General features: G+C 69.5%; 97 protein-coding genes (1 of these 97 running past the window's edge). 66 read left to right on the top strand and 31 right to left on the bottom strand.

From position 1 onward, the window contains the following. Window positions 1-221: 221 nt before the first annotated feature. Window positions 222-1,667, bottom strand: coding sequence for a flagellin (locus ACOYR3_RS04400; protein WP_291485587.1), 1,446 nt, complete (start codon window positions 1,665-1,667; stop codon window positions 222-224). Between the two features lie 324 nt (window positions 1,668-1,991). Here ACOYR3_RS04400 and ACOYR3_RS04395 point away from each other — a divergent pair, with 324 nt between their 5' ends. The 10 genes from ACOYR3_RS04395 to ACOYR3_RS04350 all read left to right on the top strand — a co-directional run bounded on the left by ACOYR3_RS04395 (window position 1,992) and on the right by ACOYR3_RS04350 (window position 13,310). Then, entirely contained in the window at window positions 1,992-3,467 is a 1,476-nt protein-coding gene (locus ACOYR3_RS04395) for a flagellin (protein ID WP_422845274.1), read from the top strand. Between the two features lie 268 nt (window positions 3,468-3,735). After that, on the top strand, window positions 3,736-4,596 hold the full coding sequence (gene motA / locus ACOYR3_RS04390) for a flagellar motor stator protein MotA (protein ID WP_422845273.1): 861 nt from the start codon (window positions 3,736-3,738) through the stop codon (window positions 4,594-4,596). Between the two features lie 47 nt (window positions 4,597-4,643). Beyond that, the gene (motB, locus tag ACOYR3_RS04385) at window positions 4,644-5,576 is read left to right on the top strand and encodes a flagellar motor protein MotB (protein ID WP_422845272.1); all 933 of its coding nucleotides are present in this window, start codon (window positions 4,644-4,646) and stop codon (window positions 5,574-5,576) included. A gap of 72 nt (window positions 5,577-5,648) precedes the next feature. After that, window positions 5,649-6,035 carry a chemotaxis response regulator CheY gene (cheY, locus tag ACOYR3_RS04380; protein ID WP_040328086.1) on the top strand — a complete coding sequence of 129 codons (387 nt, stop codon included), beginning with the start codon at window positions 5,649-5,651 and terminating at the stop codon, window positions 6,033-6,035. 4 nt (window positions 6,036-6,039) lie between these two features. After that, window positions 6,040-6,666 carry a protein phosphatase CheZ gene (locus tag ACOYR3_RS04375; protein WP_291485597.1) on the top strand — a complete coding sequence of 209 codons (627 nt, stop codon included), beginning with the start codon at window positions 6,040-6,042 and terminating at the stop codon, window positions 6,664-6,666. Window positions 6,667-6,893: 227 nt separating this feature from the next. After that, the gene (locus ACOYR3_RS04370; RefSeq protein WP_422845271.1) at window positions 6,894-8,048 is read left to right on the top strand and encodes an EscU/YscU/HrcU family type III secretion system export apparatus switch protein; all 1,155 of its coding nucleotides are present in this window, start codon (window positions 6,894-6,896) and stop codon (window positions 8,046-8,048) included. Continuing rightward, window positions 8,045-10,126 carry a flagellar biosynthesis protein FlhA gene (gene flhA, locus ACOYR3_RS04365; RefSeq protein WP_422845270.1) on the top strand — a complete coding sequence of 694 codons (2,082 nt, stop codon included), beginning with the start codon at window positions 8,045-8,047 and terminating at the stop codon, window positions 10,124-10,126. The genes ACOYR3_RS04370 and flhA overlap by 4 nt, the downstream gene beginning before the upstream one ends. Then, on the top strand, window positions 10,123-11,640 hold the full coding sequence (gene flhF, locus ACOYR3_RS04360) for a flagellar biosynthesis protein FlhF (protein ID WP_422845269.1): 1,518 nt from the start codon (window positions 10,123-10,125) through the stop codon (window positions 11,638-11,640). Before flhA ends, flhF begins: the two co-directional genes overlap by 4 nt. Then, entirely contained in the window at window positions 11,633-12,427 is a 795-nt protein-coding gene (locus ACOYR3_RS04355; RefSeq protein ID WP_422845268.1) for a hypothetical protein, read from the top strand. Before flhF ends, ACOYR3_RS04355 begins: the two co-directional genes overlap by 8 nt. Window positions 12,428-12,593: 166 nt before the next feature. Beyond that, complete coding sequence (locus ACOYR3_RS04350) at window positions 12,594-13,310, top strand: RNA polymerase sigma factor FliA (protein WP_422845267.1); 717 nt, start codon at window positions 12,594-12,596, stop codon at window positions 13,308-13,310. A gap of 182 nt (window positions 13,311-13,492) precedes the next feature. Here ACOYR3_RS04350 and ACOYR3_RS04345 read toward each other — a convergent pair whose 3' ends face one another. The 3 genes from ACOYR3_RS04345 to flgA all read right to left on the bottom strand — a co-directional run bounded on the left by ACOYR3_RS04345 (window position 13,493) and on the right by flgA (window position 15,137). Then, on the bottom strand, window positions 13,493-13,867 hold the full coding sequence (locus ACOYR3_RS04345) for a hypothetical protein (protein WP_422845266.1): 375 nt from the start codon (window positions 13,865-13,867) through the stop codon (window positions 13,493-13,495). Window positions 13,868-13,991: 124 nt separating this feature from the next. Further along, the gene (gene flgM, locus ACOYR3_RS04340; protein ID WP_422845265.1) at window positions 13,992-14,318 is read right to left on the bottom strand and encodes a flagellar biosynthesis anti-sigma factor FlgM; all 327 of its coding nucleotides are present in this window, start codon (window positions 14,316-14,318) and stop codon (window positions 13,992-13,994) included. A 93-nt stretch (window positions 14,319-14,411) separates the two neighbouring features. Then, window positions 14,412-15,137: a flagellar basal body P-ring formation chaperone FlgA gene (gene flgA / locus ACOYR3_RS04335; protein WP_422846522.1), complete on the bottom strand. Its 726-nt coding sequence runs from the start codon at window positions 15,135-15,137 to the stop codon at window positions 14,412-14,414. 285 nt (window positions 15,138-15,422) lie between these two features. Between flgA and flgB the strand changes: the two genes are divergently transcribed. The 12 genes from flgB to ACOYR3_RS04275 all read left to right on the top strand — a co-directional run bounded on the left by flgB (window position 15,423) and on the right by ACOYR3_RS04275 (window position 28,052). Beyond that, on the top strand, window positions 15,423-15,857 hold the full coding sequence (flgB, locus tag ACOYR3_RS04330; protein WP_422845264.1) for a flagellar basal body rod protein FlgB: 435 nt from the start codon (window positions 15,423-15,425) through the stop codon (window positions 15,855-15,857). Between the two features lie 33 nt (window positions 15,858-15,890). After that, window positions 15,891-16,295: a flagellar basal body rod protein FlgC gene (gene flgC, locus ACOYR3_RS04325; RefSeq protein WP_422845263.1), complete on the top strand. Its 405-nt coding sequence runs from the start codon at window positions 15,891-15,893 to the stop codon at window positions 16,293-16,295. Window positions 16,296-16,326: 31 nt separating this feature from the next. Then, window positions 16,327-16,980 carry a flagellar hook assembly protein FlgD gene (locus ACOYR3_RS04320; RefSeq protein ID WP_422845262.1) on the top strand — a complete coding sequence of 218 codons (654 nt, stop codon included), beginning with the start codon at window positions 16,327-16,329 and terminating at the stop codon, window positions 16,978-16,980. Between the two features lie 49 nt (window positions 16,981-17,029). Further along, window positions 17,030-18,310 carry a flagellar hook protein FlgE gene (gene flgE, locus ACOYR3_RS04315; protein ID WP_422845261.1) on the top strand — a complete coding sequence of 427 codons (1,281 nt, stop codon included), beginning with the start codon at window positions 17,030-17,032 and terminating at the stop codon, window positions 18,308-18,310. A gap of 91 nt (window positions 18,311-18,401) precedes the next feature. Next, window positions 18,402-19,142, top strand: coding sequence for a flagellar basal-body rod protein FlgF (flgF, locus tag ACOYR3_RS04310; RefSeq protein WP_422845260.1), 741 nt, complete (start codon window positions 18,402-18,404; stop codon window positions 19,140-19,142). A 40-nt stretch (window positions 19,143-19,182) separates the two neighbouring features. Then, window positions 19,183-19,965, top strand: coding sequence for a flagellar basal-body rod protein FlgG (flgG, locus tag ACOYR3_RS04305; RefSeq protein WP_291485624.1), 783 nt, complete (start codon window positions 19,183-19,185; stop codon window positions 19,963-19,965). A gap of 32 nt (window positions 19,966-19,997) precedes the next feature. Next, a complete protein-coding gene (locus ACOYR3_RS04300; protein ID WP_422846521.1) occupies window positions 19,998-20,687 on the top strand; it encodes a flagellar basal body L-ring protein FlgH in 690 nt (229 codons plus the stop codon). Between the two features lie 434 nt (window positions 20,688-21,121). Next, a complete protein-coding gene (locus ACOYR3_RS04295) occupies window positions 21,122-22,264 on the top strand; it encodes a flagellar basal body P-ring protein FlgI (RefSeq protein ID WP_422845259.1) in 1,143 nt (380 codons plus the stop codon). 140 nt (window positions 22,265-22,404) lie between these two features. Then, window positions 22,405-23,319, top strand: coding sequence for a flagellar assembly peptidoglycan hydrolase FlgJ (gene flgJ, locus ACOYR3_RS04290; RefSeq protein WP_422845258.1), 915 nt, complete (start codon window positions 22,405-22,407; stop codon window positions 23,317-23,319). Window positions 23,320-23,484: 165 nt separating this feature from the next. Beyond that, window positions 23,485-25,461 (top strand): flagellar hook-associated protein FlgK, encoded by a 1,977-nt coding sequence (gene flgK / locus ACOYR3_RS04285; protein WP_422845257.1) that lies wholly within the window; start codon window positions 23,485-23,487, stop codon window positions 25,459-25,461. A gap of 25 nt (window positions 25,462-25,486) precedes the next feature. Next, complete coding sequence (gene flgL / locus ACOYR3_RS04280; protein ID WP_422845256.1) at window positions 25,487-26,740, top strand: flagellar hook-associated protein FlgL; 1,254 nt, start codon at window positions 25,487-25,489, stop codon at window positions 26,738-26,740. Between the two features lie 79 nt (window positions 26,741-26,819). After that, window positions 26,820-28,052 carry an HDOD domain-containing protein gene (locus tag ACOYR3_RS04275; RefSeq protein ID WP_422845255.1) on the top strand — a complete coding sequence of 411 codons (1,233 nt, stop codon included), beginning with the start codon at window positions 26,820-26,822 and terminating at the stop codon, window positions 28,050-28,052. A gap of 178 nt (window positions 28,053-28,230) precedes the next feature. On the opposite strand, the gene ACOYR3_RS04270 is transcribed toward ACOYR3_RS04275, so the two are convergent. Beyond that, window positions 28,231-29,718, bottom strand: a complete 1,488-nt coding sequence (locus ACOYR3_RS04270) for a PLP-dependent aminotransferase family protein (protein WP_422845254.1) — start codon at window positions 29,716-29,718, stop codon at window positions 28,231-28,233. A 147-nt stretch (window positions 29,719-29,865) separates the two neighbouring features. Between ACOYR3_RS04270 and ACOYR3_RS04265 the strand changes: the two genes are divergently transcribed. The 10 genes from ACOYR3_RS04265 (at window position 29,866) to ACOYR3_RS04220 (ending at window position 39,709) form a co-directional block, all read left to right on the top strand. Next, on the top strand, window positions 29,866-30,480 hold the full coding sequence (locus tag ACOYR3_RS04265; protein ID WP_422845253.1) for a LysE family translocator: 615 nt from the start codon (window positions 29,866-29,868) through the stop codon (window positions 30,478-30,480). Then, the gene (locus ACOYR3_RS04260) at window positions 30,477-31,394 is read left to right on the top strand and encodes a DMT family transporter (protein ID WP_422845252.1); all 918 of its coding nucleotides are present in this window, start codon (window positions 30,477-30,479) and stop codon (window positions 31,392-31,394) included. Before ACOYR3_RS04265 ends, ACOYR3_RS04260 begins: the two co-directional genes overlap by 4 nt. A gap of 171 nt (window positions 31,395-31,565) precedes the next feature. After that, window positions 31,566-32,777: a PLP-dependent aminotransferase family protein gene (locus ACOYR3_RS04255; RefSeq protein ID WP_422845251.1), complete on the top strand. Its 1,212-nt coding sequence runs from the start codon at window positions 31,566-31,568 to the stop codon at window positions 32,775-32,777. 3 nt (window positions 32,778-32,780) lie between these two features. Continuing rightward, the gene (locus ACOYR3_RS04250; protein ID WP_422845250.1) at window positions 32,781-33,410 is read left to right on the top strand and encodes a glutathione S-transferase; all 630 of its coding nucleotides are present in this window, start codon (window positions 32,781-32,783) and stop codon (window positions 33,408-33,410) included. 12 nt (window positions 33,411-33,422) lie between these two features. Then, the gene (locus ACOYR3_RS04245; RefSeq protein ID WP_422845249.1) at window positions 33,423-34,286 is read left to right on the top strand and encodes a PhzF family phenazine biosynthesis protein; all 864 of its coding nucleotides are present in this window, start codon (window positions 33,423-33,425) and stop codon (window positions 34,284-34,286) included. Window positions 34,287-34,462: 176 nt separating this feature from the next. Beyond that, complete coding sequence (locus tag ACOYR3_RS04240; protein WP_422845248.1) at window positions 34,463-35,338, top strand: PhzF family phenazine biosynthesis protein; 876 nt, start codon at window positions 34,463-34,465, stop codon at window positions 35,336-35,338. 23 nt (window positions 35,339-35,361) lie between these two features. Further along, window positions 35,362-36,060, top strand: coding sequence for a VOC family protein (locus ACOYR3_RS04235; protein ID WP_422845247.1), 699 nt, complete (start codon window positions 35,362-35,364; stop codon window positions 36,058-36,060). Then, window positions 36,057-37,043: a threonine dehydratase gene (locus ACOYR3_RS04230; protein ID WP_422845246.1), complete on the top strand. Its 987-nt coding sequence runs from the start codon at window positions 36,057-36,059 to the stop codon at window positions 37,041-37,043. Before ACOYR3_RS04235 ends, ACOYR3_RS04230 begins: the two co-directional genes overlap by 4 nt. Window positions 37,044-37,142: 99 nt before the next feature. Beyond that, the gene (locus ACOYR3_RS04225) at window positions 37,143-38,933 is read left to right on the top strand and encodes a hypothetical protein (RefSeq protein WP_422845245.1); all 1,791 of its coding nucleotides are present in this window, start codon (window positions 37,143-37,145) and stop codon (window positions 38,931-38,933) included. A gap of 104 nt (window positions 38,934-39,037) precedes the next feature. Continuing rightward, window positions 39,038-39,709 carry a histidine phosphatase family protein gene (locus ACOYR3_RS04220; protein WP_422845244.1) on the top strand — a complete coding sequence of 224 codons (672 nt, stop codon included), beginning with the start codon at window positions 39,038-39,040 and terminating at the stop codon, window positions 39,707-39,709. Between the two features lie 7 nt (window positions 39,710-39,716). On the opposite strand, the gene ACOYR3_RS04215 is transcribed toward ACOYR3_RS04220, so the two are convergent. After that, window positions 39,717-40,247: a MarR family winged helix-turn-helix transcriptional regulator gene (locus ACOYR3_RS04215; RefSeq protein ID WP_422845243.1), complete on the bottom strand. Its 531-nt coding sequence runs from the start codon at window positions 40,245-40,247 to the stop codon at window positions 39,717-39,719. A gap of 208 nt (window positions 40,248-40,455) precedes the next feature. Between ACOYR3_RS04215 and ACOYR3_RS04210 the strand changes: the two genes are divergently transcribed. Genes ACOYR3_RS04210 through ACOYR3_RS04200 form a run of 3 tightly spaced genes read left to right on the top strand, consistent with a single transcriptional unit; the run spans window position 40,456 to window position 43,302 of the window. Further along, the gene (locus ACOYR3_RS04210; RefSeq protein ID WP_422846520.1) at window positions 40,456-41,391 is read left to right on the top strand and encodes a Bug family tripartite tricarboxylate transporter substrate binding protein; all 936 of its coding nucleotides are present in this window, start codon (window positions 40,456-40,458) and stop codon (window positions 41,389-41,391) included. A gap of 13 nt (window positions 41,392-41,404) precedes the next feature. Continuing rightward, complete coding sequence (locus ACOYR3_RS04205; protein ID WP_422845242.1) at window positions 41,405-42,739, top strand: sulfatase family protein; 1,335 nt, start codon at window positions 41,405-41,407, stop codon at window positions 42,737-42,739. A 50-nt stretch (window positions 42,740-42,789) separates the two neighbouring features. Next, the gene (locus ACOYR3_RS04200) at window positions 42,790-43,302 is read left to right on the top strand and encodes a hypothetical protein (RefSeq protein ID WP_422845241.1); all 513 of its coding nucleotides are present in this window, start codon (window positions 42,790-42,792) and stop codon (window positions 43,300-43,302) included. 127 nt (window positions 43,303-43,429) lie between these two features. On the opposite strand, the gene ACOYR3_RS04195 is transcribed toward ACOYR3_RS04200, so the two are convergent. The 3 genes from ACOYR3_RS04195 to ACOYR3_RS04185 all read right to left on the bottom strand — a co-directional run bounded on the left by ACOYR3_RS04195 (window position 43,430) and on the right by ACOYR3_RS04185 (window position 47,577). Further along, complete coding sequence (locus tag ACOYR3_RS04195) at window positions 43,430-44,902, bottom strand: PepSY-associated TM helix domain-containing protein (RefSeq protein ID WP_422845240.1); 1,473 nt, start codon at window positions 44,900-44,902, stop codon at window positions 43,430-43,432. A gap of 2 nt (window positions 44,903-44,904) precedes the next feature. Further along, the gene (locus tag ACOYR3_RS04190) at window positions 44,905-46,998 is read right to left on the bottom strand and encodes a TonB-dependent receptor (protein WP_422845239.1); all 2,094 of its coding nucleotides are present in this window, start codon (window positions 46,996-46,998) and stop codon (window positions 44,905-44,907) included. Between the two features lie 186 nt (window positions 46,999-47,184). Next, entirely contained in the window at window positions 47,185-47,577 is a 393-nt protein-coding gene (locus ACOYR3_RS04185) for a DUF2946 family protein (protein ID WP_422845238.1), read from the bottom strand. Between the two features lie 280 nt (window positions 47,578-47,857). Between ACOYR3_RS04185 and ACOYR3_RS04180 the strand changes: the two genes are divergently transcribed. Both ACOYR3_RS04180 and ACOYR3_RS04175 read left to right on the top strand, forming a co-directional pair. Then, on the top strand, window positions 47,858-48,211 hold the full coding sequence (locus ACOYR3_RS04180; protein WP_422845237.1) for a YciI family protein: 354 nt from the start codon (window positions 47,858-47,860) through the stop codon (window positions 48,209-48,211). Beyond that, window positions 48,211-49,479, top strand: a complete 1,269-nt coding sequence (locus ACOYR3_RS04175) for an RNA polymerase sigma factor (protein WP_422845236.1) — start codon at window positions 48,211-48,213, stop codon at window positions 49,477-49,479. Before ACOYR3_RS04180 ends, ACOYR3_RS04175 begins: the two co-directional genes overlap by 1 nt. Window positions 49,480-49,589: 110 nt before the next feature. Here the strand turns inward: ACOYR3_RS04175 and ACOYR3_RS04170 are convergent, their stop codons facing one another. Further along, complete coding sequence (locus ACOYR3_RS04170) at window positions 49,590-53,111, bottom strand: AAA family ATPase (protein ID WP_422845235.1); 3,522 nt, start codon at window positions 53,109-53,111, stop codon at window positions 49,590-49,592. A gap of 118 nt (window positions 53,112-53,229) precedes the next feature. On the opposite strand from ACOYR3_RS04170, the gene ACOYR3_RS04165 reads away from it, so the two are divergent. From ACOYR3_RS04165 to ACOYR3_RS04140, 6 genes are all read left to right on the top strand, one after another. Then, a complete protein-coding gene (locus ACOYR3_RS04165) occupies window positions 53,230-54,540 on the top strand; it encodes a DUF1566 domain-containing protein (protein ID WP_422845234.1) in 1,311 nt (436 codons plus the stop codon). 131 nt (window positions 54,541-54,671) lie between these two features. Next, window positions 54,672-56,261, top strand: coding sequence for a DUF1566 domain-containing protein (locus ACOYR3_RS04160; RefSeq protein ID WP_422845233.1), 1,590 nt, complete (start codon window positions 54,672-54,674; stop codon window positions 56,259-56,261). A gap of 43 nt (window positions 56,262-56,304) precedes the next feature. Continuing rightward, window positions 56,305-57,558 (top strand): WD40/YVTN/BNR-like repeat-containing protein, encoded by a 1,254-nt coding sequence (locus tag ACOYR3_RS04155; RefSeq protein WP_422845232.1) that lies wholly within the window; start codon window positions 56,305-56,307, stop codon window positions 57,556-57,558. Between the two features lie 14 nt (window positions 57,559-57,572). After that, window positions 57,573-58,619 (top strand): IPTL-CTERM sorting domain-containing protein, encoded by a 1,047-nt coding sequence (locus tag ACOYR3_RS04150; RefSeq protein ID WP_422845231.1) that lies wholly within the window; start codon window positions 57,573-57,575, stop codon window positions 58,617-58,619. Window positions 58,620-58,637: 18 nt separating this feature from the next. Continuing rightward, window positions 58,638-59,375, top strand: a complete 738-nt coding sequence (locus tag ACOYR3_RS04145; RefSeq protein ID WP_422845230.1) for a DUF1566 domain-containing protein — start codon at window positions 58,638-58,640, stop codon at window positions 59,373-59,375. Beyond that, on the top strand, window positions 59,372-62,341 hold the full coding sequence (locus ACOYR3_RS04140; RefSeq protein ID WP_422845229.1) for a DUF1566 domain-containing protein: 2,970 nt from the start codon (window positions 59,372-59,374) through the stop codon (window positions 62,339-62,341). Before ACOYR3_RS04145 ends, ACOYR3_RS04140 begins: the two co-directional genes overlap by 4 nt. 169 nt (window positions 62,342-62,510) lie before the next feature. On the opposite strand, the gene ACOYR3_RS04135 is transcribed toward ACOYR3_RS04140, so the two are convergent. Next, a complete protein-coding gene (locus tag ACOYR3_RS04135; protein ID WP_422845228.1) occupies window positions 62,511-63,380 on the bottom strand; it encodes a creatininase family protein in 870 nt (289 codons plus the stop codon). 44 nt (window positions 63,381-63,424) lie between these two features. On the opposite strand from ACOYR3_RS04135, the gene ACOYR3_RS04130 reads away from it, so the two are divergent. The 3 genes from ACOYR3_RS04130 to ACOYR3_RS04120 all read left to right on the top strand — a co-directional run bounded on the left by ACOYR3_RS04130 (window position 63,425) and on the right by ACOYR3_RS04120 (window position 70,700). After that, entirely contained in the window at window positions 63,425-64,177 is a 753-nt protein-coding gene (locus tag ACOYR3_RS04130) for an alanyl-tRNA editing protein (RefSeq protein ID WP_422845227.1), read from the top strand. A 284-nt stretch (window positions 64,178-64,461) separates the two neighbouring features. Continuing rightward, window positions 64,462-68,301, top strand: coding sequence for a DUF748 domain-containing protein (locus tag ACOYR3_RS04125; RefSeq protein ID WP_422845226.1), 3,840 nt, complete (start codon window positions 64,462-64,464; stop codon window positions 68,299-68,301). 131 nt (window positions 68,302-68,432) lie between these two features. Continuing rightward, window positions 68,433-70,700 carry a protein-disulfide reductase DsbD family protein gene (locus ACOYR3_RS04120; protein ID WP_422845225.1) on the top strand — a complete coding sequence of 756 codons (2,268 nt, stop codon included), beginning with the start codon at window positions 68,433-68,435 and terminating at the stop codon, window positions 70,698-70,700. Between the two features lie 36 nt (window positions 70,701-70,736). Here ACOYR3_RS04120 and ACOYR3_RS04115 read toward each other — a convergent pair whose 3' ends face one another. Both ACOYR3_RS04115 and ACOYR3_RS04110 read right to left on the bottom strand, forming a co-directional pair. Then, window positions 70,737-71,087: an MliC family protein gene (locus ACOYR3_RS04115; protein ID WP_422845224.1), complete on the bottom strand. Its 351-nt coding sequence runs from the start codon at window positions 71,085-71,087 to the stop codon at window positions 70,737-70,739. A 264-nt stretch (window positions 71,088-71,351) separates the two neighbouring features. After that, a complete protein-coding gene (locus tag ACOYR3_RS04110; RefSeq protein WP_422845223.1) occupies window positions 71,352-72,164 on the bottom strand; it encodes an IclR family transcriptional regulator in 813 nt (270 codons plus the stop codon). Window positions 72,165-72,306: 142 nt separating this feature from the next. On the opposite strand from ACOYR3_RS04110, the gene ACOYR3_RS04105 reads away from it, so the two are divergent. From ACOYR3_RS04105 to ACOYR3_RS04090, 4 genes are all read left to right on the top strand, one after another. Continuing rightward, on the top strand, window positions 72,307-73,266 hold the full coding sequence (locus tag ACOYR3_RS04105) for an MBL fold metallo-hydrolase (RefSeq protein ID WP_422845222.1): 960 nt from the start codon (window positions 72,307-72,309) through the stop codon (window positions 73,264-73,266). 187 nt (window positions 73,267-73,453) lie between these two features. Continuing rightward, on the top strand, window positions 73,454-75,106 hold the full coding sequence (locus tag ACOYR3_RS04100; RefSeq protein ID WP_422845221.1) for an FAD-dependent oxidoreductase: 1,653 nt from the start codon (window positions 73,454-73,456) through the stop codon (window positions 75,104-75,106). Window positions 75,107-75,120: 14 nt separating this feature from the next. Beyond that, a complete protein-coding gene (locus ACOYR3_RS04095) occupies window positions 75,121-75,378 on the top strand; it encodes a DUF2783 domain-containing protein (RefSeq protein ID WP_422845220.1) in 258 nt (85 codons plus the stop codon). A 95-nt stretch (window positions 75,379-75,473) separates the two neighbouring features. Further along, window positions 75,474-76,442, top strand: a complete 969-nt coding sequence (locus ACOYR3_RS04090; RefSeq protein WP_422845219.1) for a Bug family tripartite tricarboxylate transporter substrate binding protein — start codon at window positions 75,474-75,476, stop codon at window positions 76,440-76,442. 185 nt (window positions 76,443-76,627) lie between these two features. On the opposite strand, the gene ACOYR3_RS04085 is transcribed toward ACOYR3_RS04090, so the two are convergent. Then, window positions 76,628-77,116 carry a DUF2062 domain-containing protein gene (locus ACOYR3_RS04085; RefSeq protein WP_422845218.1) on the bottom strand — a complete coding sequence of 163 codons (489 nt, stop codon included), beginning with the start codon at window positions 77,114-77,116 and terminating at the stop codon, window positions 76,628-76,630. 70 nt (window positions 77,117-77,186) lie between these two features. Further along, window positions 77,187-78,170: a TerC family protein gene (locus ACOYR3_RS04080; RefSeq protein WP_422845217.1), complete on the bottom strand. Its 984-nt coding sequence runs from the start codon at window positions 78,168-78,170 to the stop codon at window positions 77,187-77,189. A 125-nt stretch (window positions 78,171-78,295) separates the two neighbouring features. Here ACOYR3_RS04080 and ACOYR3_RS04075 point away from each other — a divergent pair, with 125 nt between their 5' ends. Then, entirely contained in the window at window positions 78,296-79,201 is a 906-nt protein-coding gene (locus ACOYR3_RS04075; RefSeq protein WP_422845216.1) for a LysR substrate-binding domain-containing protein, read from the top strand. Between the two features lie 67 nt (window positions 79,202-79,268). Here the strand turns inward: ACOYR3_RS04075 and ACOYR3_RS04070 are convergent, their stop codons facing one another. Further along, entirely contained in the window at window positions 79,269-79,853 is a 585-nt protein-coding gene (locus ACOYR3_RS04070) for a hypothetical protein (protein WP_422845215.1), read from the bottom strand. A 214-nt stretch (window positions 79,854-80,067) separates the two neighbouring features. Here ACOYR3_RS04070 and ACOYR3_RS04065 point away from each other — a divergent pair, with 214 nt between their 5' ends. The 3 genes from ACOYR3_RS04065 to ACOYR3_RS04055 all read left to right on the top strand — a co-directional run bounded on the left by ACOYR3_RS04065 (window position 80,068) and on the right by ACOYR3_RS04055 (window position 83,818). After that, window positions 80,068-81,654, top strand: coding sequence for an MFS transporter (locus ACOYR3_RS04065; RefSeq protein WP_422845214.1), 1,587 nt, complete (start codon window positions 80,068-80,070; stop codon window positions 81,652-81,654). 150 nt (window positions 81,655-81,804) lie between these two features. Beyond that, window positions 81,805-82,923 carry a uroporphyrinogen decarboxylase gene (hemE, locus tag ACOYR3_RS04060; RefSeq protein WP_422845213.1) on the top strand — a complete coding sequence of 373 codons (1,119 nt, stop codon included), beginning with the start codon at window positions 81,805-81,807 and terminating at the stop codon, window positions 82,921-82,923. Between the two features lie 34 nt (window positions 82,924-82,957). Continuing rightward, a complete protein-coding gene (locus ACOYR3_RS04055; RefSeq protein ID WP_422845212.1) occupies window positions 82,958-83,818 on the top strand; it encodes a helix-turn-helix domain-containing protein in 861 nt (286 codons plus the stop codon). Between the two features lie 288 nt (window positions 83,819-84,106). On the opposite strand, the gene ACOYR3_RS04050 is transcribed toward ACOYR3_RS04055, so the two are convergent. Next, the gene (locus tag ACOYR3_RS04050) at window positions 84,107-84,616 is read right to left on the bottom strand and encodes a NuoB/complex I 20 kDa subunit family protein (protein WP_422845211.1); all 510 of its coding nucleotides are present in this window, start codon (window positions 84,614-84,616) and stop codon (window positions 84,107-84,109) included. A 797-nt stretch (window positions 84,617-85,413) separates the two neighbouring features. Here ACOYR3_RS04050 and priA point away from each other — a divergent pair. Further along, entirely contained in the window at window positions 85,414-87,546 is a 2,133-nt protein-coding gene (priA, locus tag ACOYR3_RS04045) for a replication restart helicase PriA (RefSeq protein ID WP_422845210.1), read from the top strand. Between the two features lie 15 nt (window positions 87,547-87,561). Here priA and ACOYR3_RS04040 read toward each other — a convergent pair whose 3' ends face one another. Then, window positions 87,562-88,128, bottom strand: a complete 567-nt coding sequence (locus ACOYR3_RS04040) for a midcut-by-XrtH protein (protein WP_422845209.1) — start codon at window positions 88,126-88,128, stop codon at window positions 87,562-87,564. Between the two features lie 123 nt (window positions 88,129-88,251). Here ACOYR3_RS04040 and ACOYR3_RS04035 point away from each other — a divergent pair, with 123 nt between their 5' ends. Beyond that, window positions 88,252-88,542, top strand: a complete 291-nt coding sequence (locus tag ACOYR3_RS04035) for a cupin (RefSeq protein ID WP_422845208.1) — start codon at window positions 88,252-88,254, stop codon at window positions 88,540-88,542. 4 nt (window positions 88,543-88,546) lie between these two features. On the opposite strand, the gene dmeF is transcribed toward ACOYR3_RS04035, so the two are convergent. The 3 genes from dmeF to ACOYR3_RS04020 form a co-directional block, all read right to left on the bottom strand. Further along, window positions 88,547-89,560: a CDF family Co(II)/Ni(II) efflux transporter DmeF gene (gene dmeF, locus ACOYR3_RS04030; RefSeq protein WP_422845207.1), complete on the bottom strand. Its 1,014-nt coding sequence runs from the start codon at window positions 89,558-89,560 to the stop codon at window positions 88,547-88,549. 58 nt (window positions 89,561-89,618) lie between these two features. Beyond that, the gene (locus tag ACOYR3_RS04025) at window positions 89,619-90,572 is read right to left on the bottom strand and encodes an AEC family transporter (RefSeq protein WP_422845206.1); all 954 of its coding nucleotides are present in this window, start codon (window positions 90,570-90,572) and stop codon (window positions 89,619-89,621) included. 120 nt (window positions 90,573-90,692) lie between these two features. Then, on the bottom strand, window positions 90,693-91,940 hold the full coding sequence (locus tag ACOYR3_RS04020) for an ABC transporter substrate-binding protein (RefSeq protein ID WP_422845205.1): 1,248 nt from the start codon (window positions 91,938-91,940) through the stop codon (window positions 90,693-90,695). A gap of 231 nt (window positions 91,941-92,171) precedes the next feature. Between ACOYR3_RS04020 and ACOYR3_RS04015 the strand changes: the two genes are divergently transcribed. The 4 genes from ACOYR3_RS04015 to ACOYR3_RS04000 all read left to right on the top strand — a co-directional run bounded on the left by ACOYR3_RS04015 (window position 92,172) and on the right by ACOYR3_RS04000 (window position 96,654). Next, on the top strand, window positions 92,172-94,247 hold the full coding sequence (locus ACOYR3_RS04015) for an ATP-dependent helicase (protein ID WP_422845204.1): 2,076 nt from the start codon (window positions 92,172-92,174) through the stop codon (window positions 94,245-94,247). A 179-nt stretch (window positions 94,248-94,426) separates the two neighbouring features. After that, window positions 94,427-94,777, top strand: coding sequence for a hypothetical protein (locus ACOYR3_RS04010; protein WP_422845203.1), 351 nt, complete (start codon window positions 94,427-94,429; stop codon window positions 94,775-94,777). Further along, window positions 94,702-96,000, top strand: a complete 1,299-nt coding sequence (locus ACOYR3_RS04005; protein ID WP_422845202.1) for a phospholipase A — start codon at window positions 94,702-94,704, stop codon at window positions 95,998-96,000. The genes ACOYR3_RS04010 and ACOYR3_RS04005 overlap by 76 nt, the downstream gene beginning before the upstream one ends. Before the next feature lie 264 nt (window positions 96,001-96,264). Next, window positions 96,265-96,654: a hypothetical protein gene (locus ACOYR3_RS04000; protein ID WP_422845201.1), complete on the top strand. Its 390-nt coding sequence runs from the start codon at window positions 96,265-96,267 to the stop codon at window positions 96,652-96,654. A gap of 25 nt (window positions 96,655-96,679) precedes the next feature. Here ACOYR3_RS04000 and ACOYR3_RS03995 read toward each other — a convergent pair whose 3' ends face one another. The 3 genes from ACOYR3_RS03995 to ACOYR3_RS03985 form a co-directional block, all read right to left on the bottom strand. Further along, the gene (locus tag ACOYR3_RS03995) at window positions 96,680-97,072 is read right to left on the bottom strand and encodes a hypothetical protein (protein WP_422845200.1); all 393 of its coding nucleotides are present in this window, start codon (window positions 97,070-97,072) and stop codon (window positions 96,680-96,682) included. Between the two features lie 355 nt (window positions 97,073-97,427). After that, complete coding sequence (locus ACOYR3_RS03990) at window positions 97,428-99,791, bottom strand: cytochrome P450/oxidoreductase (RefSeq protein WP_422845199.1); 2,364 nt, start codon at window positions 99,789-99,791, stop codon at window positions 97,428-97,430. An 85-nt stretch (window positions 99,792-99,876) separates the two neighbouring features. Continuing rightward, complete coding sequence (locus ACOYR3_RS03985) at window positions 99,877-100,692, bottom strand: IclR family transcriptional regulator (RefSeq protein WP_422845198.1); 816 nt, start codon at window positions 100,690-100,692, stop codon at window positions 99,877-99,879. Window positions 100,693-100,798: 106 nt separating this feature from the next. Between ACOYR3_RS03985 and ACOYR3_RS03980 the strand changes: the two genes are divergently transcribed. Further along, complete coding sequence (locus tag ACOYR3_RS03980; protein ID WP_422845197.1) at window positions 100,799-101,773, top strand: Bug family tripartite tricarboxylate transporter substrate binding protein; 975 nt, start codon at window positions 100,799-100,801, stop codon at window positions 101,771-101,773. Between the two features lie 70 nt (window positions 101,774-101,843). On the opposite strand, the gene ACOYR3_RS03975 is transcribed toward ACOYR3_RS03980, so the two are convergent. After that, window positions 101,844-102,329 carry a universal stress protein gene (locus tag ACOYR3_RS03975; RefSeq protein WP_422845196.1) on the bottom strand — a complete coding sequence of 162 codons (486 nt, stop codon included), beginning with the start codon at window positions 102,327-102,329 and terminating at the stop codon, window positions 101,844-101,846. Between the two features lie 108 nt (window positions 102,330-102,437). On the opposite strand from ACOYR3_RS03975, the gene tgt reads away from it, so the two are divergent. The 4 genes from tgt (at window position 102,438) to ACOYR3_RS03955 (ending at window position 107,019) form a co-directional block, all read left to right on the top strand. Continuing rightward, window positions 102,438-103,610: a tRNA guanosine(34) transglycosylase Tgt gene (tgt, locus tag ACOYR3_RS03970; RefSeq protein WP_422845195.1), complete on the top strand. Its 1,173-nt coding sequence runs from the start codon at window positions 102,438-102,440 to the stop codon at window positions 103,608-103,610. A 91-nt stretch (window positions 103,611-103,701) separates the two neighbouring features. Next, a complete protein-coding gene (locus tag ACOYR3_RS03965; protein ID WP_422845194.1) occupies window positions 103,702-104,199 on the top strand; it encodes a hypothetical protein in 498 nt (165 codons plus the stop codon). Window positions 104,200-104,251: 52 nt separating this feature from the next. Beyond that, entirely contained in the window at window positions 104,252-105,385 is a 1,134-nt protein-coding gene (locus ACOYR3_RS03960; RefSeq protein WP_422845193.1) for a GGDEF domain-containing protein, read from the top strand. Between the two features lie 200 nt (window positions 105,386-105,585). Beyond that, entirely contained in the window at window positions 105,586-107,019 is a 1,434-nt protein-coding gene (locus tag ACOYR3_RS03955; RefSeq protein ID WP_422845192.1) for a GGDEF domain-containing protein, read from the top strand. A 34-nt stretch (window positions 107,020-107,053) separates the two neighbouring features. Here ACOYR3_RS03955 and ACOYR3_RS03950 read toward each other — a convergent pair whose 3' ends face one another. From ACOYR3_RS03950 to ACOYR3_RS03935, 4 genes are all read right to left on the bottom strand, one after another. Continuing rightward, a complete protein-coding gene (locus tag ACOYR3_RS03950; protein ID WP_422845191.1) occupies window positions 107,054-108,106 on the bottom strand; it encodes a serine endopeptidase in 1,053 nt (350 codons plus the stop codon). Window positions 108,107-108,183: 77 nt separating this feature from the next. Continuing rightward, window positions 108,184-108,984 carry a DUF2145 domain-containing protein gene (locus ACOYR3_RS03945; RefSeq protein WP_422846519.1) on the bottom strand — a complete coding sequence of 267 codons (801 nt, stop codon included), beginning with the start codon at window positions 108,982-108,984 and terminating at the stop codon, window positions 108,184-108,186. A 137-nt stretch (window positions 108,985-109,121) separates the two neighbouring features. Then, window positions 109,122-109,586 (bottom strand): hypothetical protein, encoded by a 465-nt coding sequence (locus ACOYR3_RS03940; protein ID WP_422845190.1) that lies wholly within the window; start codon window positions 109,584-109,586, stop codon window positions 109,122-109,124. 102 nt (window positions 109,587-109,688) lie between these two features. Continuing rightward, on the bottom strand, window positions 109,689-110,186 hold the full coding sequence (locus ACOYR3_RS03935; protein WP_422845189.1) for a YiaA/YiaB family inner membrane protein: 498 nt from the start codon (window positions 110,184-110,186) through the stop codon (window positions 109,689-109,691). Window positions 110,187-110,410: 224 nt separating this feature from the next. Between ACOYR3_RS03935 and ACOYR3_RS03930 the strand changes: the two genes are divergently transcribed. Next, window positions 110,411-111,598 (top strand): saccharopine dehydrogenase family protein, encoded by a 1,188-nt coding sequence (locus ACOYR3_RS03930; protein ID WP_422845188.1) that lies wholly within the window; start codon window positions 110,411-110,413, stop codon window positions 111,596-111,598. Between the two features lie 140 nt (window positions 111,599-111,738). On the opposite strand, the gene ACOYR3_RS03925 is transcribed toward ACOYR3_RS03930, so the two are convergent. Beyond that, window positions 111,739-112,719, bottom strand: coding sequence for an NAD-dependent epimerase/dehydratase family protein (locus ACOYR3_RS03925; RefSeq protein ID WP_422845187.1), 981 nt, complete (start codon window positions 112,717-112,719; stop codon window positions 111,739-111,741). Continuing rightward, window positions 112,719-113,390, bottom strand: partial view of a fumarylacetoacetate hydrolase family protein gene (locus ACOYR3_RS03920; RefSeq protein WP_422845186.1) — the 3' portion only. 330 nt of this gene lie beyond the right edge of the window; 672 of the gene's 1,002 nt are visible here — the last part of the coding sequence; its start codon lies beyond the right edge, outside the window — the gene reads right to left on this strand; it ends in the stop codon at window positions 112,719-112,721. The genes ACOYR3_RS03925 and ACOYR3_RS03920 overlap by 1 nt, the downstream gene beginning before the upstream one ends.

The raw sequence follows: 113,390 nt of genomic DNA, 5'->3' as shown, positions 1-113,390 counted from the left end.
ACCTCCTGGATCCATATCGGGTTGATTCCGCCCGAAATTATCAAGGCCTTCGGCTGCTTGCGTCCAGCCGATAAGCACCCGAGAAGGCCGCCAATCCGCCGCGCTGCAACGCGGCCGGAAAGGAAGAAAGCGGCGGCGATTCAATCGCCTCCGCTTTTTTGGCGGGCGCGGGCCTGTGCACCAGGCCCGCCTCCCGCTATGTCAACCCCGCGCTACGGCGATCAGCGCAGCAGGGCCAGCACGCCCTGGGGCAGCTGGTTGGCCTGGGCCACCATCGCGGTGCCGGCCTGCTGCAGGATCTGGGCGCGCGACAGGTTGGCCGTTTCTGCCGCAAAGTCCGCGTCCTGGATGCGGCTGCGCGATGCCGACATGTTTTCCGCCGTGCCTTGCAGGTTGTTCACCGTGGTCTCAAAGCGCGACTGCAGGGCACCGAAGCTGGCACGCTGGCCGTTGACGGCGGCCAGGGCCGAGTCAATGATCTTCAGCGCCTTGGTGGAGCCGTCCACCGTGGACACGTCGATGGTGTTCACGGCCTTCAGCGAAGAAGCTGCCGTGGTGGATGCCAGTGCAGACGTGCCGGTGATCGAGTAGCCCTTGTCGGATGCGAACTCCAGCGTGCCACGCGACACCACGGTACCGCCGGCGGCAGCAGCAGCCGTGGCCGCGCCAAAGGTCGGCGTCGTTGCGGCTTCGGCGTTTTGCGCTGCCAGCGTGATGCCGACGGTGGCGCTGTTGTTGGTCAGGTCGATATTGGCGCCAGCCTCGTTGGTGAGGATGATGCCGTCCGCTGCGGAGTTCAGCTTGGCGGTGACGCCCGTTTGCGACGCCACATCGTTGAAGGCCTTGACAGCTTCGGCCAGGCCAGCAGCCGTGTTGCCCGACACGTTGAAGGTGACGTTGGCGGCGGTGGAGTTGTCGCCCTTGACTGCCAGAGACACGGCGCCGGTGGCCGCAAACTTGAGTTCGGACACGTTGCGGGCCGATGCGGTCACGCCGGTGGCGTCGGACAGCGCGTTGATGGCGGCAGCCGCGGTGGCGGCGGTGTCGGTGGCGCCCAGCGTCGCGGTCTTGGTTTGCAGGCCGGCGATCACGATCGTACCCGTCAGGGCCGTGGCGGTCGCAGCGGCGTCCACCAGCTTGCTGTTGTTGATCTGCGCACCGTAGGTGGTGGTGCGGAAATTGCCGGTGGTGGCCGTGATGGTCTGGTTGGCGTTGGCGCCCACCTGGAAGGTGGCCGAACCGAAGGAGCCGTCCAGCAGCTTCTGGCCATTGAATTCGGTGGTGGTGGAGATGCGGTCCAGCTCGGACAGCAGCTGGCCCACTTCGGCCTGGATGGCCTTGCGGTCCGAAGCGCTGTTGGTGGCGTTGGCCGACTGCACGGACAGTTCACGCACCCGCTGCAGGATGTCGCCCGAAGCCTTGAGCGCGCCTTCAGCGGTTTGCGCCAGCGAGATGCCGTCATTGGCATTGCGCACCGCCTGGTTCAGGCCGCGGATCTGGCTGGTGAAGCGCTCCGAGATCGCCAGGCCGGCGGCGTCGTCCTTGGCGCTGTTGATGCGCAGGCCCGACGACAGGCGCTGGATGGAGGTGCCCAGCGAAGCCTGGCTCATGCCCAAATTGCGCTGAGCGGTCAAAGAACTGATGTTGGTATTGATGGTGGAAGCCATTACAAATCTCCTGAAAAGTACCGACTGAATCTGGCGTTGCCGCCAATCTGCGCCAGGCAAGGGACCTGGCCCAACAGTTCACAGCGCCGGGATGGCCTTCTGTAGAACGGCGGGGCAATAACGTCCCGTTGCAATTGTTTTCGGTACCCGCTGGGGAAACTTTAGGGCGGAACCCACAAGTTGCGGGGTTTTTTTGCGCCTTATCGCACCACTGCGCCGGGCGCTCCACTTTCACAATCCACCCATCGTTCCCGTCTCGTCTGCCGGACGGTGGAGCTTCTACCGGCGCAGATTTGGTTTTTCAAGCCTTCAAGGAGCATATCCATGGCAGCTACTATCAACACCAACATCAGCTCTCTGACCGCCCAGCGCAACCTGGGCATGAGCCAGGCCTCGCTCAGCACCTCCATCCAGCGCCTGTCGTCGGGCCTGCGCATCAACAGCGCCAAGGACGACGCCGCCGGCCTGGCGATCTCGGAGCGCTTCACCACTCAGATCCGCGGCCTGAACCAGGCCGTGCGCAACGCCAACGACGGGATTTCCCTGGCCCAGGTGGCGGAAGGCGCCCTGGCGGGCGCCAGCAGCATTCTCCAGCGGGTGCGCGAACTGTCCGTGCAGTCGGCCAACGCCTCCAACTCCGCCGGCGACCGCAAGGCCATCCAGGCCGAAGTGGGCCAGCTGCTGTCCGAACTGGACCGCATCTCCGTAACCACCGAATTCAACGGCCAGAAGCTGCTGGACGGCTCCTTCGGCTCGGCCACCTTCCAGGTGGGCGCCAACGCCAACCAGACCATCACGGCCACCACCGGCAATTTCCGCACCACCACTTATGGCGCGCAGCTGTACGGCTCCAAACTGGTGGAGGCTGCCGCGACGGCCACGCCGCTGACCGGCACGCTGGTGATCAACGGGATCCAGTCCAAAACCGTCACGCTGACCGCGGCGGACACCGCTGCGTCGGCCGCCGCAGCCGTCAACGCGGCCTCGGACGCCACCGGCGTCACCGCGATTGCCCGCAACGTGTCCGAGTTCAAGGTCACAGGGGCCAACGCGTCCTATTCCCTGGCCGTGAAGGGCGACAACTCCACGGCCGCCAACGTGACCTTCAGCGTCGGCGCCATCAATACGGCGGCCGGCCTGGCCGAGGCCGTGAAGGCCTTCAACGACGTGTCCTCGCAGACCGGCGTCACGGCCAAGCTCAACAGCACCGCGGACGGCCTGATCCTGACCAGCGAGTCAGGCGCCAACATCGACATCACGAACAACTCCGCCGCGGGTTCGAACGTCACCCTGGCAGCGGGCAATGCGGCCACCACCCTGAGCAGCGGCACGCAGAGCTTTGGCGCGGCCTTCACCGCGGCAGCCGCCGGCGGTACCGCCGTGTCCGTGGGCACGCTGGAGTTCAAGTCCGACAAGGGCTTCTCGTTCGACGCCACGTCCACCTCCGCCCTTTTCGACACGGCAGCCCCCTCGTCGACGCTGGCCGCCGTCAACACCATCGACGTGTCCACGGTGGACGGCTCCACCAAGGCGCTGAAGATCATTGACTCGGCCCTGGCCGCCGTCAACGGCCAGCGCGCCAGCTTCGGCGCTCTGCAGTCGCGCTTCGAAACCACGATCTCGAACCTGCAGCTGTCGTCGGAAAACATGTCGGCATCGCGCAGCCGCATCCAGGATGCGGACTTCGCCGCAGAAACGGCCAACCTGTCGCGCGCCCAGATCCTGCAGCAGGCCGGCACCGCGATGGTGGCCCAGGCCAACCAGCTGCCCCAGGGCGTGCTGGCCCTGCTCAAGGGCTAAATCCCCGGCCCGCAGCGAGCGATTGCCCCCAACCCGGCGCAGCCCATGGCCATCGCATGAGAATCAGAGGCCTGCGGGCCTCTTTTTTCCATCCCGGCGCGCGCCAGGGCGCCGGCACGTGGGCAAGAACGCGACGTTTCGCGCCGGCGCTTTTGCCCCTCGCCCCCGCAATCCGATACATTTAGGAACAATGCGACCCGCCGGGCGGCTCCCGAACCTTTCGGCGGGCCGCGAAGTTTCCCCCTCGCTGCACTCCTTCGCTTAAAGCATGTTCGTCCTCATCGGTTACATCGTCTGCCTCGGCTGCATCTTCGGCGTGTACATCGTGCACGGGGGCAATATCAGCGTGATCCTGAAGGCGCTGCCTTTCGAGATCATCACCATCCTGGGCGGCGCGCTGGGGGCCTTCGTGGTGAACAACCAGCCCAAGGTGATCAAGGCCACGCTGGCGGCACTGCCCATGGCGCTCAAGGGCTCCAAGTACACCAAGGAGCGGTACATGGAGCTCATGGCCATGCTCTACGACATCCTGCAAAAGGCCCGCAAGGAGGGCCTGATGGCCATCGAGAAGGATGTCGAGGCGCCCCACGAGTCCGAAATCTTCAAGAAATACCCCACCGTGGGCAGCGACCACCACGTGATCGAGTTCACCACCGACTACCTGCGCATGATGGTGTCGGGCAACCTGAATTCGCACGAGATCGAGGCGCTGATGGACAGCGAGATCGAAACCCACCACCAGGAAGCCCATGCCCCGGTGGCCGCCCTGGCGCGGCTGGCCGGCGCCCTGCCCGCCTTCGGGATCGTGGCCGCCGTGCTGGGCGTGGTCAACACCATGGGCTCGGTGGGGCAGCCGCCCTCGGTGCTGGGCGGCATGATCGGCTCGGCGCTGGTGGGGACCTTCCTGGGCATTCTGCTGGCCTATGGCGTGGTGGAGCCGCTGGGCGGGCTGGTCGAGCAAAAGACCGAGGACGCCGCCAAGGAACTGCAGTGCATCAAGTCCACGCTGCTGGCCAGCATGCAGGGCTACAACCCGGCCACGGCCATCGAGTTTGGCCGCAAGGTGCTGTTCTCCACCGTGCGCCCCAGCTTCACCGAGCTGGAAGGCCACGTGCGGGGCAAGAAGTAGCCGCGCCGCCGTTGCAGCCGCAGCGCCCCTGAGCCGGTAGGACCCCCATGGCAGAAAAGAAGCTCCAGCCCATCATCGTCAAGCGCATCAAGAAAGGCGGCCACGCGGTGCACGGCGGTGCCTGGAAGATCGCCTACGCCGACTTCGTGACGGCCATGATGGCGTTCTTCCTGCTGATGTGGCTCCTCGGCTCGACCGCCAAGGGCGAGCTGCAGGGGATTGCTGCCTATTTCGCGTCGCCCCTCAAGGTGGCGATGACCGGGGGCGACGGCGCGGGCAACAGCTCCAGCGTGATCCCGGGCGGGGGCAACGACCTGTCCAAGGTGCACGGCCAGGTGCGGCGCTCCGACGACGAGGCGGCCAAGCAGCGCCGCATGAGCATCGACGCCGCGCGCGCGGAGCGGGCGCGGCAGGACCATGAGCGCATCAAGGCGCTGGAAGCGAAGATCGATGCGCTCATCACCGAAAACCCGCGCCTGAACGAGTACAAGTCCCAGATCCGCATCGACATCACGCCCGACGGCCTGCAGATCCAGATCGTGGACGACCAGAACCGCCCCATGTTCGACAGCGGCAGTGCGTTGGTAAAACCCTACATGCGCGACATCCTGCGGGAGATCGGTGCCGCGCTCGGCGGGGTGGAGAACCGCATCAGCCTGGCCGGGCACACCGACGCCACCCCCTATGGCAACGGCGAGCGCGGCTACAGCAATTGGGAACTCTCGGCCGACCGGGCCAACGCCTCGCGGCGCGAACTGGTCGCCGCCGGCATGCCGGACGCTAAACTGGGGCGCGTGGTGGGCCTGGCGGCCAGCGATCTGCTGGACCCCGCCAACCCCCGCTCCCCCGCCAACCGGCGCATCACCATCACGGTGCTGACCCGCGAAGCCGAAGAACGCCTCATGGGCAAAGGGGTTCCCGAAATCACCTCCACAGAATTGTTGGATGAAAAGCGGGAAAATCCCCCCCCGGGCAGGTGAACGTAACGACTTGTCACCAAACCTGCCGCCCATGAAAATACTTACAGCCATTTCCGACCGAAAGGGTCCCACGTGACCACAGCCCTTCGTTTTTTGATCGTTGACGACTTCTCCACCATGCGGCGCATCGTGCGCAACCTGCTCAAGGAAAGCGGTTTTGCCGATGCCGATGAGGCCGAAGACGGCGTGGCCGCGCTCAACAAGCTGCGCAACAGCAAGTTCGACTTCGTGGTGACCGACATCAACATGCCCAACATGAACGGCTTCCAGTTGCTGGCGGAAATCAAGAAGGACGAGAAGCTCAAGCACCTGCCCGTCCTGATGGTGACGGCCGAAGCGCGCAAGGAAGACATCGTGGCGGCCGCCCAGGGCGGCGCTGCGGGCTACATCGTCAAACCCTTCACCAAGGCCACGCTGGAAGAGAAAGTGACCTTGATCCTGAAGAAGATGGGGCTATGACACCATGGACGCCACACCGGACAACAGCCCGCCGCCCGGCGACGCCGACGTACACCACAAGATCGGCCTGCTGACGCGCCAGCTGCACGACTCGCTCAACGAGCTGGGCTATGCCGAGAAGCTGCGCGGCTCCATGGGCGAACTGCCCGACGCGCAAAGCCGCCTGTCCTATATCGCCCGCCTGACGGGCGAGGCCGCGGAAAAGGTGCTCAACCGCGTCGAGCAGGCCAAGGCCCAGCACGACTTCATCGCGGCAGAGACCCGCCGGGTGGTGGCCTCGCTGGTCAAGGACCCCGTGGCGGCGGTGGCCAAGGGGGAAATCATGAATTTCCTCCACGATGTGGAACGCGTGACCAAGGAAGCCGACACGCACCTCACCGAGATCATGATGGCGCAGGACTTCCACGACCTCACCGGGCAGGTGATCGCCCGCGTGGTGAACCTGGCCGCCACCATCGAGGAGCAGCTGGTGCAACTGCTGATCCAGACCGCCCCGCCGAGCGCGCAGATGCCTGCCGAACCGGCCCGGCCCGTGCACCTGCAAGGGCCGGTGGTGGACCCCGAGAACACCCCCGACGTGGTCACCGACCAGTCGCAAGTGGACGACTTGCTGGCCAGCCTGGGCTTCTGACCGCCCAGGTTTTTTAGCTCAAATCGAACGCTAGCGCTTACCCAGCAAGCGCTGGCAGCTATATTTTTTGAAGCACCGACGGGCGCTCGCACACCGCCCGCAGCGTGCGCACCCGCAAGCGGATGCGGCCCCGGCCGCACGGAAAAGCAGGGGCCGCCGCCGCTTTATCCGCCTTTAGATTTCCAGGCCGCTCACGACAATGGCATGACCCGATCCGTCATGCCGCCATGGAATCCAGCCAAGAAAAAAGCCTACCCGCGACCGAGCGCAAGCTGCAAAAAGCGCGCGAGGACGGCCAGGGCGCCCGCTCCCGCGACCTGTCCCACCTGGCGGTCCTGGGCGCCGGCGCGGCCTGCGTGCTGGTGCTGGCGCCGCACCTGATGGAACACTTGCAGCGGGCCCTCAGCCAGCAGCTGGCTTTTGATGCCGCCACCGTCATGGCGCCCGGCACCATGCTGCAGCGCCTGCAGACCATGGCCGGCATCGGGCTGGTGGCCAGCACGGTGTTCGCGGTGCTCACCAGCGCCGCGGCGCTGATCAGCGCCATTGGCGCGGGCGGCTGGATCTTCAGCTTCAAGCCGATCACCCCCCAGTTCAACCGCCTCAACCCGATCTCGGGGCTGGCCAACCTGTTTTCCAAGCAGCAGATGGCCAACGTGGCCAAGATGGTGCTGATGACGGGCATCCTGAGCTACGTGGCCTGGAAGTTCATGGGCACCAGTATCGACTCGGTGGCCATGCTGGTGCTGCAGCCCTCGCCGCTGGCCATCCGGCAGATCGCGGACTGGCTGACCTCGGGCATGAGCCTGCTGCTGCTGATCGTCTTCCTGGCGGCGCTGGTGGACGTGCCGCTGCAGGCCTATTTCTTCAAGACGCGGCTGAAGATGTCGCACGAGGAAGTCAAGCAGGAGCACAAGGAGTCGGACGGCAACCCGCACACCAAGGGCCGCATCCGCCAGCGCCAGCGCGAGATCGCGGACCGCGCCAGCATCGGCGCCGTGCCCAAGGCCGACTTCGTGGTGATGAACCCCACCCACTATGCGGTGGCGCTCAAGTACGACGAAAAGACCATGAGCGCCCCGCAGGTCATCGCGCGCGGCACCGACCTGCTGGCCTTCCGCATCCGCGACCTGGCCAAGGAGCACAGCGTGCCCGTGCTGCAGGCCCCCATGCTGGCCCGGGCGCTGTACGCCCACGCCGAACTGGACCAGGCCATCCCCGCCACGCTTTACACGGCCGTCGCGCAGGTGCTGGCCTATGTGTACCGCCTGAAGGCCGCGCTGCGCGGCGAAGGCCGCATGCCCGACAGCCTGGTCGAGCCCTATGTGCCGCCCGAACTCGATCCGCTCAACCGCACGCCCGTGCAAGGTGATGCCGCATGAACACGTCCGTAAAGTCTCTCCAGCAATGGGCCGGTAACAACGCCAATGCGCTGCAGGGCCTGTCGGCCCCGCTGCTGGTGGTGGCCATACTGGCCCTCATGGTGCTGCCCATCCCGTCGTGGATGCTGGACGCCTTCTTCACGCTGAACATCGCTGTGGCGCTGATGGTGATGATGGTGGCGGCGTACATGCTGCGCCCGCTGGATTTCGCGGCGTTCCCCTCGGTGCTGCTGCTCACCACGCTGATGCGCCTGTCGCTGAACGTGGCGTCCACCCGCGTGGTGCTGCTCGAAGGCCACACCGGCCCCGGCGCGGCCGGCGCGGTGATCGAGGCCTTCGGCCACTTCCTGATCGGCGGCAACTTCGCCGTGGGCCTGATCGTGTTCGCCATCCTGGTGGTGATCAACTTCGTGGTGATCACCAAGGGCGCCGAGCGCATTGCCGAGGTGTCGGCCCGCTTCACGCTGGACGCCATGCCCGGCAAGCAGATGGCGGTGGACGCCGACCTGAACGCCGGCCTGATCGACGAGAAGGAAGCCAAGCGCCGCCGCGCCGAGGTGGCGGAGGAAGCCAACTTCTTCGGCTCCATGGACGGTGCCTCCAAGTTCGTGCGCGGCGACGCCATTGCCGGCATCCTGATCCTGCTCATCAACATCGTGGGCGGCTTCGCCATCGGCATGCTGCAGCACGGCCTGTCGGCCGGGCAGGCCGCCGACAGCTACATCCTGCTGGCCATCGGCGATGCGCTGGTGGCGCAGATTCCCGGCCTCTTGATCTCGGTGGCCGCGGCCATGGTGATCTCGCGCGTGGGCAAGGACCACGACATGGGCCGCCAGATCGTGCAGCAGCTGTTCATGTCGCCGCGCGTGCTGGCCGTCACGGCCAGCATCCTGGTGCTGCTGGGCCTCATCCCCGGCATGCCCCATGTGGTGTTCCTCACCATGGGCGGACTGCTGGGCTATGGCGCCTGGGTGCTGTACGAGCGGCAGAAGGTGCCGCCCCCGGTAGAGGCGCCGCCCGCGCCGGTCACCGATGGCGAGGCCACCTGGGACGACCTGCAGCCGGTGGACCTGCTGGGCCTGGAGCTGGGCTACCGCCTCATCAGCCTGGTGGACAAGAGCCGCCAGGGCGACTTGCTCACGCGCATCAAGGGTGTGCGCCGCAAGTTCGCGCAGGAAGTCGGCTTCCTGCCCCCGGCCGTGCACGTGCGCGACAACCTCGAATTGAAGCCCAGCGCCTACCGCATCACGCTGCGCGGCGTGGTGGTGGGCGAAGGCGAGGCCTTCCCCGGCATGTTCCTGGCGATCAACCCCGGCGGCATCACCACGCCGCTGATCGGCACGCCCACCACCGACCCGGCCTTCGGCCTGCCGGCGCACTGGATCGACGAACGCCAGAAGGAAGCCGCACAAATGGCAGGTTTTACCGTGGTTGATTCCGAAACCGTGATGGCCACCCATTTGTCACACTTGATGCAAGTGCAAGCCGCCAAGCTCCTCAGCCGCACGGAAACCCAGCAGCTGGTGGAACACGTGGCCAAGCTGGCCCCCAAGCTCATCGAAGAAGTCGTCCCGAAAATGGTCTCCATCGCAACGTTCCAGAAGGTCCTCCAGCTGCTGCTGGAAGAGTCTGTGCACATCCGCGATATCCGCACCATCATCGAGACGCTGGCCGAATACGCCGGCAGCATCGCCGACCCGGTGGAGCTGGCCCGCCGCGTGCGCATCGCCCTGTCGCCCGCCATCGTCCAGCAGATCTACGGGCCCACCCGCGAGCTCAACGTCATCGCCATCGAACCCGGCCTGGAACGCCTGCTGGTGCAGGCCCTGGGCAACACGGCCGGCCCCGCGCTCGACCCGGGCGTGGCCGACATCCTGACCCAGAAGGCTGCCGAGGTGGCCCTCAAGCAGGAAGAAATGGGCCTGCCCGCCTGCCTGCTCGTTCCCGACCAGATCCGCAATGCCATCTCCCGCCTGGTGCGCCGCGTCGCGCCCCGCCTGCAGGTGCTTGCGCACAGTGAAATTCCCGAGACCCACACCATCCGGATTGGGCCCATTCTCAAAGGTGCATCAGCATGAACATCAAACGCTTTACCGCCCCCACCTCCCGCGAGGCACTGGCCAAGGCGCGCATGGCCTTTGGCGAGGGCACACTGATCCTGTCCAACCGCCCCACGGCCAACGGCGTGGAAGTGGTGGCCACGGCGGAAGACACGCTGTCGGCACTGGACGGCGGCACCGACCACGGCGCAGCCAGCGCCCCGCTGCTGGCCCCGGCGCCGTCGCGCAATGCCGCCCCGCGCGCCAGCCAGGCACCCGCCGCCTCCGGCCTGGGCCGCAACCCGGTGGAAGAAGACACCGAGCAGCTGGCCATGAGCACGCTGTCGTTCCAGGACTATGTGCGCGAGCGCATGCTGCGCCGCCGGCACGAGGCGCTGCACGGCGCCTCGCCCGCACCCGCAACGCTGTCCGAACGGGCCCGCGACCAGGAGCCGGAGCGAGAACGCGAACGCGAACGCGAGCGGATGCCTGCGCCCGCCGTGGCCCGCCACAACCCGCTGCGCACCATTCCCATGGACATCCCGCCCGAGCCGCCGCGCCGCCGCCAGGAGGCCTCTGCCGCCCACCTGGCCCAGGCCAGCAACCAGCAAAGCGTGATGAACGAGCTCCATGCGATGAAGGAGCTGATCGAGGACCGCTTCAACACCCTGGCCTGGCTGGGGCAGGCGCGCCAGAACCCCATCCAGTCCAACCTCATGCTCAAGATGATCCGTGCCGGCTACTCCCCCTCCCTGGCCCGCGCCGTGCTCGAACGCATGCCGGAAGAGCTGTCGGCCGCGGAGTCGGTGCGCTGGCTGATGGACGTGCTGGAGCGCAACCTCAAGACCGACCAGGCCGAGGCCCCGCTGTACGAGCAAGGCGGCATCTTCGCCCTGGTGGGCTCCACCGGCGTGGGCAAGACCACCACCACCGCCAAGCTGGCCGCGCTGTGCGCACGCATCCACGGCCCGGGCAGCGTGGGCCTGATCACCCTGGACACCTACCGCGTGGGCGCGCACGAGCAGCTGCGCACCTACGGCCGCATGCTGGGCATCGTGGCGCACCTGGCGCACGACCGCGCGGCGCTGCAGGACTTGCTGGGCCTGCTCAGCGGCAAGAAGATGGTGCTCATCGACACCACGGGCGTGGCCCCGCGCGATCCGCGCAAGCGCGACATGCTGGACGTGCTGGACCTGCCGCACGTCAACCGCCTGCTGGTGCTCAACGCCGGCTGCCACGGCGACACACTGGACGACGTGCTCACCGCGTTCAAGACCGACGGCTCGCAGCAGGCCATCCTCTCCAAGGTGGACGAGGCCGTGAAGCTGGGCCCCGCCATCGACGCGCTGATCCGCCACCAGATGGTGCTGCGCGGCGTGACCAACGGCCAGCGCGTGCCGGAAGACTGGGAGCGCGCCGACGCGCACAAGCTCATCAGCACCTCCATGCGCGCGCCGGCCAAGTCGGCCTTCGACCCCAAGGCCACCGACCTGAACTTCTTCTTCTCGCACGCGCCCGAGAGCCTGGCCGAACGGGGGCTGGTCGATGCTTGATATCGGCTTTCACCAGGCGGCCGGCCTGCACAGCTTCACCCCGCAGGCCGAACTGCGGGTGGTGGCGGTTGCCAGCCAGGGCGACCCCGCCGGCCTGGAAACCCTGTGGCAGATCTGCGCGAGCCTGCAGCGCCTGGGTTACCCGGTGGTGGTGCTGGACGGCACGGCGCAGGAGTCCGACGACAGCCCCGGCCTGCTGCACCTGCTGCAACAGGCGCCCTGGAACGAGGGCGCCGACCTGAACATGGGCGCCATGGCCTCGTCGCTGGCCGTGATCCCGGCGGGCAAAGGCCTGCTGCGCCTCGCCCGCGTCGCCAGCCGCGAGGAGACGGCCCCGCTGGCCGGACTGCTGCCGTATTTCAGAACCTACGGCATCCTGGTGCTGCACGCGCCCGCCGCCACGCTGGGCCCGCTGCTGACCCACACCGCCACCGTGCCCCTGGTGGTGATGGGCGAAGGCTCGGCCGGCGTGCTCGCCAGCTACAAGAGCCTCAAGCAGATTGCGGTGCACACCGGCCTGCCCTGCATGGTGGCCGCCCTGCTGCGCGGCAGCGCTGCGGCCGAACGGCGCCGGGCGCAGCACGCGCTGCTGACGCTGCAGGACTGCGCCGGACGCCACCTGGGCGGCCCCGTGCGCACGACCACCATCGCCACGCAAAGCCCGCAAGACCTTCAGCGCCTGGCCTTGCAACTGCTGGAGAATGCGGGCACTATCAATGAGTCGCTGACTGCGCTGCCCCCGGGCAACCTGGCAGGCTTGCCGGCCCCGTTTGCCCGGAGCCACTGACGAGAGCGTGTGATGCCCCTGTACGTACCCGCGTTGACCCCCGAGGCCGGTGCCCAGCCACCGCAGTGCGCTGCCCGGGTCCGCGTACGCCCCCAACCGCATCGCCGCTCCCCCGCCACCGCGCACTTCTCGCAACCACGCTCTCAACGTGCATAACACGCTTTGTATGTACACCGCCAAAGGCCAGCTTGATCGTGACGCGATGATCCGCCAGCATGTGCCGCTGGTGCGGCGCATTGCACACCACATGATCGCCAAGCTGCCGCCCAATGTGGAGCTGGACGACCTGATCCAGGTCGGCATGATCGGCCTGGCCGATGCCCTGTCGCGCTACGAGGCGGCGCAGGGCGTGCAGTTCGAAACCTTCGCCACGCAGCGCATCCGCGGCGCCATGCTTGACGAGCTGCGCGAGGGCGACTGGATGAGCCGCAGCTCGCGCAAGAGCCAGAAGGACATCGAGCACGCCGTGCAACGCCTGGAGCAAAAGCTCGGGCGCAGCCCGCTGGAGTCGGAGATCGCGGCCGAGATGGGCATGGGCCTGGCCGAGTACCAGAACCTGCTGGGCAAGGTGCGCGGCACGCAGCTCGTGTACCTGGAAGACATGACGCACGGCAACGAGGACGAGGAAGGCTTTCTCGACCGCCACGTGGCCGACAGCGATGCCGACCCCATGGAGCTGCTGCGCGACCAACGGCTGAAGATGTCGCTCGTCAATGCCATCAAGACGCTGCCCGAACGGGAACAGCACATCATGGGCATGTACTACGAGCACGACATGAACCTCAAGGAAATCGCCGCCGTGCTGGGCGTCACCGAGTCGCGGGTGTGCCAGCTACACAGCCAGTCCATCGCGCGCCTGCGCGCCAAGATGCGCGCGCACTGACGGCCGCGCGCCCTGCTGCCCGCCCACCGCCCGCCCGCAGCGGCGGCGCCGGCTTCCTCTTCAGCGGGAAGCACTATCAAATCAATAGCTGCTTGCACTTTCCCCGCAAGGCATTCAGGCGGTTTTACCTCTGCAATGCCCGCGGGCCTTGCACTGGCCGCTATCTTTTTTGATGCCCTGGGTCAGCCCGCCGACTTGTAGATGCGGGCCACGCCCGGCTTGCCGACGGGTGCGCCCCGTCCGTCGCCATACGTGGCCGGCGCACCAGCTTGCGGAACCAGGCCGGCGACCTGCCAGTCGGCGTTGGCGGACAGCCGCGCCAGGCTTTCGCGGTGGACGGCCAGCATGTTGCGGATGCCGTCCATGCGCTTTTGCAGCGGCGCCGGCAGCGGGCGGCCCCGTTGCCCCGACTGCTCCACGGCTTGCGCAAACCGGGCGGCTGCGTCGCGCAGGGCGGCGCTGTTCTGTTCCAGGGACTGGGGATCTGCCGCCAGGAGCGCGGCGGAGACTTTTTCGATCAGCTGCTCAACAGCCAGGAGGGATTCTTCCAGCGACATGGCCCATTGTGCGTTGAAGGGCGCCTGCCTGCCAAGCCGAAAGGGAGGAGGAAGCGAAGAGAGATGAAGCGGGAGGCGAGAGGAAGGAGGCGGGAGGCGAAGGCGAAAACAGGGAGGCCGGGCATCAGCCGCGCGAGCGGGACAGGATTTCCTGGGCGTTGGACAGCAGCTTGTCGGCAATGGCCTCGGCGTCCACCGAGAACGTGCCCTTTTCAATCGCGGTGCGCACGGCCTTGACCTTGCTGGCGTCGAAATCGGCGGTGGAGCGCTGGGTCTGGTCCAGCGCACGGGCGGCCAGGGACACCGTCACGGGCACACCGGCGGGAGACGCTGCGGCCACCGCAGCGTCCTTGGCAGCTCCTTCAGCAGCGCTGGGCGGACTTTTGGCTTGCTTGGCAAGCCCCGTCTGCGCCAAGGCGCCCGGGAGTTCCGGTTTTTGACCAATCTTCATCGCTCTCTCCACCACCCCGTGTGATGTGGGGCACAGTAGCAATGTTTTCGACCCTTTTCGCCCGGACTTTAGTCATTTCTTGCCGCAGCGTCATCACAAAGCCACGACAACTGTTCCATTCTCATTGACAGTTCCACTGACGATGCGCCCATTGTCCATGCGGATGCGCACGATCTGCCCGACCCCGCCCGGCGACAGGGCCTGCCCTGCCGAACTGATGGCGTAGCCGGGGCCCTGGGCCACCACCTTGACCTGGGCCCCGGCACGGAACAGCTGGGGCGGGCGGACCATGGCCTGGCGCAGCGCCTGGCCGGCCATGAGCTGGCGGGCCGCGACCTGGCCCACCCACATCTCGGGCTGGGCCATCACCGGCGCGGACTCTTCCGCCCAGTCCACTTCCGCCTGGGTGGCGTCGTCGGCGGTGAGCACCGCGCCGGGCGCCACCGGGCCGGTGAGCACCCAGGCCGGGCCGAAGGCCTTGACCGTGACCGGCAGGTACACGTTCCAGGCCGTGGGGCCCTCCACGCAGCGCAGCCCCAGGCGGGTGCGCCCCCACAGGCGCGAACCGGCGGGCAGATAGGGCTCCACCCGTGCGCAGGGCGCCAGGCGCAGCCGCGGATCGAGCGAGCCCACGCTCACTTCCATGCGCAGCGCCGTGCCGGCGGGCTGGTTGCGGGCCATGGCGTCGTTCAGCCAGCGCTGGGTCAGCGGCGCCAGGTCCACCCCGGGCTCGGCGGCCGAAGGGGCTTGCGCCTGCGCGCCCCCGGCGCCGGCCAGCAGCAAGACGGCGGCTACCGCCGCCCAGGCGGCGCGCGGCATGGCGGGCCTGGAGCGGCGTTGCGCGGGCGCGTGGGCGCGGGCGGGGATGGTTGCAAAGGGTGATGGCATGGGGCCTCCGGGGCATGGGCGCCTTCGCGGCCCCGCGCGGGGCCCGAAGGCTATTTCACCGCTGCAACTATAGGCAGCCGCACCGGCCGCAAAACGGGGAACTGCGCAGCCATTGCCGCGTTCTTCGCGCTTTAGAAAAACGTGCCGGTTTTCATAATCAAGCCACGCCGGAAAGCCCCCCGCCCGGCGCCTGTGAAACCCTGGTGTGAGGCGAACATGCTTGACAAGATGACGAACCGGCTGGACTTCCTCGGCAACGCGCTGGTGCTGCGGGCCGAGCGCCAGCGCGCCATCGCCAGCAACATTGCCAACGCCGACACGCCCGGCTACGTGGCCCGCGACATCAGCTTTGCCGATGCCATGCGCGAGGCCTCGGGCTCGGGCGTCACCCGCCTGGCCACGGGCGGCTCCGTGGGCACCGCTGGCGCCACGGACCCGCGCCACATTCCCCTGCCCGCCGCAGCCTCCGGCAGCAGCACGCCCGGCGCGCTGGGCTATTCCGTGCAGTCGCAGCCCAGCCTGGACAACAACACGGTGGACCTGGACCGGGAGCGCGCCAACTTCGTGGACAACGCCGTGCGCTACGAGACCACCCTGCGCTTCATCAACGGCAACGCCAAGACCATGCTCAGCGCGATCCAGGGCCAGTAACCCCGCATTGCAGCGCAGAAAGCGAGTTTTTCCATGTCCATGTTCTCCATCTTCAGCGTCTCTGGCAGCGCGGTGAGCGCCCAGTCCCAGCGGCTCAACGTGGTGGCCAGCAACCTGGCGAACGTCGACGCGGTGGCCGGGCCGGACGGCCAGGCCTACAAGGCCCGCCAGGTGGTGTTCCAGACCGCGCCGATGGGCGCGGACAGCTCCGCCGGCGTGCGCGTGAGCGCCATCAGCGAAAGCAACACCCCCGGGCGCCGCGTGCACGACCCCAGCCACCCCTCGGCGGACGCCGAAGGGTATGTGACGCATTCCAACGTCAACGCCGTGGAGGAGATGGTCAACATGATTTCCGCCTCGCGCTCGTACCAGAACAACGTCGAGGTCATGAACACGGCCAAGTCGCTGCTTCTCAAGACCCTGCAGATGGGCCAGTAACCAACGCTCGCCGTTCCAAGGAAGCCCCACCATGATCCTCAGCGCCACCAACGCCCCTTCGGTGACCGACGCCACCGGCACCAAGGCCAATGCCGCCACCGACCCCGCCGCCGCGCAGGACCGCTTCCTGAAGCTGCTGGTCGCGCAGCTGAACAACCAGGACCCGATGAACCCGCTGGACAACGCCCAGATGACCTCGCAGATTGCGCAGATCAACACGGTGACGGGCATCCAGCAGCTCAACCAGACCATGCAGAGCATGGCGGCGCAGTTCAACTCGCTGCAGGTGATGCAGGGCACCTCGCTGGTGGGCCGCAGCGTGATGACCGAAGGCTCCACGCTGTCCATGACCGACAAGACCGGCAAGGGCGGCTTCGAGCTGGCCTCGCCCGCCACCAACGTGAAGGTCGAGGTGCTCAACGCCAGCGGCCAGGTGATCGAATCCGTGGACCTGGGCGCCAAGGCCGTGGGCCGCCACACCTTCGAGTGGGACGGCAGCCAGTACAGCGGGCCCACCGAAGGCCTGAAGTTCCGCGTGAGCGCCGTCAACGGCTCCACCAAGCTGGACAGCACGCCCCTGGCGCTGTCCAAGGTCACGGCCGCCGGCGCCGAGGACGGCCAGCTCATGCTGACCCTCGCCAACGGCCAGACCATCAACTACAGCCAGATCAAGGCGCTGGTCTGATCCCTCGCCGGGCCACCGATCCAATCCCCGTCTCAACCAGGAGAACACCATGAGTTTTCAGCAAGGCCTGTCGGGCCTGAACGCCGCCAGCCGGAACCTCGACGTCATCGGGCACAACATTGCCAACTCCAACACCGTCGGGTTCAAGGCCTCGCGGGCCGAGTTCGCTGAAATGGTGGCGTCCGCCATCGGCTCGGCCGGCGGCTCCAACGCCGGGATCGGCGTGGAGGTGGGTGCGGTCTCGCAGCAGTTCACGCAAGGCAACCTGACCATCACCGGCAACAGCCTGGACGTGGCCATCAACGGCAACGGCTTCTTCACCCTGACGCTGCCCGACGGCACGCCTGCCTACACCCGCTCCGGCAACTTCAAGCTGGACAAGGAAGGCAACATGATCACCAACGACAACGCGAAGGTGATGGGCTACCCGGTGGACCCGCTCACCGGCCTGCGCTCGGGCACGGACCCGGTGCCGATGGTGTTCCCCACGTCCGAGCCCATTCCGGCCAAGCAGACCTCCACCATCACGGCCGCCTTCAACCTGCCTGCCACCGCCAAGGACGCCGCGGGCGACCCGACCGCCACGCCGCCCGTCCCTGCCACGCCGCGCGCCACCTATGGCACGTCCATCAACGTGTTCGACAGCCAGGGCGTGGCCAAGCCGGTGAACCTGTACTTCCAGAAGACCGCCACCGCCAACACCTGGGACGTGTACGACCAGCTGGACGACCCCACCGCCACGCCCCCGGTCGTGGCCTCCCCCATCGGCCAGATCACGTTCGACAACAACGGCGCCATCACCGGCCCGGCGGCCACGCCCCCGGCCACGGGCTTTGCGCTGCCGCTCACCATCAACCCGACGCCGCCCAACCCCAACAACCTGCCCGCCTTCCCGGTGTCGGTCAGCCTGGACAAGGTCTCGCAAAGCGGCAGCAAGTTCTCGGTCTCCACCCTGAGCCAGGACGGCTACACCACCGGCGAGCTCACGGGCATCAACATCGAGAACAACGGGATGATCATGACCCGCTACTCCAACGGCGTGACCCGTGCCGAAGGCCAGCTGGCGCTGTCGAGCTTCCGCAACACACAGGGCCTGGCGTCCGTGGGCGGCAACAACTGGGTGGCCACGTTCGAGTCGGGCCAGCCCGTGGCCGGCACGGCCACCGACGGCAATTTCGGCTCGCTGCGCTCGGGTGCACTGGAAGACTCCAACGTGGACCTCACGGCCGAGCTGGTGAACATGATGACCGCCCAGCGCTCCTACCAGGCCAACGCCCAGACCATCAAGACGCAGGACCAGGTGATGTCCACCCTGGTCAACCTGCGCTGACGAGGGCGCTATTTCAAGCCAAAACAGCCTCTAGCGCTTATCCATAAAGCGCAAGCAGCTATCAAAACAGAAGCAACCGGAAACCCCTGCCATGGACCGCATCATCTACACCTCGATGACGGGCGCGAACGCCGCCGCCCACCGTCAGGCCGTGTTGTCCAACAACCTGGCCAACGCCTCGACGCAGGGCTTCCGGGCCGAGATGTCCACGTTCCGCTCGGTGCCGGTGCAGGGCGATGGCTCCAAGACCCGCGTGTTCGCGCTGGAGGCCACGTCGGGCTACGTGAACACCCCCGGCCCGGTGCAGCGCACCGGCCGCAACCTGGATGCCATGGCGGCCGGCAACGCGTGGTTTGCCGTGCAGGGCCTGGACGGCACCGAGGCGTACACCCGCGCCGGCACGTTCGAGGTGTCGGCCACCGGCCAGCTGGTCACCCCCACCGGCCTGCCCGTGCTGTCGGACGGCGGCGCCCCGATTGACGTGCCGCCCGGCGCCGAGGTGACGCTGGGCAGCGACGGCACCATCACGGCCAAGGCGGCGGGCCAGCCCGCGCAGGCCATCGGCCGGCTCAAGCTGGCCACCCCCACGGCCGAGGATCCGCTCAAGCGCGGCGACGACGGCCTGTTCCGCGCCGCCTCGGGCGACCCCCTGCCCAACGACGCCAACGCCCGCATGCTGGCGGGCGCCCTGGAAGGCTCCAACGTGAACCCGGTGGAGGCCATGGTGGGGATGATCGCCGCGTCGCGCCAGTTCGAGCAGCAGATGCGCCTTCTGCAGACCGCCGAGACCAACGACAAGACCGCCAGCCAGCTGCTGAGCATGAACGGCTGAGGCCGCCTCCCGCGCCGCCACGCCACAAGGAAGCACCACCATGATCAACTCCCTCTGGATCGCCAAGACCGGCATGTCCGCCCAGCAGACGCAGCTGGACGTCATCTCGCACAACCTGGCCAACGTCTCCACCACGGGCTACAAGCGCAACAACGCGGTGTTCGAAGACCTGATCTACCAGAACCTGCGCCAGGTGGGCGCCAACACCACCGAGCAGAACCAGCTGCCCACCGGCCTGCACCTGGGCCTGGGCGTGCGCACGGTGGCCACCAGCCGCAACTTCGTGCAGGGCAGCCTGCAGGAGTCCAAGAACAGCCTGGACGTGGCCATCAACGGCAACGGCTTCTTTGAAGTGACCATGCCGGACGGCACGCTCGGCTACACCCGCGACGGCTCGTTCCAGGTGGACTCCCAGGGCCGCCTGGTCACCTCCAGCGGCCTGCCCGTGGCCAACGGCATCACCATCCCCAACAACGCGACCAGCGTGACGATCAGCGCCGACGGCGTGGTCTCCGCCACGGTGCCGGGCAACACCCAGCCCCAGCCGCTGGGCAACCTGGCCATGTCGGCCTTCGTGAACCCGGCGGGCCTGGAGCCCATCGGCCAGAACCTGTTCAAGGAATCGGCGGCTTCGGGCCAGCCCCAGCAGGGCACCCCCGGGACCAACGGCCTGGGCGTGCTCAAGCAGGGCTTCCTGGAGGCCTCCAACGTGAACGTGGTGGAAGAGCTGGTGAGCATGATCCAGACCCAGCGCGCCTATGAAATGAATTCCAAGGCCATCCAGACTTCGGACCAGATGCTGGCCAAGCTGGCCCAGCTGTGAGCCCGATGACGACGACAGGAGCGATTGCCATGATGCTGCAGTTCACCCGCCTCTTTGCCCTGCCCGCCGCCCTGGGCGCGCTGCTGCTCACCGGCTGCGCGACGCTGTCGCCGCCGCCGCCGGTGGACATCCTGCCCACCACGCCGCCGCCGCTGGCCGCCGCGCCGCGCACCCCGCCGCCCGTGACGGGCAGCCTGTTCCAGCAGGCCAGCTACCGCCCGGCGTTCGAGGACCGGCGCGCCCGCATGGTGGGCGACAACGTGACGGTCATGATCGTCGAGAACGTGACGGCCAGCCAGAAATCCTCGTCCACGGTGGACCGCGACTCCAAGACGTCCGCAGGCGTGACGGCACTGCCGTTCACCGGCACGGCCTTCACCGACAAGCTGAGCGTGGGCGCCACCTCGGGCAACACGTTCTCCGGCAAGGGCGGCACCGAAAGCGCCAATACCTTCACCGGCTCCATCACCGCCACGGTGGTGGATGTGCTGCCCAACGGCCACCTGGTGGTGACGGGCGAAAAGCAGATCGGCGTGAACCAGAACGTGGACGTGCTGCGCTTCTCGGGCACCGTGGACCCGCGCGCCCTGCAGCCGGGCAGCATCGTCAACTCCACGCAGGTGGCCAACGTGCGCGTGGAGTCGCGTGGCCGCGGCGCCCAGAGCGAGGCCCAGGCCATGGGCTGGATGGGGCGGTTCTTCAACACCATCACGCCGTTCTAGAGAGGCACCCCCTGAGGCGCTGCGCGCCTTCCCCCTCTCTCGCTGCGCGGGAGGGGGACGCCGCCAGCGCGGCGGGGCGGCCCTTGCGCGGCGGCCCGCGCTGGGGCCGCGCCGATGCAGCGGCAGCGGCAGCGGCAGCGGCAGCGGCAGCGGCAGCGGCAGCGGCAGCGGCAGCGGCAGCGGCAGCGGCAGCGGCAGCGGCAGCGGCAGCGGCAGCGGCAGCGGCAGCGGCAGCGGCAGCGGCAGCGGCAGCGGCAGCGGCATTGCGTTATTCAAAAATGATAGCTTTCAGCGCTTGTCCAGCAAGCGCTGGAGGCCGTTTTTATTCATAACTCTCACCCGGAACCGGCACCCTGCACGAGTGCCGCAATAAGCCGGTGAACCCGCTTCTTTTTGGGTTTTAGTTCCCGGCCGCGCCGACCACAATCGGTGCCATGAAAGCCTTGTCCCATCCCCCGTTTTCGCGCGCCGCGCGCCTGCTGTGGCTGGTGCTCGCCCTGGCGGCCGCCAGCCTGGCGCTGCCGGCCCAGGCCCTGCGCATCAAGGAAGTGGCCGCGGTGCAGGGCGTGCGCAGCAACCAGTTGACAGGCTACGGCCTGGTGGTGGGCCTGGACGGCACCGGCGACCAGACCACGCAGATGCCCTACACCACGCAGGCCATGTCCAACTACCTGCAGCAGATGGGCATCAGCCTGCCGCCCAACGCGGCCTCGCAGCTGCAGCTCAAGAACGTGGCGGCCGTGATCGTCACGGCGCAACTGCCTGCGTTTGCCCAGCCCGGCCAGCTGATCGACGTGAACGTCTCGTCCATGGGCAACGCCAAGTCGCTCAAGGGCGGCACCCTCATCGTGACCCCCCTGCGCGGCGCGGATGGCGAGATTTACGCCCTGGCCCAGGGCAATCTGGTCGTGGGCGGCGCGGGCGCGTCGGCCGGCGGCAGCAAGGTGCAGATCAACCACCTGAGCGCAGGCCGCATCCCCCAGGGGGCGCAGGTGGAACGCTCGGTGCCCACGCCGCTCAACGAGGGCGACACGATCAACCTGGGCCTGAACGCCTCGGACTTCCAGACCGCCCGCCGCGTGGCGCAGGCCATCAACGCCAAGCTGGGCAGCGGCCTGGCCACCGCGCTGGACGGCCGCACGGTGCAGGTGCGCGCCCCGCTGGACCCCGGCGCCCGCGTGGGCTTCATTGCCGACCTGGAAGAGCTGCCGCTGGAATCGTCCGCGCCGTCGGCCAAGGTGGTCATCAACGCGCGCACGGGTTCCGTCGTGCTGAACCAGGCCGTGACGCTGGGGCCCTGCGCCATCGCGCACGGCAACCTGTCCATCACCATCAGTTCCACCCCCGTCATCAGCCAGCCGGCACCGCTGTCGCAAGGACAGACCGTGGTGGCGCAGCAAAGCGACATCCGCATCAACCAGGAGCCGGGCAACATCATCCAGATGCCGCCGTCGCCCCAGCTAGCCGACGTGGTGAAGGCCCTGAACACGCTGGGCGCCACGCCGCAAGACCTGCTGGCCATCCTGCAGGCCATCAAGGCCGCAGGCGCGCTCAACGCGGAACTGGAGGTCATATGACCCCCCTGAGCCGCTTTGCGTCTTCCCCACAGGGGGACACCGCCAGCAGCCTGGCAAAGCCCGTTCTGCGGCGGTCGCTGGCGTGCGCCACGCCTGCGCGACGCGCAATGAGCACGAGACACTGAGCCAGGAGCTTGACCATGGCCCTCACCCTGCCCTCCTCCGGTAGCACCGCCAGCCCGTCCAACGCGCTGGCGGTGGACATCCGCTCGCTCAACACGCTCAAGTACGACGCCGGCACCGCCAACAACGCGCAGACCACGCGCGAGGTGGCCAAGCAGTTCGAGTCGCTGTTCATGCGCGAGCTGATCAAGAGCATGCGCGATGCCACCATGAAGTCGGGGCTGATGGAGGGCGAGCAGGCCAACCTGGGCCAGGACATGCTGGACCAGCAGCTGTCGGTGAACATGTCGGGCCAGCCAGGGGGCTTGTCGGAGGCCATCGCGCGCCAGCTCTCGCGCCAGATGGGCGGGGCCGATGCCAACTTTTCGGTCCCCTCCACGCTGAGCCTGCAACAAAGCCTGCGCCGCGCGCCGGCGGCCCCGTCCGGCGCGGAGACCACGGCTCCCGCCCCCAAGGGCCGCGATGCCTTTGTGCAGCACCTGTCGGGCACGGCCGAGCGCGTGTCGCAGGAAAGCGGCATCCCGGCCACCTTCATGCTGGGCCAGGCCGGCCACGAGACGGGCTGGGGCAAGAGCGAGATCCGCAACAAGGACGGCTCCACCTCGTTCAACCTGTTCGGCATCAAGGCCGGCAAGGGCTGGACGGGCAAGGTGGCCGAGATCACCACCACCGAATACATCAACGGCAAGGCCCAGAAGGTGACGGCCAAGTTCCGGGCGTACGACTCGTACGAGGACTCGTTCCGCGACTACGCCCGCCTCATCAAGGAAAGCCCGCGCTACGAGAAGGCCGAATCCGTCGCCCAGACCGGCTCGGCCACGGCCTATGCCTCCGCGCTGCAGAAGGCGGGCTATGCCACCGACCCCGCGTACGCCAAAAAGCTCAGCGGGGCCATCAACAGCGTGCAGCGGACCCTGCGGGAACAGGCTTGAGATGAAGCACCCCCTGAGTCGCTTCGCGCCTCGGTGCCGCCACCAGAGGTGGCAGCCCTTCGGGAGGGGTGCGCACCCGGTGGCCTGGCAAAGCCCGTTCCACGGGTGCACTGGCCTGGCGCGCGCCAGTTCGAAGGCCGGAGATATCGAAATGCGAGGTAAGCCATGAGCCTGCTCAACGTCGGCGCCCGCGCGCTGCTGGCCAACCAGGTGGCGCTGCAGACGGCGGGCCACAACATTGCCAACGTCAACACCGCGGGGTACTCGCGGCAGACCGTGGTGCTGCAGACCGTGCAGGGGCAGTTCACCGGTGGCGGCTACATCGGGCAGGGCGTGGACGTGCAGACCATCCTGCGCAACCAGAGCGAGCTGCTCACGCGCCAGTCGGCCACGGCGGGTTCGGTGCAGTCCGCCGACATCGTGCGCGCGGAGCGCCTGCGCCAGCTGCAGGAGGTCTTCAGCGGCGGCACGGGCGGGCTGGGGGCGGCCATCAACGACATGATGAACGCGTTCACGGACGTGGTAGGCGCCCCCACCGACATCACCGCCCGCACGGTGGCGCTCACCCGCATGGACGAAACCGCCGCGCGCATGCGCTCTGCGGCCGACCGCATCAACGAGATCCAGTACACCGTCTCGGAGCAGCTGCAAAGCAGCATCACCGCGGTGAACAGCCTGGCCGAGCAGATGGCCAACGTGAACGAGCAGATCGCGCGCGCCCAGGGCAACGGGCAGACGCCCAACGACCTGCTGGACCGGCGCGACCAGATCATCCGCGAGATCAACCAGTACGTGCAGACCACGCAGATCCCCGCCGATGACGGCACGGTGGGCCTGTTCGTGGCCGGCAGCCAGCCGCTGGTGCTGGGCACCACCGCCACCAGCCTGTCGGTAGGCGACGCCACGGCCTTCCCCGGCAGCGGCCAGACCAAGCTGTTCTTCAACCGGCCCGGCGCCTCGCCCATCGAGATGGACGAGAACGTGCTGGGCGGCGGCTCCATGTCCGGGCTGCTGCGCTTCAGCAACAACGACCTGGCCGAGGGCCGCAACCTGCTCGGGCGCATGGCCATGGCCATCGGCATGTCCATGAACGAGCAGCACAACCTGGGCCTCACGCTCGACGGTGCCATGGGCAAGGACCTGTTCGCCCTGCCCACCAGCATGCCGGGCCACACCAACGGCGCCGGCGTGGGCACCGTGTCGTTCACCGGCCCCACGCAGTTCGCCGCGTCGGACTACGAGATCCGCTTCACCACCGGCACGGCCGGCCAGGTGGTGCGGCTGTCCGACGGCAAGTCCACGCCGTTCACCGACGCCGCGAACCTGGCCACCCTGCAGATCGACGGGCTCAACTTCAACCTGACGACGCCGGGCAACCCGGGCGAGCGCATGCTGTTCAAGCCGTTCAGCACGGCCGCAGCCAGCATGCAGGCCCTGGTGTATTCGCCGCGCGACCTGGCCGTGGCCAACCCCGTCAACGCGGCCATGGGCACGTCCAACAGCGGCACCCTGCAGCTGGCGGGCCTGAAGGCCACGGGCCTGCCCAACCCGCCCGGGCTGGTGCTGCCGCCCAACGCCAACCCTGCGGCGGTGCCCCCCATCCTGGGCGGCATCCAGCTGCGGTTCACCGCCGGCCCGCCGACGACCTACGACGTGCTCGACCGCGGCACGTCGCCGCCCACCACGGTGGCCGCCGCCCAGCCCTACACCCCGGGCACGCCGATTTCCATCAACGGCTGGGAGATCAAGCTGCAGGGCTCGCCCAACACCGGCGACACGGTGGTCGTCGGCAACGCCATGGACCCGCAGTACGGGGACATGTACACCCGCAACTCCGGCAACGCCAGCGCGCTCATGGGGCTGCGCGACGTGAAGATGTTCGACGAATCCACGTTGTCCGACGGGTTCGCGGGCGCCATTGCCCAGGTGGGCACGCGCACGCAAAGCGCGCTGTACGCCGCGGACCTGTCCACCACCATCGCCGCGAACCTGGAGCGCGACCGCACGGCGATCTCGGGCGTCAATCTGGACGAGGAGGCCGCCAAGCTGATCCAATACCAGCAGGCCTACCAGGCATCCTCCAAGATGATCCAGATCGCGCAGAACATCTTTGACTCGCTGATCCAGGGCATGGGCCGGTAACGGCCGAACCAATGGGAGCTAGGACATGAGCAACACCATCTACCGCCTTGGCACGGCCAACATGTACGACAACGCGCTGCGCAATCTGGGCGCGCGGCAGACATCCCTGTCCAACCTGCAGGAGAACCTGACCTCCGGCAAGCGGGTGGTGCGCGCCAGCGACGATCCGGTGTCGGCGGCGCAGGCCGAACGCGCCATCAACCGGCTCTCGCGCATCCAGACCGAGCAGCGCGCGCTGGAAACCCAGCGCAACGCCATCGCCCAGGCCGAATCCTCGCTGGGCGACGCGGTGGACCTGATCCAGAAGTTCCGCGAGCTCGTGGTCAACGCCGGCGACGGCACCCTCACGCCCAACGACCGCACCACCATTGCCAACCAGTTGCAGGGCCTGCGCGAGCAGCTGGTGGAAGTGGCCAACCGCAAGGACACCAACGGCATTCCGCTGCTGGGCGCACTGGGCAGCGCCCTGGCACCGTTCCTCGGGCCCATGAGCTCCTCGCCGGACTACAGCTTCGCCGGGCTGCCGGGCCAGGGCGCCAGCAGCGGCGTGACCATTCCGGGCACGCTGGACGGCGATGCCACCTTCATGTTCGATCCCCAGCGCGACGGCGTCTACACGGCCGGCGTCAGCACCATCCCCACCGGCCGCGCCCTCAACACCTCCGCCATCAAGCCCGTGGACACGAGCCTGGTCACGGGGGACAACTACACCATCACCTTCAGTGCGGTGGGCCCGGGCGCCACGCCCGGCACCACCACCGCCACCTACACGATCACCAACACCACCACCGGGGCGGTGTCCCCGCCCGTGGTGGTGCCGGACTTCCCGTCGGACAAGCCGATGTCGGTCTCCGTGACGGGCATTCCCGGGCTGCAGTTCGACATCAAGGGCACGCCCGCCAACGGCGACACCATCACGCTCAAGCCCAGCCCCAGCATGTTCAGCACCATGGACGCCGCCATCAACGGACTGCGCTTTTCCCCCGACAGCAACGCCGCGGCCCAGGTGGTCGGGCAGGCGCTGGGCAACATGGACATCGGCCTGGAGCGCATCCACAACATGCGGGGCTACGCAGGCGAGCTGCTCAACCGGGCGGACCGCATCACCGGCGACCAGGACAAGCGCTCCATCCAGCTGGAGGGAGACCGCTCGCGCGCCGAGGATCTCGATATGATCAAGGGCATTTCGGACTTCCAGAACCAGCAGGTGGGCTACGAGGCTGCGCTCAAGTCCTATGCGCAGGTTCAGAAGCTGTCCCTGTTCAACTTCATCGGTTGAGTGTGTCGATTCCCGGGCGGGCCACCCGCGGCGGCAGATGCCGCGCGGCAGGCCCCGCCCGCTACTTGCCTGAGAGCACATGGTCCAATCTGTCCTTGGCCGCCTGATCCTGGGCTACCGCCCCCTGTGGAGCCGCGCGCGCAAGCTCGCCGGCATCCAGCTGTACGTGCACAGCGATGCCTCGGCCATGGTGGACACCGCCCACCTGCTGCGCACGCTGCAGGAGCTGTGGACGGCCAGTTCGCCGCCCGTGCTGCTGTCCCCCCAGAACCACCAGCTCCTGTGCGACATGCTGGACAACGCCCCGCGCGGCGCGCCGTGGATCGAGGTGCGCGACCGCTGGCTGTCCGACTCCACCCTGTTTGCGCGGGTGAAGGCCGCGCACCAGCGGGGCCTGAAGCTGGTGTGGCGCGGCGAGTTGGGCCGCCTGCCCGAGCCCGAGGTGGCCCAGTGCTTTGACAACAGCCTGCTCAGCCTGCGCCCCGAAGACGCCGTGGCGGCCCTCAAGCCCCCGCCCGTGCGCACGGGCGGCAGCCCCGCGCAGCCGCCGCGCGCGGCCAACCCGCTGCTGGCGGGGCAGATGTACGAGAACATCGAGAGCCGGGCGCTCATGGAGCAGTGCCTGGACCATGCCGGTGCCCTGGCGCTGGCCGGCTGGCCCGCGGAAGACGTGCTATACAGTCTGCGCCACCAGCCGCAGCAGCCGTCGCACGCGGTGATCTTCAGGCTGATGAAGGCCATCGACGCCGAGCAGTCGCTGGAGACGTTCGAGGACATCCTGGGGCAGGACCCCATCCTGGCGTACCGTTTCATGGTCTACACCAACTCCGCAGCCCTGGGCCTGCGCACGGGCATCGATTCGCTGCGCCGCGGCCTGGTGATGATGGGCTACGGCTCCATCGGCCGCTGGCTGTCCGACCAGCTGCCCCATGCCAGCAACGACCCCAACATGCAGCCCGTGCGCGAGTCCATGGTGATGCGCGCGCGGCTCATGGCGCAGTTGCTCGACGCGGGCATCGAGAACGACCTGCGCCGCGAGATCTACCTGTGCGGCCTGCTGTCGCAGCTGGACGAGCTGCTGGGCGAGCCGCTGGGCGCCATCCTGCGGCGGCTGCCGCTGTCCGAGCGCATCTACGACGCCACGGTGCTGCGCACCGGCCCCTACGCCGGCGGCCTGCAGATGGCCGCCGCGCTGGAGACCGACGACGCCAGCGCCATCCGCCACCTGTGCGAAACCCACGAGATGGACCGGGAAGAAGTCAACCGCGCCCTGCTGCGGGTGCTGTCCGATCTGGACGTCGACCGGAAGTGAATTCCCCCTGAGCCGCTTCGCGTCTTCCCCCGAAGGGGGACGCCACCAGCGGCCTGGCAAAGCCAGTTCCGCGGTGGCACGGGCGGGGGCTGAGCCCCTTGCACAAGTCCGCCGGCTAGTGGCGCGCCCGCTCACGCCCGCTCGGACTCCGGCGCGGCGCTCAGAACGTTCTCAGGGCCTACCGGCCCTGCTCGGCCCGCACGCGCTCGAAGGTTCTCCAGAACGCGGCGTCCTGCGTGGTGGCGAAGTTGATGCGCATGAGCGTGCTGGGCTGGCGCTCGGCATGGAACAGCGCGCCGGGGGCCAGCAGGTAGCCCTCGTCCAGCATGCGCTGCGCCAGCGCGTCCGTGTCCACGCCGGTTTCCACCCAGCCAAACAGCCCCACCGGCTCCGCCGCGAACGTGCAGCCGGCTCCCAGCGCCAGCTTCACGCTGCGGGCCCGGGCTGCGTCCAGGCGCGTGCGGATGCGTTCGGCATGGCGGCGCAGCTGGCCCTGCTCGATGCACAGGGCCAGGGCTTTTTCCAGCAGCGCGGGGGTGGTCAGCGTCGCCAGCAGCTTGGTGTCCAGCATCTGCTCCACCAGGGCCGTGGGCGCGGCCATGAAGCCGATGCGCCAGTTGGGCGCCAGGATCTTGGCGAACCCGCTCACGTAGATGGTGCGCTGCAAGCCGTCCAGCGCGGTCAGCCGCGTGGCGTGCTCGGGCGCGATGTGGCTGTAGGTGTCGTCCTCCACCACATGGAAGTTGTACTGGTTGGCCAGCTGCAGGATGCGGTGCGCGCTGCCCGGCGAGAGGCAGTAGCTTGTGGGGTTGTGGAACACGCTCACGCTCACGTAGAGCTTGGGCTGGTGCGCCTCGCAGTACTTGGCCATCACCTCCAGGTCCGGGCCGTCAGCGCGGCGGGGCACCGGCAGGATGCGCATGCCCAGGGCCGCCAGCCGCGCAAACTCCACGGCCCAGCCGGGCTCCTCCACCATCACCGGGTCGCCGGGGCGCAGCAGGGTGCGGCTCACGATGTCGAGCGCATGCGTGGCCCCCACCGTGGTGATGATCTGCTCGGGCGCCGCCTGGACGTTGAGCGTGGCCAGCTTCTTGGCCAGCACGCGGCGCAGCCCCGTGTCGCCCAGCGGCTCGCCGTACTGCAGCGAAAAGTCCTGCAGCGACCGCGTGCTGGTCACCTTGCGCACCGCGGCGGGCATGAAGGTGGACTCCAGCCAGGCGGGCGGAAACACGCCCATGCCGGGCTGCGGCTTGTCGCTGACCTTGTGGAACATGCCCCGGATCAGCGCGGTGGCATTCACCGGCGGCGCCCCGCGCGACGGCCCCCGGCCCGCGCCGCGCGCGGCAAACCAGTGGGCCGTTGTCCAGTTGCCCAGGGCGCCCTCGGCCTCGGGCGGGAGGGCATCGTCCGGGGCCGCGCGCTCCGCCAGCCCCGCCGTCATCTCGCGCACGAAGAACCCGCGGTTCTTGCGCGCCTCCACCAGGCCCTGCGCCAGCAGCTGGTCGTAGGCGGCCACCACGGTGGAAGGACTCACGCCGTGCTGCTCGGCACACTGGCGCACGGACGGCAGCCGCGCGCCGGGCGCCAGCAGCCGGTTGCGGATACGCTCGCCAAAGCGCGCCGAAAGCTGCTCGGTCAGCGACTGGGTGGGGGTTTTCATCAACATTGCGCGCCTTTGTGTACTGTCATTTCGAGCAATACAGATGACAAACTGCGTTGCTTAACTGTACTGGTCGTGTACTGGGATCGAAGATTACATTGAAGCCAGGACGCTGACAAGTTCGCCCGCAGCGCCCGCCCCCGACCTACGCTGATGACCGCACCTGAACTGACCGCACTGCTGCTGTTTTGCACCGCGATGAGCTTCTCGCCGGGGCCCAACACCACGCTGTCCACCGCGCTGGCAGCCAACCTGGGCCTGCGGCGGGCCCTGCGCTTTTGCGTGGCCGTGCCCACGGGCTGGACGCTGCTCATGCTGGCCAGCGGGCTGGGCCTGGGGGCGCTCATCACCGGCGTGCCCGCCCTGCGCTGGGGCGTGACGCTGCTGGGCGTGGCCTACATGCTGTGGCTGGCCTGGAAGCTGGCCCGCGCAGCACAGCTCACCGAGGTGGACAGCAGCCGCCTGAACGTGACGTTCTGGCAGGGCGTGGGCCTGCAGTTCGTGAACATCAAGGCCTGGATGCTGGCCCTCACGCTCAGCGCGGGCTGGGTGGTCAACGCCGCGGGCCAGCCGGCCGCCAACCCGGGCGAGCGCCTGGCGATCATCTGCGCGGTGATGATGGCGTTTGCCTTTTGCAGCAACTTCGTCTATGCCCTGGTGGGCTCGCTGCTGCGCCAATGGCTGGCGCAAGGGCGCCGCCTGCTGTGGTTCAACCGCGCGCTGGCGGCCGTGCTGGTGGCCACCGCCGCCTGGATGGTGACGCTATGAGCCCCACGCACGAGCGCGAAGCGCTGTTCTGGGGCCTGGTGGGCGTGACGCTTTTCGCGGCCACGCTGCCCATGACGCGGCTGGCCGTGGGCCCGGCGGAGGCCCCCCAGCTGTCCCCCTGGTTCGTCACCTTCGGGCGGGCCGCGGCCGCAGGCCTGCTGTCCGTGGCGTACCTGCGCTGGCAGCACGTGCGTGGGCGGCTGAACGTGCCGGTGCGCGCGCAGTGGCCCCTGCTCGGCACCACGGCGTTCGGCGTGATCGTCGGGTTTCCGCTGTTTCTTGCGCTGGCGCTGCGCACCGTGCCCAGCACCCACGGCGCGGTGGTCACGGCGCTGCTGCCGCTGTCCACGGCCGTGCTGGGAGCGCTGTGGTACCGGCAGCGGCCGTCTGCCGGCTTCTGGGCCTGCGCGCTGGCGGGCAGCGGGCTGGTGCTGGGCTTCATGGCCTGGCGCGCGGGCGGCCTGTACCTGGGCGCGGCCAACCTCTACCTGCTGGTGGCGATGACCACCGGCGCCTTCGGCTACATCGGCGGCGCACGCCTCACGCCCAGCCTGGGAGCCGAACAGGCCATCTGCTGGGTGCTGGCCTGCAGCCTGCCGCTGACGCTGCCCGTGGCGTGGTGGTTTGCGCCGGCTGCGCCCGGCGCGGTCAGCGCCATGGCCTGGACCGGCTTTGCCTACGTGGCGCTGTTCTCGATGTGGATCGGTTTCTTCGCGTGGTACCGCGCACTGGCGCTGGGCGCCGTGCGTGTGAGCCAGATCCAGCTGGTGCAGCCCTTCTTGAGCCTGCTGTTCGCCGTGCCCCTGGTGGGCGAGCGGCTGGACGCCACCACACTGGTGTTTGCCCTGGCCGTGATCGCCACCGTGTACCTGGGCAAGAAAATGCCCATCCAACCCGCCCGGAACCCCGCATGAGGTGGCAGACAATGCGGAACCCCTCCGCTTCGCGGCACCCCGGGGCGCCACCCTGTCCGTGGTGGACTGACGCACCACCCGCCCCGGCACCGCCTTGCGTTTATTGTTTTGTGATGAGCCCCTTGCAGTACTGTGCGGCCCGCTGCAGCCCTTAGGAGAACGAGAGTGAAGATGAACGACCTGCCCCACACCGCCACCAGCGCCTGGACTCTGGCGCGCCGCGCCGAGCGCATGAACCCCTCGGTCATCCGCGAGATCCTCAAGGTCACCGAGAAGCCCGGCATCATCAGCCTGGCGGGGGGCCTGCCCTCGCCCAAGACCTTTCCGGTCTCCGCCTTTGCCGAGGCGTCGGCCGCCGTGCTGGCCAACGACGGCCCTGCGGCGCTGCAGTACGCCGCCAGCGAAGGCTATGGCCCGCTGCGCCAGGCGATTGCCGACTTCCTGCCCTGGGACGTGAACCCCGACCAGGTGCTCATCACCACCGGCTCGCAGCAGGCGCTGGACCTGATCGCCAAAGTGCTCATCGACACGGACAGCCGCGTGCTGGTGGAAACGCCCACCTACCTGGGCGCGCTGCAGGCCTTCACGCCCATGGAGCCCGCCGTGGTGTCCGTGGACAGCGACGATGAAGGCGTGCTCATCGACGACCTGCGTGCCAAGGTGGGCACAGGCGCCGACAAGGCGCGCTTCCTGTACGTGCTGCCCAACTTCCAGAACCCCACCGGACGCACCATGAGCGATGCCCGCCGCGCCGCGCTGGTGAAGGCCGCGGCCGAGCTGAACCTGCCCCTGGTGGAAGACAACCCCTATGGCGACCTGTGGTTCGACAACCCGCCGCCCGCGCCGCTCACGGCCCGCAACCCCGAGGGCTGCATCTACATGGGCTCGTTCTCCAAGGTGCTGGCCCCCGGCCTGCGCCTGGGCTTCATCGTGGCGCCCCGGGCCGTGTACCCCAAGCTGCTGCAGGCCAAGCAGGCGGCCGACCTGCACACTCCCGGCTACAACCAGCGCCTGGTGGCCGAGGTGATGAAGGGCAACTTCCTGGACCGGCACGTGCCCACCATCCGCGCGCTGTACAAGGAGCAGTGCGAGGCCATGCTGGCCGCGCTGACGAAGGAAATGGCGGGCCTGGACGTGCAATGGAACCGCCCCGACGGCGGCATGTTCCTGTGGGTGCGCCTGCCCGATGGCATGAGCGCGATCGACCTGCTGCCCAAGGCGGTGGAGCGCAACGTGGCCTTCGTGCCCGGCGCGGCCTTCTACGCCGACCATGCGGACCAGCGCACGCTGCGCCTGTCCTTCGTCACCTCCACGAAGGAGCAGATCGCCGCCGGCATTGCCGCCCTGGCTTCTGCCGTGCGCGACAGCCTGCAAGGCCGCTAAGCCATGCTGAGGGTCTGGGGGCGGCTGTCGTCCATCAACGTGCGCAAGGTGGTCTGGGCCGTGCAGGAGCTGGGCCTGCCGTCGGTGCAGCGCACCGACGCGGGCGGCCAGTTCGGCATCGTGCGCGAGCCGCGCTACCTGGCCCTCAACCCCAACGGCCTGGTGCCGCTGATCGAGGACGACGAGACCGGCGCCGTGCTGTGGGAGTCCAACGCCATCGTGCGCTACCTGTGCGCGCGCCATGCGCCGGGCGATCTGTACCCGGAAGCCCTGCCTGCGCGCTTCGTGGCCGAGCAGTGGATGGACTGGCAGCAGACCACGCTCAACCCCGCGGGGCGCGACGCTTTCATCCAGTGGATCCGCACGCCCGCCGCGCAGCGCAGCGATGCGCTCATCGCCGCCTCCGTGGCGGCCACCGAGCCGCTGATGGCGCTGCTGGACGACCACCTGGCGCGCCAGCCCTTCATGGCAGGCGACCACTTCACCATGGCCGACATTCCGGTGGGCTGCGAGATCCACCGCTGGTGGGGCCTGCCGCAGGAACGGCCCGCGCGGCCGCACCTGGAGCGCTGGTACCACGCGGTCAGCGCCCGCCCCGGCGCTCGGGGCGTTCTGGACCTGCCCCTTTCCTGACCCCCGTTTGCCATGCACCAGCGCCCCTTCAAGCAGATCGACGTGTTCAGCCACCGCCCGGGCTACGGCAACCCCGTGGCCGTGGTGCTGGACGCCGAGGGCCTGGGCGATGCCGACATGCTGCGCTTTGCCGCCTGGACCAACCTGTCGGAAACCACCTTCCTGCTGCCGCCCACGGAGGCTGGCCGCGCCGCGGGCGCCGACTACCGCGTGCGCATCTTCAGCCCCAACGGCGAACTGCCCTTTGCAGGCCATCCCACGCTGGGCACCTGCCACGCCTGGCTGCAGGCGGGCCACGCGCCGCGCCAGCGTGGCCTGGTGGTGCAGGAGTGTTCACTGGGCCTGGTGCGCGTGGAGCACACCGGCGACACACTGGCCTTTGCCGCGCCACCGCTGCAGCGCAGCGCCCCCAGCCCGGCGCTGGTGCCGCTGATCGCCAGCGCCCTGGGGCTGCGCCCGCACCAGATCCTGGGCGCGCAGTTGCTGGACAACGGCCCCGTGTGGCTGGGCCTGCTGCTGGACAGCGCCGACACCGTGCTGGGCCTGCGCCCCGACCATGCGCGCCTCAAGGACCTGGGCCAGGATGTGGGCGTGGTCCATGTCCGCCCCACCGCCGCCGATACGCGCGAGCCCGGCGCGGTGGTACGCGCCTTTGCCGCCCCCATGGGCAACCCCGAAGACCCCGTGACCGGCTCCCTCAACGCCAGCCTGGCCGAATGGCTGATCGCCGACGGCCTGGCGCCCCGGCAGTACCTGGTGGCCCAGGGCGAATGCCTGGGCCGCGCCGGGCGCGTGCACGTGCGCCAGGACGACCAGCACCAGATCTGGGTGGGGGGGCAGGCAGTGACCTGTATCGAGGGGAAGGTGCTGCTGTGAGCCGTTCCGCCACCACCACGACCGCGCCGCCCAGCGGCTGACCCGCCCCCGGCCGGCACGCTGCGCGGCCCAAAAAAAGGCTTGCAAAAGGCACCGTTCAGGCTCCGGTCTGGCCGCCGGTGTGCGCCCACCCATCACCACTTCAGTTCATTTGCCAACCCAAGGACCTCATCACCATGCACCAGCGCCCCTTTCAGCAAGTCGACGTCTTCACCGCCACGCCGTACCGCGGCAACCCGCTGGCCGTGGTGCTGGACGGCACCGGCCTTTCCACCGAAGCCATGCAGGAGTTCACGAACTGGACCAACCTGTCGGAAGCCACGTTCCTGCTGCCGCCCAGCTCGCAAGGCCGCGCGGCCGGCGCCGACTACCGCGTGCGCATCTTCTGCCCGGGGCGGGAGCTGCCCTTCGCGGGCCACCCCACGCTGGGCAGCTGCCACGCATGGCTCAAGGCCGGCGGCCAGCCCCAGGTGGCGGGCAAGGTGGTGCAGGAATGCGGCGTGGGCCTGGTCACGCTGCGCCAGGACGGCGAGCGCCTGGCCTTTGCCGCGCCGCCGCTCCTCAAGAGCGGCCCGCTGGCCGAAGAGGACGTGGCCCTGATCGCCCGCGGCCTGGGCGTGGCGCGCGGCGACATCCTGCACCACGCCTGGTGCGACAACGGGCCCAACTGGCGCGGCGTGATGCTGCGCTCGGCCGAGCAGGTGCGCTCGCTCAAGCCCGACGCCAGCATCCTGGGCCAGCTGGATGTGGGCGTGGTCGGCCCGCGTGGCAAGGTCGGCGTCATCGGCAGCACCGATGCCGACGGCATCGCGTTTGAAGTGCGCGCCTTCTTCCCCGGCAACAACGGGCTGGCCGAAGACCCCGTGACCGGCAGCCTGAACGCCGCGCTGGCGCAGTGGCTCATCGGCGCCGGCCTGGCCCCCGCGCAGTACGTGGCGGCGCAGGGCACGTGCCTGGGCCGCGCGGGACGGGTGTACGTCCAGCAGGACGGCGACACGATCTGGGTGGGCGGCAGCAGCGTGACCTGCGTGGCGGGCGAGGTGCTGCTGTGACGGCCCCTGCGACCGCCCCCTGCGTGGACCACCTCGTCGTGCTGGCGGCCGACCTGGCCAGCGGCGTGGCCTGGTGCGAGCGCACGCTGGGCGTCACGCCCGCCGCCGGCGGCGAACACCCGCTGATGGGCACGCACAACCGCATCCTCAACATCAGCAGCCCGGCGCACCCGCGCGCCTATCTGGAGGTGATTGCTATCAATCCAGGAGCTTCCAGCGCCCGCCCCACGGGCGCCAGACGCTGGTTTGATATGGATGATGCGGCCCTGCAGGCCCAGGTGGCGGCGCACGGCCCGCAGCTGATCCACTGGGTGGCCAGCGTGCCCGACGTGGCCGGGCGCTGCGCGGCCCTGGCTGCGCTGGACATCGACCGCGGCACGGTGCTGACGGCCAGCCGCCCCACGCCCAGCGGCCTGCTGCAATGGCAGATCACCGTGCGGGACGATGGCCTGCGCCTGATGGACGGCTGCCTTCCCACGCTCATCCAGTGGGGCGCGGTGCACCCGTGCGACAGCCTGCCCGCCAGCGGCGTGCAGCTGCGGCAGCTCACGTTGCAGCACCTGCAGGCCGCCACCCTGCGCGCGGCGTGCGACGCCATCGGTGTGGCCGGTTGCGTCGGCGTTTCCGCCAGCGGAACGGCCCGCCTCACCGCACAGCTGGCCACGCCGCGCGGTCCCCTCACCCTTGCCTCCTTCTTCACCGAAACGCAATCCGCCCCATGAACACCCGGCTCGACCCCACCGCCCTGCTGCCCACCCTGGCCGACATCGAAGCCGCTGCCCAGGTGGTGTACCGCGATTTCGCACCCACGCCGCAGTACCGCTGGGCGCTGCTCAGCGAGCGCCTGGGCACCGCCTGCTGGCTCAAGCACGAGAACCACACGCCCGTGGGCGCCTTCAAGATCCGCGGCGGCCTGACCTACTTCAACCAGCTGGCGCAGCGCGGCACCTTGCCCGGGGAAGTGATCAGCGCCACGCGCGGCAACCACGGCCAGAGCATGGGCTGGGCCGCGCGCCGCCACGGCGTGGCCTGCACCATCGTCGTGCCGCGCGGCAACTCGGTGGAAAAGAACGCGGCCATGCGCGCCCTGGGCGTCACGCTCATCGAGCATGGCGACGATTTCCAGGAAGCGCGCGAGCACGCCATGCAGCTTGCGGCCGAGCGCGGGGCGCACATGGTGCCCAGCTTCCACCCCGACCTGCTGCGCGGCGTGGCCACCTACTGGTGGGAATTCTTGCGCGCCGTGCCGCAGCTGGACGTGGTGTACGTGCCCATCGGCCAGGGCTCGGGCGCATGCTCGGCTATTGCGGCCAAGCTGGCGCTGCAGCACCCCGTGCGCGTGGTGGGCGTGGTCAGCAGCCACGCCACCACCTATGCCGACTCGCTGGCCGCCGGCCGCGTGGTGGAGGCGCCCGTCACCACCCAGCTGGCCGACGGCATGGCCTGCCGCGTGGCCGATGCCGAAGCCCTGGCCGTGCTGGCCCCGCACATCGACCACATCGTGCAGGTGAGCGACGCCGAGGTGGCCGCCGCCATGCGCGCACTCTTCACCGACACGCACAACGTGGCCGAAGGCGCCGGGGCCGCTGCGCTGGCGGCGGCGCTGCAGGAGCGCGCCATGCTGCAAGGCCAGAACGTCGGCCTGGCGCTGACGGGCGGCAATGTGGACGCCCCCGCGTTTGCGAAGGTGCTGCAGGCCGGCTGATCCGCCGCAGCCCCAGGTGCAGGACAATGCCCGCGGGCACGGCCGCCGCCAGCGGCCGGCGCGGCGCCCACCACAACAAGAGCACCCGAGGGACTGTCCATGCCACCTACGCCACCGTCGGCTTACCGCTGGGGCCTGCGCGCCGTCATCGCGCTGCAATGCCTGCTGATTGGCGCCTTCCTCTACACCAACCTGGCTGCGCCCGCCCCCAGCGGGCCGCGCCTGCCCGCCGTGCAAGGGGACATGCTGTGGCTGGAGAGCCATGGCGCCTTGCACCAGTTCAACGCAGCGGGCCAGCGGCTGCGCCGCGTGGAGCTGGCCCGGCTCAAGCTGTCGCCCAACCCCTCCAGCCTGCAGTTCACGCAAGAGAACGTGTTCTGGGTGCACGACGCCAGCCGCGTGCACCGCTGCAACCTGTCGCAAATGCAGTGCACGGCGCTGGACCTGCCCGGCCTGTCGGGCCGGTCGGACTACCGCTGGGTGCGCGTGCGCGGCGACGAGGCGGAAATCGTGGTGTCGGACACCTCCGCCCACCAGGTGCTGGTGTATGGCCGCGCCGCGGCCAGCGGGCCCTACGCACTGCGGCACACCTACGCCGACGGCCTGCGGTTTCCCAACCAGACGCTGCCGGCGCCGCACGGGATGTGGGTGGCCAACACCAACCAGCACCAGATCGAGCGGCTGGACGACAGCGCGCCGGGCACGGCCGGGACGGCCCGGCAGGCGTACCCCATCGCCCACCCCGGCCTGCGCGCCACGCGGCGCTTTCCGTTTGCCATGGAACGCGATCCCGAAGGCCGGCTGTGGGTGCTGGTGGCCAACGGCGCCATGCGCGACGCCGACGTGCTGCGCATGAACCCGCAGCTGCAGCCCGAGCGCGTGGTCCCCATCTCCGCCGGGCAGGACCCCAACGCCATCGTGCTGTTCGGCCAGCACCTGCTGCTGACCGACCTGCGCAACTACGTGGTGCACCGGCTCGACCTGCAAGGCCAGGTGCTGGCGCCCTTTGGCGACGCGGCCTTTCGTGCCGAGCTGAATGCCGCCCAGCAGCGGGCGCGGTGGCTGGGGCGGCTTCCCAGGCTGCTGATCGGCAGCATCGGCGTGCTGCTGCTGGCAGCCCTGTGGCTGGCCTGGAAGGCCGGCGAGCTGGGACAGCTGCGGGGCGCGGCCTGGCGGCAGACCCCGGCCACCCGCCCGGAAGCCGCGGCACCCGCGGCAGCCCCCGCGCCGGAGCCCCCCAGTGCGCTGCCCGGGTTCCCCGCCCCGGCGCAGCCCCTGCCGGGCGGCACCGCCGCACCCAGCCCGGTCCGCATCACCCGCGTCCAGGCCCTGCCCGGCAGCACCCGCACGGCCCGCCGCATCGTGGTGGGGGCATCGGTGCTGACGGGTGCCGTGCTGGCCTGGGCAGGCTACGAGGTCTGGCCCTACCTGACCCAGTACGGCTGCACGCACGCCATGGGCTGCGCCGGCCCGAGGACCCTGCTGGCGGGCTTTGGCACCCTGCCCTTGCTGGCCATGGCGATGAGCTGGCGGCAGCTCAAGGCCATGGAGTCCATCCGCATCGGCACCGATGGCGCGCAGGTCCAGGCCCGGTTCGGCGGCCGCCGCTACCAGGCACCCGCCGAGCAGGTGACCTGCACGCGCCAGCACCTGCTGATCGGCACCGGCATGATTCCCCTGCGGCTGCGCACCACGCCGCTGTTTGACGAAGACGCGTTGCGCCACAACATCATCGACCGGCTTCCCCAGCTGAACATGCATGACAGCGTCTGGCACAACGGCCTGGTGACGCACTACTGGCGGTACGGCGGCTGGCGCGGCCGCGCCATCGTGGTCGGCATGGGGCTGCTGCTGTGCCTGGCGGCCACCCTGCGCTGGGTGTTGCGCTGAGCGGCGCCCCGGCTGCTGCAGCGCAGCATCCAAAACTACAAAATTGATAGCATCCGTCGCCCTAGCGACAAGCGCCACCCGGCTTTGTGGTCACAATCCGCCGCATGGGAACCCTCTACCTCGTGCGCCATGGCCAGGCCTCGTTTGGCGCGGATGACTACGACGTGCTCAGCCCCCGCGGCCGGCAGCAGGCGGTGCGCCTGGGCGAGTACTGGCGCGCGCGCGGGCTGGCGTTCGATGCGGTGATGACGGGCACGCTGCGCCGCCACACCGAAACGCTGGACGGCATTGCCGAGGGGCTGCAGGCCCTGCCCGAGGTGACGCGCTGGCCGGGCCTCAACGAGTACGACAGCCATGCGCTGATTGCCGCCATCCACCCGCAGCCCCTGGGGCCGGCGGACACGCCCGAGCGGTTCCGCCAGCACTTCCGCATCCTGTGCGACGCGCTGGCGCAGTGGATGGCCGGCGTCATCAGCCCGCAGGGCATGCCCAGCTGGAACGAGTTTTCCGGCGGCGTGCGCGCGGTGCTGGACCATGTGCGCCACCACCACGCGGGCCAGAACGTGCTGCTGGTGAGCAGCGGCGGCCCCATTTCGGCCGCGGTGGGCGAGGTGCTGGGCACGGCGCCGGAGGTGACGATTGCGCTGAACATGCGCATCCGCAACAGCGCGGTGACGGAGTTTTCCATCTCGCCCAAGCGGCTGATGCTGCAGACCTTCAACACGCTGCCACACCTCAACGAAGGCCCGCACCTGGACTGGATCACCCACGCCTGAGCCGCCTTCAGCCGCCCCCGCTGCTGCCGCTGCGCCCGCCCCGCATGCGGTACGTGCGCGGCAGGTGGGCATGTTCGGCCAGCAGTGCATCGGCATTGGCCTGCAGCAGGCCCAGGGCGTGGTCCAGCAGCTCCACGGTTTGCGCGGGCAGGCCGCGCAGCAACGCCTGGTTGAGCTGCTTCACCTGCGGGAACAAGGCCTCGTACACCGCCATCCCCTCGGGCGTGAGCCGCAGCCGCGCCTGGCGCTTGTCGCCGGGCAGGGGTTCGCGGGTGAGGAGCTTCTTGGCCTGCAGCGACGTGATGGCCCGTGACGTGCGCGCCCGGTCCAGACCCACCCGGCGGGCCAGCTCGGTGGGCGGCAGGTCCGGGTGCTGCGCCAGCCATATCAGCAGCCCCCATTCGCGGCGGGTGATGCCGTAGCCGCCCTCGCACAGGCGGATCACGAGGCTGCCCGACACCCCGATCAGCTTGTTCAGCCGGTACATCAGCAGGTCGCTGGCGGCCTGCGGATCGCGCAGTCGGGAGGCGTCGGTCATCGGTGCAAACCCGGAAGGTAATTGATTTGAACAATCGATTGTCGGGCCCCTAGAGTGCCATGGAACGTGGCTTGACTTCCATCATCCCGGCCACACCCCAGGAGCCGACACCATGACCCACCCCCACACGCCTACGCACAAGCACCCACACAAGCCATCGCGGACACGGCGCCCCCTGCTGGCCGCAGCCCTCGGCCTGGCCGCCGCCATGGTGCTGGGCACGCCCGGCGCCCAGGCCCAGTCCGCCGGCACCGGCGCCGACACGCCCCTGCGCATCGTGGTGGGCTACCCGCCCGGCGGCTCCAGCGACCGCGTGGCCCGCATCGTGGCCGACAAGCTGCAGGCCAAGCTGGGCAGCCCCGTCATCGTCGAGAACAAGACGGGCGCGGGCGGCCGCCTTTCGGCCCAGTACGTGAAGGCGGCCCCCGCCAACCAGCCTGCGCTGCTGCTGGCCAACCCCGCCGTGATGGTGGTGGCGCCGCTGGTGTTCCCCGATGCGGGCTACGACGCCGAGCGCGACTTCCGCGCCGTGAGCCATGTGAACAGCTATGAGTTTGGCGTGGCCGTGGGCGCCGCCGTGCCCGTGAAGGAGCTGCGCCACCTGCTGGCCTGGCTGCGCGCCAACCCCGAGCAGGCCAACTTCGGCGTGCCCGCCACCGGCAGCCTGCCGCACTTCTTCGGCCTGATGGTGGGCGACGCCGCCAAGGTGCGGGCCGAAGTGGTGGGCTACCGCGGCTCCGCCCCGCTGACCACCGACCTGATCGGCGGCCAGGTGCCCGTGGCCTTCGACACCTTCGACAGCCTGCTGGCCCAGCACGAAGCCGGCAAGGTGCGCGTGCTGGCCGTCTCCGGCGCCCAGCGCAGCCCGCTGGCGCCCAGCGTGCCCACGTTCAAGGAGGCCGGGCTGGACCTGGCTGCCACGGGCTGGAACACCTTCTTCGCCCCCGCCAGCATGCCCGCTGCCCAGGTGGAGCGGCTGTCGCAGCTCATTGTGGAAGTGATGAAGGACCCCGATACGCGCCGCAAGTTCGAGGCCGCCAAGATGGAGCCCGTGGCCGCCACCCGCGCGCAGACCGAGGCCATGCTCAAGGCCTACAGGGCGCAGTGGGCGCCGGTGGTGCAGCGCTCCGGCTTCAAACCTTGAGGACGCGGACGGTATGACACAACTCACCCGCCCGAACATCGTCTTCATCGTGGCCGATGACCTGGGCTATGCCGACCTGGGCTGCTACGGCGGCCGCGACGCCAGCTTTGGCCCCGTCTCGCCCGTGCTCGATGGCCTGGCCGCCCGGGGCCTCAAGCTCACCCAGGGTTATTCCAACTCGCCCGTGTGCTCGCCCACCCGCTTTGCGCTGATGACGGGCCGCTACCAGTACCGCCTGCGCGGCGCGGCCGAGGAGCCCATCAACAGCAAGAGCCGGGGCAGCACCACGCTGGGCCTGCCGCCGGAGCACCCCACGCTGCCCTCGCTGCTGCGCGATGCGGGCTACCGCACGGCGCTCATGGGCAAGTGGCACCTGGGCTACCCGCCGGCGTTCAGCCCGCTGCGCTCGGGCTATGACGAGTTCTTCGGCCCCATGTCGGGCGGGGTGGACTACTTCACCCACTGCAGCTCCACCGGCCAGCACGACCTGTACCTGGGCGACGCCGAGCAGCAGGAGGACGGCTACCTCACCGACCTCATCACCGGCCACGGCCTGGACTTTGTGCGCCGCATGGCCGGTGGTGCGCGCAGCGGCACGCCGTTCTTCTTGAGCCTGCACTACACCGCGCCCCACTGGCCATGGGAAACGCGTGACGACGAAGCGCTGGCGCAGGAGGTGAAGGGCAACCTGTTCCACCTGCACGGCGGCAACATCGACACCTACCGCCGCATGATCCACCACATGGACGAAGGCATTGGCCGCCTGATGGACCTGCTGCGCGCCGAGGGGCTGGAGCGCGACACGCTGGTGGTGTTCACCAGCGACAACGGCGGCGAGCGCTTCTCGGACAACTGGCCCCTGGTGGGCGGCAAGATGGACCTGACCGAAGGCGGCATCCGCGTGCCCTGGATTGCGCACTGGCCCGCCGTGATTGCCCCCGGCGGCACCAGCACCCAGACCTGCATGACCATGGACTGGACCGCCACCGTGCTCGACGCCGCGGGCGCCCCCGCCGCCGCCACCCACCCGCTGGATGGCCGATCACTCATGCCGCTGCTGCGCGACGCCACCTGGCACGACGACCAGCCCCTGTTCTGGCGCATGAACCACCGGGGCCAGCGCGCCCTGCGCCACGGCCCCTGGAAGTACCTGCGCGTGGACGGACACGACTACCTCTTCAACCTGGAAGGCGACGAACGCGAACGCGCCAACCTGGGCCCCATCGCCCCCGAGCGGCTGGCGGCCATGGTGCAGGCCTGGGAGGCGTGGGAAGCCACCATGCCCCCCATTCCCGCCGATGCCACGGTGAGCCTGGGCTATGGGGCCAAGGACATGCCGCAGCGCTGAGCCCGGCAAAGCCACGCCGCGGGCGGCCCCGCCGGGTGTACAACCGGGGCATGCGCTACGACCTGCCCCCGCCTTCCATCGAACTTCGCCTGGAGCCCGGCCACCTGGCGCTCCACTGGGTGCCCGCGGCTGCTCCAGCGGCCGACAGCCCCGCGCCGTACCGCGCGGCCCTGGGCTGGCAGACCGTGGCCCAGGCATTTGGCCTGCGCATGCCCACGCCGCTGTCGCTGGAGAACGCCATCGCCACGGTGGAAGACGCCGTCATGCCCGCCACCCGCTGGCTGGCTGCGCCCCCGGCCGGCACGGCCCCGCCGTTCACCCTGCACACGCGCAGCCCGCTGCTGCGCGAGGTGGCCGAGGCCGCGGGCGTGGCCCTGTCCGCGCCGCCCGCCCGCCTGTCCCGGCAGGCCGTGGAGAACCTGTTCAACCGCCTGGCCGACCAGATTCACCGGCCCGGTGCCCCCGACCCCGGCCTGCCCCAGCGCGCCGAGTGGGCGGCCGCGCTGCTGATCCTGCGGGAAGGGCTGCACCACTGGGGCGTGGAATGGGTGGAGCTGGGCTGAATCCCTGGCGTTGGGCGCGGCGTCTGCCGGCCCAGGCGGTCCGCCCAGCAGCCACGGCGCGGGCCAGCAACTACCAATTTGATAGCTGCTTGCGCTTACCCCATAAGCCTCAGAGGCCAAAAATACCTCAAACCTTGCGCCCCCACCCCACCACGCCAGCATCCACCGCAGCCAGCACCAGCATCGACACGCCCACCAGCGGAAACACCACCCCGCCCACCGCCAGCACCGCCGCAACGCCCACCAATGCGCGGCGCTGCGCAGGCAACGGCGGCACCCCCACACCGCCCGCAGGCCGGCGCTTGAACCACATCACCACGCCGGACACGCACAGCAGCACGATGCCGGCGCACACGGCCACCAGCAGCAGCTGGTTGGCCACGCCCCATTCCTGCCCCAGGTGGATGTTGATGCCCCACTCCAGCCAGCGGCCCAGCGGGCCGTAGTCCGCATAGGACATGTCGAGCAGCGGCTGGCCGGTGTACTGGTCCAGGTGCACCACGCGCTGGCGGGCCAGCTCGTGCGGGTAGACGGAGGCGGTGAACACGCCCTGCGCACCCTGGGGCGGGTTGACGGTGTAGCCCGGGGCCAGTTGCAGGCGCTGCACCTCAGCCATCACGGTGTCGATGTCCAGCGCAACGCGTGCATCGCCGGACATTGCGGGTTCGGGCTGCGCAGCCGCCCCGCCGCCATGCAGGGCGTGCGGGTTGTCTTCGGCCTGGGCATGGCCTGCATGGTCGGCACTGCCCGGCTGCTGCGCCTGCTGCAGCGTCCACGGCAGGTGGGCCACATCGGACACGGACTGGCCGGACAGGGGCAGCGTCACGCGCACGCCTGCCGGGTAGCCAAAGTTGTGCCCGTTCGCCCATTCGTTCGCCTTCGCGCCCCACAGCACCGACCAGGGCATGCCGGTGATGGCGAGGAACAGCAGCCCCGCGCCCACCACCAGCCCGGTCACGGCATGCAGATCGCGCCAGTACACGCGCTGGCCTGGGGTGCCGCGCACGCTGACTACGCCGCCCTGCCCCGTTTTGTTTGGCCCCCGCGGCCACCACAGGTACACGCCGGTGAGCACCAGCAGAATGGCCCAGCCCGCCGCCATCTCGATGAAGCCGCGTTGCACGGGCCCAAAGTACTTGAGGCTGTGCAGCTGGCGAATCGTCCAGCCCAACGTGCCGCGGTCGCTCAGCGTGCCCAGCACCTGGGCCCGGTATGGGTCCACGTACACGGCCACCTTGGCGCCGTCGGCGGTGCGCACGCCCACCTCGGCCGATCGGTCGGGCGCGGCCGGGGGCGTGTACTTGAACCACGCACCCGGCTGCGCTGCCAGGGCGGCGGCCAGCACCGCGCTGTGCGGGGCGGGGCTGGCCGCAGGCGCAGCAGGCACGGGCACCGTGAGCAGGCCGGCATGCACGCGCTGGTCGATGCCGTCGTGGTACACGTACAGCGCGCCCGTCACCGCCAGCCAGATCAGCAGGGGCAGCACCAGCAGCCCGGCATAGAAGTGCCAGCGCCACACGGCGCGGTACAGGCTGCTGCGGGTGAGCACGGTGCCGGGCTCCGCCTGCCCACCGGGCGCGGAAGTGAGTGCGCGCGCCATGGTCAGAACGTCCAGTTCAGGCTGGCGTAGGCGCTGCGGCCATCGCCCGGCGCGTAGCCGGACGAGCCGCTGTCGTACCACGCGTAGACGTACCTGCGGTTCGTCACGTTCTTGAGCTGCACGCCCACCTCCAGCGCGGGGGACAGCCGCCAGGCGGCCCCCAGGTTGAGCAGCGCGTAGCCGCCGGTGCGGCCCAGGGTGTTGGTGCGCTCCAGGTAGTAGTTGCCCTGGGCATTGGCCCAGGCGCTGAGCTTGAGCTGCGTGCTGGCCTGGTAGTCCACGCCCAGCGTGGCCAGGTAGTGCGGCACGTTCTCGATCTCCTTGCCGCGCGTGGCGGGCGCGCCGGGGTCGGGCTCCACAATGCGCGCGATTTGCGACGAGTAGCCCACCCAGCCGCTCCACTGCGCGTTCAGGCGCGCGTTGAGCTGCAGGTCCACGCCCTTGCGCAGGGTGCGGCCCACATTGCCCTGGCCGCCGGGATCGGGCAGGCCGTTCACGCCCAGCACGCGGGCCACCTCGCCGCTGGCGCGCTGCTCCCAGTAGGCCGCGCGGGTCTCGATGCCTGCGGCGGGCTGCCACTTCACGCCGGCCTCCCAGCCGTCATTGAGCGACGGTTCCAGGTTGCGGCTTTGCGAAGGCGTGCGGTAGCTGTCGATGCCCGCGCCGATCTGGAAGCTGCGGCCCCAGTTGGCATACACGCTGGTGTCGGGACGCACGGCGTAGGCCACGCTGATCTTGGGCTGCGTGATGGTGCCGTAGTCGTGCATGGGCGAGGTGATTTGGGTGAGCCCGTCGGTGAAACGGCCGCTGATCCGGTCCACCCGCAGCGCGGGGATGATCTTGAGCGCGGGCACGGGCTGCACCACGGCCTGCACGTAGGCGCCGCGGGTGTTCAGGTCAAAGTTCCAGTCGCGGATCTGAGAAGTGCGCACCTGCTGCACGGTGCGGTAGCGCTGGGCCGCGTTGTCCTGCCACTGGGCATCGAGGCCGCCTTCCAGCGTGAAGGCATGGGCCCACGCCACCTTGGGGCGCCAGGTCAGGGTGGTGATCAGGCCTTTGTGGGTTTCGTCGTTGTCCCGCTCCTGCTGCACGCCCGCTTCCGAAAAGCGCACAAAGCGCTGGTTCTCGTAGTGCTGGGTGTAGGCCTTGGCGGTCCAGCTCAGGTCATCGGCCAGCTGCCCGTCCAGGTGCGCGCTCAGCTGCGTGGTCTCGCGTTCGCTGCGGTCCCACGCGGCATAGGCGGGCGAGCTGCGCGGAGCGCGGGCGGCCTGCTCGGCCGTGAGGTAACCGGATTCGAGTGCCTTGTTCTGGTAATAGCGGGCGATGACGCCTGCGCGCCACCGGCCGCCGTCGCTGGTGTAGAACCACTTGCCCGCCAGCGCCTTCTTGTCGGCGTCGGCATGGTCGCGGTAGCCATCCGATTCGCGGGTGGCCACGAAGTAGTTCTGGCTCCAGTTGCCGCTTTCAAAGCCCTTGGCGATTTGCAGTTCGCGCGTGCCAAAGCTGCCCAGCGTCACGCTGGCCTGGCCGTCGTTGCCGCCCTGGCGGGTGATGACGTTGGCATTGCCCGCGATGTTGTTCAGGCCGTAGCGCGGGTCGTTGGTGCCGCGCACGATCTCGATGGCCTCGATGTCCAGCGGGAACACGGCGTCCAGAAACGGCATGCCGCCCGCGTTGTCGTTGCTGGGGATGCCGTCGATCAGCAGCTTGACGGCATTGACGCGGCCTTCGCCGTTGAAGCCGCGCATCGAGAAACGCCCGGCGTCCGTGCCCTGCTTGAACTGCGTGACCTGCACGCCGGGGGCGCGGGTGAGCAGCTCCCAGCTGTAGTCCACATGCTGGTCCTGGAGCACGCTGGCGCCCAGGATGTCCACCGAGCTGAACACCTGCCGGGCCGGCAGCGCGCCCGAGGGCGCCGACTGCACGGTGACGGTGCCCAGGGTGAGGGCGGCATCGGCGACAGGCCCTGGGGCCTCGGGGGACGGCGATGGCGCCTGGGCGCCGGCCGGACCGGCCAGCGCGGCCAGGGCTGCGGCCAGGGCGGCCGCGAGGAGGGAGCGTGCCGGCGGCACGCCTTGGGAAGACAAGAGAGTCATGGTGAAAATGGCAAGGGTTCGCTGCGCAGCCCCGCGTGCAGGGCATGGCCCGCCAGCAACAACGCGCTGCAGGCGCAGGCCGCCCGCAGCCCTGGGGATGCGGCACCGGGAATCAGCGCAACGAGAAAACGGGATTCAGGACGGCGGCCGCCACCCGCACCCAAGCCGGGTGGCCGCGCCCAAAGATCAGACCAGGGCGCCCACCCGGGGCGGCCCGCGCGGCGGCAGCGCCGCCCCCTGCCAGGACGCACCCCGTACCGCGACCCGCGGCGGCACCGGCACCGGGGCCTGCGCAGCGGGCACAACCGCCACCCCCAACGGAGCAGGCGGGGGCGCATGCAGCGGCAGGCACAGGGTGCAATCGAGGCCGTGCGAACCCAGCGCCTGCGGCAGCGGCGCCGATTCGCCGCCGCCCGCGCCGCTGCTGACCACCACCAGCTTGACGGCGCCCGAGGCGCCACACACCAGCTCCAGCGACTGCGGATGGATGAGCGGCGCCGCGCCCGCCCCGCCCACCACCGCGATGAACCACGCCAGCACCAGCCGGGCGAGGAAGGGAGCGGTGCGCAAGCGTTGCATTGCCGGAATTATCGCGGCGGACACCCGGAGCACGGCGAATTTTCAATAAAAATGGCCTGCAGCGCTTACCCAGAAAGCGCAAGCAGCTATTAATTCAATAGCAATTCTTCGCAGCGTTCTCCTCCGCGATGGCGGAAGGGGCAGTTTGTGCCACCATGGCCCGCCCGCCGGCAGCGGCATTATTTTTTTGCGCCGCTGTCGAAACGCCTGCCGCTGTGCCGTCATGGGGGCAGAGTCCGGCGGGTGCCGGGCTCGTTCACCCGACCCCAAGGATTGGCCCATGCAATACACCCTCCTCATCCACGAAGACCCCCAGGGCTTTGCGGCCCGCACCGACCCGGCCCGGCAGCAGGCGTACTGGAGCGGCACCATGCACTACCTGCAGGCGCTCAAGGACGCCGGCGTGTTTGTGGGCGGCGCCGGCCTGCAGCCGCCCGAGACGTCGACCACGCTGCGCTACCGGGACGGCAAGCCGTGGGTGCAGGACGGCCCCTTCGCCGAGACCAAGGAGCAGCTCGGCGGCCTCTTCATCGTCGAACTGCCGCACCTGGACGCCGCGCTCGAATGGGCCGCCCGGTTCCCGCAGCGCCCGGGCATGGTGGTGGAAGTGCGCCCCAACCTGCCCAACGAGTGATGCCCGGCGGCCCGGACGCCCATGCAGCGGTGGCCCATGCAACGGCGGCCCGTGCGGTGCGCGAGTCCGGCCGCCGGCTGCTGGCCTTCCTGGCCGCCCGCTGCCGCGACATGGCCGCCGCCGAAGACGCCCTGGCTGACGCCCTGCACGCCGCGCTGCACACCTGGGCCGAGACCGGCGTGCCCGACAACCCGTCCGCCTGGCTGCTGACGGCGGCGCGCCGCCGCCTGATCGATGCGCAGCGGCACGCGGCCGTGCAGGCGCAGGCCCAGCCCCTGCTGCTGGCCGCTGCGGAGGAAGCGATGGAGCTGGCCGAAGGGGCCGCCGGCTTCCCGGACGAGCGCCTGAAGCTCATGTTCGTGTGCGCGCACCCGGCCATCGACGCCGAGGCCCGCACGCCGCTCATGCTGCAGGTGGTGTGGGGCATGGCGGCTGCCGACATCGCCTCGGCCTTCGTCGTGAAGCCCGCCACCATGGGGCAGCGGCTCTCGCGGGCCAAGGCCAAGATCCGCGACGCGGGCATCCCGTACGAGGTTCCCCCGGCGCATGCGCTGCCCGACCGGCTGGACGCCGTGCTGCAGGCGCTCTACGGCGCCTACAGCTGCGGCTGTGCCGACGCCTCGGAGGTGGCCGGCGCGGCAGGCCCGCAGGGCGGCCTGGCGCAGCAGGCGCTGGAACTGGGCCGCCTGCTGCACCAGTGCCTGCCCGACGAGCCCGAACCCCTGGGCCTGCTGGCACTGATGCTGCATGTGGAGGCCCGCCGCGGCGCCGGCCGCGATGCCGAGGGCCGCTACGTGCCCCTGTCGGAGCAAGACCCCCGGCAGTGGCACGCGGCAGGGGTGGCCGAGGCCGACGCACTGCTCGCCCAGGCCGCGCGGCGGCGGCGCCTGGGGCGCTTTCAGCTCGAGGCGGCCATCCACTCGGTGCACAACCGCCGCGCCGTCACCGGCCGCACCGACTGGCCCGCGATCGCCTTGCTGTACGAAGGCCTGGCCCGCCTGGCCCCCACGCTGGGCACCGAGGTGGCCCGGGCCGCGGCGCTGTCGCACGTCCACGGCGCGCCGGCGGGCTGGCAGCTGCTGAGCGCCCTGCCCGCGGACGCGGTGGCCACCTACCAGCCCTACTGGGCCCTGGCGGCCCAACTGCTGCGCGACCTGGGCCGCGAGGCCGAGGCCGCTAGCGCGTGGGGCCGCGCCATCGGCCTGTGCAACAACGCGGCCGCACGGCAGTTTCTGATGGAGCAAGCTGCGCGCAGCGGCAGGACGTGAACGAAGGCGGTTGCAGCCGCCAAGCATCCTCTGCACAAATCACCGCGCCGTGTGCCTCTGCGGTCTCGGGCGGTCTTCAGCGCCCGCTTGCCGAGCGATCAGTGCAGAGCCTAACGCGGCGATATCTCCACCGCCAAAGCCTGCGCTCGCGCCTGCCACAGCGCCGCCGGATGTGCCGCGGTGTGCTGCAGTGCTTGCGCCACGCTCTGCCGCGCCGCGTCGCAGGCGCCCGACTGCTGCAGCGCCTGGGCGCGCAAACGGTACAGATCAGGAAGGTGAAACCCGTCGCCCACCCGCAGGCACATGGCCAGGGCCTCCTCGGTGGTCTGCAATACGCCCGGCCCGTCCGACAGGTGCAGCTGGGCTTCGGCCAGCGAGTGTAAAAAGGCGCCCAGCGCGCTGGGCATGGCCTGGCGCGCCGCCGCCGCGCTGCGCTGCAGCCGCGCCAATCCTTCAGGCTGCCCCGACATCACCATGGCCCACCCGGCATGCATGCCCGCCACGGCCTGCCACAAGGGCAGGCCATGCCGTTCGGACAACGCCGCGATGTCGCCGGCCAGCCGCGACACGGGTGCGGTCCTGCCCAGCATGCGCTGCACCACGGCGAGATGGGTCATAGCAAAGCACAAGGACTCGGGCTGGTTCAGGCCACGCGCCAGCGTACAGGCGCGCCCCCCGGCCTGCATGGCGGCGAGGCCGTTTCCTTGCAGCAGCCGCACCCAGGCCCGGTTGCCCAGAGCAGCCACCCGCGGGTCATGCCCCCCCAGATTGAACTCGGTGTCCGGCAGCCCCTGGGCATGGCGCAAGGTCTGTTGGACGTGGTACTCGGCCCGCTCCAGGTGGCCCTGCCACACCGCGTCGTTGGCCCAGGCGGCATGGGCGTAGGTCCGCTGCACCGCGCTGCCGGAGCGCGTGGCGATGGCCAGCATCTCGCCCGCGCAGGCGTCCGCCGCCGCGAAACTGGCGTCGGGACGCGAACTCGACACCAGCCACTGCCCCCACAGGATGGCAAAACGGCGCTCATCATCGGCTGGGCACAGTGCCAATGCGCGGTCGTACGCGGCAATGGCCTCGGGCGAGCCATAGCCCGTTACCGCGACCAGCGACGGCCCGAGCGGCAGCAGCAGTTCCAGCTCGCGCGCCTGCCTCCCCGGGCCTGGCGGCAACTGGTCCAACAGGGACACGCCCCGGCGCAGATGATCGACCGCTTCGGCAAACGCCGCGCTGCGCCAGGCCTTGGTTCCGGCGATCTGCCACCAGGTGACAGCCTCCTGGGCCATGCCAGCTTCGGTGTAATGGCGCGCCAGCTCTTCCGATCCTTCCTGGGCCTGCTGGGGGAAATGGGCCACCAGCGCCTGCGCCACCCGCTGGTGCACGGCGCGCCGGCCGCCGCGGGTCTGCGCGGCCAGCGCAGCCTGCTGAATGAGCGCGTGGCGAAAGCCGTACCGCACCTGCCCCGTGCCGGTGTCGCAGGGCTCGATCAACCGGGCCTGCTGCAGGGCGTGCAGGCCGTGCGCCAGCGCGGTGTCGTCGGCATCCACCACCCGGCGCAGCAGTGCCAGGTCAAACTCGCGCCCGATCACCGCCGCGGCCTGGGCCAGCGGCATCGCATCGGTGGCCTCCAGCTGCGCTGTCAGCAAATCGTGCAATGTGCCTGGCAACGCCCCGCCGGGCAGGGGGGCATGCGCCAGAGAGCGGGCCAGAGTTTCGGCAAACAGCGGAATCCCTTCGGCACGCGCCAGGACCGCGGCCACCGATTCGGCGGACAGACCCGGAGCGGCCTGCCGCACCAGGGCCGCCGTGGTATCGGTATCCAGGGGCGCCAGGTCCAGCACCGCGGCGTACGACGCCAGGCCTTCGGGCACGGCATGGGCACTGCGCACGGTCAGCACCAACAGAAGCGGGCTGACCGGCGGGTGGAGGCAGATGTGCGAGAGCAGCGCCAGGGTGGACGGGTCCGCCCAATGCACGTCCTCTACCGTCAGCATGGCAGGCTGGCCGCCCTCTGCCGCCAGAAACCTGCGCGCCAGCGCCGCCATGGCTTGGCCGCGGTCCACCTCCGACATGGCCTGCATGTCCCCGCTGCCCAGGCCCAGCAAGGCCTCCACCCGCTCGTCGGGCGAATGCGCCGCAGCGCTGCCGGGCCAGGCCGCGGACGTCGCTGGCCCCTGGGGGGTTTGCATTCCAAGCTCTGGCACACGCTGCCGCAGCCGCCAGTTCGCCACGACTGGGTGCAGGGGAGTGTGCTGCGCCTCGGCCCGGCAAAACAGGGCGTGCACGACCCAGGACAACTGGGCCAGCTGCTCGGCAAACGACCGCAACAAGCGCGACTTTCCCATGCCGGCCTCGCCCCGCACCACCACCACGCGCAACCCGTGGCGCAGCGCCTCAGACCCCCAGGCGGCCAGCCGCGACAGCTCGCGCCGCCGCCCGACCAGGGGAGTCCGCAAGGCCTGGGGAGCGTCCCAGCTCACCCGCACGCCCCGGTCGCCAACGATGCGGTACAGCGTCCCGTCCTGCCCCAGCGCAGCGTCCTGGGAAGGCCCGTGCACACAGTCATCAAAGCACGCAGCCACCATCTGCCGGGTGGCTGCACTGACCAGCACGCCCTCCGGGGGCGCCTGCTCGGCCATGCGGGCCACCACCTGCGTGGCGTGGCCCAGCGCATCCGGCATGTCGGGATTGCTGCCCGTGACCACCCACGCCGTGTGCACGCCCACCCGCACGGACAATGCCGGATCCTCCGGCGTGCCGCACAGCGCCAGGGCGGCGCGCACCGCCCGCTGCGCCGAATCCTCCTGGGCCCTGGGGTGGCCAAAGCAGGCCAACAGCACATTGCCCGGCGCTATGCACAGGTGTCCGCCGCGCGACTTGACCTGTTCGCCGGCCCGCCGGTGCCAGGCCGCCAGGCGCTCCAGCAGGAATTCGGCATCGGCGTCCGCGGGCACACGCAAGGCCGCATGCACAAACGTGATCTGCCGCCGTCCGCTGGTGCGCGGGCCGGGCGAGGAGACGCCGGCCACCGCGGCCCAAAGCCCGCGCTGCGTTGCGTCATCCCGCGGCGCCCAGCGGGCGCGGGCCTGGGCCCATGCCTTGGCGTGGTCCGGGCGACCCTGCCGTAACCATCCCCTGCACAGGGTTTCCAGCAGGTCCAGATGGCGCTGGAGCAGCGTGCTCCGCCAGTGGTCACGCCACACCATGAAGTCGGGAGCGTCCGGCAGGTCCAGCCCGTCCAGGAATGCACCCCGAAACAATGCCACCACCTGCTCCAGCCGTGCCAGATCGGCTCCGAGGAGTCCTGGGTCCAGCACGTCCAGCCCATCGACCTGACGCACCTTGCCGGGCAGCCAGCGCACCACCTCGCGGTCGGCCTGGATGGGCATGTGCCGCGCCAGCACCCGCTTGAGGTTGAAAAACGCCTGCCGCAAGTTGGCCCGCGCCGCATCGGGCGGCAATTGCGGCCAGAACGTTCTGGCCAGGTGATCGCGGGGATGCACCCGCGTCGGCTCCAACGCCAAATACGCCAGCAGCCCCTGCAACTTGTCATACAGGGGCCCCACGGCCCCCCCCTGTACCGTCGCTTCAAACGGGCCCAGCACCAGGATCTTCAAGGAAGGTAACGAGAACGGCATCGGAATTTCACAAACAGGCGGGGCGAACGTTAGCACCCTGCGTGCCAACCGTTAACGGAGTGTTGACGGTGCGTTGCTGTAATGCCTCGCGTCGCCCGCCACGCCCCGCTTACGCCGCATGAAATCCACCCTCGTCTCCCTGGCCCTGCTGGCCCTGCTGGCCGCCGCCCTGCCCAGCTGGGCGGGCAACCTGGACGCCCCCGCCGCCCCCTCCACAGGCAGCGGCATGCCGACCACCACCGCCATTTACAACCGGCTCGACACCGGCGCCGCAATCAGCGTGACCGGCACCTTCCTGGAACCTGCCGCCGGCCCGACCGCTGGTACCGGCAAAACCCTGGCCGACATTTCCACCAAGCTGCCCGTGCCGGACAACACCCAGGGCGCGACAGCGGGCGATGTAGCCAACGGCAAAACCTTCTGGGGCCTGCGCACCGATGGCACCTGGGGTTTGACCAGCGGCAGCGCAGCCGTCACGCCCGCCATCGGCAACGCCACCGCCGCCGATGTGAGGACGGGCAAAACCTTCTCCAACGGCAGCGCCACCGGGCTGAGCGGCAGCATGGCCGACAACGGGGCCATCAACATCACACCAGGTACCAGCGCCCAGGCCATTGCGGCGGGCTACCACAACGGTGTGGGCAGCGTGGCCGGCGATGTGAACCTGGTGAGCGGCAACATCAAAAGCGGTGTAAGCATTTTTGGAGTGAACGGATCCAGTTCCGTGGTTGACACGGCAGGGGCCACCGCCGTGAGCGCCGACATCGCTGCGGGCAAAACGGCCTATGTGAACGGCGCGATGGTGACGGGGACCGGGACCCTCGCAAACGGTGCCTATTACCCGATTCAACTTCCAGCCATATGCACCCAGGGCTGGGGAGGTAGCGGTTGCCGAACGCCCTGTGCAAACGGACTGATGGGCACCAACTGCGATATCTTGAGCGAGCCCTATGCCGGGACACTCCCCGCCTATGCGAGCACGCCCTGGAAATGCGTGCACGACACATCTACCGGCTTGGTGTGGGAAGTCAAGCTGCCGGACACCGGGGCAGGAACGGTCTTCCGCGGCCTGAATGAAACTTTTTCCTGGTACAGCAACGATAGTTACCCGCCAGGGTCCGCCAACGGTGGGACTTGCAAAAAGACGGGTCGTTGCGACACCGAAAAATACACCGCAGACGTCAACGCTACTCAGCTATGCGGGTTCACGGACTGGCGCATGCCAACGCCATCCGAGTTGGTCGCAGTCCAGTCAAACCTCTTCAACAATCCAGACTACTTCCCGAACACGCTGCAATACGGGACTTTCTGGACCGGCGTACCGGTCATCGTGAACCCAGCGAATGCTTGGAGCGTCTTCGGAAGCGGCGTCACGGGTGAGGCCACAAGCAACACCTATTCCATCAGACTGGTCCGAGGCAGGCCGTGACGTTGCCTCTGGGGCGCTGTCTCCCGGTGCTGCAACCGCAATCGTGCCGCACCCCATTCCAAGCCATTGACGGAGTGTTGACGGGGCGTTGCTGTAATGCCTCGCGTCGCCGCTATCCACGACCCTGCCGCATGAAAATCCGCCTCGCTACGCTGGCTTTACTGGCCGCCGCCCTGCCCGCGCTCGCGGGCAACCTGGACGCCCCAGCTCCCCCCGCATCAGGCAGCGGCATGCCCACGACCGCCGCCATCTACAACCGGCTCAGCAGCGGTGCGGCCATCAGTGTCCCCGGCACGTTTCAAGAACCAGGCGCCGGCCCCACGGGCGGCACTGGCCAGACCCTGAGCGACATTGCCGCCCGACTGCCGTCCCCTGACAACACCCGAGGCGCTCAAGCCACTGACGTGGCTGACGGTAAAACATTCTGGGGTTTGCGTACCGACGGGACCTGGGGTCTGACCAGCGGGAACGCTGCGGCTGGGGGCAACGTCATCGGAGCCAACGGAATGCTGACGTTCTCTATCCCCGATGGGATTTACAGCGGCGGCAAAACGGCGACCGCTGCGGACAACAACTTGCAGCCCGGGAACATCAAGAGCGGTGTCAGTATTTTCGGCGTGAATGGAACTCTGGCTGCGGCCACTGCAGCGACTCCCCCGATAGCCAACGCAGGCGCTTCGCGTGCAGTCAGAACGGGCACGACGGTTCTTTTGGATGGTGGCGCCAGCAGCGACCCCAACGGCGACCCGCTCACGTACCAATGGACGCTGGTTTACAAGCCCGGGAGCAGCAACACCATGCTCAGCCGCACCGATGTCGCCGCCCCCAGCATCGTCATGGACGCGTCTGGTCCCTATGCGCTGGTACTTGTGGTGAACAACGGCAAAGCGAGCAGCGGTCCTGCGCCACTTGTTCTGCAGGCGTCTGCATTTCCGGTCGTCACCTCAACTTCGCCGCCGAACGGGGCTTCCAACATCGGATTTGACAGCGCCATCACCGCCACATTCGACTCGGCGCTCGTGCCGGCCACGGTAAACGCCGGAACCTTCACGGTTTCTGACGGCGCAAGCAATATCGCGGGCTCCGTGAGCTACAGCAGCAACACGGCGACTTTCGTTCCGGCGAGCAAGCTGCTTGCGGACAAGACCTATACGGCCACCCTCACCACCGGGATGACAGGCAGCAATGGGGACGCCCTGGTAAGCGACTACCGCTGGAGCTTCAGCACCGCCGCTCGCTACTCCGCCGTTGACGGCGGGTGTGTGTACGACAACACCACTGGGCTGACATGGGAAGTCAAAACCAATGACAGCGGACTCCGGCACTTCAGCTGGACATACACCAATTTCGATACCCCACAGTCAGGCAGCACATGGAACGGGTCCGCATGGGTTGACCTGACACCAGCGGAAATCTATGCAGGCTCCAATTCGCTAGGGTTTGCCGCGGCCGTCAATGCCACGGGCCTGTGCGGGTACACCGATTGGCGCCTGCCGACGGGAACCGAACTGCTGACGCTCGTGAAGAGGTCCGGCTCAAATCCGATGATCGATACATCCTGGTTCCCCAACACCCAGGCTGACGTGTATTGGACGTCCACGCGTTATGACGGCGATCCAAAGTCCTCTTGGTACGTGTGGTTCCATGACACCGATATCCCGCTTTGGTACCTCAACCGGGAATGGAAGGGGAAAGTGCGTCTGGTCCGCACGGGCCGCTAGCCGGTAGGTCTTCGCCAGCGCAATCCCCTATCAAGGCCGACAGATGAAAACCCTCGCTTTTCTCGCAGGCGCGATGACAGTCCTGCTGCCTGTTGTTGCGATCGCCGCGCCCAACATCAGTTCCACCGACAAATCCGCCTGGTCCGACACCAGCGGCTGGGTCAACTTTGCGCCCACGGGAGCTGGCGCGGCCGTGTTCGATGACCACCTGGAGGGCTTTGCATGGGCCGAGAACGTAGGCTGGATCAAGCTGGGCAGCCACAGCGGCGGGGGCTACCACCGCTACGCCAACAGCACAGCCACCGACTGGGGCGTCAACCTCAACGGCGGGGCGTTGTCGGGCTACGCCTGGAGCGACACCGCAGGCTGGGTGCGCTTTGATCCCACGGGCGGAGGCGTCACGCTCAACCCATCCAACGGCGTGTTAGACGGCTGGGCCTGGGCCGAGAACCTGGGCTGGATTCACTTCAAGGGCAGCAGCCCCGCATACAGCGTGGTGTTCACCCCGCCCAAGGAGCTCACCGCCGTGCTGCTGAGTGCCACCAACCCGCAGCAACTGCGCGCCGCAGTGGCAGGCTCGGGCATACACCTGTCGAGCGACGGCGGCGCCACGTGGAGCGCCGCCGCCACCCAGCCCACCGACCGCCGCCTGAAGGCCGCCGTGGTCCACCCCACCATACCCAGCACCCTGTTTGCCGCCACCCATGGCAGCGGTGTTTTCAAGAGCACCGATGGGGGTGCCAACTGGTCTGCCTGCGCCAACACGGGCCTGAATTTGAGTGCCTACGCACTCGTGGTGGATGGCAGCGCCATGCTGTACGCCGCCACCCGAGGCGGGGTGTTTGCCAGCGCCGACTGCGCCACCTGGAGCGCCCGAAACACGGGCTTGCCCCACACCGCGGGTGTCTACAGCCCCGCCGTGCTGGCGGTGGACCCCGCCACCCCGGGCACGGTGTACGCCGGCGTGAATGGTGCGGGCGTCTACCGCAGCAGCAACGGCGGCGGCAGCTGGAGCGCGGCCAGCACCCAGCCCGCCAGCACGGCGCTGCGGGCCCTTCAGATCAAGCCCGGAAACGCCAGCATCCTGTTTGCCGCCAGTCAGGGGGCGGGGGCATTCAAGAGCACCGATGGCGGGGCCACCTGGGCCACCTGTGCGGGACAACCCGCCAACCCGACCCTGCTGTCGCTGGCCATGGACGCCACCGGCCGGCTGTATGCCGGGTCCGAAGCGGGGGTGTTTGTCAGCACCGACGACTGCACGAGCTGGACCGCCCAAAACACCGGGCTCCCCAACTGAACCGGACACCCCCGATGAGAACCTTCATGCTTCGATGCGCGGCCCTGGGTGCGACCCTGTGTGCGGGCAGCACGCTGGCACACGCCGCGCCGGTATACGACCAATGGGCAGGCACCGGCCCCTTCGCCACAGGCCAGGGCAACCGGGCCATCACGGCGCTGGCGGTGCGGCCCGACGGCACCCAGGCCTTTGCCGGGACCGGCAGTGGCACGGTGCTGGCTTACGCGTTTTCCGACACTGCGCCCAGCACGTTCAGCTTCACGCCGCAGGTCAACGTGGCTTTGAACACAGCCGTCACCTCCAACAGCGTCACCGTGTCCGGTATCAACACCGGTGCTGCCATCAACGTCACAGGGGGGCAATACGCCATCAACAGCGGGGCCTACACCGCCACGGCGGGCACCGTGAACAATGGCGACACGGTGACGGTGCGGCTGACCTCGTCGTCCAGCTTCAGCACCACGAGCGTGGCCACCCTCGCTATCGGAGCCCAGTCGGCAGACTTTCGGGTGACAACGCAGGACCGTTTGACCAGCTACACCGGACCGTCCGGCACCGGCAGGGGCGACATCACCGCCAGCTTCACCGGAGGCGGCCCCCATTGCAGCCTGGCCGCAGCCAGCTACGCGGCGGCCACTTCCACACCCAAAGGCATCTCACTGCCCTATGGCACGTTCAGCTTCACCACCACCGAGTGCGACGCGGGCGCCACGCTGACCTTCACCCTCACCTACCCCCAAGCCTTGCCCGCCGGGGCCAAGTACTACAAGTTCGGCCCCGAGTTCGGCGGCAGCGCCATGCCCCACTGGTACGAACTGCCAGGGGCCGTGGTCCATGGCAACCAGGTCACGTTCAGCATCACAGACAACGGCGTGGGTGACAGCAACCCAGCCATTGGCTACATCACCGACCCAGGCGGCCTGGGGATGCCGATGGACAGCGTGACCGCCGTTCCCACGCTGGGCGCATGGACGCTGGCGCTACTCGCTGCGGTGATGGGCGGGCTGGCCTTCTGGCAGCGCAGACACTCAAAAACGATAGCTACCAGCGCTTTCAGCTAAAGCGGTACAGGGGAAAACATGAAAATTTCACACCCCGTGGCACGCGCGCTGGCAGTGCTGGCGGCCGTCGCCAGCGCGTTCTCCGCATCCGCCCAGACCGGCCTGCTCAACGACACGGGGCAGACCAGCTGTTACGACACCGGCAACAACCCCGTTGCGTGCGACGCCGCCAGCGCCGGCAACAACAGTGCGCTGCCCCACCAGGACGGACGCTACGGACGCGACGCGGCGAACGCCGCGGGGACACTGGCCAAAACCGGCGGGGGTGACGCAGGGTTTGATTTTTCGTGCGTGCTGTGGAATGGCATGGTGGTCAACAGCCCCAGTTGCACCGGCACGCTGGTTCCCAACACCACAGGCGCTGCCAGCAGCACGCCATCCACCGACTGGGCCTGCACCAAGGACAACGTCACAGGCCTGGTGTGGAGCTTTCAAACGCCCTATGTCACGGGCGACGCTCTCGACAGCCCCTTCCTGGCCAACCCCGGGCACAACAGCGACGGACGCTGCGGGTACAGCAGCGGCTGGCGGCTTCCCTCGCGCACGGAGCTGGCCGGTATTGCCCACCGCGGCAGAACCGGCCCCTCCATCGACACGAACTACTTCCCTGGCGCCGTCAGCAGTTTCTACTGGGCCGGGGAGCCGGTGGCGGGGGACACCTTCAGGCGCTGGGCGGTGGAGTTTCTGAACGGCACCCACGCGATGACCGACAAGAGCGACAAAGGCTATGTGCGCTTTGTGCGGAGCGCCCCATGAACATGCTGCGCCGTCCCTTCTTGTGGCTCAAGCTGGCCGCACCCTGCTTGGCGCTGGCGCTGGCGCTGTTTTCCCACCCCGCGCACGCGGCTTACACCCTGAATGCCGACGGTACCGTCACCGACACCGTCACGCACCTGGTTTGGGACCGTTGCGTGCTGGGTCGATCCAGCGACGGCCTGGCCTGCGGAAGCGGCATGGCCCAGACGTTCACCTGGCCCCAGGCGCTGGCTGAAGTGCAGGCGCGCAACGCCGCCAACCACCTTGGCCACCGGGACTGGCGCCTGCCCAGCGCCACGGAGCTGCTCAGCCTGGTGGACATCCATGCCGATGCCAGTGCCACCTCCGCGATCGACGCCACGGCATTTCCGCGCACACCCTCGTACGGAGACACCTGGAGTGACGGCAGGCACTGGACCTCGACGACCTTGGCGAGCAATTCCAGTTTCGCGTGGACGACGGGGTTCAGAAAAGGCTACCTCGGCGTCTCCAACAAGACGCTGTACCAGGGCTTCGTGCGCATGGTGCGCGGCGGCACCTTCGACTCGCTGGGCGACACAGCACCGCCCCTAACGACTGCCGGACCGGCGATCAGCAGTGGCCCTACCCACAGCAGCGCCACCGTGAGCGTCACGCTCAATGAGGCCAGCACCGGCCACTGGTTGCTGGTGCCCGGCACAGCCGCCCCGGCCCCCACCTCCGCCCAGGTGATGGCGGGCGGCTCGTATGGCAGCGTGACGGTGGTCGCCGCCGATCAGGTGGCCTTGGCCGCCAACAGCCCGGGCTTGATCTACCTGTTTGGCTTGGGTCCGGGAACCACCTACACGCTGTACTTCGCGGCCATTGACGAGAGCTTCAACCTGCAAGCCGCTCCCAGCAGCCTAGTGTTCACCACGGCGACTCCCGTGGACGGGGCGTGCGGTAGTGCGCACCACAGCCCCCTCCCCGTCGCCGTCGCTCCCAGCACCGCGTTGTGCGCTGCGGGAGAGCCCAGCAGCGTGACCGCAGGCAGCGGCGCGTACTCCTGGCATTGCACCGGCACCAACGGCGGCGCGGACTCCGGCATGTGCAGCACCAGCCGCGGCTACATCGTCACGCCCAGCGCAGGGCTCCATGGAAGCATCAGCCCGAGCACGCCCCAGGTGGTGGCCTTCAATCAGGCGGTCAGCTTCAACGTGCTGCCGGATGGTGGCTACGGGGCCATCGCCAGCGGCTGCGCGGGCAGCCTGAGCGGCAACACCTACACCACCGGTGCCATCGTCGCCGACTGCCCGGTATCCGCCTCATTTACGCTCAACACCTATCCCGTCGGCGCCGCGGCCAGCCCCGCCGTGGGCGGCACCGTGATCTGCACGCCCAACCCTGTCAGCCACGGCAGCACCGCCACCTGCATCGCCACACCGAACGCGGGCTATACCTTCAGCGGCTGGAGCGGTGACTGCGCGGGCTCTGGCACCTGCAGCCTGGGCGCCGTGTCCAGCGCCAAGGCGGTGACCGCGCAATTCACCCTCAACACGTATCCCCTCACCTCCACCGCCAGTCCGTCGACCGGTGGCTCGGCGAGCTGCACGCCCAACCCCGTGGGCCACGGTGGAACCAGCATCTGCACCGCCACACCCAGTGCCGGCCACACCTTCACCGGCTGGAGCGGCGACTGCTCGGGCACCGGTGCGTGCAGCCTCAGCGACGTTACGGCGCCCAGAAGCGTGACTGCCGGCTTCGCCCTCAACAGCTACACCGTGACCGCCACCGCCCACCCGACCGCGGGCGGCAGCGTCCACTGCACGCCCAACCCCGTCAGCCACGGCAGCTCCAGCACCTGCACCGCCACTCCCAACGCTGGCGCCACCTTCAACGGCTGGAGCGGCGACTGCTCGGGCACCGGTGCGTGCGATCTGGGCAACGTCACCAGCGCCAAGAACGTGACTGCCGACTTCACCCTCGACAGCTACACCGTGACCACAACGGCCAACCCGGCAGCGGGCGGCAGCGTCCACTGCACACCCAACCCCGTCACCCACGGCAGCTCCAGCACCTGCACCGCCACTCCCAGCGCCGGATTCACCTTCAGCGGCTGGAGCGGCGACTGCTCGGGCACAGGGGCGTGCGATCTGGGCAACGTCACCAGCGCCAAAAACGTGACGGCCGGCTTCACCCTCAACCGCTACACCGTGACCACCACCGCCAGCCCGGCAGCAGGCGGCAGCGTCAGCTGCACGCCCAGCCCGGTCACGCACGGTGGCAGCAGCACCTGCACGGCCACGCCCAACGGGGGCTACACCTTCAGCGGCTGGAGCGGCGACTGCTCGGGCACAGGGGCAGGGTCAGGGTCAGGGGCGGGGATATGCAGCCTGAGCGACATCACGTCGGCCAAAAGCGTGAGCGCCGATTTCACCCTCATCACCAGCTACTCGGCAGCGTCGCCTGCGGGCGGGGGCGACATCACCACCACCGTGTCGGGGGGCGGCGGCGCCTGCGGCCTGGTCACCATTGGCTACCAAAGCGCCAGCTCGGTGGGCCCCGCCTTGCCCGCTGGCGTGGCCTTCCCGCACGGCGTGGTGCACTTCACCACCACGGCCACCTGCGCGGTGGGGGGCACGATCAACGTCACGCTGGCCTATCCTGGCGTGCTGCCTCCCAACACCAGGTTCTACAAGTACGGCCCGGCCACCGCAGGCGCCAGCCCCACATGGCATGAATACCCAGCCACGGTCAGCGGCAACACCATCACCTACAGCGTGATCGACAACGGAGCGGGAGACAGCAACGCCAACCCGGGGCAAATCACCGATCCGGCCGGGCCGGGCATCGCGGAGGCCCCTGCCGCCGCCGTAGGCATCCCCACCCTGCACGAGTGGGTGCTGGTACTGCTGGCCGTGTGGATGGCTGCTACAGCGGTCTTCTGGCAGCGCACCAGCTCGGGAGCGGCAGGCCACCGCGCTGGCCACAAGCACGCGCAAGGCTGAAAGCACGGGGACGCCGCGGCTCTGCGGTGCCCCCCGCTGCACTGGCCCGGACCGCGCCCCTCAACGGTTCGGGGCGGGTTCGCAGCGCCATCCGGGCGCGCTCCACGCACCCACCATCGCCGCGCATGGGGTTGCGCCCGGGGTCAGATCCACGACCCGGCTTGCCATCTCATACCCGGACATCACAGCGCAGCGTGCTCAAGGGCAGCGCATGCAACTCCTGCAGCAGCGCCACCAGCTGCGTGGCCGCGGCCTCCACCACCGCGCGCCCCTTGTCGGCCGTGGCCGCCGCGGCGTGGCCCACGGCGCCCGCGGGGTGGTAGTCCTGCATCTGCCAGCCCAGCTTGGCGCTCCTGCCATTGCCCAGGATGGCGTAGCGCTCGGCCCGGTCCTGCGAGGTGGACCGGAACGCCTGCGCATGCGCCATGTGCACCGTGCCGGGCGACAGGTGCAGCATCATCGAGGTCTCGATCTCGCCCGCATGGATGCCAAAGCGATGCTCCTCGGCGCTGAACTGGCCGGCCACCGCATCGGGCAGCGGCAGGCTGAACCAGCTGGCGCTGTAGACGAGGAGGTCGCAGCGCGTGCGCAGCTCGCGCGCCACGATGTCCATCACGCTCACCTGGCCGCCGTGGCCGTTGAAGAGCAGCAGCTTCTTGACGCCCGCACGGGCCACGCACTCGCCGATCTCGGTCCACAGCGCGATCACCGTGGCCGGCGACAGCGTGAGCGTGCCGGGAAAGCGCAGGTGCTCCGGGCTCAGGCCCACGTTCTGCGGCGGCAAAAACAGCGCGGGCAGGCCGGCGGGCAGCTGCGGCAGCGCGGCGTCGATCACGCCCTGCAGCAACGTGGCGTCCACCGACAGCGGCAGGTGCGGGCCGTGCTGCTCCACAGCCGCCACGGGCAGCACGGCCACCACCTGCTCCGCCTGGCCGCTGGCTTGCAGCGCGGCGAAGTCGCGGGTGGACAGGTCGGCCCAGAACCGGGAGGGAAGCGCGGGGGGCGCGGACGAAGGGGGAGGTACAGCGGCGGCGGTCATGCCCGCGATGGTAGCGGCGCAGGGGCCCGCGCTACCATCACCGCATGACCACCGACCTCTTCCGCCAAGACGCCTACCTGCGCGAGTGCAGCGCCCACATCACCGCCGTCACCGACACGGGCATCGTGCTGGACCAGACCGTGTTCTACCCCCTGGGCGGCGGCCAGGCGGGCGACAGCGGCGTGCTGGCCCTGGCGGACGGCACCGAAATCGCCATTGCCGACACCCGCAAGGGCAAGGACGCGGACGGCAACCCCACCAGCGACATCGTGCACCTCCCCGCGCCGGGCCAGGAGGACCGCCTGGCCCGGCTCACGCCCGGCACCGCCGTCACGGCCCGCATCGACTGGGAGCGCCGCCACCGCATGATGCGGCTGCACACCACCAGCCACCTGCTGTGCCATGTGGTGCCCCAGCTGGTCAACGGCTGCTCCATCACGCCCGACTATGCCCGGCTGGACTTCGCCATGACCGACCCGCTGGACAAGGACCAGCTCACGGCAGGCATCGCCGCCCTGGTGGCCGCCGCCCACCCGATCACGGTGGCGTCGATCAGTGACGATGAGCTGGACGCCAACCCCGGCCTGGTCAAGAGCATGAGCGTGCAGCCCCCGCGCGGCACCGGCCGCATCCGCACCATCCGCATCGGCGGCGAGGCCGGCGCACCGCTGGTGGACCTGCAGCCCTGCGGCGGCACCCACGTGGCCAACACGGCCGAGATCGGCGCCATCGTGGTCACCAAAATCGAGAAGAAAAGCGCTGCGACCCGTCGGGTGGTGCTGGGCTTTGCCCAGTGAGCGAAGCGAAAGCGCTTTTTTTTGGGGAGCACTCATTTGCGCGCAGCGCTAGTGGGTGCGCACCAAAAGACGGGACCCCGAGCCACCACACGAAGGGTGGTGCTGGGCTTTGCCCCCTGAACTCCCAATGTCAACAATATTGAACTGACGCAACGCGCCCGTTGCAATGGTTTACGCGGCCAGACGGCCGCCGGGGACAATAGCGGCCGCGCGCCTTGGCGCTCCGGTGCCCCGCGCCCCGGGGCCCCTGCCAGCACGCAACGCCGCCACCACAGCCTTCCGCCATGCCGATCTCCCTGCGTTCCGCTCCTGCGTCCCTTGCCACCCTGCGCCAGCACCGCTGGTTCCGCCCTGCCCTGCGCGCCGTCGCCGGACTGGGTGCGTTGTGGCTGCTGGCCTGGCTGGCCGTCCCGCCCCTGGCCAAGGGGCCGCTGGAGCGTGCGGCCTCCGAGCAGCTGGGCCGCCAGGTGACGATCGGTGCGCTGGACTTCCGGCCGTGGAGCCTGGAGCTCGCGCTGCGCGACGTGACCGTGGCCGGCGCCGAGGGCGCGCCACCGCAGCTGACCATCGGCCGCATTTATGCCGACGGCGAGCTGCAATCGCTGCTGCGCCTGGCGCCGGTGGTGGACGCCTTCACCATCGAGAACCCGGTGCTGCGCCTCACGCACCTGGGCGACGGGCACTACGACGTGGACGACATCCTGGCCAAGGTCACCGCGCGCCCCAGCGAACCCGAGCCCGATCCCGACAAGGGCCCCGCGCGGCTGGCGCTCTACAACCTGGCGCTCACCGGCGGCAGCATCGACTTCACCGACCGCACCGTGGGCAGCACGCACCAGGTCCGCGCGCTCACCCTCAACGTGCCGTTCATCAGCACCCTGCCGTCGCAGCGCGAAATCAAGGTGGAGCCGCGCCTTGCGTTCACGCTCGATGGCAGTGCCTTCGACTCGTCGGCCGAAGGCACCCCGTTTGCGCAGACCGGCCACACGGACGCCCACCTGCGCCTGGACGGGCTGAACCTCGCCTCCTACCTGGGCTACCTGCCCGCGAGCCTGCCGGTCAAGGTGCAGGGCGCCACGCTGGATGCCGATGTGAAGGTGGCCTTCGAGCAGCACCCGCGCATGGCCGTGAAGCTCAGCGGCACGGTGGCCGCCCGCGGCGTGCGCGTGGCCGACCGGCAGGGCGCCGACCTGCTGAGCTATGAGCGCCTGGCCATCGACATGGCCGACGTGCGCCCGCTGGAACAGGTGGTGCGCCTGAAACACGTCGAACTGACGGGGCCGGTGCTCACGGCCACGCGCGACGCGGCGGGGCAGATCAACCTGGCGCAGCTGGCGGCGTCCCCGGCCGCCCGGGGCCCGGCGACGGACGCGGCCGCCCCGCCGCCGGCCGGCGAATCCCAGGCCTCGGCCCCCGTGCCGGCGCCCCAGCCCCGCAGCAAGGCATCCAAGGCATCCGCCGCCGCGCCCAAGCCGGCCGCACCCGCCTGGACGGTGGAAGTGGCCACCGCCGCCGTGCGCGGCGGCACCGTGCGCTGGGCGGACCAGTCCACGCGCCCCGCGGCCGCACTGCAGGCCACGGACTTCACGCTGGACGCGTCCGGCCTGGCCCTGCCCTGGACCAAGCCGCTCACCTTCCAGGGCAGCCTGAACCTGCAGGGCAGCCCGCTGCAGTTCGCGGGCGAAGCCACCGACCAGAAGGCCCGCGTCACCACCACGCTGAAGGCGCTGCCGCTGCAGCTGGCCGCCCCCTACTTGGCCCAGGTGCTGGAGCCTGCCGTCTCCGGCCAGCTCACTGGCGACGTGGGCGTGCAGTGGGAGGCACCGGCCCAGCCCGCGCAGGCCGGCGCCACGGGCGTCACCCTGACGGCCGGCCCGCTGGTGCTGGAACAGCTGGCGCTGCGGCAGGGCAAGTCCACGCTCGCGGGCCTGGGCCAGCTGGAGCTGGCGGGCGCCCAGGTGCCGCTGGATGCGCACACCGCCACGCTGGAGCGCCTGGCGCTCAGCCGCCCGCAGATCGCCGTGGAGCGCGGCGCCGACGGGCGCTGGATGTTCGAGCGCTGGCTCAAGGCCGCCCCCGCGCAAGGCGCCGCGCAGGCCGCCGGGCCTGGGGGCCGCCAGAGCCCCGCCACGCCCTGGAAGCTGCGCGTGGCCGAACTCTCGGTGCAGGACGGCACCGTCAGCCTGGCCGACAACGCCCAGCCCCGCCCGGTGGCGCTGGAGCTGACGGCCCTGGGCCTCTCGGCCCGCGATCTGGCCACCGACGGCAGCAAGCCCGAGCCCGTTCAGCTGACGGCCCGCGCGGCGGTGCCCGGCCGGGGCAGCAAGGCTGCCGCCGCCGGCAAGCTCGACTACCAGGGCACGCTGGCGCTGCAGCCGCTGGCCACGCAGGGCAAGCTGGAGGCCACGCGGCTGCCGCTGCATGCGCTGGACGGCTACCTGGCCGGCCAGCTGGCGGTGGAACTGCTGCGCGCCGATGTGGGCTACCGGGGGCAGGTCAGCGCATCGCAGTCCGACAAGGGGCTGAGCCTGCGCCTGGCGGGCGACGCGGTGGTGGAAGACCTCAAGGCCAACAGCACCGCCGCCTCCACGCCCAAGACCGAGGCCCAGGTGGGCGAGGAGCTGCTGGCCTGGAAGAGCCTGAACCTGCGTGGCCTGGCCGTGGCCACCGCGCCCGGCTCCGCGCCGCGCGTGGAGGTCAAGGAGACCAGCCTGGTCGACTTCTTCGCGCGCATCACGGTGAACGAGGCCGGGCGCATCAACCTGAGCGACATCGCCAAGACGCCCGAAGAGGCCCGCGCCGCCAATGCCGCAGCCAGCGCTGCCGGCCCGGCCGCGGCACCGGCGTCCGCGCCCGCAGCCTCCGCCCCGGTTGCTGCCGTGGCCGCCGCGCCGGCCTCTGCCGCATCGGCCCCCGCCGCCGTGGCGCAGGCCAACCCGCTGGCGCCCGTGGTGCAGTTCGGGCCCGTGAGCCTGGTCAACGGCCGCGTGGCGTTTTCCGACTTCTTCATCAAGCCCAACTACTCCGCCGACCTGTCGGAGCTGACGGGCCGGCTCAGCGCTTTCTCTTCCCAGGCGCCGGGGGGAGAGCCCGTGCTGGCCGATCTGGAGCTGCGCGGCCGGGCCGAGGGTTCGGCCTCGCTGGAAGTCACGGGCAAGCTGAACCCGCTGGCCAAGCCGCTGGCGCTGGACATCGTGGGCGCGGTGCGGGGCTTGGAACTGCCGCCGCTGAGCCCCTATGCGGTGAAGTACGCGGGCCACGGCATCGAGCGCGGCAAGCTCAGCATGGACGTAACCTACAAGGTGCTCCCCAACGGCCAGCTCACGGCCAGCAACCGGCTCGTCCTGAACCAGCTGACCTTCGGCGAGCCCGTGCAGGGCGCCCCCGCCAGCCTGCCCGTGAAGCTGGCCGTGGCGCTGCTGGCCGACCGCAACGGCGTGATCGACCTGGACCTGCCCATCAGCGGCTCGCTGAACGACCCGCAGTTCCGCCTGGGCCCGGTGATCGGCCGCATCATCCTCAACCTGATCGGCAAGGCCCTGACGGCGCCGTTCGCGCTGCTGGCCAACGCCTTCGGCGGCGGCGAGGAAATGAGCAACGTGGCCTTCGCCCCGGGCAGCGCCACGCTCGCCCCCGAGGCGCAGCGGGGCCTGGACAAGGTGGCCAAGGCCCTGGCGGACCGCCCCGCGCTCAAGCTCACCGTGACCGGCCTGGCCAGCCTGCAGGACGAGCGCGAGGGCCTGCAGCGCGAGCGCCTGCGCCAGCGCGTGCTGGCCGAAAAGCGCCGCGCCAGCCCGGACGACACCTCCCCCGTGTCGGACGCCGAGTACCCCGACTTGCTCAAGGCGGTGTACCGCCGTGCCGACATTCCCAAGCCGCGCAACCTGGTGGGCCTGGCCAAGGACCTCACGGTGCCGGAGATGGAGGCCCTGCTCATCGCCAGCCAGCCCGCCACGCAGGCCATGTCTGCCGAGCTGGCGCAAGCCCGCGGCGAAGCCGTGCGCGACTACCTGGCGGCGCAGAAGGTGCCGGCGGATCGGCTGTTCATCGCCGCCCCCAAGGCCGACCCCAAGCCGGCGGACAAGTGGCAGCCGCACGCGGAGCTGTCGCTGGGGACGCAGTAAGCCGGCGCTCCGGCGCTCCGGCGCGCCTGCGGCCAGCGGGCGGCCGGGCGGGACGACAATGCGGTCTGGGCTGGGGTGGCGCTCCGGAGCGCCGGAACCAAACCCACCCGCCCCGCTCCCACACTGCAACCATGCCGCACCGCCCGCTCCGACACGCCGTTGTCACTCTTTTTTTGATAGCTGCCAGCGCTTTATGGACAAGCGCTAGCGCCCAATTTCCTACCAAATCCTCAGGCCAGGGCACCAGCGGGGTTTCCACGCCCCATGTGCGCGCCGACCTGGTCGCCCATGCGCCGCAGGGCGTGGCGCCCGGCCAGCCGCTGTGGCTGGGCCTGCAGATCACGCACCAGCCGGGCTGGCACACCTACTGGCGCAACCCGGGCGATTCCGGCCTGCCCACCGAGCTGACCTGGCAGCTGCCGCCGGGGCTGGACGCGGGCGAGATCAGCTGGCCGCTGCCCCGCAAGATTCCCATCGGCACGCTGGCCAACTACGGCTACGAAGGCACGGTGCTGCTGCCGGTGCCGGTCACGGTGGCCAGCACCTTTGCGCCGGGCCCGCTGGCGCAGGACGTCACCGTCAAGCTCCACGCCACCTGGCTGGTGTGCCGCAAGGAGTGCATCCCGGAAGAAGGCGACTTCAGCCTGCAGCTGCCCCTCAAGAGCACCACGGCGCTGAACGCCGCCGCGTTCGAGGCCGCGGCCCAGGCCCAGCCCCGGCCCCTGCTGGCCGACACCCAGGGCGTGCTGCCCGACAGCCAGGCCCGCATCACCGACGACAACGCCCTGCAGATCAGCGTGCACGGCCTGCCCGTGGCCTTGCGCGGGCGGGTGCTGGACCTGTTCCCCGAGGCCGGCGGCCTCATCGACAACGCCGCGCACTGGGGCCAGGCGTGGAACGGCAGCGTGTGGACGGCCAAGGTGCCCCTGTCGGACCAGCGCAGCGCCAGCCCGAACCGCATCTCCGTGGTGCTGGCCGAGCAGGCCGGCCCGGCCCATGGCGACGGGCCCGACACGCGCACCGGCTACCGTGCCGAGCTGCTGGTGCTCGGCACGTGGCCGCCCGTGGCGGCTGCGGGCGGCGCATCGTCCGCCCTTTCGCCTGCACTGGAGGCCGCGCTCAGGGCGAACGCCGCGCAGGCCGCTGGCGGCGCGGGCGCGGCCGGGGGAGCCTCCGCGCTCACGTTGTCGGCCGCGCTGCTCGGGGCCCTGCTGGGCGGGCTCATCCTGAACCTCATGCCCTGCGTGTTTCCGGTGCTGGCCATCAAGGTGGTGGGCTTCACCCGGCACGCGCAGGACCGCCGCGCCCACCGCCTGAGCGGCATGGCCTACACGGCCGGGGTGGTGCTGTCCTTCCTGCTGCTGGGGGGCCTCATGCTGGGCCTGCGTGCGGCGGGTGAAGCCATCGGCTGGGGGTTCCAGCTGCAGTCGCCCGCGGTGGTGGCGTCGCTGGCCGCGCTGTTCACGCTGATCGGGCTGAACCTGGCGGGGGTGTTCGAGTTCGGGCGCTTCCTGCCGTCCTCCGTGGCCAGCCTGCAGGCGCGCCACCCGGTGGCCGACAGCTTCCTCACGGGCGTGCTGGCGGTGGCCGTGGCCTCGCCCTGCACCGCGCCGTTCATGGGCGCGTCCGTCGGCCTCACGGCCACGCTGCCCGCGCCCCAGGCGCTGGCGGTGTTTGCGGCGCTGGGCCTGGGCCTGGCGCTGCCCTACCTGGCGGCGAGCCTGGTGCCCGCGGTGGCGCGCGCCCTGCCGCGCCCCGGCGCGTGGATGGACACCTTCCGCAAGTTCATGGCCTTCCCCATGTTTGCCACCGTGGTGTGGCTGGTGTGGGTGCTGGGCCAGCAAAGCGGCATCGACGGCGCAGGGGCGCTGCTGATCCTGCTGGTGGGCCTGGGCTGGCTGGCCTGGGCGCTGTCGCTGGCCGGCCGCGCACGGCTGTGGATGGGCAGCGTGGCCGTGGCGGCGCTGGCCCTGCTGGCCTGGGCCTTTGGCCCCCACATCACCCACATCGCGGCGGAACCGGTGGCCGCCACCGCATCCACCGCGTCCGCCACGCCGGGCGCTGGCTGGCAGCTCTGGAGCCCGGGCGCTGCCGAGCAGATCGTGTCCGGCGGACGCCCGGTGTTCGTGGACTTCACCGCCGCCTGGTGCGTGACCTGCCAGTACAACAAGAAAACCACGCTGGCAAACGCCGAGGTGCTGGCCGACCTGCAGGCCAAGAACGTCGCCCTGCTGCGCGCCGACTGGACGCGCCGGGACCCCGCGATCACCGCCGCGCTGGCCTCGCTGGGGCGCAACGGCGTGCCGGTGTACGTGTTCTACCGCCCCGGCAAGCCCCCCGTGGTGCTGACCGAGGTGCTGAGCGTGGACGAGGTGCGCAGCACCATCGCCCAGCTGTAGGAACCTGCTCTCAGCAGCGTGTTCTGAGCGCCGGACTCAGCGCGCCACGCAGTTCACACGCAGGGCGCGCGGCGCCTGGAAGTACATCGTGTTGCCCTTGCCACGGATGTAGGTGCCGCCGTCACCGTAGCCGAAGCCGGACGCCACGCGCTCGGGCTGCAGCGCGACGGTGCGGCCGTTCATTTCCAGCAGGGCCGGGCCTTCGGGGTTGGCAGGCCAGTGCACCACCAGCATGGGGCCGCGGTCGCAGGCATAGGTGGTCACGCGCTGCACCTGGGGCGCATCGGGCGCGCGGGGCGGGGTGCAGGCGCCGAGCACGGCGACCGACAGGGCGGCGGCGGCCAGCGCCGGCAGGCGGCGGGCCAGGGAAGGGGTGTTCTTTTGCATGGGATCTCCTCGAATCGGGGGTGGGCGCGGGCTGCGGCGGCCGGTGGCGGCACGCTGCGGGTCCCTCGGCGCGGCCCGCACCGTGGCCGGTATTCTGACGCACGCACACGGGCTTTGCGGCAGCGGCACCGAGGTGTCTGCGGGGCACAACGCCCGGTTTGCGCTGCGCCGCTCGCACAGCCCATCGTGCCGCGCGCACCAGAAATGCTATTAAAACAGTAGCTACTTGCGCTTTCTACACAAGCGTTGGAGGCTCATTTGATGCTAAGCGCCTGCCGCCTGCGCCCCCAGGCGCCGCGACAGGTGGCGGGCGGCCTCGCGCAGCTGCTGCGCGGCCGGGCTGTGCGGGCCGGCCTGCAGCGTGGCGCTGGGGCCGATCACGGCCAGGCACAGCACCAGCTGCCCGAACCCGTCGAACACCGGCGTGGCCAGCGCGCTGATGCCGGGCAGCAGCTGGTCCGTCACCTGCGCCACCTGGTGGGTGCGCACGGCCTCCAGCTCGGCGGCAAACGCGGGATCCTGCAGTGCCCCCGCAAACCCTTCGGCGGCGAGGGCAGCGGCGGCGCGCTCGCGCGGGCCGAACGCCGCAAACACCTTGCCGGTGGCCGTGTGCCGCACCGAGGCCGTGGTGCCGTGGCGCATGGCCACGTACACGGCCGTGGGGCCTTCCTCGACCCGGATGATGGTGGGACCGTTGTCGCCCCAGACCGAGGCCGACACGGTGTAGCCGATGCGCTGCGCCAGCGCGGGCAGCTCGGCAATCGCCAGGCGCACCGGGTCTACCTGCTGCAGGCTGATCAGCCCCAGCTGCATGGCCAGCGGGCCCAGGCCGTAGTGGCCGCTCACTGCGTCCTGCTCGATCAGGCCCAGCTTGCCAAAGCTGACCAGATAGGGGTGCGCCTTGGCCGCCGTCATGCCCGCGGCGCCGGCCAGGTCCTTGAGCGCCATGCGGCGCCCCGTGCGGGCCAGCACCTTCAGCAGCTGCCCACCCACCTCCACGCTCTGGATGCCGCGCGGGCTGCGGGGCGTGATGTCTTCGTCGTCGGCGGAGGGCAGGTCGGGGGGCATCGCGGTCATGCGCCGATTGTCCACGCGCAGCGGCACGCCCGCGGCGTTCGGGTTTTCACTTAAACAAATGCATTAGACATGGATGAATTTGTTGCCTAATATCAAAGCATTCGATTTAGATAAACGAATTCATCATTAACAAACAAACCCCATGAGCACCGTCAAAACCTTTGCCTCCGCCGCCGACCTCGAAGTGAAGAAGGTGAGCTTCGACAAGCTCTCCGAGCACGCCTATGCGTACACGGCCGAGGGCGACCCCAACACCGGCATCATCATTGGCGACGACGCGGTGATGGTCATCGACACCCAGGCCACGCCCGTGATGGCGCAAGACGTGATCCGCCGCATCCGCGAGGTGACGGACAAGCCCATCAAGTACGTACTGCTCTCGCACTACCACGCAGTCCGGGTGCTCGGTGCGAGCGCCTACGGCGCCGAGCACATCATTGCCAGCGAGGACACGCGCGACCTGATCGTGGAGCGCGGCCAGTTCGACAAGGACAGCGAGATCGGCCGCTTCCCGCGGCTGTTCCAGAACGTGGAGAGCGTGCCGGACGGCCTGACCTGGCCCACCATGACCTTCAACCGGAAGATGACGCTGTGGCTGGGCCGCGTGGAAGTGCAGATCCTGCAGCTGGGCCGGGGCCACACCAAGGGCGACACGGTGGCCTGGCTGCCGCAGGAAAAGATCCTCTTCAGCGGCGACCTGGTGGAGTACGACGCCACGCCGTATGCGGGCGATGCCTACTTCCAGGACTGGCCGCAGACCCTGGACAACATCGCGGCCCTCAAGCCCGAAAAGCTCGTGCCCGGCCGGGGCGCCGCGCTGCAGACGCCCGAGCAGGTGCAGGCAGGCCTGGCGGGCACCCGCGCCTTCATCAGCGACCTGTACGACAGCGTGAAGGCCCGCGCGGCAAAGGGCGAAGACCTGCGCAAGGTGTACGAAGCCACGTTCGCCAAGCTGCAGCCCAAGTACGAGCACTGGGTGATCTTCAACCACTGCATGCCGTTTGACGTGACCCGCGCGTACGACGAGGCCACGCAGTACCCGGACCCGCGCATCTGGACGGCCGAACGCGACATCCAGATGTGGAAAGCCCTGGAAGGCTAGGCAGAGAACAACCCCCTGAGGCGCTGCGCGCCTTCCCCCTTCTCTCGAACCGCTGCGCGATTCGGGAAGGGGGACGACGCCCTCGCTGCGGGGCGGCCCTTGCCTGGCGTCCCTCGCTCGGGGCGCGTCGGTTGCAAAGGTCAGCTCTCGACATCAGGCAATCGATCAAACACGAAGGTCGTAGAACATGAACCCCAGAGACATTCCCGCCGAGGTCTTCCACGCCAGTGGCGCCGAGGTGCAGGCCCTCGAATTCGGCTACGTGCGCTCGCCCGACCAGGACCGCGCCACGCCTGCGCAGCATCCCATCGTGGTCATCGGCGCGGGCCCCGTGGGCCTGTCGCTTGCCATTGACCTGGCCCAGCGCGGGCAGCGCGTGGTGGTGCTGGACAACGACCACAAGCTCTCGATCGGCTCGCGCGCCATCTGTTTTGCCAAGCGCACGCTGGAGATCTGGGACCGCCTGGGCGTAGGCCAGCCCATGGTGGACAAGGGCGTGTCGTGGAAACTGGGCAAGGTGTTTTTGCAGGACGAGCAGCTGTATGAATTCAACCTGCTGCCCGAAAAAGGCCACGAGCGCCCCGCCTTCATCAACCTGCAGCAGTACTACGCCGAGGCCTACCTGGTGGAACGTGCGCTGCAGCTGCCGGGCATCGACATCCGCTGGCACAACAAGATGACGGCGGTGCAAAGCCGCGCGGACGGCGCGCTGCTCACCATCGACACGCCCGAAGGCGCCTACGCAATCGACGCGCAGTGGCTCGTGGCCTGCGACGGCGCACGCTCGCCCACGCGGCAGATGCTGGGGCTGGAGAGCAAGGGGCGGATTTTTCAGGACCGCTTCCTGATCGCCGATGTGAAGCTGGCGGATGAGGCGAACTTCCCCACCGAGCGCTGGTTCTGGTTCGACCCGCCCTTTCACCCCAACCAGAGCGTGCTGCTGCACCGCCAGCCCGACAATGTGTGGCGCATCGACTTCCAGCTGGGCTGGGACGCCGACCCCGAGGAAGAAAAGAAGCCCGAGAACATCATCCCGCGCGTGCAGGCGCTGCTGGGTGCCGATGCGCAGTTCACGCTGGACTGGGCCAGCGTCTACACCTTTGCCTGCCTGCGCATGGACCAGTTCGTGCACGGCCGCGTCATCTTCGCGGGCGACAGTGCGCACGGCGTGTCGCCCTTCGGCGCGCGCGGCGCGAACAGCGGCGTGCAGGACGCCGAGAACCTGGCCTGGAAGCTGGACTGGGTGCTCCAGGGCCGCGCCGGCCCGGCGCTGGTGAATACGTACGGGCCGGAGCGCGAGTACGCGGCCGACGAGAACCTGTGCAACTCCACGCGCGCCACGGACTTCATCACGCCCAAGAGCGAGGTGAGCCGCCTGTTCCGCGACGCCGCCCTGCACCTGGCGCGCGAGCATGCATTTGCGCGGCGCATCGTCAACAGCGGGCGCCTGTCGGTGCCGGCCACGCTGCACCAGTCACCACTGAACACGCCCGATACCGATGCGTTTGTGGGCACGCAGGTGCCCGGCGCCGTGCTGCTGGATGCGCCCTTGACGAAGCAGGGCCAGCCCACCTGGCTGCTGCGCGAACTGGGGCCGGACTTCACGCTGCTGGTGTTTGGCCCGGCCCCCACCTGGGCGCGTGACCTGCCCGGTGTGAAGGTGCTGCAGATCGGCATCGAGGTGATCGACCCCCAGGCGCTGGCCGCCCAGCGGCTGGACGCCCAGCCCGGTACCGCCTACCTGGTGCGCCCCGACCAGCATGTGTGCGCACGCTGGCGCGTCCCGACCGAAGCGGCCGTGCGCGGCGCACTGGCCCGGGCCACGGCCACTGCCCTCTGACAAGGAACATGCCCATGCTGAACACCCAACCGAACCTGCAGGCCTGCGACGACTTTTACGAAGCGCTGATCGCGGCGCACCAGGGCCTGTCCACCCCCGAAAGCCACGCCATGAACGCACGCCTGGTGCTGCTGCTGGCCAACCACATCGGCGAGCAGGCCACGCTGCAGCACGCGCTGCAACTGGCGCGCGGCGCGGCCGTCCCCACGGCAGACCGGCGCGGCCACCCGGCCATCACGCCAGTGGTGCCCAGCCACGCCGCGACGGCCTGATCACCGCCCTTTTCCACCCCAGGCTTCAGCGCCGCGCAGACGGTGCAAGGCCCGGCTTTGCCTTGAATTTTTTGACAACACCACGGAGACAACCCATGCAGCGCAAACACTTCCTGGCCACCCTTGCGGGCCTGGCCCTGGCCGCCACCCTGCCCCTGGCCCACGCCCAGGACCCCAAGCCGCTCGAGTGGGTGGTGGGCTATGCCGCGGGCGGCGGCTCGGACATCGTGGCGCGCACGATTGCCGAATCCATGTCGGCCACGCTGGGCCGGCCCATCGTCATCAACAACAAGCCGGGCGCGGGCACCAACATTGCTGCCGAGTACAGCGCGCGCAACAAGGACTACGGCAACCTGATGTTCTCGGCCGACTTCGCCACGCTGGCAGCCAACCCTTTCTTGTTCAGCAAGCTGAGCTACAACGCCGAGAAGGACTTCCAGCCCGTGGGCCTGCTGGTGCGCTTTCCGATGTTCCTGGTGGTGTCCCCCAGCGTGCCGGCCAAGAACCTCAAGGAGTTCATGGCCTGGGCCAAGGGCATGCCTGATGGAGTGAACTGGGCATCGGCCGGCCCGGGCAGCCCGCACCATCTGGTGGGCGAGCTGTTCCGTGAGCAAAGCGGCCTCAAGCTGACGCACGTGCCCTACCGCGGTGCGGCCCCCGCCATCCAGGACGTGATCGGCGGCCAGGTGCCCGCCATGTGGATCGACAGTGCCACCGTCTATCCCTTCCTCGCAGGCAACAAGGTGCGCGCCATCGGCGTGGCCAGTCCGCAGCGGGTGGCGACCATGCCCGATGTGCCCACGATTTCCGAACAAGGTCTGCAGGGGTTTGAAGGCTTTGCATGGCAGGGTCTGGTGGTGCCCACGGGCGCGCCGGCCGATGTGGTGGCCAGCTTCAGCAAGGCGCTGCAGACGGCCCTGGCCGACACGCGCACCAAGGCCCGCCTGCAGGCCCTGGGCGTGGAGCCCATGCCCGGCACGGCCGCCCAGATGGGCAGCTTTGCCCGCGCGGAACGCGAGAAGTGGGGCCGCGTGATCACCAAGGTGGGGGTAAGGCTTGACTGACCCCCTGAGCGGCTACGCCGCTTCCCCCCTGGAGGGGGACGCCACCGGTGGCCTGGCGAACCCGGGCTTCCCCCTGTGTCGCCTGCGGCGCCTTCCCCCGGAGGGGGACGCCACCCGTGGCCTGGCAAAGCCAGTTCCACGGTGGCGCTGGCCTGACGCAGCGCCAGTTTTAGGCATGGGGCCGCTCAGCGGCTGCGCGCGAGCCGCCGCTTGCGCTGCAGGGCGGGCGCCAGCCACAGCAGTTGCACCGTGGCATAGCCCAGCAGCGCCATCACCAAGCCCAGTGTGGGCAAACCCACCAGCAACGGCGTGCCCAGCGCCTGAACCCAAGCGCCCAAGGCCTGCACCGTGAACTCGCCGCCCGGTGCCACGCTGGTCCAGGCGGGCAGCGTTTGCTCCCCCGGCATCACCAGCGCCCCCAGGTAAAAGGCCAGCGCATACAGCGGAAGGGTTGTGAGCGGGTTGGTATAGAACGTGGCGATACCGCCCGCCACCACGTTGCCGCGCAGCCAGGTGCACACCAGCAGCGTGCCCGGGATCTGCAACGGGCCGGGGATGAGCCCACAGAACATGCCTGCGGCCACCCCACGCGCCAGTGGCTGGCGCTGAAACCGGAACAGGGCCCGCTGCTCCAGCCAGGGCTGGAACTGCGCCAGCCAGCTTCGGTCCAGCATCTGACGGGCCCTGGGCTCCAGCCCACGCAGCCAGCGGCGCAGAGAGCACAACCTCTGACCCACCACGAACTCAGTCCTTGTGCGGCAGGGCGGGCCGGGCACCGTGGGCGCTCTCGCCCGAGTTGCGCAGCGACAGGAAGATGGACCCTGCAATCAGCGTGGCCGTCACCAGCAGCGCATAGCCGATCGGGATCTTCACCAGGTCGATGAGCAGCATCTTGCCGCCGATGAACACCAGCACCAGCGCCAGGCCGTAGGCCAGCAGGTGGAAGCGGTTGGCCAGGTCGGCCAGCAGGAAGTACAGCGCCCGCAGGCCCAGGATGGCGAAGATGTTGGCCGTGAGCACGATGAACGGGTCGCTCGTGATAGCGAAGATGGCCGGGATGCTGTCCACCGCGAAGATGATGTCCGTGGTGCCGATCAGCACCAGCACCACGAACAGGGGCGTGAAGTGCTTGACGCCATTGATCATGGTCGAGAGCTTTTCGCCGTCGAACTGGTCGGTGATGCGGATGCGCTGCTTCAGGAACCGGAGCACCGGGTTGGTGGCGATATCGGGCTCCTGACCCGCAGCAAACCACATCTTCACGCCCGTGACGACCAGGAAGGCGCCGAACACATACAGCAGCCAGTGGAAGGTCGCCAGCAGCCAGGCGCCTGCCAGGATGAGCAAGGTGCGCAGCACGATGGCGCCGATGATGCCGATGATGAGCGCGCGCTTCTGGTACTGCGGCGGCACGGCAAAGTAGCTGAACAGCATCAGGAACACGAAGATGTTGTCCACCGACAGGCTCTTTTCCACCAGGTAGCCGGTGATGAACTGCATGGACACGGTGTTGGCCACCTCGCGCCCCTGGCTGTCGTCCAGGTACCACCACAGGATGGCCACGAACACGAAGGCCAGCGAGAACCACAGCAGGCTCCAGCGCACGGCCTCTTTCATGGTGACCTTGTGGGCGCCCTGGCGCTCCATCACCAGCAGGTCGATGGCAATGGCCACGACCACAAAGACGGCGAATCCCGTCCACATCCACCAGGTGCCTATGGTTTCCATCGTGCAGCGCCTCCAGAGCAAGTCATTCAACGAAGGCCCGAATGTAGAAGCGCAAGAACTTCCTTAAAACCTGCAATATCGGTACGATGACTTCGGTTTTTACGAACCACCAATGCAAGCGCACCATGAGCCAGAGCTTCAATTACCGGCATCTGTTCTATTTCTGGGTGGTGGCCAAGGAGGGCGGCATCGCCCGCGCCGCCGAGCGCCTGGACATGGCGGTGCAGACCATCAGCGCCCAGGTGCGGGAACTGGAAAAGTCGCTGGGGGTCGCGCTGCTGCGCAACGAGGGGCGCAGCCTGGTGCTCACGGACGCAGGCGTGGCCGCGCTGCACGAGGCAGACCACATCTTTGCGCTGGGCGAACAACTGCCGCACCGGGTGCGCGAGGCCGCCAGCGGCCAGACGGTGCGGCTGAACCTGGGCATCTCGGACGGCATCGCCAAGCTGGCCATGCACCGCCTGCTGACCCCGGTGCTGGACGAGCCGCACCTGCGCCTGCTCTGCCATGAGGGGGAGTTCCAGCCGCTGCTGGCCGAGCTGGCGCTGCACAAGCTGGACGCCGTGCTGGCCGACCGCCCCGCGCCGCCGAACCCGGCGCTCAAGACCACCAGCCAGCTGCTGGGCACCAGCGCCGTGGCCTGGTACGCGCCGCCCGAGTGGGCCGAGGCGGCGGCACACGAATTTCCGCGCAGCCTGGCGGTGGTGCCGGTGCTGCTGCCCACCGAGCACGCCGCCATGCGCGCACGCATCGACCACTGGCTGGAACGCGAGCGCATCCGCCCGCGGGTTGCGGGCGAATTTGAAGACAGCGCGCTGCTGAGCACCTTTGCCGCCACGGGCATGGGCGTCATGCCCGCGCCGGCGTCCCTGGGCGCGCACCTGGGCCGCACGCACGGCCTGGTCCCGGTGGGCACCAGCCCCGACGTGCAGGAGCAGTTCCACCTGATCTACAACGCCCGCAAGGTGATGCATCCGCTGCTCACCCGGCTGCTGGCGGCAGGCCAGAGCGGGACGCTACTGAATCAGTAGCGCGCCGCGTCCGCCGCGCCCCCAGCATCCGCAGCGCGCCTGATGGGCCCGCGGGCCCGGCGCGTCACTACTGGGCCGCGCTCGACTGCCGCTGCAGGTACTGGTCCAGCACGGCACGCCCGGCCCCGGTCGGGTCGAGCACCTCGCCGGTGCGGGCCGACCGGATGCCGGCCGCGGTGATGGCGGCAGTGCGGTCGGTGATGGAAATCACCGCCTGGTACAGGCCGTCGTCGCCCGCGCGCTCGTTGGTGTACACGCACAGGGGCTCGCCAGGCCGGGCAAAGTAGATCACGCCCGCATCGGTGGGCAGGTTGGGCACGCGCAGGAATTGCGTGTACAGGATGGTGGGCACCGGGTCCTGCACCGCGCCGTTGATGTAGTAGGGCTTTTGCCAGTCATCGTTGGACACCACCAGGTTGTACGCCAGCGAGCGAACCTGGAGCGTGGGGTTGCGGCCGTTGCCCACCGATTCCGCCAGCACGTACAGGATCTTGGTGCCCCGGTACAGCGGGCCGTCCGTCCCGACCACGGTGCAGGCCACGCCTTGCAGGCTGGATGCCGTGTGCACGGCCGCCGTGCTGATGTTCAGCAAGTCGGCGTGGGCCAGCCCAGCCGCCACAACCATCCCCATCGAAATTGCAAATTTTTTCATATCCCTCTTCTCCATTGGCAAATGCGGCGGGCATGCTCGCAGGCGCCGGGCCGCCGGCGGTTGCCGGCACCGCGCACGCTCAGGGCGCGCCGCCGCAGCCAGTCTACCCCCGCAAACCCGCAATGGCGCGCGCCAGCACGGGTGCGGCGGAGCGTCTACCATGCAGTCGGTCTCTCCTGGTCAACCACTTTACTTTTTATTGCACCGCATCCCCATGGCCGCACCGTCCCCCACCTCGTTATGGAGCCCCTTGCGCCAGCCGGCCTTCCGGGGGCTGTGGCTCTGCGGCGGGGTGTTCTTCATCGGCAACGGCATGCAGTCCATGGCGGCTGCCTGGCTGATGGTGGAACTGTCGGGCTCGTCCTTTCTGGCGGCCCTGGTGCAGACGGCCGTGTTCATGCCCATGTTCCTGCTGGCGCTGCCAGCGGGGGTGCTGGCGGACACCACCGACCGGCGGCGCCTGATTTCCGGGGCCTTGCTGGCCCAGGCCGGCGCCTGCGCGCTGCTCACGCTGCTGGTGCTGCTCGGTTGGGGCGGGCCCGCGTCCGTGCTGCTGCTGGTGTTCGTATGCGGGTGCTGCACGGCCGTGCTCACGCCGGCGTGGAACTCCTCGGTCATCGACCCGGTGCCGCGCGACGAATGGCCCCAGGCCATCACGGCCGTGAGCATTGCCTACAACGCGGCACGGGCCGTGGGGCCGACGCTGGCCGGGCTGGTCTTTGCCCGGCTCGGAGCCGGCTGGGTGTTTGCCGTCACGGTGGCCTCCACGCTGGTGATGTGGGACGCCATCCGCCGCTGGCCGCCCCGGGCGCACCCGCCGTCCAAGCTGCCGGCCGAGCGCCTGTGGGGCGGCACGCTCAGCGGGCTGCGCTTTGCCTGGCATTCGCGCCTGATCCTGGCGCAGCTGGTGCGGGTGATGGCCTTCAGCGCGGCCGGATCGGCCCTGTGGGCGCTGCTGCCGGTGATCGCGCAGCGCCAGCTGGGCACGGGCGCGCAAGGGTTTGGCCTGCTGATGGGCTGCCTGGGCACGGGTGCCGTGGGGGTGGGGCTGATCCTGGGCCGCCTGCGGGCGCGCTTCGGCCTGGAAAAAATCGTGGGCGTGGCCGGGGTCGTGTTTGCCGCGGCCATGCTGGTGGCGGCGCTCACCCATGTGGCGGACGTGGTCTACGTGGCCATGCTGTTTGCGGGGGCGGCGTGGATGTCCGCGATGTCCACCTTCAACACCGCCACGCAGGCCAGTGCACCCCAGTGGGTGCGCTCGCGCGCCGTGGCGATGCACATGGTGGCCGCCCTGGGCGCGTTCGCGCTGGGCTCGGCCTTCTGGGGCGCGGCCTCCGACATCCTGGGCCTGGCGCCCACGCTGATCGCGGCCGCGGCGCTCATGGGCGCGGGCCTGCTGCTGGCACGGCCCATGCCCCTGCGCATGGGCGCGCTGCACGAGGTGACCCAGGCCACGCCCTGGGACGAGCTGTTCATCGAGGCCGAGCCCCTGCCCGAGGCGGGCCCGGTGGCGGTGGAAGTCGGCTACCGCATCGTGCCAGGCACGGATGCCGCCTTCCTGGACACCATCAGCCGCATGAAGGCCCCGCGGCGGCGCGACGGCGCCACCTTCTGGCGTGTGTACAAGGACCTGGGTGAGCCCTCGCGCTATGTGGAGCGCTTCATTGTCGAGTCCTGGGCCGACTACCTGCACCAGCGCGCCCGCGCCACCATGGCCGACCAGGCGCTGGAGACGGAAGTTCGCGCCTTTCTCGCCCCGGGCGAAACAGCCAGCATGTCGCACTACATCGCCGAGAGGTAGCCCCCTGAGCCGCTTCGCGCCCTCCTCCTGAGGGGGGTCGCCCAGCGGCCTGGCAAAGCCCGTCCCGCGGGCGCACCGACTTGATGCGCGTCAAATTTCTGCCGTCACATCGGGTGCCGGGGGCGGGGGCCGGCCTGCGACAATCGCGGGATGACCTTCGCGCCCCTCTCCAACGACACCTTCCTGCGCGCCTGCCGCCGCCAAGCCACCGACTACACGCCCCTGTGGCTCATGCGCCAGGCGGGCCGCTACCTGCCCGAGTACAAGGCCACCCGCGCCCAGGCGGGCAGCTTCATGGGCCTGGCCACCAACGTGGACTACGCCACCGAAGTCACGCTGCAGCCCCTGGAGCGTTTCCCGCTGGATGCCGCCATCCTGTTCAGCGACATCCTCACCGTGCCGGACGCCATGGGCCTGGGCCTGTCGTTTGCCGAAGGCGAAGGCCCGCGCTTTGCCAAGGCGGTGCGCGACGAAGCCGCCGTGGCCGAACTGGCCGTGCCCGACCTGGACAAGCTGCGCTATGTGTTCGATGCCGTCACCAGCATCCGCAAGGCCCTGAATGGGCGCGTGCCGCTCATCGGCTTCTCGGGCAGCCCCTGGACGCTGGCCTGCTACATGGTCGAGGGCAAGGGCAGCGACGACTACCGCCTGGTCAAGACCCTGATGTACAGCCGCCCCGACCTGATGCACCGCATCCTGGCCGTGAACGCCGACGCCGTGGCCGCCTACCTGAACGCCCAGATTGACGCGGGTGCCCAGGCCGTGATGGTGTTCGACAGCTGGGGCGGCGTGCTGGCCGACGGCGCATTCCAGGAGTTCAGCCTGGCCTATACCGCGCGCGTGCTGGCGCAACTCAAACGCACCGGCGTGGACGGCCAGGACGTGCCGCGCATCGTCTTCACCAAGGGCGGCGGCATCTGGCTGGAAGACATGAAGGACATCGACTGCGAAGTGCTGGGCCTGGACTGGACGGCCAACCTCGGCAAGGCGCGCACCATCGTCGGCGGCCGGGTGGGCGGCCCGGGCAAGGCGCTGCAGGGCAACATCGACCCCAACGTGCTGTTTGCGCCGCCCGCGCAGATCGTCACCCAGGTGCACGCCGTGCTCGACAGCTTCGGCAAGCCGCACACCGACAAGTCCACCACCGGGCCCACGCACATCTTCAACCTGGGCCACGGCATCAGCCAGTTCACGCCGCCGGAGCATGTGGCGGCCCTGGTCGAGGCGGTGCACAGCCACTCCCGCGCGCTGCGCGCGAAGGCTGCCTGAGCGGCGCGGCCGTCGGCCAAGGGCGCAGGCCGCGATGCCGGCAGACACGATCCACAGCGCTTCGGCCGTGCAGGCTCCCGGCTCGCCCCTGTCCGGCTGCGTGCGCGCCTACATCTGGCGCGACCTGGCGGCGCTGCCCGCCGGCACGCCCCGCGACACCCGCGTGCCGGCCAGCCCCTACCCCGGCCTCCTGTGGCTCGTGCGCGGGGCCGTGCACCTGCACGAATGCGCCGGGCAGCCCGCCGACCAGTGGCTGCCCCGCACGGCCCTGTCGGGCGCGCACCGGCACGCCTACCATTCCACGTCCGAGGCCGGCGGCAACTTCTTTTGCCTGGCCTTCCAGCCCGGCGCCCTGGCCCTGCTGACCGGGCGCGACCTGCAGCCGCTGACCGACCGGGTGGAGGACGCGCACGGCTGGCTGCCTGCCGGCCCCGAACGCGCACCCTGGCAGGACTGGCTGCACGCCATGCACAGTGCGCCCGACCATGGCGCCCGCGTGGCGCTGTGCGAAACCTTCCTGGCGCCGCGCTGGGCCGCCGCCGCGCACGAGCACGCGGCCTGGCTGCGCGTGCACGCCGCCCGCTGGGAACGCCCCGCCCGCCAGGCCCTGGCCCAGGAGCTGGGCTGGACGCCCCGCCACCTGCAGCGGCGCGTGCGCCAGCTCACCGGCCTGCGCCCCGGCGAGGTGGAACGCATGCTGCGGGCCGAAACCGCCCTGCTGGCCATGCGCGATGCCAACGCCAGCGCCCTCGATGCCGCCCTGCACCACGGCTACGCGGACCAGGCGCACTTCAGCCGCGAAACGCGCGCGCTGTACGAGCGCCCGCCCGCAGCGCTCAAGGTGCACACGCTGCGGCCCGCCACCGACGCCGACTGGATGCTGCGGCGCGGCTGAGAACGTGTTTACGATCTCGCAGGGGATCGCGTTGGAGCGCAATCGGGAGGAGTGGATGCTTCGGTTGCGCCGCATGGGCTCATGCCCATGCAAGCAGCCGGGGTGTCCAATCGCCCGATTTCGCTCCAACCCTTCGGGCAGCGGCCTTTGCGGGCTGCCTGCGGCGTTGCGGCGTTTGCCAATAGCCGAGCTATCCACGGCCCACCGCGCCTTGCATCCCATCCCGCAAAGACCGTTGCGCGACCCCTGGGCGATCGTAAACACGTTCTGAGGGCGAAGGCAGGCTGGCTACCGGGCGATCACCCGCGGCCGCCGGATCTTGGCCTGCAACTGCAGGATGCCGTAGAGCAGCGCCTCGGCCGTGGGCGGACAGCCGGGCACGTAGACGTCCACCGGCACGATGCGGTCGCAGCCGCGCACCACCGAGTAGCTGTAGTGGTAGTAGCCCCCGCCGTTGGCGCACGACCCCATGGAAATCACATACCGCGGTTCGGGCATCTGGTCGTAGACCTTGCGGATGGCGGGCGCCATCTTGTTGGTCAGCGTGCCCGCCACGATCATCAGGTCGCTGTGCCGGGGGCTGGAGCGGGGGATGATGCCGAAGCGGTCCAGGTCGTACCGGGCCATGGCGGCGTGCATCATCTCCACGGCGCAGCAGGCCAGCCCGAAGGTCATGAACCACAGGCTGTCGGTGCGCGCAGCCTGGACAACGTCGTCCAGCCGGGCCAGCACGAATCCGTCGCGCTCCAGGGACGGCGCGAGCGTGGGAGAAGGAGAGGTTTCTTGGGAACTTGCCATGCCGGCATCTTGGGCACGTCGCGCCCGCATGTCTTGAAGCAAAACGACATGGCGGCAGGCCCGCAACGCCGCCGCCGGCACGCAGCGGGGCCCTGCGACAATCCCTGCGCGGCGCAAACCTCCGCAGGGCCGCTGCCCGCGCTACTTATGCACAAAACTGGAGCACGGACCGCAGTTCGATCAAAAAAGTCCACTTGCCGTAATAAGACGTTACAAGCCATCTAAGTGATTGATTTGCAAGGAAATTCGAACCCTGCCGTTTTGACAGGCAAGCCAGCCGGAGCACGGATTTTCAAGCACTTGCGAGCCATACCCCATGGATATCAACAAAGTTATCCACAGAAATTCTGGATTTCTCTGTTTTGCCTTTCCAAATCAAGCACTTGCAGCACAAACCTAACAATTGGATGAACATCAAGCCCTGTGGCTAGCACAAAAACGGGCCTCGACAGGCTCTTGACGCGGCCCCGCTGTATGACTTATGCACACCAAGCATCGTGCACCGCAACATGCGCCCGCGCCGTGGGCCTAGCACAAAAAAAAGCTTGCAAAACCGTCAGAGGGTTGATTTATAACGATTTTTCAAGGCTGCCGCATTTCCAGGCAATCTGTTCGGAGCCAGTCTTCATGCGGCTTGCGCGGCGGTGAGGGCAGGATGTCAACAAAGTTATCCACAGAAATCCGGGATTACCCGTCCGCCCCTGCCAAATCAAGCACTTGGCGCTGATATCTCCACGCCACCTGCACAAACCGCTCCAACCATCGTTCCAACCACCACTCCAGCCGCTTTTCCAGCCGTGCCCGCCCCTGCCTCGTTCCTTGTCCACGTCGCCCTGCAGACGCCCGCGCACAGTGGCGTCGGAGACCTGCTCAGCTATGCGTGCGACCGGCCACTGCCCGCCGGCACCCTGGTGCGCGTGCCCCTGGGCCACCGCGACGTGCTGGGAGTGGTGTGGGACGCCGAGGACGCTCCGGGCGAGCTGCCGGAGGGCGCCACCCTGCGCGCCATTGCGGGCGTGCTGGACGGCGTGGCCCCGCTGGACCGGGCCTGGCGCCGCCTAGTGGCCTTTGCCGCCCGCTACTACCAGCGCGCCGTGGGCGAGGTGGCCCTGGCCGCCCTGCCACCGCAGCTGCGCGACCTGCAACCCGGGCAGCTCGCCCGCCGCCTGCGGCGCCCGGCCAAAGCCGGCGCCACCGAAGCGGGCACGGACGCTACCAAAAACATAGCGCTTAGCGCAGAACAGGAAAGCGCCAGAGCCCGAATTTCCTCAGAACCTGGCCCCTTCCTGCTGTTTGGGAGCACCGGCAGCGGCAAGACGGAGGTGTACCTGCGCTGCGTGCAGGAGGCGCTGGATGCCGATCCGGCCGCCCAGGCCTTGGTGATGGTGCCCGAGATCAATCTCACACCCCAGCTGGAAGAGCGCTTCACCGCCCGCTTTGCGCCGCGCTTCGGCGGTCAGGCCGTGGTGTCGATGCACAGCGGCATGACACCCCCGCAGCGCCTCAAGAGCTGGCTCGCGGCGCACAGCGGCGCCGCCCGCATCGTGCTGGGCACGCGCATGGCCGTGTTTGCCAGCCTGCCGGGGCTCCGGCTCATCGTCGTGGACGAAGAGCACGACCCCAGCTACAAGCAGCAAGAGGGCGCGCGCTACTCGGCCCGCGACCTGGCCCTCTGGCGCGGGCGCGAGCAGGGCGCCAAGGTGCTGCTGGGCTCGGCCACGCCCTCGCTGGAGAGCTGGCACGCCAGCCGCCCGCCCACGCCCGAAGACCCCGAGGGCGGGCGCTACCTGCGCCTGCACATGCCCAGCCGCATCGGCGCCGGCGCCCTGGCCCGCGTGCGCCGGGTGGACATGAACCAGCAGCCCCGGCGCACCGTGTTCAGCGCGCCGCTGCTGCAGGCCATTACCGAACGCGTGGTGCGCGGGGAGCAGAGCATGGTGCTGCTCAACCGCCGCGGCTACGCACCGGTGCTGCACTGCACGGACTGCGGCTGGAAGAGCGACTGCCCGCACTGCAGCGCCCACCAGGTCTTCCACAAGACCGACCGCACCCTGCGCTGCCACCATTGCGGCTACACCGTGCGCGTGCCGCTGCACTGCCCCGCCTGCGGCAGCCCCGACATCCATTCCATGGGCCGGGGCACGGAGCAGTTGGAGGAACAGCTGGCGGCCCTGCTGCGCAACGTGCAGCGCCCGGACGGGAACCCCGCCCGCGTGGCGCGCATCGACGCCGACACCACCAAGGCCAAGGGCGCCCTGGAGGCCCAGCTGGCCCAGGTGCACGCGGGCGAGGTGGACGTGCTGGTGGGCACGCAGATGATTGCCAAGGGCCACGACTTCCGCCGCATCACCCTGGTGGCGGCCGTGCAGCCCGACGGCGCGCTGTTCAGCAGCGACTTCCGCGCGCCCGAGCGGCTGTTTGCGCTGCTGATGCAGGCGGCCGGCCGCGCCGGGCGCGACGCCGCCTACGTGGCCGCGCAAGGCACGCAAAGCGAGATGTGGGTGCAGACGTACCACCCGCAGCATGCCGTCTATGAGGCGCTGCGCAAGCACGACTACGAAGCGTTTGCCGCCCAGCAGCTCCAGGAGCGCGCCGAGGCGGCCATGCCCCCGTTTGCCTACCAGGCCCTGGTGCGGGCCGACGCGCGCACGCAGGAGGTGGCGCAGGGTTTCCTGTCCGCCGCCACCGCCGCGGCGCATGCGGCCGGCTTGCCCGGCCTGGACGTGGTGACGCTGTTCCCGCCCGTGCCGCTCACCATCCAGCGCGTGGCCAACATGGAGCGCGCACAAATGCTGATGGAAAGCCCCAGCCGCGCCGCGCTGCAGCGCTTTCTGGCCGCGTGGCAGCCCGTGCTGCAGGCCACGCGCGCCCAGCCCGCGCACAAGGGGCTGGTGCGGTGGCTGGTGGATGTGGATCCGCTGACGATCTAGGTGCCCTGGTCTGGATCAGCCGGGGATACCGTCGTTGTGCACGCTCACGTAGCACATTTCATTGGGCTGCAGCACCAGGCCGACCGTGCACTCCGGGGTGAAGCCCGTGGGCTCGATCAGCATCAGGCCCGTGTTCACGCTCACACTGGTGATGCGCTGGGGGCGGTCCGTCAGGTTCTGGGCGGTGTACACATGGAACCGGTCGCCGACGAACAGGTCGACGCTGTGCGGAATGCTGGCCAGGCCACCCGTGGGCTGGTCCATCACGATTTCAACCGGCGCCATGCCGGCCACGGCCGGGCGGTTCCATAGGGCCGCAGACAGGCTCGCACACGCCAGCAGGCCGGCCGCCAAGACCTTGAGCGTGCGACCGCCCTGCGACCGCAGCGCGTAGTAGGCCACCACAGCCAGCAGGCCCGCCATGCCGATCAGCGCCCACTCCGACGCCGTCGGCACATTCGAGGCCGCCAGCGGGGCATATCCCAAGCTGCCCATGGACTGCGCGGCTGCGCCCTGCGCCACCAGGAGCCCCACCATTGCGGTGGCGGACCACCGTGCCCTACGCGACATCACTTGCTTCATGTTCGAGAGTCCTCCGAGAAAAACCGGAATTGTTACAAGGGATTGCAAACTGCAGCAAGCAAAGAATTGCCGCGGCGGCCACAGTGCAGGACCGCTGCCCGCGCCCCGTTCACCCCGCCGCCCATGACCCCCGAACAGTTCACCCTCACCCTCGCCCAGGAGGGCTTTGCCGCGCCGGTGCGCGTGGCCCGCGAAGCGCACGGCGCCTGGGAGCTTCACACCCACCCGTTCGAGGCCAGGGCGCTGGTGCTGCACGGCGCCATCCGCATCCGCACGGACTCGGGGGGCGAGCGCACCTACACGGCCGGCGAAGTGTTCCACCTGGCCCACGAGGAGCCCCATGCCGAGTGGTACGGCCCCGAAGGCGTGGTCTACCTCGTGGGGCGCCGCCCCGCGGCCGCGTCCGGGGGCTGAGAACCTACGGACTCCCGGGGTCCGGCGCGCCGTGCGGGATCCTGTGGATCTCGATGGTGGAATGGACCACCTCCTCGTGCACGCCCAGCCGCTGGCGCAGCAGGTCGGGGGTGATGCCTGCATCGCGCGTGACCACCGTCAGGGCGCAGGCGTACAGGCCCTTGCCCACCCGCCAGACATGCAGGTCGGTGACGCGGGTCCACCCCGGCGCGTCCGCCTGCTCGATCACCTCGCGGATCTCCTCGACCACGGGGTGGTCCATTTCCCGGTCCAGCAGCACCTTGGCCGTGTCCACCACCAGGCCCTTGGCCCACCAGCCCACCAGCGCGGCGCCGACGATGCCCATCACGGGGTCCAGCCAGGACCAGCCGTAGGCCCAGCCCCCGGCCAGCGCCACGATGGCCAGCACCGATGTGGCGGCATCGGCCACCACGTGGAGGTAGGCGGACTTGAGGTTCAGGTCCTCTCCATGACCGTGCCCATGCCCATGACCGTGGTCCGGCTCATGACGGTGACCCTCTTCGTGCCCGTGGCCGGCATGCCCGCCGTGGTGGTGCGCGTGCCCCAGGATCCAGGCGCACACCGCATTCACCAGCAGGCCCGCCACGGCCACGGCGATGGCCTGGCGGTACTGGATGGGTTGGGGCGAGAACAGGCGCTCGACCGAGCCCGCCACCATCAGCACCGCCACCCCCAGCAGGAAGATGGCGCTCGCAAAGCCCGCGAGCACCTCGATCTTCCAGGTGCCAAAGGCAAAGCGGGGGTCGCTGGCGTAGCGGCGCGCCGCCGCATACGCGGCCGCCGACAGCCCGATGGCCACGGCGTGCGAACTCATGTGCCAGCCGTCGGCCATGAGCGCCATGGAGTTGAACCACCACCCGGCGGTGATCTCGACGCCCATGGCCGCCAGGGTGATCCACATCACCACGCGGGTGCTGCGTTCGGCATGGTGCGTTCCGTGTTCAGCGGCAAAGCGGTGGTCGTGCGCCCAGGGGGCGGCAAAGTCATCGGCGTGCATGGCGCCACTGTACGCCAGCCCCCACGGCGCAAGCGCCGGGCTGCTGCTCCGCCGGCGGTCAGGTCAGCAGTGCCACGGCGGCGGAGAAGCTGAGGAACGCCAGCGCCGTGGAGACCAGGATGATGCGCGCCACGCGCCCGTTGTTGGCGCCGAACTTCTCGGCCAGCAGCGAGACGTTGCTGGCGCTGGGCAGCGCCGCCAGCAACACCATCACCGTCAGCGCGAACGGCGCGAGCGGCACCCCCAGCGCGATGGCGGCCGTGCCCGCGGCCCACACCAGCAGGGGGTGCACCAGCAGCTTGGCCAGGGCCACGGGCACGTACAGGCGCGCGGGCACCTGCTCGTGCTGGTTCATCTGCGAGCGGGCCAGCACCGCGCCAATGGTGAACAGCGCCACCGGCGACGCCGCGTCGGCCAGCATGGCGATGGTCTTGTCCACCGGGCCGGGCAGGTGCAACTGCAGCGCGGAGGCCAGCGCGCCCAGCGCAATCGACCAGGGCATGGGATTGGTGGCCATGCCCCGGAAGGCGTTGCGCAGCGCCACGCCCACGCCGTGCGTGCCCGCGCCGTCCAGCCGGGACAGGGCGATACACAGCGAGCTGGTGATGACCATGTCCACCACGATGGTGACGATGGCCGGCCCGGCGCTTTGCGCGCCCAGCAGCGCCACCAGCAGCGGCACGCCCATGAAGCCCGTGTTGGGGAAGGCTGCCACCAGCGCGCCAAAGGCGGCATCGTTCCAGCCGATGTGCGCGCTGCGCGTCAGGGCCACCGTGCCGCCCACCATGGCCAGGGCGCACAGCAGGTACACGCCGGCCACGGCCGGGTCCAGCAGCTGGGCGATGGGCGTGCTGGCGCCAAAGCGGTACAGCATGCACGGCAGCGCGAAATACAGCACGAAGGCGTTGAGCCCCGGGATGGCGGGCTGCGGCAGCACGCCGCGCCGCGCGGCCAGGTAGCCGCACAGCACGAGGGCAAAGAACGGAAAGGTGATGAGCAGGACGGACAGCACGGGCCTATTGTCCCGTGGCGGGCCGCCGCGCCGGGGCCTTGCGGCCCGCGGTGGTCAGCGCAAAGTCAGGCGGCTGCCGTCGCCAACGGCGGGTACTGCGGGTACGGCGTGCGGCGGCGCTCACTGCTTGCGCTGCACGATCAGGTTGCGCTTGGCATCCTCCGGGTAGGCAAAGGTGATGGCGCCGTTCCTGACCTGGCCGATGACCAGCATGTTGCGCGTGATGGCATCCTTGTCCTGCGGGCTGAACGGCTTGTCGTAGGTGGAGACCACGCCGTAGTAGGTCTTCATGCGGCCTTCCAGCGATTCCTTGATGGCGCGTCCCGTCAGGTTGCCGTCGCGCACCCCCAGGAAGGAGTACATCAGCAGGTAGGTGGCGTCGTAGGCGTTTGCCGCAGCCATGGGCACGGCGACCTTGCCGTGGTATTTGCGGGTGTAGCTTGACAGGAACGCAGCCCGGCGCTCGTTGCTCGGCTCGGCAATGAAGGTCTGCACCATGAGGGCGCCTTCCGCCGCGTCCTTGGCGCCGTCCAGGAAGAACGGGAACGACAGCGGCCATGCCCCCACCTGCGGCACCTTCCAGCCCAGGGCCTTGCGGCCGTTGGCGATGACCGCGTTCTCGGGGCCGACGGTGTAGCTGTAGACCACGTTGGCGCCGGCGCTGCGCGCGGCCGCCAGCTCGGCAGAAAGGTCCTTCACCCCCAGGTCGAAGCGCGCCACGTGCACGGGCTTGAGGTTCTTGGCCGCCAGCGCGGCCACCACGTCGTTGTAGCCGCCTTCGCCATAGCCGGTCTTGTCGGCGAAGAGGGCCACCTTGTCCCAGCCGCGCTTGACGATGTCGTCCACCATGAAGGGGGCCTGCAGCGCGTCCCGGGCCTGCACGCGGAAGATGTAGCTCTCGGGCGCGGGGTAGGTGCTGGTGAGGGCCGTGCCGGTGGCGCAGGGGATGAGCAGCGGGCTGCTGCTGCCCTGGAACAGGTCGACGGCTTTGAGCGCCACCCCGGTGTTGCAAAAGCCGATGGTGGCGACCACCTTCTCGGCCAGCAGTTCCCGCGAGGCCTTGCGGCCCTGGTCCGGGCTGGCGCCGTCGTCCTTCACCACCAGCTCCAGGGGCCGGCCCAGGTAGCCGCCCACGGCATTGATCTCGTCCACCGCCAGCTTGATGCCATTGAGCATGGGCACGCCGAAGTCCGCCGAGGCGCCGGTGAACGGCCCCACCACGCCGATGCGCACCGGCCCGGCACTGCTGCTCTGCGCCTGGGCAGGCGCCTGCAGCACGAAAAAAGCGGCCAGCAGGACGGAGCCCGCCACATGGCGGGACCAGGAACGGGGGTGGGGGCGGGGGCGGGAAGAGGCGGCAGCGGGCATGGTGTGATCGTCGGGACAACGGGGCCCGGGACGGGTCCCCCACGCCGGAAGTATCAGATTGTGACAATCAGGACCGCCAGCGGGGTTTCCCGCAGCGCAACCGGCCGCCGCGGGCGTGGGGAGGCGCCACCACCCCGGTATCATTGCGCGCTCTCCGCCCTGCCGCCTTCGGCCGGCGCGTCGGCCCCACGGCCCTGTCCCGCAGTTCCTTTCCGCTCCCACCGCTTTCCCATGTCCGCCGGCCTCAATCTCGCTCAGCTCCAGGCTGTCCACTACACCGACGGTGCCTGCCTGGTGCTGGCCGGCGCGGGCTCGGGCAAGACGCGGGTGATCACCATGAAGATCGCCCACATGATCGAAAAGGGCCTGGCGCCCAAGCGCATCGCGGCCATCACCTTCACCAACAAGGCGGCGGCGGAAATGCGCGAGCGGGCCCAGGGCCTCATCGGCAAGCGGGCCAAGGACGTGCTGGTGTGCACCTTCCACGCCCTGGGCGTACGCATGGTGCGCGAGGACGGCCAAGTGCTGGGCCTCAAGCCGCAGTTCAGCATCCTGGACGCCGACGACGTGACCGGCATCCTGAAGGACGCCGCCGGCGGCACCGTGGACATGGCCACCGCCCGCCAGTGGCAGTGGGTGATCAGCAAGTGGAAGAACATGGGCCTGACCTCCGAGCAGGCCCTGGCCCAGGCGGCGGACGACAACGAGCGCAGCATCGCCGTGCTGATGGCGCGCTACGAGGAGCGGCTGACGGCCTACCAGAGCGTGGACTTCGACGACCTGATCGGCATGCCCCTGCGCCTGCTGCGCGACTTCCCCGAGGTGCGCGCCAAGTGGCAGGCCTCGCTGGGCCATGTGCTGGTGGACGAGTACCAGGACACCAACGCCACGCAGTACGAGCTGCTCAAGCTGCTCGTGGGCGAAAACGGCCACTTCACCGCCGTGGGCGACGACGACCAGAGCATCTACGGCTGGCGCGGCGCGACGCTGGACAACCTGAAGAAGCTGCCGGTGGACTTTCCCCACCTCAAGGTCATCAAGCTGGAGCAGAACTACCGCTCCACCAGCGCCATCCTGCGCGCGGCCAACAACGTGATCGGCCCCAACCCCAAGCTGTTCCCCAAGACGCTGTTCAGCGAACTGGGCGAGGGCGAGCCCGTGCGCGTGGTGGATGCCGACAACGAGGAGCACGAGGCCGAGCGCGCCGTGGCCCGCATCCAGAGCCTGCGCGCGGCCAGCAACCCGCCGCCGGACTGGAAGAGCTTTGCCATCCTGTACCGCGCCAACCACCAGGCCAAGCCGTTTGAAAAGGCGCTGCGCAAGGCCAACATCCCGTACAAGGTCTCGGGCGGCACCAGCTTCTTCGACCGCGCGGAAATCAAGGACCTGTGCGCCTGGTTCCGCCTGTGGATCAACAACGACGACGACCCCGCGTTCCTGCGCTGCATCACCAGCCCCAAGCGCGGCATCGGCCACACCACGCTGGCGGCGCTGGGCGCGTTTGCCACGCAGCACAAGCAGAGCATGTTCGGTGCGCTGTTCAACGGCATGCTGCCAGCCGCCATCCCCAAGCGGGCGATGGACGGCCTGCACGAGTTCGGCCGCTACATCAACTACCTGGAGTACAGCGCCCGCCGCACGGTCGGCGCCGAAGACGCCCGCGCCTTTCTGAACGAATGGCTCAAGGAAATCGGCTACGAGCAGCACCTCTACGACAACGAGGACAGCGAGAAGGTGGCCGCCGCCCGCTGGAGCAACGTGATGGAGTTCTGCGACTGGATGGCCCAGCGCGCAGGCGGGCAGATCGACGACACCGCCGGTGCCGTGGTGGCCAAGGAGACCAAGAGCCTGCTGGAGGTCTCGCAGACCATCGCCCTGCTCTCCACCATCAGCGAACGCGAGCAGGAGCAGGACATGGTCACGCTCTCCACCCTGCACGCCAGCAAGGGGCTGGAGTGGCCGCACGTGGTGCTGGTGGGCGTGACCGAGGGCATGCTGCCCTTCAAGCTGGACGACGACGAAGGCCGCCAGCAGAAGGTGACCGACGACGTGCTGCAGCGCCTGCAGGAAGAGCGCCGTCTGATGTACGTGGGCATCACTCGCGCCCAGCGCACCCTGGCCGTGAGCTGGACCAAGAAGCGCAAGAAGGGCCGCGAAATGGTGGCGGCCCAGCCCAGCCGCTTCATCGCCGAGATGGGCCTGGACAAGACCACCGCCCGCGAAGACCCGCGCGAGAAGCTCAAGGCCCTGCGCGCCGAATTTGCCGCCCGCAAGGCCCAGGCGGGCGCGCCCCAACCCAGCTTGTGAAACCCGTGCCGTCCTCCTTGATGTTCTCTTCCTGGGTTTGCCCGGCGCCAGCGGAGCGCAGCAAGCATGCGCTGCCGATCTTGTGCGCTTTTATTTTCATAGCGGCCAGCGCTTGTCCTACAAGCGCCAGAGCCCAGAACCATCCACAATCCACGGCGGCGTGCCCGGCCGCCGAGGCGATGGACCACCAGCACCTGCAAGGCCGCTGGCAGGCCGAGCTGCTGGCGCCGGGGGAGGACAGCCCCGTTGCCGCCACGCTGCAGCTGGGCCCCCACCCGGAGCTGGCCGAGAGCGTGCGGGGCACCGTGCAGCGCGAGGGTGCCGAGGCGCTGGTCAGCGGCGATGTGGACGCCGGCGAGCTCACCCTGGAAGAATCAACCAACGGCACCAACATCAGCGCCACCTGGATCGGCCGGGTGGTGGATGGCAGTTGCGGCAAGGAAATACGCGGAACATGGAACAACGCCCACCCCACCCCCTCCGCCCCGTCAGCGGACTTCGTGCTGCGCAAGCAGCCAGCTTGGCAGTGACCCACGGCCCGCACCGGCTGGCCGTCGTGGCGCTGGCCGCCCTGGCCGTCCTGGCACCGGGGGGCGCGGCGCTGGCCCAGGCCTCTGCGGCGGCACCGGCCATCCCGCCCCGGGCCGACGCCGGAGACGCGTGGCGCCGCTGCACCCAGCTTTCCAGCGACCCGCAGGCCCGGCTGGCCTGCTTTGACCAGTGGGCGGCCGCCCAGAAGTGGGTGGCGCCCGCGGCGTCAGCCGCGGCGTCCGGCGCCGCAGGCACGGCCGGGGCGCCTGCAGAGGCCGCCGCCGCGTCTTCCGAGGTGCCGCCGCCCGTGGACGCCACGCTACCGGCCACCCGCATCATCGACGTGGCCCGCGTGGAGGGATGCCGCGACGCGCAGTACAGCGACCTCTCGCGCTTCTGGGAGCTGGAGGCGGGCAGCGACTGCGGCACATTCAGCTTCCGAGGGTACCGCCCCATCACGGTTTCGGTGGTGGCCTCCGACTCCGTCAACCGCCAGCCCACGTCGCCCTCGCCCAACCACTCCGCCACGGAAAGCACGCCCTACCGCACCACGGAAAACCGCATCCAGCTGTCGGTGCGCACCAAGCTGGCCCAGGGCCTGCTGACCCAGGGGCACCCCACGCTCAAGGACTCGGTGTGGTTCGGCTACACGCAGCAGTCGTACTGGCAGCTGTTCTCGCCCGCCATCTCGCGCCCCTTCCGCGCCACCGACCACGAGCCCGAGGTGATGTACGTCTACCCCACCACCGCCCAGCTGCCTTTCGGCTGGAAGTGGCGCTACAGCGGCGTGGGGCTGGTGCACCAGTCCAACGGCCAGAGCGAGCCTCTCTCGCGCAGCTGGAACCGCGTGTACCTGATGACCGGGATGGAGCTGGACAACCGCTGGACCGTCAACGCCAAGATATGGAAGCGCCTGTCGGAGAGCGCTGGCAGCGACGACAACCCCGGCATCAGCGACTACGTCGGCCGCGGCGAACTGTCGGTGTTCTGGAACATGAACAAGGACAACACCCTGGGCGCCACCCTGCGCCACTCGCTGTCCAGCAGCGACCGCGGCTCCGTGCGGCTCGAATGGATGCAGACCCTGGGCAGCGGCCTGTGGGGCGGCAAGAGCAACCTGCGCCTGCACACGGCCCTGTTCAGCGGCTACGGCGACAGCATGATCGACTACAACCGCAAGCGCACCGTGTTCAGCCTCGGGCTGAGCCTGGTGGATTTCTAGGAATCCTGTGCGCGAATCGCGCGGTCCGCGTGCGCAGCGGCCCGAGGCTTGCCTTCGCCGTTGACGCAGCGCAAACGGCGAACAACTCGTAACGACATCGCCCTCAAGTTTTGCGCCATTGTGCCGACGCGCCGCCACAATGGCACGCGCACCGGCACACCCGCATGGCGCGGCCGCCACCCCCCGATAAGCGCGGCTTTTTGGCCGTTTTCCCTGCCATCGCCGCTGCGTGCGCCCTCGAAAATCCCGACAGAGAGGAACACCATGGACATGCAATACCAGCTCAAGGCGGGCAGCTATTACCTGTATGACATGCGGGAGGCGCCCAGCGCCGTCACAGGCGAGCGGAGGTTCAAGCTGAAGACCGACACGGTGGCCATTGCGTTCGACCGGCACACCGGCGAGGTGCACCAGCACGGCAGCCCCACGCGCATCCAGTCCTGGGCCAACAACACCCGCCGGCGCCTGCGCGCGGCCGGTGCGCAGGACGTGGCCAACGACATCGTGGTGGTGTCCGGCCCCCTGCCCGTGGACGAACTCAACAAGTGCCTCTGGGTGCACGGCTACGTGCGGCGCATGTTCTCGCGCCTGGCCACGCTGCCGCATGGCAAGCTGCAGCGCGCGGCCGGCGAGCCCTTCCGCAAGGCCGCCTGACCGCCCTGCCCCCCGCAGCGGCCGCCTACCCGCCGGCCGCGCCCGCGAACAGCGCGAGCCCCAGCCCCAAAGCTCCCAGGATTCCCAGCAGCACCACCGCCCCGATCTTGTGCTGCAGGTGGTCGGCCCGTTCAAACGCCGGCCAGTCGCCCCGCAGCGCATGGCGGTGGCGATGGAACACCAGAGAGACACAGTAGATATTGGCCGCGATGGCCAGCAGCAGCGCCCCGGTGGCCAGCACCAGGGCAAAGGCGGGGATCTCGATGAAAACGTCCACGCGCTTGTGCAGCGCCGCCAGGATCAGCTCCTTGTCGCGCCCCTGGCCCAGCAAGGCCCGCTCAAACAGCGCCTCCGTGACCACACAGCCCAGCCACAGGCCGACAAAGGTGAGATGCAGGGGTAGCAGCAATGCGCGCATAAGAACCTATTCAAGATTTTTTCGGGGTCGCACAAGCACCTTGCCGGGATGGGATGCAAGGCGCGGTGCGCCGTGGATAGTCCGGCTATCCACAAGCGCCGCAACGCCGCAGACCGCCCGGCAAGGCGCTTGCCGAAGGGTTGGAGTGAAATCGGGCGGTTGCACGCCCCGGTTGCTTGCATGGGCATAAGCCCATGCGGCGCATCCGGAGCATCCACCTCATCACGATGGCGCTCCAATGCGATCCCCGAAAGGACCTTGAACAGGTTCTGAGAACCTCGGTGAAAAAGCCCATGTCCGGAAGCGCGGCGCGGCCGGTGCCGCAACCTCACTCCCGGTAGGGTTATACACCGCCCTACAGCGCCAGCACGATGCGCTGCCCCGCAGCCCGCGAGCAGCAGGCCAGCATGCGCTTGCCCGTCGCGCGCTCGCTGTGCGTCAGCACCTTGTCGCGGTGGTCAATGTCGCCGTCCAGCACGGCCACCTCGCAGGTGCCGCACAGGCCTTCGTTGCAATCGCAGGGCACGTCCACGCCGGCGGCCTGCAGGGCCTGCAGCAGGGTGCGGTCGGGCGGCACCTGCACCTGCAGTTGCGAGTCGCGCAGCTCGGCCACGAAGGCGTGCTCCTTGGCCGGGTCCAGCGCCGCGCCTTCGCCACTGAAGTGCTCGAAGTGCAGCACGCCCTCAGGCCAGCCGGCACCCAGGGTTTCGAGTTCGTCGATCAGCCGGTCCGGCCCGCAGGCGTAGACCCGGTCTTGCGCGCCGATACCGGCCAGCAGCGCGGGCAAATCCATGCGCCGGCCTTCTGCCTTGACGTAGAGCTGCACGTTGGCGGCATGGTCGCGCTCGGCGCGCGCCAGCAGCGCCATCTGGGCGCGCGAGCGGCCCGCGTAGTGCAGCGTGTAGGGCTTGCCCAGGCGCTTCAGACGGTCCGCCATGGCCAGCATGGGCGTGATGCCGATGCCGGCCGCGATCAGCACGTAGCGCGCGGCATCCTCCTGGAGGCGGAAGAGGTTCTTGGGGCCGGCCAGCTGCAGGGGTTCGCCCACCCGCAGCGCATCGCAGAAGTGGCGCGAGCCGCCGCGGCCCGCGGCCTCGCGCTGCACCACCACCTGCAGGTGCTGGCGGTGGTCCGGGTCGCCGCACAGCGAGTACTTGCGGCGGAACCCGCCGGCCACCAGGTCCACGTGCGCGCCGGCCGACCACGCCGGCAGCGCGCTGCCGTCCGGGGAGGCAAACACCAGGCGCCACAGGCCGTCGCCTTCAGGCTCCTTGGCGTGCAGCACCACGGTGCGGGTGATGCTTTCCTTGGGCGGGGGGCCGATGGTGAAGGCGGCCGGTGCGGGTGCGGGTGCGGCCGCCGCTGCGGCGTTCGCGGCCAGGCGCTCGGGGTTGCACGCCGGGTCCCATTCCACCCACAGCGTGGACGGGCCGCGGAACGAGGTGTTGGAGAGGTAGTCGATCTGCTGGCCTTGCACCAGCCGCATGTGCGGCAGGCGGCGCACGAACTCTTCGATGAACACGCGCATCTGCAGGCGGCCGATGTTCTTGCCCATGCACTGGTGCGCGCCGTAGCCGAAGGTCAGGTGCTCGACCGCGCTTTCGCGGTACACGTCCACCTCGTCGGGGTTCTCGAAATGGCGCGGGTCGAAATTGGCCGAGGCCTGCACCAGCAGGAGCTTGCCGCCTCTGGGAATGGGCACGCCCCCCACCACCGCATCGGCCGTGGCCACGCGGCGCCACGCGATGATGGAGCCGGCCACGCGCAGGCACTCTTCCACCGCGTTGGGGATGAGCGCCGGGTTGGCGCACAGGTCGTCCCAGGCCTTGCGGTGCGACAGCAGCGTGAGGAAGGCGTTGGCCGTGGCGTTGGACGTGGTCTCGTGCGCGGCGGCCAGGATGGCCATCATCATCGAGCGCAGGTACGACTCGGGCACCACGTCGGGGTGGGCCAGGTGCTGGCGGATGGTCTCGTACATCCAGCCTTCGCCGTCGGGCTGGGCGCGCATGGCGTCCAGGATGCGCTGCGCGGTCTGCCAGAAGCGGCCCACGTTGTGCGCGATCTCCACCTGCTCCTCGGGCGTGGGCCGGCCCCAGGTGTTGAGCGTGTGGGCCACCGCAAACTGCCGCAGCTGCTCGGCCCCGTCGTCGGGCACGCCCAGGAACTTGAGCGCGATGGTCAGCGGGATCTCGTAGAACATCTCCGCCACCAGATCGGCGCGGCCCTGGTCGATGAAGCGGTCCATGGTCTGGCGCGCCAGCTGCCGCACCATGGGCTCCAGCGTGATGAGGCGCTCGGGCAAAAAGGCGTCCATCAGCAGGCGGCGGCGCGCCATGTGGTCGGGCTCGTCCTCGTTGACCATGGTGCGGTTCATGGCAAAGCCGTAGCCCTGCAGCACCTGCAGCACCTCGGGCGAGGCAGGGGTGATCTTCTCCAGCGCCACCGCGGGCGAAAACAGCAGGTTGTCGCGGAACACGGCCTTCACGTCGTCGTAGCGCGTGACCACCCAGTAACCGAGCTGCGGGCTGAAAAACACGGGTTCCTCCTCGCGCGCCCAGCGCAGGTAGTCGCCTGGGGCCTGCATGTAGGCGGGCTCGAAGGGGTTGAACGCGGCGGCGCGGGCGCTGACCGGGCAGCCTGAGGGCGCCTGGCCCGCTGCGGCCACGGCGGCATGGTCAATCGGGCAGCGCCCGGTAGGGGTGGCAGTGGAGATGGTCATGGCGGGGTCGTGAATTTTGCGCAATGCTATTACGCAATGCGTAAATTCACAAACACCCGACTAAGCCTGCGCGGCTTGAGGGGGATCAATCCGAAGCCGGCGCAAACCCCATCGCGGCGCTGATCCCCCGCGCTTCCTGCACGACGCTGGGGCAGACCTTGCCGCCCGGCCGCGTGTCGAACCCGTTGCTGGCCCCCAGCGCCGTGAGCACCGCCACCACGTGGCCCCGCGCGTCATGGATGGGCGCCGCAATGGCGCTGATGCCGGCCAGCAGCGTGTCGCGCACGATGGCGCAGCCCTGCGCGCGCACCTGCTGGCGCAGCATGGCCACGGGGTCCGGCCCGGCCATCAGCGAGCGCTGCTCGGCGCTGGCCGCCGCCAACTCGGCCTCGGCCTGGGCGTGCAGCGGCGCATCGTCGGAAAACGCCAGGAACGCCTGCCCGCTGGCCGACCAGACCACCGGCAGCACCGAGCCGGGGCGGATGTTGACCGTGACGGGCAGCGAAGGCTCTTCCATGCGCATCACCGTAGGGCCCATGTTGCCCATCACGGCAATGAAGCAGGTGACCTGCAGCGATTCGCGCAGGCGCAGCAGCGCCGCCTCGCCCAGGCGCACCGGGTCGCACTGGCGCAGGGCCGCCAGGCCGATGCGCACGGCCTCGGGCCCCAGGTGGTAGTGCTGGGTGGCGGGGTGCTGCGCCACCAGGCCCTCGCTGGCCAAGCTGGACAGATAGCGGTGGACCTTGGCGGCGCTCTCGGCCGACTCGGCGGCAATGGCCGTGAGGCTGGCCGCGCCGCCCAGGCGCGCCAGGGCCTTGAGGATGGTCATGCCGGTTTCGGCCGACTGCACGCGCTGGCGCCGCTTGGAGGAAAGGTCAGGGGAGGATTCGGAAGCAGGCATGGCGGCAGTGTCGAACAAAAGGCAGGGTAATTGCGGTGAACTGATTACGCATTGCGTAATATCATTGCAAAATATAAAACGTTTGATCTATTTCTCAGGAGACACCATGTTGAATCGACGCTCTGCCACCGGCCTGCTGGCCGCCCTTGCGGTGCTGGCCGCCCCGGTGGCGTTCGCCCAGGGCTATCCGGCCAAGCCCATCCGCTGGGTGGTGCCCTACCCGGCCGGCGGCGGCTCGGACTTTCTGGCGCGCACCATCGGCCAGCAGCTTGCCACGCAAACCAGCCAGACGGTGACGGTAGACAACAAGCCCGGCGCCAACACGGCCATCGCGGCGGTGGATGTGGCCCGCTCCGCGCCCGACGGCTACACCATCCTGTCGGCCGACAACGGCACCATGGTGTTCAACTCGGCGCTCTACAGCAAGCTCTCCTACAACCCGGACAAGGACCTGGTGCCCGTCACGCTCATGGGGCGCTTCCCCATGATCCTGGTGGTCGGCCCCAATTCGGACATCCGCGACGCCAAGGATTTCGTGGCCAAGGCCAAGGCCGCGCCTGGCAAGCTCAGCTACGGCTCGGCCGGCGCGGGCAGCCCGCACCACCTGGCCATGGAGCTGCTCAAGGTCAACACGGGCGCGCACATGGTGCACATCCCCTACCGCGGCGCCGCCCCGGCGCTGACCGACCTGGCCGGCGGCCAGCTGAACGCGATGATGGTGGACCTGGCCGCAGGCGCCGGCTTCATCAAGGGCGGCAAGGTGCGCCCGCTGGCGGTGGCCCACCCCGCGCGCCTGCCCCAGTTGCCCGACGTGCCCACGTTTGCGGAACTGGGCTTCAAGGGCGTGGAAGCCTCGGCCCAGGTGGGCGTGGTGGCCCCGGCCGGCACGCCGCCCGAGGTGGTGGCCACGCTGCAAAAGCAGGTGGCTGCCGCCATCAACCAGCCCGCCATCCGGCAGAAGCTGGTGGACTTTGGCATTGAGCCCGTGGGCAACACACCCCAGCAGTACGGCGACCTGATCCGCAGCGAAGTGCAGCGCTGGCACAAGCTGATCCGCGAGCAGAAGATCTCGCTGGACTGATCGCAGGCCGCTCCCCACCCTGTACTGCCGCCCCTCGCCGGGGCGGCTTTTTTTGGTGGCGCGGTAGCCGTCAGGCGCCGCCGGGCTCGTCGCCCGCCAGATCGTCGGCCTCCTCCTCCACGGGGTCGGCATGCTTGACCACCGTGACCGGCACGCGGCTGGCGCGCACCACCTCTTGCGATACCGAGCCCAGGAGCACGCTGGAGAGCGCGCCGTGCCCCTGCGCGCCCAGCACGGCCAGGTCGCAGCCCGAGCGCTCGATCATCTCCAGCAGCGTGTGGGCCGGGTCACCCACGCCCACGTCGGTCTCGTAGGGCACGCCCGCGGCGTCCAGCAGCGCGCAGGCCGACGCCATGAGGTGCTGGCCGGCCTCCAGGCTGGCGGCGGCGATCAGCGCAGGGTCGCGCACGGTGACCATTTCGTACAGCGTGGCAGGCTCCTGCACATGGCCCAGCACCACCGTGGCCTGAAGCCCCTGGCGTACCAGGGCCAGCACATGGTGCACGCCATCGAGCGAGAGTTCCGAGCCATCGACTGCGATCAGGATCTTGAGCATGGGGGCCTCCTTGTAGGGTTGTTCAGGCCAGTTTAGCCACGGCCAGGGCCGCTGCCACGCGATGCCCTTGAGCCAGGTCAGGGTAGTGCGTCTGGGACAATGCCGCCCATGCTGCAGTTCGACCTCCTGAAAACCGACCCCACCAGCCACGCCCGCCGTGGCACGCTCACGCTCAACCACGGCGTGGTGCAGACCCCCATCTTCATGCCCGTGGGCACCTACGGCACCGTCAAGGGCGTGATGCCGCAAAGCCTGCACGACATGGGCGCGCAGATCATCCTGGGCAACACCTTCCACCTGTGGATGCGACCGGGCCTCGATGTGATGCAGAGCTTTGGCGGGCTGCACGGCTTCGAGCAGTGGAACAAGCCCATCCTCACCGACTCGGGGGGCTTCCAGGTGTGGAGCCTGGGCGCCATGCGCAAGATCACCGAGGAAGGCGTGCACTTTGCCAGCCCCGTGAACGGCGACAAGCTGTTCATGTCGCCCGAGGTCAGCATGCAGATCCAGACGATCCTGAACTCCGACATCGTCATGCAGCTGGACGAATGCACGCCCTACGAGACCAAGGGCCACCTCACCACCGAGGCCGAGGCGCGCAAGTCCATGGAGATGAGCCGCCGCTGGGCCCTGCGTTCCAAGGCCGAGTTCGAGCGCCTGGAGAACCCCAACGCGCTCTTCGGCATCGTGCAGGGGGGCATGTACAAGAACCTGCGGCAGGAATCGCTGGAAGCGCTGGTGGAGATGGACTTCCCCGGCTACGCCATCGGCGGCGTGAGCGTGGGCGAGCCCAAGGACGAGATGCTGGACATCATGGCCCACACGCCCCACCGCCTGCCCGCCCACAAGCCGCGCTACCTGATGGGCGTGGGCACGCCCGAGGACCTGGTGGAAGGCGTGGCCCAGGGCGTGGACATGTTCGACTGCGTGATGCCCACGCGCAATGCCCGCAACGGCACGATCTTCACCCGCTTTGGCGACCTGAAGATCCGCAACGCGCGCCACAAGGCCGACCACCAGCCGCTGGACACCACCTGCACCTGCACCGCCTGCGCGGGCAGCACCGGCGTGCCGTGGGACGAGGGCGGGCGCGGCGGCTTCAGCCGCGCCTACCTGCACCACCTGGACCGCTGCGGCGAGATGCTGGGCCCCATGCTGACCACCGTGCACAACCTGCACTACTACCTGAACCTGATGCGCGAAGTGCGCGAGGCGCTGGACGCCGGCAGCTTCGCGCAGTTCCGGGCGCGCTTCCGCACGGAACGGGCGCGCGGCGTGTGACGACCTTGCACAAGCGATCCGACGGCTATTATTTTGATAGCTGTCTGTGATTGCTGGACGGGCGCTAGAGGCAAAAATCATTCAAAACCTATTGCACCAACTGCTGCGCTGGCCCGCCCGCGCCCTGTCGGGCCTGGCGAGCGGCGTGCTGGCCCTGCTCATCCTGTTCGAGGAATGGGGCTGGGTGCCGCTGCAGCAGCTGCTGGCGCGCATCGGCCGCTGGCCCGGCCTGCGGTGGATCGAAGGCTGGGTGCGCTCGCTGCCCCCCTGGGGGGCGGTGGGCCTTTTCGCCCTGCCCACCGCGCTGCTGCTGCCCGTGAAGCTGCTGGCCCTGTGGGCCATGGGCCACGGGCACGTGGTGCTGGGCCTGGCGGTGATCGCCCTGGCCAAGGTGGGCGGCACGGCCGTGGTGGCCCGGCTGTTCACCCTCACGCAACCGGCGCTGATGCAGCTGCGCTGGTTTGCCTGGACCATGGCGCACTGGATGCGCTTCAAGAATGCCGTGCTGGAGCGCGCCCACGCCACCTGGGCCTGGCGCATGGCGCGCGTGCTGCGCCGCCACTGGGTGCAGCGCTGGCGGCGGCGGTGAGCACGCCTGCGCCCCGCCTTGCCACCATCCCCACCGCCCCCTCTCCGGCACCATGGACCTTCAGCTGGACCTGCCCACGGTTCTCGTTCTCTACAAGACGGCCCTGATCGCGGGGGCGCTGAGCATCTTTCACATCAGCCGGCACGCTTGCCAGCCGCGGGGCATGCGCGCCATGGCGGCGGCCTACGTGCTACTGGCGGCCGGGGCCGAGCTGGCCGGCCAGGGTGAGCATTCCGCACTACCGGCATGGTTCTGGACCCATGCAAGCCTGCTGCTGGGCACCGTGGGCTACCCGCTTTTCTGGGCGGGCACGCGGGGGCTGAGCAGCCGCCGCAGGGTGGCCTGGGGCTGGCTGCTCCTGGTGCCCCTGGGCTGGCTGGCGCTGGGGCTGGCCACGCAGTTCCCGCTGAACAACCTGCTGCGCGCCGGCGCCTTTCACATCACCGCCACGGTGGCCGTGGCCGCGTCGGCCTGGGAGGTGTGGAGGGACCGCCACGTCGAGCCCCTGCCGTCGCGCCCCCTGCTGGCCGCGCTGATGCTCACCAGCGCCAGCCTGTTCGCGGTGCGGCTGGTCTACATCGCCACCGAGACCGTGAGTTCCACCGGTTTCGCGGGGGCCTTCTACGTGCAGATGTTCTGCCACTTCGGCATCGCCCTCATGGTGTCGGAGCTGTCCAGCGAACGCGCAGAGGCCCGGCTGGAGCGCATGGCGCAGACCGACCCGCTGACCGGCGTGGGCAACCGGCGCTGGCTCCTGGCCAAGCTGCCGGCACAGTTGCCGGCGGGCAGCGCCGTGCTGCAGATGGACCTGGACCGCTTCAAGCAGATCAACGACCGCTTCGGCCACGCGGCCGGCGACCGCGCGCTCGAGGCGTTCGCCGAATGCGCGCGCCGCCAGCTGCGCGGCACCGACCTGCTGGCCCGCATGGGCGGCGAGGAGTTTGCCGTCTACCTGCCCGGCGTGGACCCCGCGGGGGCCGAGTCCATCGCGCAGCGCCTGTGCCAGGCAGCCGCCGCGCTGCGGCTGCAAGCCGACGGGCAGGACGTGCCGGTGACCGTCAGCATCGGTCTCGCCTGCGTCACGTCGCCGGGCACGGCCTGGTCCACGTGGATGGCCCGCGCCGACCAGGCGCTCTACGAGGCCAAGCGCGCCGGCCGCGACCGCGTGGCCGTGTACCGGCCTTAGAAGAACGCGTTCAAGATCCCAGCGGGCTCACGGCGCAGCCTGCCCATGCGGGGGGGATGCTCGGGGTGCGCGCGGGGCGACGCGGACAGTTACTTATTGTTGGAAGATGTCAACAAAAGTTTCTCGCACTGCGGCATTTGAAGCGACTGCAGAGGACAATCGGGAGCCGCACAGCCCGCCCCACCCGCCGCCCCCACCCCATGCCCCGCCTTCCTGCACTTCACCGGCTGCCGCCGGTGTCCGCCTGGCTCGGCCTGGGGCTTGTGGTCTTTGCCGCGTGCCTTGTGGGCATCTTTGCGCGGCCCATCGGCTTTCTGTCGGCCTTCTGGCCGGCCAATGCGCTGCTGCTGGGGTTGCTGGCGCGCTATCCGGCGCTGGCCCGCCCGCCGGCCTGGGCGGCAGCCGCCGTGGGATATGTGGCGGCGGATGTCGTCACAGGCAGCCCCTGGGGCCAGGCCTTGTGGCTCAATGCCGCCAACCTGCTGGGCGTGACGGCCGGCTGGCTGGTGCTGCGCCCGTTGGACGCACCGGTGCTGCGCCTGCAAAGCACCGCGTCGGCCCTGCAGGTGCTGCTGGCCGCGCTCGCCGCCAGCGGCGTCGGTGCGCTGGCGGCCTGCGGTGCCGCGCCCGTGTACTTCGACACCCCCTGGACCGACTTGCTCGCGCTGTGGTTCAGCACCGAGCTCATGAACTGCGTGCTGATCGTGCCCGTGGTGCTGGCCGCCCCGCGCGCGGACGATCCACCGCCGGCCTGCGCCCTCCTTGGCAACCAAGGCACCCCAGGCAGCCAGGGCTCCCCTGGCGCTTCGCGGCTGTGGCGCGCGGCGCCCGTCAGCTCGCTGCTGCTGGCCGAGGGCGTGCGCGCCGTGGCCGGCGGTCCCGGCGCGCTGGCCCTGGCCGTGCCCGGGCTGCTGTGGTGCGCGCTGAGCTACAGCCCGTTCACGGCCTGCCTGCTGACCTTGCTGGTGTGCCTGTGGACCATGGCGGACGTGGCCACGGGGGTGCTCAACTTCACCCCCGCCCACGCGAGCGAGGTGTTCTCGCTGCGCGTGGGCGTGACGCTGCTCGCGCTGGGCCCGCTGGCCGTGACCTGTGCCAGCGCCGCCCGTGCCGAGGCCCTGCGGCGGCTGGGCGAAGCGGGCCGCCTGCCAGAGCTGCCGGGCGTGCTGTCGCGCACGGCGCTGCTGGAGCAAGGCGGCCAGCTGCTGGCGCGGCACGAGCGGGAGTCCGCCGGGCTGGCAGTGCTGGTGCTGCATGTGGACCACTTCCAGGACCTGCAGGCCGAGCATGGGCACGGCGCCAGCAGCGACCTGCTGGTGGGCATCGTCCGCACGCTGCGGCAGATGCTGCGCACGCAGGACCTGCTGGGCCGCATGGGCACGGTGAAGTTCGCCGTGGTGCTGCCCGGCGTGTCGCCGGCCGACGCACAGGCCCTGGCCGAACGGCTGCGCAGCGCCGTGCAGGCGTACACAGCCTCGCCCTACGGCGCGCCGGACCTGCGCACCACGGTCAGCATCGGCATGGTGCACAGCTCGGCCCTCGGCGGCGACGTGGACATGGACGTGCTGCTGCTGGCGGCCAACGCGGCGCTGTACCGCGCCAAGGCCCAGGGGCGCAACTGCGTGGCCAGCTGACAGCCGCGTTCCCGGCGGCCGGCCGCGCGGCGGCTCATTCGCGCGCCAGCTTCACCCCGGCGCTCGCGCCACAGGCGTGGCAGAACCGGGCAAAGGCGCTCTTGCGGGTGTTGCACTGGCCGCAGTGGTCGAACAGGCCGATGCCGCAGTGGGGGCAAAAGTCGATGGATTCGTTCTTCAGGTCCACCGGCCGCTCGCAGCCGGGGCACACGTTCTTCGCGAGCCGTCCCAGGGCCACGTCGTAGCCCAGTTCCTTGCGCCGCTCCTGGTCGGGCAGCGCCTCGGCCTGCTTCTGGCGCTCGAGGTAGCGGTTGAGGGCCAGGATGGCGTAGCGGCCCACCAGCGCCGTCACGGCAATGCCCACCACGTAGCGCACATAGCCGCCGTAGCTGGGCAGGTAGGGCACCAGCTCCACGAAGAACGCGAACAGCGCGAAGAAGATGAAGCCCCACACGAAAGGCCAGTACGTGCCCTTGCGCTTCCTGGCAAACAGCCAGCCGGCCACCACCAGCAGCGGCAGGGTGAGCGCCAGGCGGTACAGGAACACGCGCAGCTCGACCTTGCGGCGCTCGGCCGCCATCTTTTCGTAGCCCTGGGCCTCCATCTCGCTCAGGCGCGCCTGCGTGGCCGCGGCCGCCTGGCGGGCGTCCAGCGCGGCCTGCTGCTGGGCCTCCACGGCTTGCTGGGCGCGGCGCTCGGCAAGCTTGAGCTGGTCCAGCGCCTGGGTGCGCGCCAGCACTTCCGGGTCGTGCTCGGAGCGCTGCGTCACGCTGCGCGCGGCCAGCCAGTTGTTGAAGGTTTCGCGCTCGGCCTGGCTCTCGCTGCGGGCCTTGCTGCGCTGCAGCTGGGCCTGCTCCAGCGCGGTCTGCGCGTCCTGCTCGGCCTGGCGCAAGTCCTTGGCCTGGGCGCGCAGTTGGGTGGCCGCCGCCGCGTCCAGGAAGTCGTCCAGGCGCAGCGGCGTCTCCACCTTGGGAAGGTCGCCCACGATGGTGCCCCCGAGCCCGATCAGGAAACTCGCGAACACCACCGCCACCAGCCACAGGCCGCGGCGGAACCATTTTTCGGAAAGTCGCAGGGATTTGCTCATGGCGCCGCCTCTCGGAAAATGCTATACATTTAATAGCTTCCAGCGCTTATCCATCAAGCGCCAGAGGCCATTTTTTCTCAATTTTTCGGCACCAATACGGGGGCCGCCGCCATCTGCACGCGCTGCATCCACGCCAGCACGGAGTCCACGGTCACGGTCTCGATGCGGTCCGAAAAGCGTTTCTCGTTGGGATGGTCGTCGAACGCGATGTTGGCCGCGCTCACCCGCCCGCCCATGCGCGTGAGCGGCCCGAGCTTGAGCGTGGTCGGCTCGTACCCCTTGAACTGCAGCCACGCCTGGGCCCGTTCGCGCGTGCGCACGGTGGCGGGCTCCATGGCCAGGGCCAGGGTTTCCAGCGCCCACTGGTTGGACTGCTGGTACTTGCCTCCCCAGGCATAGCTGACCATGCTGTACGGCGCGTGCTGCAGCGTCCGCGTGCGGTCCTTGTCCTGCAACACGGCCAGCAGGCGCTGCTGCACCTCGGGCGCGGGCACGGCGTACACGGCCTCGTAGCGCCACAGGTCGTCCAGGAAGAACTCGCCCAACCCCTGCCGGTACAGGTAGCCCACGGCGGTGCCGCATTCGTTGAGCTTGTGCGCCACACGCCACGGGCCCTCGGGCGTCTTGTAGGCCCAGCCGAAGTGCGAGTAGCGCAGGCCGTACTTGGAGAGGTCCTGCCCCGCGCGGGCCAGCGCCACCACTTGCGCGCCCGATTTCGCGTGCTCCGCATCCAGCGCCGCCGAGGTCTGCGCGGCCAACGCCATGCCGCGCTCGATGACCTGGGGCGTGGGCTTTTTCGCATCGCACGATCGGCCCGCGTGGGCGGGGGCCGGTGCCAACACTGCGGCGACCGCCAGCGCCGCAAGCCCGCAGCCCATCCAAGGGGCGCGAACCCAGCGAGGGATACCAAGCAAGGGCCGCCCCGCAGCGAGGGCATCGTCGCCCTTGCCGCAGCGCGCAGCGCGTGGAGAAAAGGGGAAAGCCGCGCAGCGGCTCAGAGGGATGTACTTCATCATTACAGACGTTCGTTGTGCAGCAGCGCGCGGCCGATGGCGTTGGGGATGAAGGCAATCGCCTCGCCCGCCACGGACAGCACCACGCCCGTGCCGATCACGCTGCAGGTCACGACCGTCCCCACGGCGTAGGCCGAAGCGCCCACCCCGCGGCCGACCACCTCCACGCTGGCCTGCGCGCCATCGGACGCGCGCTCCAGCAGGTACACCGTGCCCACGGCCGAGGCCTCGACCGCCTTGACCGTCAGCGCCGCACCGCCCACCGACAGCGCCACCGGCACGGTCGCCACGGCACCCGCAGCAGCGCCCGCCGCCGACGCCGCGCCCACCACCGAGGCCACAGGCAGCATGGACACCGCGGCCGAGGCCTCGCTCTGCGCACGTGCGGGCAGGGCGGCCCCGGCGCACAGCAGGCCGGCGGCCAGGGCCAGGCCCAGGATCTTGGGAATTTTTACGAGATTCTTCATGGTTCACTCCTCTGGGGCGCCGGGCGCGGTGGCACGGCGCAGTTCTTGTTTTCCAGGCAACCTGCGAGCATCCACCATCGCGCGGAGCTGCCGGCCGGAATCTCACAGGCCGTTGTTACCAGACGTAGCGCCTGCACTCACCGCTGCTTCGCGCCGCCCTTGCAGACGGGCTTCCAGCAGGTCGGCCTCGTGGCGGTCGCGCAGCATCTTGGCCAGCGTGAACGCGGTGGTGATCAGGTACAGCCAGCACACGCCCAGGAAGGCCTTGTAGGTCACGTTGATCTCCATGCCCAGCAGGCCCCAGCCCGTCAGGCCCATGGCCACGGCAAAGCCGCCCCACACCACCAGCTTCCACAGGGGCGTGTCGCCGCCTCCGCGCCGTGCCGCGCTGGCGCTGTCGCGCACGAACTTGGCCAGCACGAAGGCCGCCGAGAGGCAGAACACATAGCCCATCACCATGAACGCCTGCTCCAGCTGCGCCCCCGGCAGCCAGGCCAGGCCCACGGCGCACAGAAACACCGCCATGCCGAACGAAATCCAGACCTGCCATTGCCAGGCGCGGGTGTCACGCTGCACGAGGAAGGGAGCGGGGTGGGACATACCAGTGGGGCCGCGAGGCCGTTGTTGAACACGGAGCACATGGTGCCGGCTCCCCCGCCGCCGCAGGCCCTCCAGCAGCACCAGTGGCCGCCACCTGGCTCCTTGGTATCACCTGGCGATACTTTTCTGCCATGGGCCTGCTGCGCTTTGGTGACACGCAGGCCCCCGCTTGTCTTCCACAATCCAACGCTTTTCCCCTGATGTTTTGCCCGGAGACCGCCGCCATGAACCCCTCCAAACCCTTTGACCTCGTCGTCCACGGCGCCACCGGCTTCACCGGCCGGCTGGTGGTGGAATACCTGCTGCAGCGCTACCCCGCCGGCAGCGGCGTGCGCTGGGCCATGGGCGGGCGCAACGCCGACAAGCTGGCCGCCGTGCGCGACGAGCTGGGCGCCCCGGCCGACACGCCGCTGGTGGTCACCTACACCAGCAGCCCCGCCAGCCTGCAGGCGTTGATGAACGCCACGCGCCTGGTGCTGACCACCGTGGGCCCCTACCAGCTCTACGGCAACGAACTGGTGGCCGCCTGCGCCGAGGCCGGTGTGGACTATGTGGACCTGTGCGGCGAGCCCGCCTGGATGCGCCAGATGATCGACGCGCACGAAGCCGCGGCAAAGGCCAGCGGCGCGCGCATCGTGTTCTCGTGCGGGTTCGACTCCATCCCCTTCGACCTGGGCGTGTTCCTGCTGCAAAAGGAGTTCCGCCACCGCTTCGGCCACCCCGCCCCGCGCGTGCGCGGCCGGGTGCGGAAGATGAAGGGCACCTTCTCCGGCGGCACGGCCGCGAGCCTGAAGGCCACCATGGCCGCGGCCGCCAGCCAGCCCGGCGTGCTGGACCTGCTGAAGAACCCGTTCTCGCTCACGCCAGGCTTCGAGGGGCCGCGCCAGCCGTCAGGCAACAAGCCCATGGTGGAGGAAGCCCTGGGCGAAGGCGTGTGGGTGGCCCCGTTTGTCATGGCCGCCATCAACACGCGCAACGTGCACCGCTCCAACTTCCTGCTGCAGCACGCCTACGGGGCGGACTTCGTGTACGACGAGATGCTGATCACCGGCACGGGCGAAAAAGGCGAGGCCATGGCCAATGCCGTGGCGGGCGACAAGTCCCTGGGCTCGGACAAAGGCCCCAAGCCCGGCGAAGGCCCATCCCGCGAAGAGCGCGAGGCCGGCTTCTACGACGTGCTCTTCCTGGGCACGGACGCCGACGGCCACACGCTGCGCGTGGGCGTGAAGGGCGACCGCGACCCCGGCTATGGCTCCACCTCCAAGATGATCACCGAGGCCGCCCTGTGCCTGCTGCTGGAAGCCACGGACACCCCCGGCGGCATCTGGACCACGGCGCCCGCCATGGGCGACCGGCTGATTGCGCGGCTGCAGGCCAATGCCGGCTTGGACTTCGCGGTAGAGACGCCTTGAACCCACCACCGGCCGGTGCCAGCATCGGCTGAAGGCGAGGTGCTCGGCGCGTCACGGGCGCGCTGCAGCGCACGGCGCCGCCCACCAGTCCGGCGCCTGCCCCGCAGCGCGTCCCGTGGCGGGCTCTTTTTTGTCGCTCCCTACTTCGCACTGCCGTCGCCCTGCCGCCCACCCAGCACGCGGGTGACCAGGGACTGCAGCGAGCCATCGCTCTGAAAGCCGGCAGCCTCCGCGCGCGGCGTATGCAAGGCGGGCTGGCGGCCGAACAGCGTTTCGATGGAGGTATCGGGCGCGTACCGGATCCACTCGGCGGGATCGGCGTCGACCGCGTGGGCAATGGCCTGCACCACCTCCTGCACCGACGCGCGCAGCACCGGGGGTTGCCAGCACCGTTCGGCCGACATGCCCTCTGGGGGCAAGCGTGCGGCATGCACCAGGTTGTCCAGGCAGCACTCCAGCGACATCCACCATGCCGTGGCCTGCGCCGACACGGGGCAGGTGTACGCCCGCCGCGCGTGCAGCGCATGGAAGATCTGACTCATGAACGCGGAGCCGTGGCCCGTCTCTGCCGGCGGCCGCGCCACGATGCCGGGCAGCCGCAGGCTGCAGCCATCGATGTCGCCGCGCCGGCTGTAGTCCGCTACCAGCAGTTCCACCATCCACTTGTGCACCCCGTAGCTGAGTGCGGGCTGCGGCCACTGGCCCTCATCGACCGCCTGGGTGCCCAGCGTGCCATACACCGCCACCGAGCTGGCAAACACCAGCCGGGGGACGGGAGCCCGCCCCGCGCGCACCGGGCGCGCAAGCCCTTCGCACAAGGCCACGGTGTCCAGCAGATTCGCCTGCACGCCCAGCGCAGGTTCACGCTCGGCCAGGGATCCCGGGACACTGGCCAGGTGGAAGATGCAGTCGGGCGGATGGTCTTCCAGGGCCTCGAACAATGCGCGGTCGGCAAAGCTACCGACATGCCAGTGCACGCCGGGTGCGCAAGCTGCACGGGGCCCGACGCGGTCCACCAGCGTCAGGCGCAAGGGCGCGCCGGGCGCGAGCGGGGCGGACTGCAACCGCTCGGCCAGGGCGGCACCAATGAACCCGCCAGCGCCGGTGACGAGCACATGCATCAGCGTGCCTCCATGCGTGCAGCCACCACGCGCTGGTGCACCACACCAAAAGGCCCCTCACGGCCATCGTGCCAGCGTGCCTGCATGCGCACGGTGTCACCGTAGCGCATGAAGGGCGTCTTGGCGGCGCCCTCGTCCAGGATCTCGATGACACGCCGCTCGGCCAAGCACGCGGAGCCTGCATCGCGCGCCTGGTTGGAAACGGTGCCCGAACCAATGATGGTGCCTGCCGTCAGCCGCCGTGTGCGGGCCGCGTGGGCAATCAGCTGGCCAAAGCTGAAATTCATTTCGCCGCCATGGGGGTGGCCAAACCACTGGCCGTTGGAGTCCACATGCAGCCGCAGATGCACCCGCCCGTCCCGCCAGGCGTCGCCCAGCTCATCGGGGGTCACGGCCAGCGGGGCAAAGCTGGTGGACGGCTTGGCCTGCAGAAAGCCAAAACCCGTCTTCATTTCATGCGGGCCGAGCGCGCGCAGGCTCCAGTCGTTGATCTGCACGATCAGCCGCACGTTGGCCAAGGCTGCTTCCGGCGTCACGCCCATAGGCACCGGGCCACAGACGACGCCGAACTCGCCCTCGAAGTCGATGCCGTCAGCCTCGCTGGGCAAGGGCACGTCGTCCTGCGGGCCCAGAAAGTCGTCGCTGGCGCCCTGGTACATGACCGGGATGGT

Origin of the sequence: Acidovorax sp. M2(2025) (genome assembly GCF_049330835.1) — a bacterium.
Taxonomy (GTDB): Bacteria; Pseudomonadota; Gammaproteobacteria; order Burkholderiales; family Burkholderiaceae_C; genus Acidovorax.
Note: the sequence above shows the minus strand (reverse complement) of the source record. Positions and strands in the feature narration are given on the sequence as shown.

Bases quoted from the DNA above. Each gene is read 5' to 3' on its own strand.
- ACOYR3_RS04020 (WP_422845205.1), bottom strand. From the start codon at position 91,940: ATGCCCGCTGCCGCCTCTTCCCGCCCCCGCCCCCACCCCCGTTCCTGG.
- ACOYR3_RS04180 (WP_422845237.1), top strand. From the start codon at position 47,858: ATGCAATACACCCTCCTCATCCACGAAGACCCCCAGGGCTTTGCGGCC.
- ACOYR3_RS03995 (WP_422845200.1), bottom strand. From the start codon at position 97,072: ATGCGCGCATTGCTGCTACCCCTGCATCTCACCTTTGTCGGCCTGTGG.
- ACOYR3_RS04230 (WP_422845246.1), top strand. From the start codon at position 36,057: ATGAACACCCGGCTCGACCCCACCGCCCTGCTGCCCACCCTGGCCGAC.
- ACOYR3_RS03940 (WP_422845190.1), bottom strand. From the start codon at position 109,586: ATGAAGAATCTCGTAAAAATTCCCAAGATCCTGGGCCTGGCCCTGGCC.
- ACOYR3_RS03990 (WP_422845199.1), bottom strand. From the start codon at position 99,791: ATGACCATCTCCACTGCCACCCCTACCGGGCGCTGCCCGATTGACCAT.
- ACOYR3_RS04090 (WP_422845219.1), top strand. From the start codon at position 75,474: ATGCAGCGCAAACACTTCCTGGCCACCCTTGCGGGCCTGGCCCTGGCC.
- ACOYR3_RS03955 (WP_422845192.1), top strand. From the start codon at position 105,586: ATGCCCCGCCTTCCTGCACTTCACCGGCTGCCGCCGGTGTCCGCCTGG.
- hemE (WP_422845213.1), top strand. From the start codon at position 81,805: ATGACCTTCGCGCCCCTCTCCAACGACACCTTCCTGCGCGCCTGCCGC.
- ACOYR3_RS04145 (WP_422845230.1), top strand. From the start codon at position 58,638: ATGAAAATTTCACACCCCGTGGCACGCGCGCTGGCAGTGCTGGCGGCC.
- flgJ (WP_422845258.1), top strand. From the start codon at position 22,405: ATGGCCCTCACCCTGCCCTCCTCCGGTAGCACCGCCAGCCCGTCCAAC.
- ACOYR3_RS04295 (WP_422845259.1), top strand. From the start codon at position 21,122: ATGAAAGCCTTGTCCCATCCCCCGTTTTCGCGCGCCGCGCGCCTGCTG.
- ACOYR3_RS04005 (WP_422845202.1), top strand. From the start codon at position 94,702: ATGGAACAACGCCCACCCCACCCCCTCCGCCCCGTCAGCGGACTTCGT.
- ACOYR3_RS04130 (WP_422845227.1), top strand. From the start codon at position 63,425: ATGACCACCGACCTCTTCCGCCAAGACGCCTACCTGCGCGAGTGCAGC.
- ACOYR3_RS04035 (WP_422845208.1), top strand. From the start codon at position 88,252: ATGACCCCCGAACAGTTCACCCTCACCCTCGCCCAGGAGGGCTTTGCC.
- ACOYR3_RS04200 (WP_422845241.1), top strand. From the start codon at position 42,790: ATGCGCTACGACCTGCCCCCGCCTTCCATCGAACTTCGCCTGGAGCCC.
- ACOYR3_RS04250 (WP_422845250.1), top strand. From the start codon at position 32,781: ATGCTGAGGGTCTGGGGGCGGCTGTCGTCCATCAACGTGCGCAAGGTG.
- ACOYR3_RS03925 (WP_422845187.1), bottom strand. From the start codon at position 112,719: ATGCATGTGCTCGTCACCGGCGCTGGCGGGTTCATTGGTGCCGCCCTG.
- ACOYR3_RS03930 (WP_422845188.1), top strand. From the start codon at position 110,411: ATGAACCCCTCCAAACCCTTTGACCTCGTCGTCCACGGCGCCACCGGC.
- ACOYR3_RS04080 (WP_422845217.1), bottom strand. From the start codon at position 78,170: ATGGAAACCATAGGCACCTGGTGGATGTGGACGGGATTCGCCGTCTTT.
- ACOYR3_RS04040 (WP_422845209.1), bottom strand. From the start codon at position 88,128: ATGAAGCAAGTGATGTCGCGTAGGGCACGGTGGTCCGCCACCGCAATG.
- flhF (WP_422845269.1), top strand. From the start codon at position 10,123: ATGAACATCAAACGCTTTACCGCCCCCACCTCCCGCGAGGCACTGGCC.
- ACOYR3_RS04245 (WP_422845249.1), top strand. From the start codon at position 33,423: ATGCACCAGCGCCCCTTCAAGCAGATCGACGTGTTCAGCCACCGCCCG.
- flgK (WP_422845257.1), top strand. From the start codon at position 23,485: ATGAGCCTGCTCAACGTCGGCGCCCGCGCGCTGCTGGCCAACCAGGTG.
- flgC (WP_422845263.1), top strand. From the start codon at position 15,891: ATGTCCATGTTCTCCATCTTCAGCGTCTCTGGCAGCGCGGTGAGCGCC.
- ACOYR3_RS03945 (WP_422846519.1), bottom strand. From the start codon at position 108,984: ATGGGCTGCGGGCTTGCGGCGCTGGCGGTCGCCGCAGTGTTGGCACCG.
- ACOYR3_RS04355 (WP_422845268.1), top strand. From the start codon at position 11,633: ATGCTTGATATCGGCTTTCACCAGGCGGCCGGCCTGCACAGCTTCACC.
- ACOYR3_RS04260 (WP_422845252.1), top strand. From the start codon at position 30,477: ATGAGCCCCACGCACGAGCGCGAAGCGCTGTTCTGGGGCCTGGTGGGC.
- ACOYR3_RS04150 (WP_422845231.1), top strand. From the start codon at position 57,573: ATGAGAACCTTCATGCTTCGATGCGCGGCCCTGGGTGCGACCCTGTGT.
- ACOYR3_RS04110 (WP_422845223.1), bottom strand. From the start codon at position 72,164: ATGACCGCGATGCCCCCCGACCTGCCCTCCGCCGACGACGAAGACATC.
- ACOYR3_RS04320 (WP_422845262.1), top strand. From the start codon at position 16,327: ATGATCCTCAGCGCCACCAACGCCCCTTCGGTGACCGACGCCACCGGC.
- ACOYR3_RS04370 (WP_422845271.1), top strand. From the start codon at position 6,894: ATGGAATCCAGCCAAGAAAAAAGCCTACCCGCGACCGAGCGCAAGCTG.
- flgM (WP_422845265.1), bottom strand. From the start codon at position 14,318: ATGAAGATTGGTCAAAAACCGGAACTCCCGGGCGCCTTGGCGCAGACG.
- ACOYR3_RS04160 (WP_422845233.1), top strand. From the start codon at position 54,672: ATGAAAATCCGCCTCGCTACGCTGGCTTTACTGGCCGCCGCCCTGCCC.
- dmeF (WP_422845207.1), bottom strand. From the start codon at position 89,560: ATGCACGCCGATGACTTTGCCGCCCCCTGGGCGCACGACCACCGCTTT.
- ACOYR3_RS03935 (WP_422845189.1), bottom strand. From the start codon at position 110,186: ATGTCCCACCCCGCTCCCTTCCTCGTGCAGCGTGACACCCGCGCCTGG.
- flgF (WP_422845260.1), top strand. From the start codon at position 18,402: ATGGACCGCATCATCTACACCTCGATGACGGGCGCGAACGCCGCCGCC.
- ACOYR3_RS03960 (WP_422845193.1), top strand. From the start codon at position 104,252: ATGGACCTTCAGCTGGACCTGCCCACGGTTCTCGTTCTCTACAAGACG.
- ACOYR3_RS04215 (WP_422845243.1), bottom strand. From the start codon at position 40,247: ATGACCGACGCCTCCCGACTGCGCGATCCGCAGGCCGCCAGCGACCTG.
- ACOYR3_RS04185 (WP_422845238.1), bottom strand. From the start codon at position 47,577: ATGCAACGCTTGCGCACCGCTCCCTTCCTCGCCCGGCTGGTGCTGGCG.
- ACOYR3_RS04220 (WP_422845244.1), top strand. From the start codon at position 39,038: ATGGGAACCCTCTACCTCGTGCGCCATGGCCAGGCCTCGTTTGGCGCG.
- ACOYR3_RS04135 (WP_422845228.1), bottom strand. From the start codon at position 63,380: ATGACCGCCGCCGCTGTACCTCCCCCTTCGTCCGCGCCCCCCGCGCTT.
- ACOYR3_RS04225 (WP_422845245.1), top strand. From the start codon at position 37,143: ATGCCACCTACGCCACCGTCGGCTTACCGCTGGGGCCTGCGCGCCGTC.
- ACOYR3_RS04095 (WP_422845220.1), top strand. From the start codon at position 75,121: ATGCTGAACACCCAACCGAACCTGCAGGCCTGCGACGACTTTTACGAA.
- flhA (WP_422845270.1), top strand. From the start codon at position 8,045: ATGAACACGTCCGTAAAGTCTCTCCAGCAATGGGCCGGTAACAACGCC.
- ACOYR3_RS04270 (WP_422845254.1), bottom strand. From the start codon at position 29,718: ATGTTGATGAAAACCCCCACCCAGTCGCTGACCGAGCAGCTTTCGGCG.
- ACOYR3_RS04070 (WP_422845215.1), bottom strand. From the start codon at position 79,853: ATGAAAAAATTTGCAATTTCGATGGGGATGGTTGTGGCGGCTGGGCTG.
- ACOYR3_RS03980 (WP_422845197.1), top strand. From the start codon at position 100,799: ATGTTGAATCGACGCTCTGCCACCGGCCTGCTGGCCGCCCTTGCGGTG.
- ACOYR3_RS04075 (WP_422845216.1), top strand. From the start codon at position 78,296: ATGAGCCAGAGCTTCAATTACCGGCATCTGTTCTATTTCTGGGTGGTG.
- ACOYR3_RS03985 (WP_422845198.1), bottom strand. From the start codon at position 100,692: ATGCCTGCTTCCGAATCCTCCCCTGACCTTTCCTCCAAGCGGCGCCAG.
- ACOYR3_RS04050 (WP_422845211.1), bottom strand. From the start codon at position 84,616: ATGGCAAGTTCCCAAGAAACCTCTCCTTCTCCCACGCTCGCGCCGTCC.
- ACOYR3_RS04255 (WP_422845251.1), top strand. From the start codon at position 31,566: ATGAACGACCTGCCCCACACCGCCACCAGCGCCTGGACTCTGGCGCGC.
- ACOYR3_RS04345 (WP_422845266.1), bottom strand. From the start codon at position 13,867: ATGTCGCTGGAAGAATCCCTCCTGGCTGTTGAGCAGCTGATCGAAAAA.
- ACOYR3_RS04400 (WP_291485587.1), bottom strand. From the start codon at position 1,667: ATGGCTTCCACCATCAATACCAACATCAGTTCTTTGACCGCTCAGCGC.
- flgG (WP_291485624.1), top strand. From the start codon at position 19,183: ATGATCAACTCCCTCTGGATCGCCAAGACCGGCATGTCCGCCCAGCAG.
- ACOYR3_RS04170 (WP_422845235.1), bottom strand. From the start codon at position 53,111: ATGCCGTTCTCGTTACCTTCCTTGAAGATCCTGGTGCTGGGCCCGTTT.
- ACOYR3_RS04375 (WP_291485597.1), top strand. From the start codon at position 6,040: ATGGACGCCACACCGGACAACAGCCCGCCGCCCGGCGACGCCGACGTA.
- motA (WP_422845273.1), top strand. From the start codon at position 3,736: ATGTTCGTCCTCATCGGTTACATCGTCTGCCTCGGCTGCATCTTCGGC.
- ACOYR3_RS04190 (WP_422845239.1), bottom strand. From the start codon at position 46,998: ATGACTCTCTTGTCTTCCCAAGGCGTGCCGCCGGCACGCTCCCTCCTC.
- flgA (WP_422846522.1), bottom strand. From the start codon at position 15,137: ATGCCGCGCGCCGCCTGGGCGGCGGTAGCCGCCGTCTTGCTGCTGGCC.
- ACOYR3_RS04125 (WP_422845226.1), top strand. From the start codon at position 64,462: ATGCCGATCTCCCTGCGTTCCGCTCCTGCGTCCCTTGCCACCCTGCGC.
- ACOYR3_RS04210 (WP_422846520.1), top strand. From the start codon at position 40,456: ATGGTGCTGGGCACGCCCGGCGCCCAGGCCCAGTCCGCCGGCACCGGC.
- ACOYR3_RS04055 (WP_422845212.1), top strand. From the start codon at position 82,958: ATGCCGGCAGACACGATCCACAGCGCTTCGGCCGTGCAGGCTCCCGGC.
- flgE (WP_422845261.1), top strand. From the start codon at position 17,030: ATGAGTTTTCAGCAAGGCCTGTCGGGCCTGAACGCCGCCAGCCGGAAC.
- ACOYR3_RS04105 (WP_422845222.1), top strand. From the start codon at position 72,307: ATGAGCACCGTCAAAACCTTTGCCTCCGCCGCCGACCTCGAAGTGAAG.
- ACOYR3_RS04120 (WP_422845225.1), top strand. From the start codon at position 68,433: ATGCCGCACCGCCCGCTCCGACACGCCGTTGTCACTCTTTTTTTGATA.
- ACOYR3_RS04195 (WP_422845240.1), bottom strand. From the start codon at position 44,902: ATGGCGCGCGCACTCACTTCCGCGCCCGGTGGGCAGGCGGAGCCCGGC.
- flgL (WP_422845256.1), top strand. From the start codon at position 25,487: ATGAGCAACACCATCTACCGCCTTGGCACGGCCAACATGTACGACAAC.
- ACOYR3_RS04205 (WP_422845242.1), top strand. From the start codon at position 41,405: ATGACACAACTCACCCGCCCGAACATCGTCTTCATCGTGGCCGATGAC.
- ACOYR3_RS04085 (WP_422845218.1), bottom strand. From the start codon at position 77,116: ATGCTGGACCGAAGCTGGCTGGCGCAGTTCCAGCCCTGGCTGGAGCAG.
- ACOYR3_RS04000 (WP_422845201.1), top strand. From the start codon at position 96,265: ATGGACATGCAATACCAGCTCAAGGCGGGCAGCTATTACCTGTATGAC.
- ACOYR3_RS04265 (WP_422845253.1), top strand. From the start codon at position 29,866: ATGACCGCACCTGAACTGACCGCACTGCTGCTGTTTTGCACCGCGATG.
- ACOYR3_RS04115 (WP_422845224.1), bottom strand. From the start codon at position 71,087: ATGCAAAAGAACACCCCTTCCCTGGCCCGCCGCCTGCCGGCGCTGGCC.
- ACOYR3_RS04010 (WP_422845203.1), top strand. From the start codon at position 94,427: ATGGACCACCAGCACCTGCAAGGCCGCTGGCAGGCCGAGCTGCTGGCG.
- ACOYR3_RS04065 (WP_422845214.1), top strand. From the start codon at position 80,068: ATGGCCGCACCGTCCCCCACCTCGTTATGGAGCCCCTTGCGCCAGCCG.
- ACOYR3_RS04275 (WP_422845255.1), top strand. From the start codon at position 26,820: ATGGTCCAATCTGTCCTTGGCCGCCTGATCCTGGGCTACCGCCCCCTG.
- motB (WP_422845272.1), top strand. From the start codon at position 4,644: ATGGCAGAAAAGAAGCTCCAGCCCATCATCGTCAAGCGCATCAAGAAA.
- ACOYR3_RS04240 (WP_422845248.1), top strand. From the start codon at position 34,463: ATGCACCAGCGCCCCTTTCAGCAAGTCGACGTCTTCACCGCCACGCCG.
- tgt (WP_422845195.1), top strand. From the start codon at position 102,438: ATGCTGCAGTTCGACCTCCTGAAAACCGACCCCACCAGCCACGCCCGC.
- ACOYR3_RS04140 (WP_422845229.1), top strand. From the start codon at position 59,372: ATGAACATGCTGCGCCGTCCCTTCTTGTGGCTCAAGCTGGCCGCACCC.
- ACOYR3_RS04015 (WP_422845204.1), top strand. From the start codon at position 92,172: ATGTCCGCCGGCCTCAATCTCGCTCAGCTCCAGGCTGTCCACTACACC.
- ACOYR3_RS04350 (WP_422845267.1), top strand. From the start codon at position 12,594: ATGTACACCGCCAAAGGCCAGCTTGATCGTGACGCGATGATCCGCCAG.
- ACOYR3_RS03950 (WP_422845191.1), bottom strand. From the start codon at position 108,106: ATGAGCAAATCCCTGCGACTTTCCGAAAAATGGTTCCGCCGCGGCCTG.
- flgB (WP_422845264.1), top strand. From the start codon at position 15,423: ATGCTTGACAAGATGACGAACCGGCTGGACTTCCTCGGCAACGCGCTG.
- ACOYR3_RS04395 (WP_422845274.1), top strand. From the start codon at position 1,992: ATGGCAGCTACTATCAACACCAACATCAGCTCTCTGACCGCCCAGCGC.
- ACOYR3_RS04165 (WP_422845234.1), top strand. From the start codon at position 53,230: ATGAAATCCACCCTCGTCTCCCTGGCCCTGCTGGCCCTGCTGGCCGCC.
- ACOYR3_RS04155 (WP_422845232.1), top strand. From the start codon at position 56,305: ATGAAAACCCTCGCTTTTCTCGCAGGCGCGATGACAGTCCTGCTGCCT.
- ACOYR3_RS04175 (WP_422845236.1), top strand. From the start codon at position 48,211: ATGCCCGGCGGCCCGGACGCCCATGCAGCGGTGGCCCATGCAACGGCG.
- ACOYR3_RS04300 (WP_422846521.1), top strand. From the start codon at position 19,998: ATGCTGCAGTTCACCCGCCTCTTTGCCCTGCCCGCCGCCCTGGGCGCG.
- ACOYR3_RS03975 (WP_422845196.1), bottom strand. From the start codon at position 102,329: ATGCTCAAGATCCTGATCGCAGTCGATGGCTCGGAACTCTCGCTCGAT.
- ACOYR3_RS04100 (WP_422845221.1), top strand. From the start codon at position 73,454: ATGAACCCCAGAGACATTCCCGCCGAGGTCTTCCACGCCAGTGGCGCC.